The organism is Stenotrophomonas sp. Bg11-02 (genome assembly GCF_002836635.1).
Classification (GTDB): domain Bacteria; phylum Pseudomonadota; class Gammaproteobacteria; order Xanthomonadales; family Xanthomonadaceae; genus Stenotrophomonas; species Stenotrophomonas lacuserhaii.
Genome location: NZ_PJAY01000071.1, coordinates 1 through 114,348 on the forward strand (window position 1 = coordinate 1; position 114,348 = coordinate 114,348).

Sequence of the window (114,348 nt, forward strand, 5' to 3'; positions counted from 1 at the left end):
GGCGCGTGAGGTCGTCGGCAGCGTCGGATGTGTATAGGGGTGTGGGGATGGGGTCAGGCTAGTCCCCTCCATCGAGTCGATCCATAACCTGATGGGTACGGATTGATATGTTTGGCGTATGGTTAGTCTGGAGTGAGAGCGTGACGACCAACGGTCGTCACCGACCAGTGCTTACAGGTGCAGCCACTCCAGGCCTTCGCCGCGGCGGTAGTACACGGCCACGGCTTTGCCATAGACCTTGTCAGCATCGACGAAGCCGAAGAAGCGGCCGTCGAAGCTGTTGCCGCGATGGTCGCCCATCACCAGCAGTTTGCCGTGCGGCACCACCACGCCGTCCACGTCCGGGCCGCCGCCCATGTCCAGGCCGAGCTGCGCGACGCGGCTGCCGAACTGTTCGGCGGCCGGGTTGCCGGCCTGCTGCAGCGGCTGGCCGTTGATGCTGAGGTGGCCGTTGCCCACGTCCACGCGGTCGCCGGCCACGGCCACCACCCGCTTTATCAGCCGGGTGCCATCGGCGGGGGAGTCGAACACCGCCACTTCGCCACGCTGCGGCGCGCCCACGTCCAGCAGCGGGTGCTGGGTGAACGGCAGGCGCAGGCCATAGGCGCGCATGTCCACTACCACGCGGTCACCCGGTTCCAGGGTGGGTTGCATCGACCCGCTGGGTACCACGTAGTGGTTGGCCAGGGTGTCGCGCGCGGCGGCCAGCAGGCCGAGCATCACCAGCAGCGGCAGTGCTTCTTTCTTCAGCCAGTGCAGCGCGCGTTGGGTAACGGGAGGGCGGGCGATGGCATCCATGGCGAAGCTCCGGGAAGTGTGGGCAGTAAGACCATGGGAAGGTCGGTTCGGTTCCTCACGGTCGCTACGGAGATTTTACGTGCGGTCGCGGCGCACGCCATGGAGGCTTTACGGGCGGTGCGCGCATCGTGTGCCTACCGCGCCTCGGGCGCTTGCTTGTGGTTGCTGCGCCATGTCGATCTTCATCATTCGTGGCCCGGAAGCATCCGGTGCCTTGATCCGCACCGCCGAGCCGCTGCCCGCACTAGTGCTTAAAACGCTGGTGCACCGCGCGGTGGATGCCGGTACCAGCGTGGCGATCCGTGCCTGCGGGTCCGAGCAGGAACTGCTGGATGCGCTGCGCGTGGCCGACCATGCACGCGGCGAGGTGACGCTGCTGGATCCGGGTGCGTGCGCGCACAGCATGCGGCTGCAGCGGCTGCTGCCGCACCTGCATAACGCATATGTGGAAGTGCACGACGACGGCGCTGTGGCGGAGCCGTGGTTGCCCGATGGCATAGGCCAGCGGCTGGGAATCGCAGCCGGGTACGGGGCGCAGAGCTACGTGCTTGCGCTGGACATCGCGCTGGATCACCTGGGCCTGGCCGAGCGCGCCGAGCGCGTGCACGTAGGAACGTGAGCCAACACGGAAACCGGTAGCGCCGAGCCATGCTCGGCGAGCGCCAAGCGCGGCCTGTGTCAGGCACCGCGGTGCCGGAACGGAAAGCCGCCGAGCACGGCTCGGCGCTACCAGAGCCGGCACCGAATCACAGTGCCAGCACGCAAACCGGTAGCGCCGAGCCATGCTCGGCGAGCGCCAAGCGCGGCCTGCGTCAGGCACCGCGGTGCCGGAACGGAAAGCCGCCGAGCACGGCTCGGCGCTACCAGAGCCGGCACCGAATCACAGTGCCAGCGCGGAAACCGGTAGCGCCGAGCCATGCGCGGCGAGCGCGAAGCGCGGCCTGCGTCAGGCACCGCGGTGCCGGAACGGAAAGCCGCCGAGCACGGCTCGGCGCTACCAGAGCCGGCGCCGAATCACAGTGCCAGCACGCAAACCGGTAGCGCCGAGCCATGCTCGGCGAGCGCCAAGCGCGGCCTGCGTCAGGCACCGCGGTGCCGGGACGGAAAGCAGAACGGCGGGGTTTCCCCCGCCGTTCGTTCAATTCACTTCAGGCCGCGGAACTCAAGCAGCGGTTCCACCGACGGGTCCTTGCCGCGGAAATCGCGGTAGAGCTGGCTCAGCTCCACGCTGTTGCCGCGCGACAGCACCTTGTCGCGGAACTGCTGGCCGTTGGCGGCGGTCAGGCCACCGTTCTCCTTGAACCACTGGAACGCATCGTGGTCCAGCACTTCAGCCCAGAAGTAGGCGTAGTAACCGGCCGAATAACCGCCACCCCAGATGTGATCGAAGTAACTGGTGCGGTAACGCGGCGGTACCTGGGCCAGGTCCACGTTGAACTTCTTCAGCGCCGCTGCTTCGAACTTGCCCACGTCCTGCAGCGGTGCATCGGCCTTCTGGGTGTGCCAGGCCAGGTCGAGCAGGGCCGCCGACAGGTATTCGGTGGTGGCGTAGCCCTGGTTGAAGCTGCGTGCCTTGAGGATCTTGTCGACCAGTTCCTGCGGCATCGGCTCGCCGGTCTTGTAGTTCTTGGCGTAGTTGGCGAAGACCTTCGGGTCCAGCGCCCAGTGTTCGTTGAACTGCGAGGGGAACTCGACGAAATCGCGCGAGGTGGCGGTGCCGGCGATCGAGGGGTACTTCACGTTGGAGAACATGCCGTGCAGCGCGTGGCCGAACTCATGGAACAGCGTGGTGACGTCGTCGAAGCTCAGCAGCGCCGGCTGGCCCGCGGCCGGCTTGGTGAAGTTGCACACGTTGTAGACCACCGGCTTGGCACCGGTCAGGCCGTCCTGTTCGACGAACACATCCATCCAGGCGCCACCGGACTTGCTGTCACGCTTGAAGTAGTCGGTGTAGAACAGCGCCAGCGAGGTACCGTCCTTGTCGAACACCTCATACACCTTCATGTCCGCGTGGTAGGTCGGGATGTCGGTGCGCGGCTTGAAGGTGATGCCATACAGCTGGGTGGCGGCGTAGAAGACGCCGTTCTGCAGCACGTTGTCCAGTTCGAAATACGGCTTGATCTGCGACTCGTCCAGGTCGTACTTGGCCTTGCGCACCTGCTCGGCGTAGAAGTCCCAGTCCGAAGCGGCCAGCTTGAAGCCGCCCGACTTTGCATCAGGATGCTGCGCATCGATGACCTTCTGGATGTCCGCTGCTTCGGCGCGTGCCTTGGCGGTGGCGGCCGGCACGGTGTCGGTCAGCAGCTTCAGCGCGGCAGCCGGGGTCTTGGCCATCTGGTCGCCGAGGTTGTAATCGGCGTAGGTGGCGAAGCCGAGCAGCTTGGCCTTCTGCGCACGCAGCTGGGCAAGGCGCTGCACGGTCTGCTGGGTGTCGTTGGCATCGCCGCGCTGGGCACGGGTTTCCGATGCCTCCAGCACGGCGGCGCGCTGTTCGCGGTTGCTCAGCGAACCGAGCACCGGCTGCTGGGTGGTGTTCTGCAGGGGCAGCAGGAACTTGCCTTCCAGCTTGCGCGCGGTGGCATCGGCGGCGGCGGTGGCGATGGCGTCTTCGCTCAGGCCGGCCAGCTTGGCCTTGTCATCCACCACTACGGCGGCGGCGGCAGTGGCGGCGACCAGGCGGGTGTGGAACTGCGTGGACAGCGTGGTTTCTTCCACGTTGAGCTTGCGCAGGCTGGCCTTGTCGGCGTCGTTGAGCTGCGCACCTGCGCGCACCAGGCCGTCGTAGTAATGCTCCACCAGGCGGGTCTGCACTGGATCCAGGCCGAGCGAGGCGCGCTGGTCGTACAGCGACTTCACCCGTGCGAACAGCTTCGGGTCCAGGTTGATCTCGTCCTGGTGGGCGGCCAGTTTCGGCGCCACTTCTTCCTGGATCTTCTGCCGCGCATCGTTGGTATCGGCCTGCACCAGGCCGAAGAAGATGCGCGAGACGCGGGTCAGCGTTTCACCGCCACGCTCCATCGGCACGATGGTGTTGTCGAAGGTGGCCGGCTCGCTGGAATCGGCGATGGCGCGCACTTCGGCCAGGTGCTGGCGCATGCCTTCTTCGAAGGCCGGCAGGTAATCGCTGTCCTGGATCCTGTCGAACGGTGGCGCCTGGAACGGCAGCGTGCTGGCACTCAGCAGCGGGTTGGTGGAGGCATCGGCCGGCTGCTGGGCCGGGGCGTTCTGGGCTTCGGACACGGGGGTGGACTCCTTGCCGGAACAGGCAGCCAGCGCCAGGCTGATGGCGGCGGCCAGGATGACGGTACGCGACATGCAAAAGGCTCCTCGGGGGGCGATCAGGACTGACCGCCAGCCTTCCAGCCTACTCCCACGGCGCTGCGGCGGCATGTGCCGGACGTGGCGCCTGCGCTGCCGCGCTGTGGCCGCTCAGACGGTGCCGCGGGTCTTGCCGATCCACGGGCGGTAGTACTCGCGGATGCTGGCCATGTCGGCCGCGTCGTTGCCGGTGGCATGGAACAGCGGCCCGAAGCCAATGGTCTTGTCCGGGTAATGGAAATACGCGGCAAGGATCGGCACGTCGGCCATCCGCGCGATCTTCAGGAAGCCGGCCTTCCAGTGGGTCACCTTCTTGCGGGTGCCTTCCGGGGTGATCGCGTACCACATCTTTTCCGAGCGACGGATCACCGCCACCGCCTGTTCCACCGTGCCCTGCGGCGAGCTGCGGTCCAGCGGGATCACCCCCAGCTTGCGCAGCAGCGGGCCCAACGGCCACCAGAACAGGGAGGCTTTGCCCAGCACGCGCACGTCCAGGCCCAGCGCCAGCTTCACCGCCATGCCCCAGTACCCATCCCAGTTGGACGAATGCGGGGCGATGATCATCACCACCTTGGGCACGTCGGGCAGGGTGCCGACCACCTTCCAGCCGCGCAGGCGCAGCGCACTGCGCGCGATCCAGCGGATGAAGGCATTCGGCTTGACCTGCGGCATGTTCGGCGGCACGGGTGGCAGCAGCGGCGAAGGATGGTTCAAGGCTTACTCCCAGTTGCGGGTTGTGCGGCCGCGCTTGACCTGCGCGCGGCCTTTCTTGGCGTCCAGGCGACGCAGGGTCGACCCGTAGGTTGGTTTGGTGGCCTTGCGTGGCTTGGGCACGCTCAGCCCTGCCCGGATGAACTCGGCCAGCCGCTCGCGCGCATCCTCGCGATTGCGGTCCTGGGTACGGAAACGCTGCGCGTCGATGACCAGCACGCCTTCGCCGGTCACGCGCCGGTCGCGGCGCACCAGCAGGCGCGCACGCAACGGCTCGGGCAGCGACGGCGAGCCGGCCAGATCGAAACGCAGCTCCACCGCCGTCGATACCTTGTTGACGTTCTGGCCGCCGGCGCCACTGGCACGCACGAACCGCTCGACGAGTTCATCGTCGGGGATCACAAGCTGTGCGGAGATGACCACTGGACCAATACCCATGGGCCCATTGTAACGGTAGCCGGTGACGGTTGGCTGTCGGTATCGCGAGGCGTTCCACCACGATCAGGTCCCCAACACGTCGCCTTCGCCAACGCGGGCGGTATGCTGGCGGCATCATCCCCAAAGGACGTCCGCATGATCCGCATTTCCCGCCGCCTGCACCGCACCGCCCTGCTGCTGGCGCTTGCCCTTGCGTCCGTTCCTGCGCTGGCCGCACCGCCCACCGACGGCGACATCAACCGACTGCTTTCGGCCTCGCGCGCGCAGGCCATGCTGGATTCGATGCTCCCGCAGATCGAGACCATGCAGCGCCAGCAGTTCGAACAGGTCACCCAGCAACGCCAGCTGACCCCGCAGCAGCAGGAGCAGCTGCAGCGGATCCAGGCGCGCACCGCGCAGACCCTGCGCCAGGCATTGTCCTGGCAGCAGCTGCGGCCGATGTACGTGGACCTGTACAAGCAGACCTTCAGCAAGGAAGACGTGCTGGCGATGGCCGAGTTCTACGAGAGTTCGGCCGGGCAGAGCCTGCTCGACAAGACCCCGGCGCTGATGCAGAACGTGATGGTGGCCATCCAGGCGCGCATGCAGCCGCTGTTCGCGGACCTGCAGAAGGACCTGGAAGCGATCGTCAACGAGCCGACGAAGAAGTAACGGTGTGTGACCGTAGGTGGGTGACGACCAACGGTCGTCACCCACCAATACCAACGGTCGTCTCCCACCAGGTGCGGGGTCGTCCCGGGTGACGGCCAGCGGCCGTCACTACCGGGGCGAGCGCCCTTACTTGGCTGCCTTCACCGGGTTGCCGTCGGCATCGATGATGCTGACTTCGCCGAGGTTCAGCGCGCGGACCGGTGCTTCGGTCTGCTTCAGGTCACCGACCACCACCCAGGTCAACGATTCCGGCTTGATCGCCGCGGCTGCCTGCTGCACCTGCGCCGGGGTCATCGCTTCGATGGCCGCCTTGCGCTGGAACACGTAGTCGTCCGGACGCTGGAACTGCACCAGGCTGCCAATCGTGCCCAGCACCGAACTGGCCGTCTCATACGCACCGGGCAGGCTCAGGGTCTGGATGTTGCGGATGCGCTGCACTTCAGCGGCGGTAGCCGGTTTCTTACCGCTGGCGAACTCGGCGATTTCCTTGCGCATTTCCGCCAGCGCCGGACCGGTCTTGTCGATCTGCACCGGCGCCATGGCCATCCACGGCCGCTGGCCGACGGTGCTGCTGGCGCTGCTGCGGGCGCCGTAGGACCAGTGCTTTTCCTCGCGCAGGTTCATGTTCAGGCGCGAGGTGAAGTCGCCGCCCAGTACGCCGTTGGCGATGTCGAAGCGGACCGAACCTGGATCCACCGAAGACGGCACCACCTGGCCGGCGAACAGGTTCGCCTGCACCGCACCGGGCTGGTCGATCAGGAACACGCGCGGGCTGGTCGGCACGGCAACATCAACGGCCGCCTTGACCTTCGGTGCCGGGCCTTCGCTCTTCCAGTCGCCCAGCTGGCGGTTCAACAGCGGCACGATTTCCTTCAGCGTGGTGTCACCGACCACGATCAGGGTGCCCTCTTCCGGGCGCAGCCAGTCGCGGTGGAAATCGACCAGCTCATCGCGGGTCAGGCTGGCGATGGCCGCCTCGTCACCGCTGCCGGTGAACGGGATGGCATACGGGTGACCCTTTCCGTACAGCAGCGGCGGCAGCACGCGCATCGCCGACGCAGTGGGATTGGCCTTTTCCTGCGCGATGCCGGCGATCCAGCTGCCCTTGACCCGGTCGATCTCCGATTGGTCAAAGCGCGGCTGGCGTAGCAGCGTGGCATACAGGCCCAGCGACGGCGCCAGGTTCTCCTTCAGCGCGGACAGGTCCACGGTGCTGAAGTCCAGCCCGGCCGACGCACTCAGGTCCGCACCCAGCGCGTCGGCGGCGTCGGCGAAGGCCAGCGAACCGAGCTTGCCGGCGCCTTCGGTCATCAGCCCCATCGCGAAGTTGGCGGTGCCCGGCTTGCGGTCCTGGTCTGCACTGAAGCCGCCCGGGAACTGATAGCTGAACTGCACCACAGGGATTTCATGGCGCTCGGCCAGGATCACCCGCGTGCCGTTCTTCAACGTGGCGCGCTGCAGTTCGGGGAACTTGAGTTCAGGGAACTGCCGGGTCTGCGGCACGCCGGTGCCACGGTCCACCTGGGCCGGCAGGGTGGTGTACTTCGGATCCACGGCCGGCACTTCAAACGGCTTCGGGCTCTGCGAGGCTTCTTCTTCCAGCGCCACGCGCGGGCCCGGTTCCACCACCAGGGTGTGGCTGCCGGTGCCCAGCCACTTGCCGCCCACCGCGCGCAGGTCAGCGACGCTGGCGCCATCGATGTTCTTCAGCGAATCGCGGAAGCAGCCCGGGTCGCCGGTGTAGACGGTGCACTCCGCGAGTGCGTCGGCCTTGCCGCCGAAGCCGCCGATGCGCTCGATGCCGCGGATGAAGCTGGCACGGAAGGCGGTCTTGGCGCGGCTGAGTTCGTCGGCCGACGGGCCTTCAGCAACCAGGCGGTCGATCTCTTCGTCGATGATCGCTTCCACGCGCGCCGGGTCGACGCCCTGCTTCACCGTGGCCATCACCATGAAGTTGGAGCCCAGCTGCGAGGCATAGGCGCCGGCGCTGATGTTGTCCACCAGCTTCTCTTCGTGCTCCAGGCGCTTGCCCAGGCGCGATGACTTCGCCCCGCCCAGCACCTGGCCCAGCAGCTGCAGTTCGTCGATGTCGCGGGTGCCGACTTCGGCCACGTTCCAGGCGCGGTAGATGCGTACCTGCGGCACCTTGTCGGTCATCACTTCGCGGCTGTCGGCGGCGCGCTGCGCCACGTCCACCTTCGGCTGCGCCATGCTCGGCCCGGCCGGGATGCTGCCGAAATACTGCGCTGCCTTTTCCTTGGCCGTGGCCAGGTCGATGTCGCCGGCCAGCACCAGCACCGCGTTGTTGGGGCCGTACCAGGTCCGGAACCAGGTTTTGACGTCATCCAGCGAGGCCGCGTTGAGGTCGTTCATCGAGCCGATCACGCTGTGGTGGTACGGATGGCCCTTCGGATACAGCGCGCGGTTGAGCTGGGTCCACACCTGCCCGTACGGCTGGTTCTCGCCCTGGCGCTTTTCGTTCTGCACCACGCCACGCTGCTCATCCAGCGCGGCCTGGTCGATCGCACCGAGCAGGTGGCCCATGCGGTCGGACTCCATCCACAACGCCATGTCCAGCGCAGTGGTCGGCACGTTTTCGAAGTAGTTGGTGCGGTCGGTATTGGTGGTGCCGTTCTGGCCGGTGGCACCGACCTGCTTGAAGGGCTCGAAGTACTCGCCGTCGTGGTTTTCGCTGCGCTGGAACATCAAGTGTTCGAACAGATGCGCGAATCCGGTGCGGCCGGCGGGTTCATCCTTGCTGCCCACGTGGTACCAGACGTTGACCGCCACGATCGGCGCCTTGCGGTCGGTGTGCACCACCACGCGCAGGCCATTGGGCAGGGTGAACTGCTCGAAAGGAATGTCGACCTTGGCCGCTGCGGCAGGCTTGGCCAGCAGGGGCGCGGGCGCCAGGCCGCCCAGCGCGGTGGCGAGGGCCAGTGCAAGCAGGGCAGTGCGCGGGCGCAGAGGGGAGGTCATTGCTGATCCTTGGTCATCCAGGTGGAGGCCGATCCTACCGTGTGCGCCCGCACAGCAGCATCGGCCAAGCGTCACGCGCTGAAAGCGACCGAACCCGAGATCTTCCGCATGGCCAGCTGTTGTCCGGTCGCATCGGCGCGGACAAGTGTCCGGACACGGACACTGCGGGTCTTTCTAAATCATTGAATCATAAGCTTTAAAACTTGGCACGGCGATTGCTCTATTTACCCCGCAACCCGAAGCGACCGAAATGAAACTGACTGCACGCTGAACCAAACTGGGAAACTGAAGATTGTTCTTGCAAGCCCAGTTTTGGTGTACTACCTTACTACCACACCACCGACCACACACACTAAACAGGCCCTGCCATGAACACCAAGATCCTCGCCATCGCCATCGCCCTGATCGCCGGTACTGCGGTTGTTTCGCCGGTGCAGGCCGCCCCTTCCATCAGCACCCTGCAGACCGTGCAGGTCCGCCCGGACGCCGAACAGCTGGCCCAGCAGGCCTGGGAGCGCAGCAGCCGCATCCCGACGCTGGCTGCGGTGCAGGTACGCCCCAGCGCCGACCAGCTGGCCGGGATCAACGGCCAGGCCATCGCCTCTTCTGCGGCGATGCCGGTCACCACCCTGGCCGCCGTTGAAGTCCGCCCGAGCCTGGAGCAGAAGGTCGCCCTGGCCGCCGAACTGCAGACCGAGCGCTACACCGTTGCCCTGACCAACGCAGCCACCGCGTTTGCCAACAACGTCATCGTCAACCTGCCGGTGGTGCATGTGCGTCCGACCCAGGCCGACCTGCAGGCACTGGCGCTGGAAACCGCTTCGGTCCTGGTGCGTCCGTGAGCGAGCTGCACATGCTGATCGTTGTGATACACCCCTCGACATACCCCTGAACGCCGGGTCCCCTTACCCGCAAGGACCCGGCAGGCCGCCAAGCACCGCGCCGCGCATTACACTGCGTTGATGAGCCAGGTTCCCACGTTCCACGTCGTGCTGTTCCAGCCCGAAATTCCGCCCAACACGGGCAATGTCATACGTCTTTGCGCCAACACCGGCGCGCAGCTGCACCTGGTCGAACCCTTGGGTTTCGCACTGGACGACAAGCAGCTCAAGCGCGCCGGCCTGGACTACCACGAGTATTCCCGCCTGCAGGTTCATCCGGACCTGGAAACGGCATTGGCCCGCATCGCACCGAACCGGTTGTTTGCCCTGAGCACCCGCGCCAGCGTCCGCCATGACAGCGTGCCGTTTGAAGACGGTGATGCGTTCCTGTTCGGCCCGGAGAGCCGCGGCCTGCCGCAGGACGTACTGGATACGCTGCCCGATGGCCGCCGCCTGCGCCTGCCGATGCGACCCGGCAACCGCAGCCTCAACCTGTCCAACACGGTGGCAGTGGTGATGTACGAGGCATGGCGCCAGCACGGGTTCGCCGGCGGGGCGTGAGGTGGGGTCGAACGGGTGAGACCCCCTCGCGGGTGGCTGTTGTTGGGTTGCTGCTGGGGGTGGGCCGTGCGGTGGGGCTGGTCGGGGGACGGCAAAAACTGCGTCCATGCGGGCCTCGTTTCGCGCCATCCATGGCGGGTCCACGCCATCGCATTCCCGCTGCCGCTCCCACGCTTTGCTGCGCAAACCGCGGGCCCCGTCTCACCATCACCCACACCCCGCCGCTTCGCGGCCGCCCCTGACTCAGGCGCTCCCTCCACCCGAAATGGCACGGCGCCCTGGTAGCGCCGAAGGCAGCGGCAGGAGCCGCTGCCAACGTCGCTTGCGACGGCCCGCAGGGTGCCGGTCAGGACGATCGGCATAGCCATGCTCGGCGAGCGCAGCGGGCCGTTGGCGGAAACATTCCGCCGACCATGGGTCGGCGCTACCAAGGCCCCCGCAGACCTGTCGAAGGTGGGGCGGAGTGGCTGTGCAGGACCGTCTTTTCGCACGGATGCGAAAAGCGAGCCTCCATGGACGGATTCACGGCGTGTCCTGCACAGCCACCCCGCCCCGCCGACCCAGCAACCCTGCAGCTTTTGCCGTTGCCGTTGCCTGAATGCCGCGCGCAAGCGAAAAAAACACCCTCAGAACGCGTTGATGCCGGTCAGTTCGCGGCCTATCACCAGCTGGTGCACCGTCTCGGTGCCTTCGTAGGTGATCACCGATTCCAGGTTGAGCGCATGCCGTATCGCGGCATGCTCGGTGGTGATCCCCGCAGCGCCCAGCAGGTCACGGCACTCACGCGCGATGTCGATCGCCATCCGGCAGTTGTTCCACTTGGCCAGGCTTACCTGCTGCGGCTGCAGCCGGCCCGCCTCCTTCAGCCGGCCCAGCTGCAGGGCCAGCAGCTGTGCACCGGTGATCCGCCGGGCCATGTCGGCCAGCTTGACCTGGGCGCTCTGCGTGGCCGCCAGCGGCCGCCCGAACAGTTCGCGTTCGCCGGCGTACGCCAGCGCCTCGCGCAGGCAGGCACTGGCCGCGCCGATCGGCCCCCAGCTGATGCCGAACCGCGCCTGGTTCAGGCAGCCCAGCGGGCCCTTCATGCCCACCACCCCCGCCAGCCGGTTGGCCTCCGGCACGCGGACCTGGTCGAAGAACAAGGCGCCCGTGGATGACGCCCGCAGGCTCATCTTGCGGCCGATGTCCTGCACGCTGAATCCCTCCATCCCGCGCTCCAGTACGAAGCCCTGTACACCGTCTTCGGTCTGCGCCCAGACAATGGCCAGGTCGGCGATGGGCGCATTGGTGATCCACATCTTGCTGCCGTCCAGCCGCCATTGGTCACCGTCGCGCACCGCACGTGTCTTCATGCTGGAAGGGTCCGATCCGCCATGCGCTTCGGTCAGGCCGAAGCAGCCGATGACTTCACCGCGAGCCATCGCCGGCAACCACCGCAGGCGTTGCGCTTGGCTGCCGTAGGCGAAGATCGGATGCATGCACAGCGAGCTCTGCACCGACACGAAACTGCGCAGGCCGGAATCGCCGCGCTCCAGTTCCTGGCAGATCAGCCCATAGGCCACCGCGTCCATGCCCCCGCCGCCGTATTCCACCGGCAGGGTCGCGCCGAGCAGGCCAAGTGCTGCGATCTCCGGCACCAGTTCAGCGGGAAAACGCGCCTGGTCGAAGCAGTCGCCGATGATCGGCAGCACGCGCTGGTCGACGAAGCGCGCCACGCTGTCCTGCACGGCGCGCTCTTCTTCGCTGAGCAGGGAACGGACATCGAACAGGTCGCAGGGATCAAGTCGCATCGGGTGCACCAGGTGGGCCGGAATCGTGGTCATTGTGGTGGTGGCACAGTGCGGCGTCGAGGACGGCGGGCGCTTCCCGTACCAGCTGCCCGTTCATCCGCGTGCTTCCGCGCAGCCACTCCGGCACCCGCGATGCGGCAGCATCCAGCTGCTGTACGCGCGAGCTCTCTCCCCGGCGTGCCAGCGTCCATTGGCGGCCGATGGTGCAGTTGACCTGGCCGTCGCCGAAGTCGCCGATCAGATCGTGCCCGCCCACGACCCGGTCCGGATTATGCAGCGCGTGCAGGCTGCGCATCTGCTGATCAGCCAGCAGCGCGGCGCGCTCGCCCGCTTCGGCCGGGGCGATGCCCTGCCCGGCAAGCGCCTCACCGTGCGCAGCGGCCAGTTTGCTCCGCCACGAGCTGCGCGCACGTCGCGCAACCTGGGGATCGCGGGCACGGGGGTCGAAGCGCGCGCGCGCGCCGAGGTATTCCTCCACCGTCAGCGCGTTGAGACCTGCCTGCTGCCCGGCCAACTGACGATCCAGCTCGCCGAACTTGCCCTGGTCGAGCTTCTGCGGGGAGAACACCAGAAGCAGGCAGGTCATGCCGGCACCGGCCAGGCAATCCGCCACGCGTGCCAGCACCCAGACCAGGGCAAGGTGCGCCGACGTCAGGTGGCCACACCGTACCGGGTCCTGCCGCGCCGCCCTCTGGTCTACGCGGCCAGGCACCGCGTAGAACCCTGATGCGTCGCGGACCTGCCGGCGTGACATCGCGCATTCCTCTCATCCCACGGTCCGCTACAGCGTAGGAATAAGTGGCTGTTTCAGTGGGCGATGGCCTGCTCAGAACGCGCATCGTTCAAGACAAACGATGAAGGCGAACATTGGTGGCGATGCGCGCTATACCGGACGGCGTCAACGGTTCGCACACGACGTGGCGCACCTGCTGCATTGCAGCATCCCGGGCCCGCAGCGCGCGCCCTGCCATCGATGCAGCCCACATCGCGCCGGGCAACTGGCCGATCCGTCGGCCAGCCGTTAACCTGATGGATTCAAACATCCGTTTCGCCGTGGCAGCACGTGCGTTATTCCAAGGCAACCACCGCCCCTGCAGCAGGGCGGTCTACCCAAGAGTCAGGTCATCCATGAGCGCAGAAGCCACCGAACTGCCCCCACGCGAAGTGATGGAATTCGATGTCGTCGTCGTCGGCGCCGGCCCCGCCGGCCTGGCCACGGCCATCCGCCTGCGCCAGCGTGCCATTGAAGCCGGCAGCGAACTGTCGGTGTGCGTGCTGGAAAAGGGCTCCGAGCCGGGCGCGCACCTGCTGTCCGGCGCGGTGATGGATCCGCGTGCACTGGCCGAGCTGTTCCCGGACTGGGCCGAACGCGGCGCGCCGCTGAAGCAGAAAGTCACCCGCGACGAGTTCCTGTTCCTCAGTGAAACCGGCGCGCGCACCACGCCCAAGCCGCTGTTGCCCGAGTGCTTCCACAACGAAGGCAACTACATCGTCAGCCTGGGCGAAGTGGGCCGCTGGCTGGCCCAGCAGGCCGAGGCGCTGGAGGTGGCGATCTTCCCCGGCTTTGCCGCTGCCGAAGTGCTGTACGGGGCGAACGGTGAAGTCATCGGCGTGGCCACCGGCGACATGGGCATCGAGAAGGATGGCCGCCATGGCCCCAATTACGAGCGCGGCATGGAACTGCTCGCCAAGTACACCGTCTTCGCCGAGGGCTCGCGTGGTCACCTCGGCCGCCAGCTGATCAACCGCTTCAAGCTGGATGAAGGCCGCGATCCGCAGGCGTACGGCATCGGCATCAAGGAGCTGTGGCAGATCGACCCGGCCAAGCACGAGCCCGGCCTGGTGGTGCACGCGGCGGGCTGGCCACTGGACGGCAGCACCTACGGTGGCGCGTTCCTGTACCACGCCGAAGGTGGCAAGGTGTCCATCGGCTACGTAGTGGGGCTGGACTACAGGAACCCTTGGTTGAGCCCGTTCGAAGAGTTCCAGCGCTTCAAGACCCACCCGGCGATCCGCACGCACCTGGAAGGCAGCAAGCGCATCGGCTACGGCGCACGGGCGATCACCGCCGGTGGCCTGCTGTCGCTGCCGAAAACCGTGTTCCCGGGCGGAGCGCTGGTCGGCTGCGAAGCCGGCTACCTCAACGCCAGCCGCATCAAGGGCAGCCACGCGGCGCTGAAGACCGGCATGCTGGCCGCCGACGCCGCCTTCGATGCACTCGCCGCGGGCCGCCAGCACGATGAGCTCAGTGCCTATCCGCAGGCGTTCGAATCCAGCTGGCTGCATGCCGAGCTGCAGCAGTCCAAGAACTTCAAGCAGTGGTTCAAGAAGGGCCAGGCGGTGGCCACGCTGATGACCGGGATCGAGCAGTGGCTGCTGCCCAAGCTGGGCATCCGCAACGCGCCGTGGACGCTGCGCCACAGCACCCCGGACCACGCCTGCCTGGAGCCGGCGGCACAGCACACCAGGATCGACTATCCCAAGCCGGATGGCGTGCTGACCTTCGACAAGCTCAGCTCGGTGTTCCTGAGCAGCACCCACCATGCCGAAGACCAGCCCAGCCACCTGACGCTGAAGGACGCCCGTATTCCGGTGCAGGTCAACCTGGCCGAGTACGCCGGACCCGAAGCGCGCTACTGCCCGGCAGGGGTGTACGAATTCGTCGGCAGCGAGGGCGACCAGCGCCTGCAGATCAACGCGCAGAACTGCGTGCACTGCAAGACCTGCGACATCAAGGACCCGACCCAGAACATCGTGTGGGTGGCCCCGCAGGGTGGCGGCGGCCCGAACTACGCCGGCATGTGATGCGACGATGCGGATCCTGCTGTTGTTGGCCAGCATCGTCGGGTTGAGTGCCTGTGGCGCGCCGGCGCCGCAGGATCCCGAGCAGGCCGCCGCGCTGGAGCGCGAGCGCGCCTTCGCCATCTGCGCCGGCTGCCATACCGTGCACGCCGGTGGCATCAACCGCTATGGCCCCAACCTGCATGGTGTGTTCGGACGGCGCGCAGGCAGCCTGGCCGGCTATGCGTACTCCGATGGCATGCGTGCAGCGGACATCGTGTGGAGCGAACAGACGTTGGACGCCTTCCTGCGTTCACCGGGCGCCAGCGTGCCGGGCACGCGCATGTACAACGCGTTCCCGGATCCGGAGCGGCGCCGGCTGGTCATCGAATACCTGCAGCAGAACGCGCGCTAGGCGCCGGCGGCGCCCACCGGCGAGGCCGGCAACCAGCGCAGCAGGCACTGCCGCAGCTGGGCCAGCGACAACGGCTTGGTCAGCACTTCATCCATGCCCGCTTCACGGCAACGCCGCAGGTCCTGCTCCAGCAGGCTGGCCGTCAACGCCACCACCGGCAGGCGCCGAACGCCCTGGCGTTGTTCGCGCTCGCGCAGCAGGCGGGTGAACGCATAGCCATCCATGACCGGCATGCGGCAATCACTGATCACCATGTCGAAGGCGGAGGCGGCCAGCAGTTCCAGCCCTTCCCGGCCATCGCCCGCGACCGCGTGCGATACACCAAGCTGCTGCAGGCGCCAGGCCATCATCGCCTGTGCGGTGGGGTGGTCTTCCACCACCAGGACCCGCGCCGTGCGCAGGTGCACCGGCAGCGGCGGGACGCTGCCCGGCCCCGGCGCGCTGGCCACCAGGTCATCATCGCTGGCCACCGGCAGCGGCAGCAGCACGTCGACCTCGGTTCCCTTACCCGCCACGCTGTGCACCAGCAGGCGCCCACCCATCAGCTGCACCAGGCGCTGGCAGAGCGTCAGTCCCAGGCCGATGCCACCCTGGTGGTGCGGCGTGCTGGGGTCTACTTCGGTGAAGGGCTGGAACAACGCCTGCACCTGTTGCGGCTGCATCCCGATGCCGCTGTCGATGACCTGCAGGCGCAGTTCCTGAAGGCTCGGCGAACTTCCTTCCAGCACCTCCGCGCGCAGCACCACCTCCCCTTCGCTGGTGAAGGCGATGGCATTGTCCAGCAGGTTCTCCAGCACCTGGCGCAGCCGCAGTCCGTCCACCTCGTGGGTGGCCGCCAGCCGCACGTCGAGTTCCAGCCGCAGGCCGAGGCCCTTGGCCGCAGCTTGCCTGGCGTAGCGCTGCTGCAGCGATTCCAGCAGCGGGCGCAACGGCAGTGGCAACGGATCCAGGCGCAGTGCACCGGCATCCATCTTGGCGTAATCGAGGATGTCGTCCAGCATCTGCCGCAGCGACTGGGCGGCCGATTCCGCTTCCTCCAGTTGCGTGCGCTGGGCCGGTTGCAGGGCCGTATGGGCAAGCATCTCCAGCATCCCCAGCACGCCGCTCATCGGCGTGCGGATCTCGTGGCTCATGGTCGCCAGGAAGCGGGCCTTCGCCTCGGCCGCCTGCTCGGCCGCGGCCATCGCCGCTTCCAATGCGTCGGCCTGTGCGCGCGCCTCGCTGATGTCCACCCAGTAGCCACTCCAGGTGACCATACCGGCATCGGCCGCGTACGGCTGGGCCTGGCTGCGTACCCAGCGCGGCGATTGCGGCATGCCGACGGTGCGGAACTCGAGCTCGAAGGGCAGGAAATCGCGCGCCGCCCGTTCGATGGCGGCCTGCACGTCGGCCACGTCACGCGCATCGATCGCGTCCAGCACCGCCTGCGCCGAGGCCATCGCCTTGTCGTGGTCGATGCCGAACAGCGGCTGCATGTCGCCGGCAACGTAGGGGAAATCAAGGCCGCCATCGGCCGCGCGTCGCATCTGGTACACCACTGCGGGCAGGTTGCCGGTGACGTCGGCTAGGCGCTTTTCCAGTCGCCGACGGCTGCTCACTTCCCGCTGCAGCCGCCAGTAGCCCAGCAGGTGCACCAGCAGCGCGGTCAACAACACCAGGGTGATCGGAATGCCCCAGCGCGCCATCGTTCGCCAGTCGATGCCGCCCTGGTAGGCCACCGCCAGCCAGTCGTTGCGCAGCGCCTCGCGCTCGCGTGGGCCCATTTCCTGCAGCAGGCGATCAAACCGTGTTGCCAGCCCGGCGTGCTCGCGTTTTACCGCCAATGACAGGTCATCGTCGAAGCCCGCCGGTGCAGTCACCTGCAACTGGCCGGGGAAGCGCTCGCGCAGCAGCCGGTCGACGATCGCCAGGTTGCCGATGTAGGCCTGTGCTTCGCCATCGAGCAGCCGCTGCAGCGCCTGTTCCGCGCTGCGCGCGGCGAGGATGCGCGCCTCCGGCGCACGTTGCAGCACCGGCAGGCGCAGCCGTTCGGGGTCGGACAACAGCACGCGCTTGCCGGCCAGGTCGTCCATGTCCAGCACGCTGCCGCTGCGGGGCCCGGTCACGATGACATTGGGCACGCTGATGAAGGGTTGGCTGAATACCCAGCCCTCGCCCAGGTAACGGGAATCGTTGGGTACGCCCATCACCGCATCGATGCGGCCGCGACGCATTTTCTCGCGCAGGTCGAACCAGTCGTGGCTGGGTTCGGGGGTGAGCGTGGCACCGGCCTGCCGCAGCCGCTGCAGGTAGTCACTGGCAAGCCCGGAAGGCCGACCATCGGCATCGGTGAAGGAGAGCGGTGCGGCATTGGGCGCAAAGCCGGTACGCAGTGGCGTGGACAACGCCCGACGCTCCACCTGGTCCAATGCCTGCCGCGCCGGCGCAGACCACACCGGCACGCGCAGCCAGCGCGCGGCAATGCCTGCACGCACCGACGCCGGCTGCTGCGACATCGCCTGATCCAGCGCTTCCACCAGCTGCGGCCGGGAGGGCGGCACGCCGAAGTGCAGCGTATCCAGCTCCATGTCGATCGGACGCAACAGGGCGATGCCTTCCAACGCCGAGTCATTGATCAGCTGGCTGGCCACGTAGGCATTGCCGATGAACACATCCGCCTCCTGCCGCGCCACCATCCGCAGCGCGTCCAGCGTGTGCGCTGCAAGCAACTGGCGCGCGGCGGGAAAGCGGGTGCGGATCTGCGCCTGGGTCAGGAAGCCCTGCTCGCTCACCACGCGCAGGCCCGCCAGGTCCGGATCATTGGACGCGCGCAGGTCATCGCTGCGTCCCACCACCGCCAACGGCGCGGTCGCATACGACGTGCTGTAGGCCAGGCAGCGGTTCGGGGACGCGCTCGGCGATACGTTCATCACCACGTCGATATCGCCCCGGCAGGCGGCTTCCAGCACCTGTGCCCAGTCCGGATAGCGACGGTAGTCCAGCCTCACGCCCATCCGTGTCGCAAGATCGTCCAGCGTGTCCGGGCCCAGCCCGCGCACCCTGTCCCCTTCGACGAACTCGAACGGCGGCCAGCCGCTGTCGTAGACCCCCACCGACAGAACCGCGTGGGGCTGTGCAGGTGACGGTGCCTCGGCGCGCGGCGCGGGGGGCGCGGCCCATGCCATCGCAGGCAACAGCGACAGCAGCACGCCCATGCCGCATCCTCGACAGTGAGCCAGGATCGTGCGCACCAGCTTCGCTCTCCTTAGAATAGGGATATCGTCGATGCCTGCTTTCCACCCAACCCATGTCACCCGGGGCCATACTAGAGCATGACGCTTCGCATCATCATCGCTGACGACCACCCCGTGGTTCGCATCGGCGCCCGGTCGGTCATCCACGGCAGCGGCGTCGGTGAAGTCGTGGCCGAGGCCGCCACCGCGCAGGACCTGCTGGCCTACCTGTCCACCCATCCCTGCGATGTGCTGGTCACCGACTACTCGATGCCGGACAGCACCGTGCCGGATGGCTTTGCGATGATCAGCATGATCCGTCGACGCTATCCGTTGTTGCCGGTGCTGATGCTCAGCGTGTCCAGCAACCTGGCGATCCTGCGCATGGTGCGCGACGCCGGCGTGTTGGGGCTGGTGGACAAGGGATCGTCGATGGACGAACTGCCCGTCGCCATCCGCACGGTCCACCGTGGCCTGCCCTACGTCAGCCTGTCATTGAAAGAACGCGTGGAAGCAGCAGGCAGCAGCGCGATGGTGGAAGGCGAAGGCCGCCCGCTGTCACCGCGCGAAGTGGAGGTGCTGCGCCTGCTCGGCAAGGGCATGACGGTAAAGGAGATCGCCACGCTGCTGCATCGCAGTGCCAGCACCATCAGCCGCCAGAAGGGCGATGCGATGCTGAAGCTGGGGTTGAACAGCGATGCGCAGTTGTTCGATTACCTGCGCAACGGCCAACTCTGATTCCGCACCGGTTTCATCCCACCTCCAACCGCAGCGGGGCAGTGCCCATGGCCGGATCACTGCTGCCGGGCTGGCCGTTTTCCGCGCGCCCGGCCAGCCGCTGGCGGGCCCCCGGCTGCTGCACCTGCAGGTCGTACCAGGCGCCCGTTGGAGCTGCCGGCCAGGTGATGCGCGCCGCTTCACCGGCATCCAGCGAAAGCGATCGCTCCGGCATCAGGCCCGGATAGGCCGCCCCGCGCACCGCCACCGACACGGGCGCCAAACCGGGGTTGCGCAGCTGCAGGACCATGCCATCTGCGACACGCTCGATCTCCATTTCGACCGGCATCGGCGCCTGCGCGCTGCCGCGGAAGCGCCGATGGAAGCCATTGGCGCCGAGCACCCACAGGTCGTAGCCCTGTTCCGCATGCAGCGGCCAGCTGCCCTGCAGCTGCTTGCCCGGGCCTACGGTGTAGCGACGCGGCAGCGCATCCAGGCGCAGCAGGTCGTAGACGTGCAGCACGGCGGCAGCCCCCTCGCAGGCCAGGGTGAGGCGGATTTCGGCTGCGTGCGGGTCGGTCTGGATGGCCACGTCGGGGCGGTAGGGCAGCGCGCGGGAGGGTCGCACGCCGGGCTCCTGGCGCGCCGGCTCCAAGGCTTGCGGAGCTACCGGCACGGTACGCGCGGGCAAGGCGGCGGCGCGCGCGGCGGTTGCGGCCGTGGCCGGCAATGCGTGCGCGAACGGGCGGTTGTCGATCTGCGAAAAGTCGAACGCCGCGGTCAGGTCGCCACACACCGCGCGCCGCCACGCTGAGATATCCGGCGCGGCCACGCCGAATCGGCGCTCGATCAGGCGGATCACCGAGGTGTGGTCGTAAACGTGCGAATCCACCCAGCCACCGCGGCTCCAGGGTGAAATGACGTACATCGGCACGCGCGGCCCCAGCCCATAGGGGCGGCCACGCAGCGCGGCTTCGTCCTGCTTCTCATTACCCGGCGAAGGATGCCGGTGGTATTCGCCTTCGGTGCCCACCACCGAAGCGCCGGCCCATCCGCCCGCCACCGCAGCGTCGGCCGAGGGCGGCGCCGGCGGCGGCATGTGGTCGAAGAAGCCATCGTTCTCGTCGAACATCACCAGCAGCGCAGTGCGGCTCCAGACCGCCGCATCGGCGGTCAGGGCGTCCAGCACCTGCGCGGTATAGGCCGCGCCCTGCGCCGGGCTGGAGGGGCCGGGGTGCTCGCTGCCGGCGGCATCGGCAATAAGGAAGCTGACCTGCGGCAGGCGCCCGTCCAGCACGTCCTGGCGCAGCTGGTCCAGTCCGCGCGTGCTGACCGCGCGTTCGCGCAGTTCGGCATCGTGCCCGGGTGCGTTCCGCCAGGCCAGTCGGAATGCTTCGAAGCCCGCCAGCGGGTTGTCGGTGAAGTTGTCGGCCATGTCCTGGTAGATGCGCCAGTCCACGCCTGCCTGCTGCAGCCGCTCGACGTAGGTGGTCCAGGTGTAGGACGCGGGGTGGCCGCCCAGCTCAGGGAAGTTGTCGTGCGAGTTGGCCACCGCGGGCCCGCCGCCAAGGGCGTGCGGGTCGTTGTGGCCGGTCCACAGGAACAGCCGGTTGGGGTTGGTGCCGGCCTGCATCGCGCAGTGGTAGGCATCGCAGACGGTGAAGGCCTCGGCCAGGGCAAACTGGAACGGCAGGTCGGCGCGCTGGTAATAGCCCATCGCGTGGTCCTGCTTGGCCGCAGGCCAGTGCGCCATGCGCCCGTGGTCCCACGCCTTCTGTGCATCGGGCCAGGTGTGCGGGGTGCCCTCCACCCGCATGTGGCCGAAGTGCGCGGCGGTATCCAGCGGGAACGGCGCGATGCCGCGGGTACCGGCGGCATTGGGCTGCAGCCACAGCGTGCGCGCCGGCTGGTCTGGCTCCAGAGGGGGCGCCGGCGGCACGAAACGGTCACCGAAACCACGCACGCCCGGCAGGGTGCCGAAGTAATGGTCGAACGAGCGGTTTTCCTGCATCAGCACCACGATGTGCTGCAGGTCCTGCAGGCTGCGCGTGCGCGCGTCCGGGGCGATCGCCGCCGCGCGCGCGATGCTCGGCATCAGCGCGGCGATGCCGGCCGCAATGCCGCCCTGCAGCAGGCGGCGGCGGCCGGCGTCGTGCGGCGTGTGCGGCTGTTCGCTCACAGATCTACCCGTACCGAGAAGCCCACGGTGCGCGGCGCACCGATGAACGCAGTATCGCTGCCATCCACCCCGGACAGGTAGCGGCGGTCGGTGAGGTTGCTGACCACGAAGCTGGCACCCACGCCCTTCAGCTTGGGCGACAGGTCCTGCAGATCGAAGCCGATGTTGGCGTTGAACACCGTGGCCGACGGCAGCTTGTTGGCATTGGACGCATCCAGGTAACGCTCGCCCAGGTAACGGCCGGACACACCGAAGTTCCAGCTTTCACCCTGCCAGTCGGCCGACATCACCAGGATATGGCGCGGCTGACCGATCACATCGGCGCCGTCGACGATGCCCAGTTCGGCATCGCGCGCGGCGTTGCCGCTGCCCAGGTATTCAGAGCGGTTGTAGGTGTAGGCCCCGTTGATGCGCCAACCGTTGTCCCAGCCGTAACCGAGCGCGGCTTCCACGCCGGTGCTTTCCACGCCACCGAAGTTTTCGTAGACGCCATCGGTTTCGTCCAGGTAATCGATGCCGTCGGCCAGGCGCGCGGGCAGGTAGACGATGCGGTTGTCGAACTTGATGTTGTACAGGGTGATCGAGCCGGTCAGCGGCCAGCGGCTGACGCGCAGGCCCAGTTCGATGTTGTCCGCGGTTTCCGGCTCCACCCGCGCGAAGCGCTGGGCGTCGGTCTCGCCGAGCACGCCGGACGGAATGGCGGCGAAATTCTGCGAGTAACCGGCGAACGCTTCCAGGCCCTGCACCGGCAACGTCCAGGTGGCGCCTGCGGACAGCAGCGGATCGGACTTCGAATCCGAACGCACGTTCTCCGCCGCGCCGATCGTGCGCTGGCGCTTCTGGTCGACGAAGAACTGCTTGACGCCAACGCGTGCACTGAACGGACCGAAGCGGGCGACGTCTTCGACGTAGTACATCTGTTCGTCGACCTTGTAACGGTCTTCGAACTGCACCCAGTACGGCACGTTGTCGAATGAGATATCGGTACCGACATTGAGCAGACGGTGCCAGTCGCGGCGCACGCTGCGGTCCACGTTCTCCACCCACACGCCACCGCGCACGGTGTTGTCGATGCGGCCGAAATCCTGCTTCCATTCCACGTCGGCGGTGAAGCCGGCACGATCGTTGTCGTAGTGCGAGTGACGATAGGATTGAACGCCCTGCACGCCTGCGGCGTAGCAGTTGGGATCGTAGTCGGCGGTGAACCCGGCACGCGGCGTGCATCCTGGGATCATCTGCGCGGCGCTGCCATCGGGATTGACGAAATAGAACTGGCCCAGCGCGGACCCGCCGTACACGGTGTCGCCGCCACGGTACTCGGACTCAGGATTGCCCACGCCGTCTTCGCGCGCCTGCACCAGATAGGGCGGCAGCCAGTCGCCCCGCCCTTCCATCTTGTGTGCGTAGCCGACCACGCTGGCCTTGAAACCATTGCCGCCATCGAACGCTGCGCGCAGGTAGCCGAATGTGTTTTCGCGCAGCGCGCGCGAGCCGGAGCGGAAGTTCTGGTCCAGGTTCGGGATGCCGGTCAGGTTGCCGACCAGGCCATCACGTTCGGGGTTGGTGGCGAAGCTGGCCGGCGAAACGCTGGTGTATTCCGGTTCGTTGGCATCGTTGTAGGAGGCGTAGCCGCTCAGCGTCCAGCGATCCAGTTCGGTGACGAACTTGGCCGCCACGTGGTTGTTGCTGGTGCGTCCGCTGCCGTCGATCCAGTCACGCACCTCGGCCGACGAAGCGCTGATCCAGGCGCGGGTGTGGCCGGCCAGCAGGCCGGTATCGAAGCGTGCGTAATACTTGCGTGCATCGTTGTCACCGCCGCCAACGACGAAGCGCACGCGCTGTTCCTGCAGCGGATCGCTGGTGAGGAAATTCAGCGTTCCGCCCAGCGCTTCGTTGGAACGCGATGAGATATCCGCCGTGCCCTGGCTGACCTCCACCGTTTCCAGGTCCAGGGTGTCGATGTAGCGGTTGGCCAGCGAACCACCGCCATAGCCGGACCCGCCGTTGGGCAGGCCGTCGATGGTGGTGCCGATCTGCTGCGTATCGCGGTTGGTGACGAAACCGCGCATGCTGATCTGCGTGCCCCACACCGACGAACCGGTGGCATCGGCCTCGCTGACCACCACGCCCGGCAGCTCGTTGAGCGCGTTGTTGACGCTGCTCAGGATGGTCTGCCGGTTGATGGTTTCCTTGCTGACCGACGTCTTGGCATAGCTGGTGGCCTGGCCGATCACCTGCACCTGGTCCAGCGTGCGCGCATCGTCGGCAGGGGCGGCTTCTTCTGCCGCATAGGCATGCAGCGCAGGCAGCAACATCAAGGCAAGCAGGGAAATACGCGGATAGCGGCTATGTCCGGGAGCAGGCATCGGGTCGGTTCATGGGGTGGGGTCCGCCGGAGTATTGGCAGGGGGAATGACGTGGACATGACATCGCAGAGCGCAACCACGTCGGCGGAGTACCATGGCGTCCCTGCTGAAGCCTGCCCATGACCACTCCTGCCCACCACGTCCAAGGTCTCGACAACGACGAGGTCCCAGCCGACTGGCCTGCGATCAGCGCCGGCGAGATCGCGTGGCTGCAGCAGCATTTCGTGGAGCTGCAGGGCGACTGCCGGTTGCTGTGGCACAGCCCGCGGCCGTTTTCCGCGGCCGCGCTCGTGCAGAGCCCACACGGACGGTTCTTCATCAAGCGCCACCACCACAGCGTGCGCAGCGCCGCGGTGGTGTCCGAAGAACATCGCTTCATCGCCCATCTGGCCGCGCAGGGCCTGCCGGTGGTGCAGGTGATTGCTGATCAGAATGGCGCGACCGCACTCGAGCACGGCGTCTGGACCTTCGAAGTGCACGCCGAAGGCATCGGCCAGGACCTGTATCGCGACGTGCCCTCATGGACGCCACCGGCCAGCGTCGAACAGGCCTGGCAGGCCGGCCGCATGCTGGCCCTGCTGCACACCGCCGCAGAAGGCTTCCACGCACCGCAGCGGGCCACGAACCTGCTGGTGGCCCGCGATGACCTGATCCGCGCCGAGGACCCGATCGCGGCGCTCACCGCGCAGTTGCCCGACCGTCCCGGGCTGGCCGCTTACCTGGCCGACACGCCGTGGCGGGCCGAGCTGCAGCGCGCGATCCTGCCCTGGCACATGGGACTCGCCACACGGCTGGCCGCCGAGCCTCGCCTGTGGGGGCACAACGACTGGCATGTGTCCAACCTGCTGTGGCAGACCGGCAGCGGCGTCACCACGGTCAGCAGCGTGCTCGATTTCGGGCTGGCCTCGCCCACCAGCGCGCTGTACGACCTGGCCACGGCGATCGAGCGCAATGCCATCGCGTGGCTGCAACTGGACCGTGGCGCGCAGGCGGTGCGCGGTGACATCGCACTGGCGCTGCTGGTCGGCTACCGCGATGCGCGTGCGTTGTCGTCCGACCAGGTCCAGCTGCTGGCCGACCTGCTGCCCGTGGTGCACCTGGATTTCGCGCTGTCTGAAGTTGAGTATTTCCACGCCATCACCCGCTCCCGCGCCAACGCCGACGTGGCCTACCGGGCCTTCCTGCTCGGCCACGCCGACTGGTTCCGCACGCCCGCCGGCCAGGGCCTGCTGGCCACCCTGCGCGGCGCCGCCTGAGCGGCTGATTCGCTTCTTCAGCCGTTTTGGTGTGAAATGAGCGCCTGAAGCGGGGGTGCCTGGGTTGACCAGGCTGAGAGAGTCCCTTGGAACCTGATCCGGTTTGCACCGGCGTAGGGAGCTTTGAGCTGCAAGCACATGGACCGATCGGGTCACTGCGCGCGCGCCGTCGCTTCGTCTTTCTTCCTGTTGATGACGAATCGAATGAACCGCTGCCTGCGCCCCACGCTGATGACCATTGCCCTCTGTGCCGTGCTGCCGCTGCACGCTGCCGATGCCTTTGCCGATGTCCCCGATCGCTCACCGACCGAACTGGCTGCCGTGCGCGTGCAGGCCCAGCAGGCTCCGGCCGCCACCACGCCGTCGAGCAGCTTCGGTGCGGCCAGCTGGAAGGACACCCCGGCCTCGGTGAACGTGCTGGACCGCACCCTGCTGGACAGCCGCCAGGTGCGCACGCTGAGCGAAGTAGCCGCCAACGATGCCTCGCTGGGCGACAGCTACGCGCCGGTCGGCTACTACCAGAACATCGCCATCCGCGGCTTTGCGCTGGATACCGCCACCGGCTACCGCTTCAATGGCCTGGCCACCACCGGTGAGCAGCGCATCGCGCTGGAGAACATCCAGCAGGTGGAAATCCTGAAGGGCGAAGCCGGGCTGGCTGCCGGCGTGATGGCGCCGGGCGGCATCATCAACTACGTCGGCAAGCGCACCGCCGAAGTGCGCACCGTCACCCTGGGCACCGATTCGGAAGGCACCCGCTACACCGCTGTGGACGTGGGCCACTGGCTGACCCCGCGCTTCGGCGTGCGCGTCAACGCCGCATGGGAAGACAGCGCGTCCTACATCGACCACGCCGACGGGCGGCGCAACTTCTATTCGCTCGCTGCGGACTGGTTGATCGGCGAACGCGGCAAGCTGGAAGTGGATGCCAACTACCAGACCAGCGCACAGCGCTCGGCATCGGGTTTCCAGCTGCTGGGCGCAACCGAGCTGCCGCGCGGCGTGGACCGCTCCAAGATGCTCGGTTACCAGCCGTGGCAGCAGCCGGTCGGCATCGCCAGTACCAACCTGACCGCCCTGCATACCTTTGAGCTGGGGCCGCGCTGGCAATCGCGGGTGTCGGCCAGCCACAGCCGTTCGGTGATCGATGACAACGTGGCCTTCGCCTACGGCTGCTACTACGCCGCGCAGTGCGCCGACGGCAGCGTGCCGGGCAACTACTTCGCGCCCAACGGCGACTATGACATCTACGATTACCGCAGCCCGGACGACACCCGGGTCAACCAGGAACTGCGCGCCGAGCTGCGCGGCAGCGTCGACATCGGCCGCGTCACCCATCAGTTGAGCATCGGCGCCGATACCTTCCGGCGCACGGTGGACAAGCGGCAGAACGTCAACGAGTACGTCGGCACCGCCAACATCCATGACCCGCAGGTACCGGTGTTCACGCCTTCCCCGTTGCAGCCCGGCGCCTCCGTGCGTCGGCTGGACAGCCGCCAGGATGGCCTGTTCGTGCTGGACCGCATGCGCTTCGGCGATGACTGGCAGTGGCTGGCCGGTGGGCGCATGGTGCGGCTGGACGAACGTGCCTACGACAAGCGCGGCAATCCGGAACGTCACAGCCGGATCTCACGCTTCCTGCCGCAGACCGCGCTGATCTGGAACGCGACCGATCAAGTGAACGCCTACGTCAGCTACGTGCGCGGCATTTCGCTGGGGCAGGAGGCCCCGTTCTGGACGTCCAACGATGGCGAGTTCCTGGCGCCGGTGCTGTCGCGCCAGCTGGAAGTGGGCATCAAGTACGGCGCCACCGATGCGCTGACCCTGGGGGCCGCGCTCTTCCGCACCAGCCAGCCTTTCCAGTACGCCCGTGCCGATGACAGCGATGCCGGATACACCTTCGTGCAGGAAGGCCAGCAGACCCACACCGGGCTGGAGCTGACCGCCAACGGGCACCTCACCGAGCAGCTGCAGATCACGGCCAGCGCCAGTGTTCTGCAGGCGCGTGCACGCGATACCGCCACCGCCGCCTACGAAGACCACCAGCTGGTCAACGTACCGAAGACGCGGGCCTCCGTGCACCTGGACTACGCGCTGCCGTTCGTCGCCGGCATGGGCGTCACCGGTGGCTGGCGCTATGCCTCGTCCAACACCGCCACGGTGGATGGCAGCGTGCGCGCGCCCAGCTACAGCGTGGTCGACCTGGGCCTGCGCTACCAGCACACGCTGCGCCAGCAGCCGGTCACCTGGCGGCTGTCGGTGGACAACGTGTTCGACAAATTCTACTGGCGTGATACCGGCAGCAGCGCCGGCGATTACTACCTGTTCGCCGGCGCACCACGGCAGGCGCGCCTGTCGGTCACCATCGCGCTATGAACGCCGAACTGCTGGAATGGTCGGCCGCGGCGCTCAGCATCGCCGGTGTGTGGCTGATGACCCGGCGGCGGTTGATCGGCTGGCCGATCGGGCTGGCCTCGGTGGCGCTGTATGCGCTGGTGTTCGCCGAGGCGCGCCTGTATTCGGACACGCTGCTGCAAGTCGTGTTCGGTGGTTTCCTGGTGTACGGCTGGATGAGCTGGCGGCACAGCGCGCAGGCCGACGGCCGGGTGAGCATCGTGCCATTGCCGGCGCGTCATGTAGTGCGCGATCTCGGCATCGGCGTGGCCTTCGGGCTGGCGCTCGGTGCCGGCATGCACACCCTCACCGACGCGGCGATTCCGTGGCTGGATGCGCTGCTGGCGGCGCTGAGCCTGGTCGCGCAGTGGTGGCAGGCGCGCCGGCACGTAGCGGCGTGGTGGCTGTGGATCTTCGTCGATGTGATCTATATCGGCGTGTACCTGTTCAAGTCACTGCACGTGACCGCCGCGCTGTACGTGGTGTTCATCGGCTTGGCGATGCTGGGCGTGCGCTCGTGGTCGGCCAGCGCCCGGCAGCCGGGATACCGGTAGCGCCGAGCCGTGCTCGGCGGCCGTTCGTTGCCGCGTCACGATGCCCCCGCCGAGCATGGCTCGGCGCTACCAAGGGCATGCTGCGAACCCAGCCGGCTAGCGCCGCTCAGACCAGCGGCGCCACATGCGCGGCATGGAAGTCATCGGCCGGCACCGGCCGGCCGAACAGATACCCTTGGAACACCCGGCAACCCATGCTGGCCAGCCATGCGCGCTGCTGTTCGGTTTCCACGCCTTCGGCCACGGTGGACACCAAGAGGATGGCGGCGATCTCGATGATCTTGCGCACCAGTTCGCGATGGCTTGCGTCCCCGCCCATCCCGCTTACGAACGTCTGGTCGATCTTCAGCTCATCCAGCGGCAATACCTGCAGCAGCGACAGCGACGAAAAGCCGGTGCCGAAGTCATCCAGCGACCAGGAGACGCCGTCCTCGCGCAGGGCGTTCATCGTTGAAGCGATCTGCGCGTGGTCGTGGGCGAGAGCGGATTCGGTGATCTCCAGGCGCAGCCGGTTGGCCGGCGCCCCGGTGCCGCGCAAGATCCCGCGCACGTCGTTGACGAAGCTGTCCGAGGCCAGCTGCAGCGGACTCACGTTCACCGACAGTACCCACGTATTGACGCCGGGCAACGTGGCCCATGCAGCCAACTGCACGCACGCACGGCGCAGCGCCATCAGGCCGATTTCGTGGATCAGGCCGGTCTGCTCGGCCAGCGGAATGAAATTGGCGGGCGACTGCAGCCCGTGCCCGGGCCGGTCCCAGCGCAGCAGCAGCTCGGCCCCCACGACCTGGCCGTTGAGCGCCACCTGCGGCTGCAGGTAGCCGCGCAGTTCGCGCTGGGCGATGCCACGCACCAGCGCGGCATACTGGTCCATCTGGGTGCTGAAGTCTTCGCGGAAGATCGCCAGCACCCCGACGGTCAACGCCATGGCCGTCACCGTATTGAGGCCATGGCGGACCCTGCGCACGGTGTCGGAGAGCAGTTCCAGGCCGGCACCCAGGCTGGCCGGGCTGATCGCCAGCCAGGCCAGCGCGACCACGCACAGCGTCGGCAGGATCCAGCGCAGGTAGACGCCTTCGCTGCGGAACAGGAAGAAGGTCGCCGCACCAATCGGCAGCAGGAACAGGTGGGTGGAACGTGCCGCCGCCAGGGTAGGCGTTTCCGCCAGGCTGACGAAGATGGTCATCAGCAGCAGTACGTGCGCGATGAGCACGATCGGCAGCCGGTCGCGCCGGTTGGCGATGACAAAGCAGCCCACACCCACCAGGATCAGCGCACACAGCACGCAGGCCAGCACGAGCATGCCATGACTGCCGTAGTAGGCCGCCCACGCCACGCCATGCAGCACGCAGACCATCCCTCCAAGGTGCAGCAGACGCTTCACGCGCGGCCATTGCGAGTGATCGGGGAACTTGCGGGTCACCCATTCCCGGCTGCTTCGCGCACTTCCTGTCTCGAGCATGCAAGATCCTTTTTTTTTCGCCATGGTACTGGTGCAGCGTTGCAGGTGTTACCCGCCTTCGGGGCTGGCGACGCCCGACGATCGGTCATACGCTGCCCGGTAGATCGTCCTGCCTTCCTTGATGGTTTCGACCACCTTGATGTCCTTGATCGCGCCCGGGTCGACCGTGAGCGGGTTGCCGTCAAGAATCACCAGGTCGGCCAGTTTTCCCGGTTCTATCGAGCCCTTTTCCGCTTCTTCGAAGTACGCGTAGGCGGCATGGAGTGTGATCGCCTTGAGGGCGTCCAAGGGACTGATCCGTTCGTCGGGCCCCAGGGTATCTCCGCTGCGTAGTCGGCGATTCACTGCTGTCCACACCACCATCATCTGATCGATCGGCGCGACGCTGAAATCGGTGTGATTGGTCGGCTTGAGCCCCATCGCGATGGCCGTTTTCATCGGGCTGATGAACGATGCCTGCGCGATCCCCCTGTTCTTGATGTGCGCCTGCCCGAAGAAGAAGGTGTGTTCGGTATAGAACGAGGGGATCAGCTGATGGTCCACGTACTGCTGCAGCTGGTCCCGGCGGACGAACTGGGAATGGATGACCACCGTGCGACGGTCCCTGGGTGCGGTGCCAGCGGTGGCGGCCGCATGCGCGCCGAGGACGGTGTCGATGGCAGCGTCGCCGTTTGCGTGGGCGATGACCTGAAGCCCCCGGTCATAGCAGGTCCTGAACATGCCATCGAGGATGTCCCGCGGAAAAGTGGGCTCACCTTTCCAGTCTGTTTCGCCGCCGGGGCCGCCGGTCAGGTAGGGCGTGGTGAAGTAGGCCGTCCTGCCCTGCGGTGAACCGTCGGCCATGATCTTGCAGCCCCCCAGCTTGAAGCGCTTGTCGTAGTGACCGAACGTCCTGGCGGGGTGTGCCTGCAGGACCTTCTCCAGTTCGCCGATGAAGGGGTAGGAGATGATGTCGATGAAGAGCTCACCGCGGTCCGCAGCGCGCTTCAGCACCTCTACCTGTGCGGCCATCGAGGCCCCGTCCTGGGCGGTGGTGACCCCTGCGGCGGCATACAGGTCCTGCGCATAGCGGAGCTGGCGCGGCTCCTGTTCCTGCGAAGCAGCGGGCATCTGTTCGTGCAGGGAAATCCAGGCCGTTTCCATCAGCAGCCCGGTCGGCTCCCGGGTGCCCGGCCTGCGCGCGATGATGCCGCCGGGCGGCGTGGGCGTGGCGGCCGAGATTCCGAACTTCTTCAGCGCGGCCGAGTTGAGCACCGCGCCATGGGTGGACACGTGCACGACGACCACGGGAGTGTCCGGGAACGCCGGATCCAGGTCATCGCGGGTCAGCGGGTGGTCGCCGGGAAGCAGGTTCTCGTCGTACCCATAGCCCATGACAAGGTCACCAGGCGCCTTGGATTTCGCTTTTGCGAAGTGCTGGAGTTCAGCGACGATCTCGGCGGCCGTGCTGGCCGGACCCACCGGCGGGGCGGTGATGTTGGCCTGGTCCTCCATCGTCATGGCGTTGAGGAAGTGGCTGTGCGGGTCGATGAAACCCGGCAGCATCGTGGTTCCTGCCATGTCGATCAGCTGCGTGCCAGCGCCCTGTGCGCGGGCGACCAGATCCTCCAGGCGGCCAACGGCAAGGATCCTGCCGTCCTTGATCGCCACCGCCTCTGCCGTGGGCTGCGCGTCGTTCACCGTGACGACGTCACCGCCGAAGTAGATGACGTCGGCGGCATCCTGCGCGGCGGCCATCGTGGCGGGCGCGGAAACCGGCTTGGGCGCGTAGCCCGCACAGCCGGACAGAAGCAGGACGGATAGACCCGTGGCAAGACGTTTCATCTTGGTTCTCCGAGCGGGATCCAGCGCGGTATCCGCCAACGCAGCCTTCGCGGAAAGAGCGGGCCGATGGTGTCTTCAGGGAACTGTCTGGCGCTGGCCGGACCGATGCGTCGATCCGGCCAGCCGCCTCGTCGCTCATCCGTGTTGGATCACCGATGCAGGGCGTCGATGATCAAGCCGGTGGCGATTTCCACCAGCAGATACTCGCTGTCGGACTGCCGGACCCAACGCTCGCCGCGTCCGGGATCGCGCAGCCGGTAGTGCGCGTAATCGTCGACCCAATAGCGACGATCCACCTCCGCCCATTGCAGGCGCTCACCCCGCCGCCACGCCTTCTTCTGCCAGCCGGGCGGCGGCGCATCGCGGTTGTGCGGTCCACCGGCATGGGCAGGAGGGCCTTTGCCCTTGGCGTGGTGCGGCGGGTCGGCCCAGGCCGGGGCCACGGCCAGCAGTGCTGCCGTAGTCAATGCAGCGCCCAGCAGTCGTACGCTTCTCATGGAAATCTCCCGCCCCGGCCGCGGCGTGCGGCCTGTTGGGGCCGAATATAGATCAGCTGGCGTGAAAGAAACCAAGCGGGCTCACTGATCAGCAAACACGCCTGCTTGGTGGCAGCAGTATTGGTCCAGGTGGTCCTGAAGCGCGGCGAGCTCATCGTGGGCGAACGTCCCGGCAAGATATCCATCGGGAAGGTGCCGCCAGCGTCATGTGTGGATTCGCAGCGTCATCAATGGCCGCGCAGCCTCCCCCGTGCGGCGCCAGACCGACGCTCGCGCTTCCTCGCCGTCCAACAGTGCCTGCGCATCGCGGTGGTCCAGCCGACGCTGCCCGCAGTAGCTACCAGGCCGCTGCTCCGGGTGTGTTCGCCCCACAAGTAGCCATCTCCCCATAGTTTGGACACCAATTAGTCGCAAAGTTGGGTGTTCTCAGGGGAACCTGTGCACAACCCATGTGGAACATTGTGCCCGAAGACCGTACACGGGCTTCCACAAACCTTTGTTTTAATAACAATTTTCTCGTCGCGTGTACGTTATGAAGGGAATGCACACACTATGAGCACGCTAGGCGATGCAAGCCAGTACCGTGGCCGCAGTAAGTCTTCAGCTCGCGTCAAAGTGCGGCGGTCCGGGTGAGCTCCTATCCCCGGCGCTGAGTCTGGCCCTTTACTGACCGGCTGTGGAGGTGTCACCTTCTGGCCTGTGGACAGGCGCTTGCGGGAGGCCCACCGGCAGCTTCAGGAGCCTTCCTGCTTATCCACAGGCTTGTTCCTGGCCCGGACGATGGCGGCACTGATAACGTCCGCCTAGCCACATCACCTCACACCGGCTATCAGGGTGTCAAAGGATTGCTTCGGCGCAGTAACCGCGCAATGCGCGAGCAACGTCCTTAGTGGCCAGCGTCGACAAGAAGGAAAATTGGCGCGCATGTCTTTGATTTTACTTGGCGGATAACCATTTATTCCACGAAAGAGCCTGTATACCCCGGATCGCTTGCAACGGACCGTGGATTCCGTATGTTTCGGTGGCATGAGCACCCTTTCGCTACCAAGAGCGGCACTTCAATCCCAGTCCGAGGATGAGCTGCTGGGGACGATCGTGGATGAGTTTGGACTCTACGTACGAATTGCCGATGCTTGGCAGGCTCTAGGATTCCGCAGTCTCGAGGCAGCGAGGCGCGCCGCTGTCCAAGGCCGCCTCGGCGTTGACGTAGTGCATATGCCAGGCCGTCGAGGCCGGGTAGTCCCTTCCCAGGCCCTTGCGCGATGGCTCTTCGAGGCCTCAAGAGGCAGACCTCAAGGCGACCGTCCAGGAGAGCACCCATGAGCTGAGCTGAGTTCAAACACTAGGGTAGAAACAACAAACCCCGGCTTGCAGGCCGGGGCTTGTGAGCAGCTAGCGTTTGGATCCGCTGAGCTGAATCTACCCCCGCCACGTACTTCTTTCAAGTACCCGTTGAGGTCGGGAGGGTGAGGTGTTGCCCTCTCCCGGCCAAGGGAGGCCTAGATGACGCCAGACGAACTACAGAACCACCTAAGAACCTTAGATATTTGCATAGAGGACCGCGCGTTCGCATTTGACCTGTTCAGCCAAGGTGCCGGCCGAGCGGTCGGAGCCTATGCTCTAGACAATGTGATTGTCGATTTCAGTTCCAAAAAATGTCGCGCCATACGCCGGCTTGAAAGCCACACCGTTGAGCAGACATATGCTTTGGAACTGGAGCTGGATCCCGATGTCATAGCGTATGTCTGTCAGGTCAAGTGTCGCGGCATACGACGAGGGCGCCACATAACCACCGCCCACGCAGACTTCCTCGTAATTCGGAGGTCGTATGTCGAGGTGGTCGAGTGCAAGTCGGTCCCTCAGCTTGATTCGCTGATCAAGAAGAAGCCAGATGAGTGGATCCTGGATGACGGCCAGTACCGTAACCTGGCATATGAGCGATGGGCAGAGGTGCATGGCATTGCGTACTCGGTGCGGGCCATGTCCCCATACAACAGCCGTTATCTCCGAAACCTCCAATTCATCTACCAAAGCTGGGATGAGGAGCTTTCCTTTGTCCGCCGCGAAGGATTCACAGAAGTCCAGAGGCGGCTCACCGCCGGGCCTAAAACCATCTCAGCATTGATGGAGGAGATAGCCTGGTTCAATGCCGGCATTGCCGCTTCCCTCGTCGCGGATAAGCTCCTGTTCGGCCCGATAGAACAAGTTCCACTTATAGATGTACAGAATTTCTACCTTACCCTCACCCGGGATCAGGCGCTGGCGATCGGTGCGGAGATAAGTAAGGGCATTGAAGTCTTGTACCTGGACGCGAGCGATCCCACGTCGCTCGCGAGCTCAACCGATGTCAGCAAGGCCGTTGCAAGACTCAAGAGGCTCGATCAAATCATCGCAGACGGCAAACCCTTACCTCGCCGAATGAGGCCACTGGATAAGAGGGTCAAGGCGGCGCGCGCGGAGGGGCGCAATCCTCTGCAAGAGACACTTACGAACTACGCAAGGTCCGGTAACAGGTCAAGTCGCCTCACCGCCGCCCAAGCAGCCGTCGTTAGTGCAACCATCAAGACCCACTGGTTAGGCGGGCTGGTGACCAGCAAGTGTGATCTCCATCGAGAGCTCGTCGGCCAGTGTGAAAAACTCGGCATAGTTGCGCCCGGCTATAAGGCGCTTCTGAGCCGAGTAAAGAATACGTCTCGAGCGGTTCGCGATCTTGCGGTCGGCGGAAAGCGCCGATATCAGGCAAACAAGGTGCGCTCTGACGCCCGGGTTAGATCCGGAACCGCACTCGCTGTGCATTCCGTGCTTCACATCGATGCGACAAAGGTCGACCACAGAACATTCATCCAAGGACGAGAAGGTATGGAGGACCAATGCCCGCTGCTCTATTGCGGACGGGACGAGGCTTCTGGGCACGTCATGGCCCATGCATTTGTCTTTGGTCCAGCCAGACGGGATGGCCCACTCATACTCTTGAGGAACTATGTCCGAAAGCACCAACAACTCCCTCATTCGATCGTCATCGACCGGGGCACCGACCTAAAATCCGGAATAGCTGACCTCTGTCAGGTATATGGAATAGCCATCCTTACGGTGCCTACAGGCGGAAGTCGATACAACTCGCAGTGCGAGACCATCCAAGGCCAGATAAACGCAATGGTGAGTCATCGGTTGATCGGCAGCACAAAGCCAGATCAGGCGGGGAGGAGCGTAGATGGAAAGTTCAAGAGCCGCTCGACCGCTCGAATGGAGTTCTCGACTACCGAGTCCGAGATCACCGAGCACCTGTACGGCCTGCTCCCGCGGCTCCCTGGCGCAGATCACTGCGGATCTGGTGAGCGTATGGCAGAACTCATCCGCCTCGCACCGAACTCAGGCCGCCCAACCGTCATGGACGACGAGCTTCTTTTTCGCACCTCTGTGAAACTTCAGTCAACGACCTATGAGAGAACGCGCGGCTTCCGCTTCTGCGGGAGAAGCTACACAAATGCAGAGCTTTCTAGCCATCTATCCTCTGAGAAGATCTTGGAGGCGCGTCGTGACCCGGAAGATACAACGTTCGTGTGGATTCAGACGACTGCGAGGCGATACAAAGCATGGTGCTCAAAGGTTACTGAGATCGGCCACTTCCCCGCTGAAGCTCGTTTCTTCGAGGCAATGTGGGATCAGCTCCTTCGTCCGGAAACGGTGCTTAGGAAGGAAGCCATCCAGAGGCAGAGCTATGAGAGGACCAGTGCGGCCAATGCAACACAGCGCTCTATGGACTCAGAGCAAAGGAAGAGCGATAACACTGCGCCTAACCCTAGAAAACCGAAGCCCATCAAACCAGAGGGCCGCCTGAAGATCGACTTCAGCGCTCTTCCTGACCTAGTGATCGACGGTAGTCATGATGAGCATTGAAAGTCCGTTGGACAAGCTACTCTGCAACGAGTCATTTCCCTTCATTCCACACGAGCGCTTCGTGACGGCGGAGCGCGAAATGCTTGGATCCATTGCACGCGCAAGGCCCGGCGAGTTCGTATGGCTGGTTGCGCCGTCGTGGTCAGGCAAGAGTGAGTTGCGACGCCGTCTTATGCCATCGCTTGCAGGCCTCCCTAGGCACTGGCCTATCGGCAGCATCCCCTTGATCTCCGTAAGAGCCGTGTTGAACCAAGGCGACAAGTTTAACCCCAAGGATTTCGCTCTAAGGCTCCATCAGGAGATCACAGAACCCGAGGTCGGATGGTTAGGACCTGACTCGCATCTTGGCAGTCCTCACAGATTTGACGAGTCCGCTGAAGAACGCGCTTCCTCGCATTTCTGGCAAGAAGTTCGATCGCGTCGAGCGGAGCGGGAGCTCCGGCTGTCCTTTGAAAGAATGGCGAAAGTTCGAGGCCTGAAGTACATAGTGATAGACGAGGTCGCAAATATCTGCCGAGTCGCGAGGACGCAGAGTGCTCGCAACTACATGCTTGGAATCATGGCGCTCATTGAGGAGATCGGCTGCGCAGCGGTCATGTTCGGTACCCATGAGGCCTCTCCGCTTTATGAAGATGCTCAGGAGATCTTCAACCGCTCGGACATCATCTACATGCGACCGTACAACCTGAGGATGCAGCAGGACTTAGTGAGCTACGCCACCTTGGTCAAGGCAATCGGCGCAAGCTTTCCGCTATCTCATCCTACTTTGCTTCAGGACCACCTGGAGCTGGTTGCACTGAATGGAGGAGGGATATTCGGGCCTACCGTAAGATATCTCAGGCGCGCAAACGAGCTCAGATGCAGAGCTGGACGCTCGGAGCTGACTTCGGTCCACCTCAAGTTGGCGTCCGGTACACCAAGGAATCACAGCGCGTTCTGGCGAGATATTGATAGCTTCAATCGTCTGACGAGCTCCAAACCTGCAACGTCACTAGCTGATTACTTGAACATCGGCCCTTCCGCTGACCTGGCGACCGGTCCATGACATCCCACATGCCAAACTGGACGGAGCTGCCACCACTTAAGCTTATTGACGCTGGGACGTCCGGCACTGAGTCCCTCAGTAGCTACTGCCTGCGACTAACGCGCCTGTGCGAAATTCCTTGGTCAGCGTTCATCGCCCTTCTTGATGCTGCGTCAGGATCTGACTCGGGCACTTACAAGGATTGCTCGAGACTATCCGGCACTGGTCCCGTAGTGCTACGGCGAGCGAGAGCGCTGGAACGACTCACGGGTCAGCCGCTTCTCGGGGGAACGCTCCTAGGAATCGGTGAAATTGTCTCCGGCCGGTCAGGGACGCTGTGCAAGGGAGCGTCTTGGTGCCCAAGATGTCTCGCCGATAGCGTGCAGGAAGATGACTTCCCCTACTCGCGGTTAATCTGGCGTTTCGCTGCGTACTCGCACTGTGCAACGCACGGAGCGAGGATTGAGAACACTTGTCCACACTGCGGAAGTTCTGTGTTCAGAGGGGTGAACGTCTTAGCGTGTCCAGTATGCAGGGGCTCACTCACCGCCGGGGCACGTTTCGATGCTCCAAGCCGTGCTGAGAAATGGACAAACCACTGCGTCGAAGAGCTAATCCAGTGGGTCGCTGATGACCCCACTCGGGTTCTGGAGAGATCCAGGCTGCTAGCCTTTATCCAAGCCGTAGAGGATGTTGGCAGAGCCAAGACACTACGTTACCTGCCACTCAAGACGCATGGAGATGACTTCGTTCGCTACATGGCGTGGCACGACGCCAATGTACCGACATTGAGATTGCGACCAAACATCGGCCGAGTGGACTTGGGCGACCTTCTCGGGGCGGCAGCGAGTCAGTGCGTCTCCGTGCTGGATATGTTGCTCAGACCTGTAGAGTCCGCGTCTGCGCTGCTACCAGGGGTTCACTACTCCGTCGACATCCCACTTGGGCGCGAGAATCTCCCCAATGCATGGATAGCGTTCTCCAAGACAATTGAAGCCCTGATTTCCGACAAGTCTTGTCTTCTGCCCTCAATGCAGGAGTTGGCTCGCACTTGCGGGATTCGTGGCTACGACAGGAGGTGTTTTCCCGGGCAGGTTGCCCGCTACTCCGCCCAACTGCGCATGCAACGCACCTTGTACCGGGACGTTCCACCTAATCGCGTGAACGCTGCCTTTCATCAGTCCCTGCGACAGCTCCGAGAGGGCCTCACACCGCAACGGGTCGCTGAAGCACTTCAACGATCGCTCCCGGCACGTAGTACAACTACCGGGCAGATTGTTCGAGCGGCATCTATCGTCTATCAGTCCACGTTGCCGGTATCTACCGCATGAGGGGCGAAGGTAGTGGAATTGCGTATGGCTTCACTACGCAGTCCCAACGTGGAGACAGCGTCGTGAATCGATCTCTCTGCGTCTCCATTCGTCCAGGAATCTCTCATTTCTGACCTGCATCCGCATGTCCGCTATCGGCCAGAAGCGGACCATCGGATAGCAGCAGCTGATTCAAAGTCGCCTGGGCGATTCAGCTGATCGCCGCAGGCTGCAGGCGCGCATCCGGGCCGTTGCCACCCCCTTCTACCGAAGCCGGCGAGAGTAGTCCCCGGCGAAATCCATCTGGACGTTCTCGTCACTATCAAATTCAAAGCGTACATCGATGCTTGATTTAGGTCCTCGCCCGACTTCCTCAAGCGCCTGCAGAGCAGCCCCCTCTATTTCGGAAACAAGTCCAGACTCATGCGCGCTAGCAACTTCTGTGTTTGACTGGAAGAAGACGAATACGCCAAAGCTATTGGTTGCACGTGAGTACAGTGAAAACACCTGGCGGATCCCTCGCGATCCGAACTCGTTCATGATATTTCTCCGAACATCAGCTAGCCCCTGATCGTCCTTCCTCATTGCCGCTTTTGCGCGAGCAAAATCTTCTTGAGAAGGAACATTATTCCGACTCATCGCACGGCCTCCCATGCACATTCATTCAACTGTCTATATTCATAGCACAGATCGTCAAGGTGCTTTACCTCGCGACCAAAGAAGTGTCTGCGATTGTCCTTGAGCGAGTTTCCCAGGTTGTGGTCGCTCCCTGCCAGCCGACTTCGGTGTCCACTTCCGGCCACAAGCAGACATCCGCCCTACCCTTGATAAACATCCCTAATCCTCCACGCTGCCAGCGATTGATCAGATGGCCATCGCGCACACGCACTTGCTCCTGAGAGCTAGGAGGATGTCAGGCCGACGGGGCCACCTCAACGAAAGTCTTCCCAAAAGCTAATGACTGCTTAACTAACGGCTAATTGGTCCTTAATCCAAGCCGGCCAGCATGCTCGCCATGTCCTGGATCCCCACCTCTCTCGCTGTCACGTTCCCATCGATCCTGCCGCAGTCGCAGGTGGTGGGCCCGCAAGACTCAAGCCGCAGCGAGGTGGAGCAGTTCATCGCCCACGTATATCGCGAACGCTACGGTGCCAACCTGCACGCATTCCTGCCCCATCTGCTCGCTTTCCGGGATGGCCAAGGGCACCTGGTGGCGGCGGTCGGCATGCGCGTGGGCAGCGAAGGCCCATTGTTCGTCGAGCAATATCTCGATGAACCGGTGCAGGCCATCCTCTCGCATCGGGAGATCGCCAATGTGGGCCGCGACCGTATCGCCGAGATCGGCAACTTCGCCGCCACCACGCCCGGCATCGCCCGTGAACTGATTGTCCGGTTGACCGAGATGCTGCATGCCGCACGCGTGCGCTGGGTGCTGTTCGCGGCCACCCAACAGCTGCGGAACACCCTCGACAGACTGCATCTGGTGACGGTGGAACTTGGCGAGGCAAGCCCAGAGCGGCTCACCGGCGATGCCTCCCAGTGGGGCAGCTACTACCAGGCCCGGCCGAAGGTGGTCTGCGGGAATGTCGCCGCCGGACGTGCGTTCTTGCATCAAGCACGAAGACACGATGCGCGCGCCAAGACGGATCCTGATCCATCTCTGCAAGCCATGGTGGGGGCGCAGTGAACGCGCTGACCTCTCCCCTGATCGCCGGTCTCGGCGGGCACAAGGCACGCGTGCTCACTTCCAGCGCGGAAATTGGCGATGATCAGATCCGGCAGCGCGCACTGCGATTGGCTAGTCGGCTGGACCTGCAAGGCATCGACCGCGTCTCAAGCCAGCTGGACAACGGCATTCACTGGCTGGTCCTGGATCTTGCCGTGCGCGAGCTCGGCGGCGTGCATGTGCCGTTGCCCACATTCTTCTCTCCCGAACAGATCGCTCATGCCCTGGAGTCCAGCGGTGCCCAATGCGTGGTCACCGCCCGGGGCGCGCCTGCGCCAGCGGGCAGCATGGGCACACTGGGGACTTTGGATGGCGGGACGCTCGCCCAGTGGCGGACCTGTCCGGCGACGTCGGTCGACCTTCCCACTGGCACCGCATGCGTGACCTACACCTCCGGCACAACCGGCCGCCCCAAGGGCGTGTGCCTGTCGGCCGACACGCTGCTTACGGTCGCCAGTTCACTGGTGCAAGGATCGTCTGCGATTGCGCCGCGCCGCCATCTCTGCCTGATGCCGTTGTCCACCTTGCTGGAGAACGTCGCCGGGCTGTACGCAACGCTGCTCTCGCACGCTCAGATCGCGCTGCCGTCGCTGGCGGAGATCGGCTACACCGGCGCCTCGGGCCTGGACGTGCCGACGCTGTTGCGGTGCCTGCACCGCTATCAGCCGGAGAGCTTCATCCTGGTGCCTCAGCTGTTACTGGCGGTGGTGATGGCCGCCGAAAGCGGTGCTGCCCTGCCCGCCTCGCTGCGCTATATCGCCGTCGGCGGTGGGCGCGTAGGGCCGGGGCTGCTTGCACGGGCGCGCGCCCTGGGGCTGCCGGTCTTCGAAGGCTATGGGCTGACCGAATGTGCCTCGGTGGTCTGCCTCAATCAACCCGGCGCGAGCCGGGATGGCAGCGTCGGCAAGGCGCTTCCACACGCTCGTATCGCCATTGTCGACAATGAAATCCAGGTCGATGGGGCACGCGCACTGGGCTACCTCGGTGCCGAACCGCTTCCCGACGGTCCCATCCGCACGGGCGACCTGGGCCACGTCGACGCTGACGGATTCGTCTACGTCACCGGCCGCCGCAAGAATGTCTTCATCACCGCGTTCGGTCGGAATGTCTCACCCGAATGGGTGGAGAGCGAGCTGCTTTCCCACCCGGACCTGGCCCAGGCGGTGGTATGGGGCGAAGCACAGGCCGACAACGTCGCCGTGCTGGTTCCGCGTCGCGCCGACCTGGACGATGCCGCCCTCGCCCGCGCCGTAGCCGAGGTCAACGCCGGCCTGCCCGACTACGCCCGCGTCTCGCGCATCGTGCGCGCACCGGCGCCATTCTCTGCAAGTGCCGGGCTGCTCACCGCCAATGGGCGCCCGCGCCGCGACGCCATCCTGTGCCATTTCCAGTCCGAGGTCGATGCGAGCTATCGCCGTCCCGCCTCCGTTCCTTCCACGGGAGTATCCGCATGAGTTTCCATTCCGAACTGCTCGCCCAGACCCAGCAGGAGCGAGCCACCCTGATCTCCGTGCCGATCATCCAGTCCGCGCTGGGGGGCCAGATCGCCCGCGAAGACTACGTCGCCTTTCTGGGGCAGGCCTACCACCATGTCAGGCACACCGTACCGCTGTTGATGGCCTGCGGTGCGCGTCTGCCGGCCCGGCTTGAATGGTTGCGCACCGCCATCGGCGAATACATCGAGGAAGAAATGGGCCACCAGGAGTGGGTGCTGGACGACTTGGCGGCCTGCGGTGCCGACCGCGCCGAAGCCGCCTCCAGCCTGCCCTCACTGGCCACCGAGCTGATGGTGAGCTACGCCTACGACACCATCCACCGCGGCAACCCGGTCGGCTTCTTCGGCATGGTACTGGTCTTGGAGGGAACCAGCGTGGCGCTGGCCACCCGTGCGGCCAACACCATCCAGACTTCGCTCGACCTGCCGCGCAATGCCTTCAGCTACCTGTTGTCCCACGGCGACTTGGACATCGAGCATGTCGGCTTCTTTGAAGGGCTGATGGACCGCCTGGACGACCCCGCCGACCAGCAGGCCGTCATCCATGCCGCCCGGCGCTTCTACGTGCTGTACGGGGACATCTTCCGCACGCTTCGCCAGGACGGCGTGCGCTGGGCGGAGGCCGCGTGATGAACCTCGCCGGCAGGACCGTCATCGTCACCGGCGCGAGTGGCGGCATCGGCGTGGCGCTGTGCCACGCATTGGTCCAGGCGGGCGCCTCTATCATGGCCGTCGGGCGCAACCGCAACCGGCTCACCTCACTTGCCGCAGAGCTACCGGCTGGGCGCTTGCAGACCGTGGTCGCTGACCTGTCCACGCCACTGGGCCGCTCGCACCTGATCGCCGCAATCCGACAGGCCAATGTTTCCCCTTCGGTGCTGGTGCTGGGCCACGCCCAGAGCGCGTTCGGTCTGTTCGAAGACCAGCATCCCGACGAGCTGGAACACCTGCTGCAGACCAATCTGGTCGGCTCTGCCCTGCTCATCCATGCCCTGTTGCCAATGCTGCGCCGCCACGAACAGGCCAGCGTGGTCGCCATCGGCTCCACCTTCGGCAGCATCGGCTTTGCCGGCTTTGCCACCTACAGCGCCAGCAAGTTCGGCCTGCGGGGGCTCATGGAAGCGCTGTCCCGAGAACACGACGGCACCGGCCTGAGCTTCCAGTATCTCTCTCCGCGCGCCACGCGCACCGCCTTCAATACGCCTGCCGTCGATGCGCTCAATGCCGAGCTCAAGGTCGGCAGCGATGCGCCGGAGGCTGTCGCCGCTGCGCTTGTCCAGGCCATCGTCCAAGGCGATCGGCGCCGCCAGCTCGGCTGGCCGGAAAAGCTGTTCGCCCGCATCAACGGCATGTTCCCCGCGCTGGTCGACCGCAGCCTGCGTGCCCAGCTTCCCATCATCAGGCGCCACGCCTCTCAAGCGCAGCCCATCCACGAGGACTCCTCCCATGAAGCAACGTCACGGTAAAACCATGTTCATCTTGCTCATCAGCGCGTTGGTCATGTTGGTCGGCATTGCCTGTGCTGCCGAACCGGGAACGCCCATGACAGTCGCCCAGTTGCGCGACCGCTGGGCCCAGATCAACTACCAGACCAGTAAGGCGCAGCGACAGACCGCGTTCGAGGCCTTGGCCAGCCAGGCAGCGAGGACCCGTCAGACCGAGCCAGGTGATGCCGGCGCACTGATCTGGGAGGGTATCGTCCTCTCCAGCCTCGCCGGCGAGAAAGGTGGCATGGGGGCGCTCAGCCTGGTGAAACAGGCACGGGCGGACTTCGAGGCCGCCCTGAAGATAGATCCCAACGCACTGCAGGGTGCGGCCTACACCAGCCTGGGTGCCCTTTACTATCAGGTTCCGGGCTGGCCGTTGGGCTTCGGCAATGACGAAACCGCGGCGACTATGCTGAAGAAGGGTTTGGCCGTGGATCCGAACGGGATCGATGCCAACTACTTCTACGGCGATTTCCTGCGCGACCAGAAGAACTGGCAAGGCGCCCGGGCAGCGCTCGAAAAGGCGATTGCTGCACCTGCCCGCCCCGGCCGGGAAGTCGCCGATGCCGGCCGGCGTGCCGAAGCGACCGCCAAACTCAACGAAGTCCGGGGCCACCTTGCCAAGTGAGCCCGGGACAACGAGACTGCCTGCATGCGCATCCTGCTCGCCGAAGACGACGCATCACTCGGGGAAGGCATCCGGACCGCCCTGCGCCGCGCGGCATACGCCGTGGACTGGGTGCAGGACGGTGCCTCCGCACTGACCGCCATCGGCGACGGCGACATCGACCTGGTTGTGCTGGACCTCGGTCTGCCACGACTGGACGGGATCGACGTCATTCGCAAGGCGCGCGCAGCGGGCGGAAACGTGCCCATTTTGGTCCTAAGCGCCCGCGAGCGGGCGTCTGACCGCACCCTTGGGCTGGACGTGGGCGCCGACGACTATCTGGGCAAGCCGTTCGACACCCCCGAGCTGCTTGCCCGGGTGCGCGCCCTGCTCCGCCGCAGCGTAGGCCGTGCAAAACCGACGTTGGAAGCGGGTGCGCTGAGCCTGGACCCGGCCCGCCTGACCGCTATCTGGAGAGGGCACACGCTCGACCTGACCCGCAGGGAGTTCGCCCTGCTCAGACTGCTCATGGAACAACAAGGCAGGCCGCTTGGGCGCGAGACCATCCAACAGCACCTGTATGGCTGGGATGAGGACGTGGCAAGCAATGCCGTGGATGTGCATGTCCACCAGCTGCGCAGGAAGCTGGATCCCGGCATCATCCGCACCGTGCGGGGGATCGGCTATGCCTTGGGCGACCCCTCGGATGCAACTGCATGACGTCCATCCGTCGCCGCCTGCTGGTCGTGTTGCTGGGGGTGCTCTCCCTGCTCATGCTGCTCGCGGCCGGTCTGAGCTACCGGGCTGGGTTGCAGGAGGCCGGGGAGATGTTCGACGCCCGGCTGGTGCAGTCCTCACGGGTACTGTTGAGCTTGGTGGACGAGCCGCTCAGCGATCTGAGCGCATTTCCCGGCGATCCGATCGTCCTGCGCGGTTGGCACGGTCGCGCTGAGGGCGTGGGCGAGGCATTGGCCTTCAAAGACGGACATGCCTACGAGAACAAGCTGGCCTTTCAGATATGGACGCCTGAGGGTCGTCTGCTCCTTCGATCGGACAGTGCGCCCACTGCGCCAATGGCGAGCTTGTCGCCGGGGTACGCGGATGTCGACATAGACGGGGCGCAGTGGCGTACCTTTACACTGCGCTCCCCACAGGGTCGATGGTTTCAGTCCGCCGAGCGCTCGGACATCCGCCAGGAACTGGCCGAGGACATTGCCATCGGCACGCTGCTGCCGCTGCTGTTCGCTCTTCCGGTGATGGCCTTGGTCATCTGGCTGACGGTCGCCTGGGCGACGCGCTCGTTGCGGAAAGTCTCCACCGACATCGGTGAGCGTGACCTCGACCGAATGACACCCTTGGATGACACGAAGCTCCCAGAGGAGGTCCACGGCCTGGTTCGCGCGGTAAACGAGCTGCTGCAGCGGCTTGATCTAGCCTTGGCTCGCGAGCGCCGCTTTATCGCAGATGCAGCACACGAGCTACGCACGCCGATCAGCGCAGTGAAGGTTCATGCAGACAACGCGCGGCTCGCCACGTTTGATGAAGAACGCCAAGAGTCACAGCGGTTACTTGCCCGAGGTGTCGAACGGGTTGAGCGCTTGGTATCACAGCTGCTGTCGCTGAGCCGAACCGAGCGCAGCATCGGCAAGGATGCGTTTCGCAAGCTGAGCTTGGACGCCCTGGTGAGCAACGAGGTTGAGGAGCTCAGGGCCTTGGCAGCTTCCAAGCGTCAGGTCATGAACCTCGTTCTCGACAAAGCGGACGTCTTCGGCGACGAGTTCTCGCTGGGCTTGCTGGTTCGCAACCTCGTCGAGAATGCCATCCGGTATACCCCCGAACATGGGGTCGTGGTGGTGTCTACCGAACAGACGGGCGAGCAATGCGTTCTCACGGTGGAAGACTCTGGACCCGGCATTCCCAAGGACCTGCAGGACCGCGTCTTCGACCGCTTCTACCGTGTGATCGGAAGTGGCGCGGAGGGGAGCGGATTAGGCCTGTCTATCGTCCAGGAGACATTGGACGTGCACGGCGGGAAGATCAGCCTTGGAACGTCGCAATGCCTCAACGGGTTGAAGGTGACTGTGAAACTGCATGCCAACGCGTAGCCTCCTAGGTCGCGTCCTTGGTGGCGCGGATTCAAAGGGCATAGTGAATTCTCCCCCCGGCAATAGCACAGGCGGTCGTCCATCCAAGAACACGAAAATTCTTGAGATGTTCTGCTGAACAAGGTCTATGAGATCTAACCTGACAACTTGCAAGCTGACCATTATTGATCCGCGCAACCCAATGTTGGGGGACCGCCCGAATAGACGCCTAGTGCCTTCAGCGGGCTGGGAGTACCTTCAAAAGCTCGACACACTCCAAGGACATGTCATGAGCCACGGAGAATTTCATCGCAGTCAACGCGGCGGCTGGTTGCGTGCCGGAGTATTGGGTGCAAATGATGGACTTATATCGACCAGCAGCCTGGTCGTCGCCATGGTCGGTGCTGGCGCGGCAACTCAAACGATTCTTGTCGCTGGCCTCTCAGGACTGATCGCCGGTGCACTCTCGATGGCGGCGGGCGAGTACGTTTCAGTCAGCTCGCAGGCAGACGCCGAGAACGCAGACGAAGAGAAGGAGCGCGGGGAGCTGCTGAGCCAGCCGGACGCAGAGTTGCTTGAGCTGACAACGATCTACGAAAAGAGAGGGTTGACGCGACGGCTTGCCGAGGAGGTTGCCCGCGAGCTGACCGCGCATGATGCGCTGTCAGCACATCTGAGGGACGAATTGGGCATTCACGATGTACTGAAGGCAAGGCCATTCCAGGCAGCAGGTGCCTCTGCAATATCATTCGTCGTCGGCGCCCTGCCCCCGGTTCTTTTGGCTGCAACCCTGGCGCATAGCAACCTGGCGGGAGTTGTCGTCGTAACCACGCTATGCGTCCTGGCCGCGCTCGGGGCTGTTGCGGCGCGGCTCGGTGGAGCGTCCCAACTGCGTGGCGCGCTGCGGGTTGTGGTCTGGGGCGCCATCGCAATGGGGGCCACATACGCGATAGGTGCGTGGTTTGGGGTGCTGACCGCGCCCTGATCATGACACTCCGGAAGCCACCGTGGAGCCTTCGCAAAGATGAATCAAGGGCTTGCCGCGTGCATGCCGCAGCTAAGGGTATGATCATCCAACCTATGCCGTAAGGGCGCGTCGATGGCAGTGCTCGAACGACCCCTGATCGCCCGGCCGCGCATCCTCCTGGTCGAAGACGACGAGGCCATCGCCGGGCTCACGGCCCGCTTCCTGCAGAATCACGGCCTTGAGTGCCACATTGCCGCAGGCGTTGCGGCGGCGGAACAATGCCTGTCCCGAGGCATGGTCGACCTGATCCTGCTGGACCTCGGCCTGCCAGACGGGGATGGGCTGACGATGTTGCGGGGTCAGTCCTGTCAGATTCCGGTCATCATCGTGACCGGCCGAGGTGACTCGGTGGATAGAGTCGTGGGCCTTGAGCTCGGTGCCGATGACTATGTCGCCAAGCCGTTTGATTACCGCGAACTGCTGGCCCGCATACATTCGGTGTTACGGCGTGCACAGCGCCCGTCGACCTCAGCCAGAGATGTTTTCCGCTTCGACGGGATACTCCTCAACGCGTCGGAGCGCGTGGTGCTTGACCGTAACGGAAACGCGGTCCGCTTGACCTCGGCCGAGTTCGATCTGCTTCACGCGCTGGTTCAAGGCGCCGGTACGGTGCTGAGCAGGGATCAGCTGATGAATTCGCTACACGGACGCGACGCGGGCCCGTTCGATCGTGCCATCGACGTCCACATCGGCCGACTGAGGCGCAAGCTTGAACGTGATCCGTCGCAGCCTCAGCTGATCCAGGCGACTCGAGGGGTCGGCTATCGCTTGGCTGCCAGCGTGTCGCCGTGAACGCACTGATGCTCCCGCAGCTGTTTGATATCGTTCCTGATGCGCTGCTGCTGGTGGATGCAGAGGGGCGCATCATCCGCGCCAATGGCAACGCAGAGCGTCTTTTCGGTCATGGCAATGACGGGCTCGTTGGCCTTTCCGTGGAGGCCCTGATGCCGGCCGACGCGAGAGAGCGACATCTGCAGCATCGCCTCGGTTACATGTCTTCCCCGCGCATCCGACCGATGGGCCAATCCGATCAGGTGCTGGTCGGCCAGAAGGCGGACGGTCAGCAGTTTCCGGTGGAAATCGCGTTGAGTCCGATCGAGACCGCACACGGACGACACTACCTCGCCTCGGTGCGCGATATTTCCGAGAGTCAACGCGTTCGGCAAGCCTTGGTGCGCGCCAGCTATGATGCCTTCATTGCACGGTTGGGACAGATGGCCCTGGACGCGGGCAGCGAGCAACAGCTTGTTCGCTCATTGCCTGGCATGCTTATCGATGAACTCCAGGCCGACGCAGTCGCGTTGGCCTTTCCTGAGTCGGATGGTCATGCGATAGATGTGCGCGTTGCCGGACAGATCAACGGCGAGGCCCTTCGCCACATACTGTCCTCGCGCTGGGCCCTGCTTGAAGCATCGCTTCCAGTGGACCGCGCCACCATCCTGGATGATCGGCAATTGGAACTGCTGGCCGAAGCTGGTGAGGGGTTTGCGTGTGGTGCAGCAACGCTGCTCCGTGACCGCGACCACCCGACAGGGATTCTGATGGTGCTTTCCACGGATACGCGACCGATCCAGCACGACATCCTTCATCTGATACAGGGCGTCGCAGTCCTGGTTGCGGCGATAATGCAGCGCCGCAGAACGGCGGAGCAACTCGCCCATGCGCAACGCCTGGATGCGCTCGGCCAGTTGACTGGCGGTATCGCGCACGATTTCAACAACTTGTTGACCATCATCTCCGGCAGCCTGCAGCTTCTTGATGACGAGTATGCTCCTCACCAGGGCGCGCGCGATCTTATCGCAGGCGCCCTCCACTCGGTGGCGCGCGGAGCATCCCTCACCTCCAAGTTGCTTGCCTTTGCAAGACGCCAACCCTTGGCTCCGCAATCGGTCAAGCTTCACCAGCTGGTCCACGATCTGGGCACCATGCTGCAACGAATCCTGGGCGAGTCATTCTCATTGACGATCGAATGCCACCGTGGCCTCCCACCTGCGCATGTGGACCCCTGCCAGCTTGAGACTGCGTTGGTCAACGTGGTGTTGAATGCGCGCGACGCCCTTCCGGGAAACGGCGAGATCCTGCTCTCGGTGGGCGAGCAATGGGTCAGACCGCAGGAGATGGAGGAGCTGCAGGCCGGGCACTACATTGTCATCCGGATCACGGACCGCGGCATGGGCATGTCCGCCAGTACCGCTCGGCGTGCAGTCGAACCCTTCTTCACAACCAAATCGATGGGCCAAGGAAGCGGGCTTGGCCTGAGCATGGTGTATGGCTTCACAAGACAGAGCCGAGGCATGTTGCACATTGACACCGTGCACGGCCGAGGCACAACGGTAAGCATGTACCTCCCGGTCGCCACGTCCCTGCCAGAGCGCGTGCTGCCCCCGCGACATCGCGTGGAGGGCGCGCGGCAGACCATTCTGGTGGTGGAAGACGATCCGGGCGTGCGACGGATTGCCGTATCGTTTCTCAAGGCGGCGGGCTATGTCACTTTGGAAGCATGTGACGCGGCCGAGGCACTTGCGATCGCAAAGATTCACCCGGAAACGGCCTTGGTCTTCAGCGACGTCATGCTGGGAGGCGCGATGAACGGCCATGCGCTGGCCTCCGCCTTGCGCGAGCAGCTGCCCGGCTTGGCGGTGCTCCTGACGACTGGCCACGATGACGCGCCCGACGCCACTCCCGACCTCGGGCACTGCGGCACCTTGCTACGCAAACCGTATCGGCGCGAGGATCTGTTGGTCGCGGTCCAGCAACTGATCGCTTGACAGCGGTTTTCGCACCCGACATGGGCGCCTCAAGAGGTCAGTTCAGCGTTGTTGACTGCGCACGCAGGCGCGACAGATCGACGATGCGTATATGGGAACGACTGACCTCGATCAGGCCTTGATCCTGCAATCTGTGCAACGCGCGGACGACTGTCTCGATCTGCATGGCAAGAAAACTGCCAATGTCGGCACGCGTCATACAGAGCAGCATCTGTGTCGCGCTGAAGCCGCGCTCGGCCAAGCGCGTGGAAAAATCAAGCAGGAACGATGTCAACCGCTGCTCGGCATTCAGGCTGCCGAGCGCCAGCATCCATTGCCAATCCCGTCTTATCTCCGAGGCGAGTATCCCGGTCAAGCGCGCCTCGAATCCAGGAAGGCACTGACGCAGAAGGAAGGGCTGCAGCTCCCATATCTCGCCGTCATTCAGCGCGATCACGTCGCATGGATACGCAGCCAAGTCCAGTGCTTCCTGCCCGAGCAGTTCGCCGCGCATCGGGAACGCCGTCACACGTTCTCGGCCGTCTTCACTGATGAGCGCACTTTTGAAGATGCCCGACCGCACCAGGAACAATCCACGAAATGGCTGGCCTGCGCGGATGACGTGCTGCTTCCTGCGAACACGGCGTCGGACCAGGGGCATGCCCTGCAGCAGGTGCTCCCAGTTCCCGCCAACACCGGCGGCGACGCCGCCTTGAAGGCCGAGCAAGGGTTCCACACCCGCCGTTTCGAACGTGACGTGACTGGGAGTTTCCCACATATCCGATCCTCCACCTGACCCATACCCAATCTAGGCACGGGCGGCTGCCTGGCGAATGGCGGTGGAGAACCGTTTTGTAAAGATCTGTAAAGAACCGCATCTCTTGATGCAGGTCAACACGCCCTCTTCCGGTACGCCGCCAAATGAAGACAGGTAAGGGGGGTGCTATGCGCACCTCCGGCCTGAAGAGGACGCTTTAGATGAATCGATTGAAAGGAAAGGTCTGCATCATCACGGGTGCGTCAGTGGGCATTGGCCGCGCCTGCGCAGTTCGCATGGCCGAAGAAGGCGCCGCGGTAGCCCTGTTCGACATACATGACGGAGAGGGCAACGCATTGGTCAATCAGCTGGCTGGCGCTGGCTCTGCCGCGATCTACTGGCACGTCGACGTTCGGGAGGAAGCCAGTGTGCAGAATGCCATCGACGCCGTCGTGGATCGGTTTGGGCGTCTGGATGTCATGGTCAACAATGCCGGAATCGCTGGCGTCAACCGTCCGACCCACGAGCTCAGCGAGGCCGATTGGGACCAGGTGCAGGCAGTAAATGTGAAAGGCGTCTTCTTCTGCACCAAGCATGCCCTGCCCCACATGCGCAGGAACCGTGTCGGCAGCATCATCAATCTTTCTTCCATCTATGGCCTGGTGGGCGCAGCGGACCTTCCCGCTTACCACGCATCCAAGGGTGCGGTCACGCTGATGAGCAAGACCGACGCGTTGACCTATGCGAGCGATGGCATTCGGGTCAATTCGGTGCACCCTGGCTTCATCTGGACGCCGCTTGTCGAGCAGCACCTGCGAGACAGCGGTACCGCTGATCTGGTCGCCGGTAGACACGCGCTGGATCAACTGCACCCGTTGGGTCATGTCGGTACGCCGGACGATATTGCCTGGGGAGTGGTCTACCTTGCATCGGAGGAATCCCGATTCGTCACGGGCTCGTCCCTGGTGATCGACGGCGGCTACACGGCGCGCTGAGCTTGCACGTAACACCACGTACGTTGACCTGCGTCAATTTGCTGGCTGCGGCAGGGTTCTAGCATGCATGCGTCCCCGTTAGCCGTGGCTGCCATGAACACTCCAGACCTCCCCTCTCCCCTGTCCCCCGAGCTCTTTCCACGCTGGATAGAGGTGCTGCGCGACCGTACGAGGGTGTTGATTCGACCCATCACGGCGGCGGACAGGGATATCGAGCGCGCGTTCATTGAGGGCTTGTCGCCACAGGCCCGCCGTTTCCGGTTCCTGGGCCAGATTCGTTCGCCCAGCGAGCAATTGCTGACGCAGTTGACGGTGCTGGACCATACTCACCAGGTCGCCTTTGCCGCGGTCGTTTCCGACGAGTCGGGTGAGCAGTTGATCGGCGTAAGCCGTTACAGCACCACTGCCTCCGGGGATGCTTGCGAGTGTGCGGTGACGGTCGCCGACGAATGGCAGGGACGTGGACTGGGGGTGATCCTCATGAACCACCTGATCGCGATCGCCAGGTCGCAAGGCATCAAACAGATGTACTCGATTGACGACGCTCAGAACACACAGATGCGGGAGCTAGCCAAGCATCTGGGATTCAGTAGCCGTATCGATGCCGAAGACCATTGCCAGGTCATTCATGAGTTGATCCTCGATCCCAGTACCTGACATCGCGGAGGGCAGCATCGTGTCCAGCTTCTGTGGTGCTCAGGCGATCACGGCTTTCCTGTTCCGAGCGAAAGACAGCCCGCGCACGTCCCGTCACCATCGGCCCATCGCATCGGATTGGGGAACAACGCACGTACCGCCTGTCGGTCAGTGACCACGGGGTACTCCAGAAAGTGCGCGGCTACCGCATTGACCGAGTCTGTCGCGGCCAGATAGATGCACGCATCGGCCAGCCCCGACGATCGTGCCAGGGTTTCCGTCGTGGTGACCGGTGCCGCATACACCAACAGCGCCGGACCATACACGCGTACCATTCGCAAGGCAGCCTCAATGGTGGAGGGTGTCGCCGAGCCGTCATCGAGCACGATGATCGTTCGCTGCGCCAGTCCAGCCGATGAGCAGATTCCACAGCGCCTGCGATGCGCCTGAGCCTGGGCCACGAGCGCTTGCTGCACATCCTCGAGACCGGCTTTGCCGAGCGTTGTGTCTGGACTGCCCAACGGCGGTGACGATTCCGCCCGCTCCCTGCGGCTGGCGATCGCCACATCGAATGAAGCAGTGGCCCGCACGGCGGGCATACCCGCGAGCCTCAGCTGCGCCCCAAGCGCATCGGCGATGAGCCGTGCCATCGGCAACACGGCACATGAAACGGCCAGTATGGATGCCCGGCTTTGCTTGTACGCGCTCAACGCGTCCACGAGCCCGAGAGCTGCTTCAAGACAATCCCGGAAGACAAAGTGCGTCACGACGCTATCCTGTTTGGCAGAAGGTGCTTCTCGCCGCCCATGCCGCAGGGTGGCGACGCTCTATGGCCTCTGCGGGCCATGCCGGACCGTGCTCATCCCGCGTCCAGGTCAGTGTGCTGTAGATGCTCGGGGATGCATGTAGAGCACTACAGCTGCCGTTCAACAGCCAATGGCTACCGCCCTTCCTCTTATCTCAGTGGGCGAACAGTACTGGTATCGGACTGTGCCGGATCAGTGTGCGGGTGACGCCGCCAAACAGGAATTCCGAGGCACGGGATCTGCCGTAGCCACCGGCGACAATGCAATCGGCGCCGCTCTCCTTCACGAAGTTCAGTATGGCCGGTCCTGCCCCGCCCTCCTCATAACCGCGGTGCACAGGCGAGGCTGTTACGCCATGGCGCCGTAGATGAGCGACCAGGCGCAGACTCGCGTCGTCCTCCCTGCTCGGATCGTCCGGATCGGAATCGATATACAACAGGTGCACGCGCTGTGCAGCGATCAACAACGGCAAGGCATCATGCACCGCGCGAATGGCTTCCCGGGTGCTTTTCCACGCAATCACAACATGACGCGGCACCGCGTCGCGGGCGCCCGGCGGGACAAGCAGCAACGGCACCCCCGATTCCACCAGCAACGAGGAGACAAGCGTGTCCTCAGTGCCGGGGTCATCGCGATGCAACCCCAGGATGGTCAGGTCAACGCATCCTGCCTGAGGCATCACCTGATCCACCGGCCCCTCCCACACTCTCTCGTTCGCACACACGAGCCAATCCACACCTGCGCCTGCCAGCCGCTCCTTCAGCGTGGTGGCAAGCACCCTGACCGTTTCCTTGGCCGGCTCGTGAAGAGCGGTGTAGACGGCTGGGTAGTACATCCAACCCGTCGCGACCGGCACAACCACACTGGCCCCAGCCAGTGCTACCAGCCGGCTCCCCTGCTCACGCGAAAGCGCCGTGGCGAGACCCAGCGCCTGCTCATGCAGGCGGCCCAAGACGAAGGGCAACAGAATGTCGCAGTACATGCTCGCTCTCCCCGGGGTGAAAGAGCCGGTAGCTTGACCCCTGCGCGACGAATGAACTTGATCGAAGTCAATCAAAATTCCCCTGGATCGTTGACCTGGGTCAAGTCATCCCGGGATTCGTTCTGGACAAATGCCGGAGCAGAATCGCCTTTGACCGATTCCAGTGGGCAACCAGACATGCTGAGCATCGTCCAGGATCCGGCAGGCACCGCCGCGGGGCTGATTACCGCCGCTGTCGTCGGCGCCGTTGTTGGACTGGTCTGGCAGCGGGCAGGCGGGAGGATGGCGGCGGCCCACACGCGCATTGGCGGCAGTGTTGTGCTTGCGCTGGTCGCGATCTCAGGCGGGTTGGGAGCGCTGCTGGGAGGCGCGGCTCTGGTAGCTGGCGCGGTACTGCTGGGCCTGGTTGTCTGCCCTCGCCGGCGATACTCCCAGGCAGCTGCCGCCCATCTGATTGTGCTGCCTGCCCTGTATCTGGTCGGCGCCCTTGCAGTAAGTACACCGGCAACGGCGATCCTCGCCGGCAGTGCCATCCTGGTGATACTGGTTGGGGGGCCTGCCCTGATACGGAAGGTGAATGCGAATGTTTCCAACCGGGACCTTCGGGACATCGCAACGGTGCTGGCTGCGGGCTTTCTGATCCTTCCCTTGCTTCCAGACCGCACCGTCGACCCTTGGGAAGTCATCAACCCGAGTCGGCTCGGCACCCTCATCGTGGCGCTGATGGCAGTCAGCGTCGGAGCGCACCTGGCGCTGCGCCATCTGGGGCCCAGGTCGGCGTTGGCCTTGACCGGCTTCGCCGGTGGGTTCGTCTCCAGTACCGCCACCATCGCCGCAATGGCGGACGGGGCGCGGTCGTCGCCCCGACTGGCGCCTGCCTTCGCAGGAGTGGCCTTGCTTTCCAACGTGGCCATGATCCTGCAGTTGGGCCTGGTAATGGGCACGCTCGCGCCTGCATTGCTCGCCTACAGCATGGTCCCGCTGGTCTGCTCGGCAATCGTGGCCATGGGGACAGCATTGGCATTCGGATGGCGGTCCTTGCTCAGTACCTCAACAGTGTCCGGGCTGGCCATCGTGCGGCCATTCAAACCGTTGGCGATACTGGTTTTTGTTGGGCTGATCGTCATTCTGCTTCTGGCAGCAAGTCTGCTGCGAGACTGGCTGGGTGACGAGAGCCTGCCCTGGACTCTGGGTATCTCCGGCATTGCCGACGTTCACGCCGCCACCGCCTCTGCCGCCCAGATGGTGGGTGCGGAGCGGATCAGCAACGGTATCGCGATACAGGCGATCACCATCGCACTTGCGACCAACTCATTGCTGAAATGCTTGATTGCCGCGGCAAGAGGCGGATGGCGCTTCTCTGCTCCGTTGTTGATCGGGACCAGCCTGATCGTCGGAACATTCGCTGTGGCCGCCGGGCGTAGCGGGTGATCGTCAACACCTTGACCCACGTCAATATCTCCTCGCAGGACTGGCGGAGAATGCGGGGCAACGCCGGCCTCTGTGTGCAACAGCCAAGATGGATATTCTTGTCCCTTTGACGGATACGCCCGCTGATGCTTCTGCCATGCAGCTGGCAGCAGCGCTTGTCGGCGCCCGTGGCGGGCACGTCACGCTGGTGCAGCCAGTGGAATCTCCGTTGCCCGACGTTGCACGCACCGAAGTCCCGCCCAGAGTCGCCACGCTCTTGCGCCGGGTTGCGCAGTGGAGCGTTCCGCATGACATCCAGATCGAGGACGGGCGCGCGGAACGTCCTGTGGACGCGATTGCCCTGCGCGCACAGGGTTTCGACCAGCTGATAATGGCGTGCGCCGGACATGACGACGCCGAGCGCAGGCTGCAACATGCTCAGTTCTCTTCACTGGTGAGCCGATCCGGACGCCCCATCCTGGCATTGCCAGGGAGAACCCGTTTCGACGGAATCTTCAAGCGGGCCGTCATCGGCTGGAGTGCAACCCCCGAATCCGCTCGCGCGGCACATGATTTCCTGAGATTGGATTTCGCGTGTGCCCTTGTGGTTACCACCGTGGACGGAAGTGACCGGGTCAATGAACATGCTCAGGCGTTCGTCAACAGTCTGGTGCGGCAGGGGCGAGAGGCGACATTTACTCCCGTGTCGTCAGATGGGAGGAGCGTGGCTGAAGCGCTGCTGGGCCACGCATTCGATAGTCAGGCGGATCTACTCGTCTGCGGCGCCTATGGCCATTCGCGCGCGCGCGAATGGCTGCTGGGGGGAACGACGAGGGAGCTCTTCGAGCGCACCCTCACTCCCCTGTTCCTGTCACGTTGACGCACCCGGATGCCAGAGCCATGTTGAAGGATATTCTTGTGCCTTTGTCAGACTCATCAGCAGATGACGCGGCCATCCGCTTCGCCGTCGAGATCGGCAGGTCGCAGGACGCGCGGGTGCGCATCATCGAAACGGTCGACCTGCCTCCGCCGGCGATCGGGACTGCTGATCCGACACCCCGCGCATCGTTCCTGGCTGCCCAGGACGCATGTCGGCGGGAGGCCTCGGAAAGAGCCTCAAGGATCAGGGCCAGAATCGCGGAGCACCCTGGTGTTTCCGTGGAAGTTCACGAAGCGGGCATTGAATCTCCTGCAGAGCTCGCCGCTCGACTGGCCTTCTCTGCGGATCTGGCCATTGTCGGGGGCTGGTCAGGATTCGCCAGCGCCGACCCAGCGGGCGCGGCCCTGTTCAATGCGCTGCTTTTTGACGCGGGAAGGCCCGTCGTGGTGGTGCCGCCGCATTGGCGGGCAAGCGACCACTCGTGTGCGATTGTGGGTTGGAAAGACACCCCAAACGCATGCCGCGCCCTGCACAGCGCGATCCCATTGCTACAGCAGTTGCAGACTGTCCTTCTGGTGGAGATATGCAGCCATTCGGACGAGATGGAGGGTGCTGCTGGCACTGTCACAGCTTCCCTCATTGAACACCTCCGGAGCTGGGGCATCGCCGCATCGACCACCCGGCTGCTTGCCAGACACCGCCGTTCCAGCGAGGTCCTGCTCGATCACGCCCGCGCGACCAAGGCGACGTTGATCGTGGTTGGCGGATACGGACACTCCCGCCTGCGCGAGCGGACCATCGGAGGGATGACGATGGAGCTATTGCAGGGGGCGACCATTCCGGTCCTTTATGCCCATTGAGTACCCCCAACGCCAGGATCGTGCCTCGGCAACGGCGAAAGGCAGATTGGGGAGCACGCAGTCGGGCTCCTGGCGCTTCGCGCTGTTCTCCCTTGGAATCTACATAGGGTGCTGGCTGCTTGCCGCAGTCGAACCCTACCACCGGCGCGACTGGTTGCTGGAGAATCTGCTGGTATTCATCGCCATTCCCTACGTTGTCTTCCAGCAGTGGAAGCGCCCGTTCCGGCCCGCAACCAATGTCTCGCTTCTGCTTTTTCTGTGCCTTCATGCCGTTGGCGCTCATTTTACGTACTCGGAAGTCCCTTACGACGCTTGGGCGCAGAAACTGGCGGGCTACAGGATCACCGACCTGTTCGGCTGGGATCGCAACCATTTCGACAGACTCGTTCACCTCGCCTACGGCGTATTGGTCTTTCCCGCGGCGAGAGAGCTCTACGCAAGGCGTGCTGTGGCCAGCGAGCTGACGCTGACCCTGATTGCCACTCAGTTCATCGTCGCCACGTCCGCTGCCTATGAACTGATCGAATGGGGCGCGGTTCTGGTGGTCGACCAGGACCTTGGAATGGCTTATCTCGGCATCCAGGGCGACGTGTGGGATGCGCACAAGGATGTGCTGTTGGCTTCGGCTGGAGCGATCGTCAGCGCGGTGGGTGCGAGCGTACGGCATGCCACGTCTTCTCACTCCCGGTCGTCGGACTGATCCACGCAGAAGATCCTGTGCATGGCAACCAGCATCGCCTCAACGCGGCTGTCGTTGATGCGATAGAAGACTGAACGGGATTCTCGCCGGGTCGTCACCAAATGCCGCTGACGCAGTTCGGCGAGCTGCTGGGAAAGGGCCGGCTGTCGGATGCCGGTGGCCTCTTCGAGGCCACCCACGGTCGACTCGCCTTGGGACAATTGGCAGAGCAACAGCAGACGCGACGGCGTGGCCATGAAGCGCAGCAACTCGGCCACTTCAGGCGCCCGTTCCTTCATGTCGGCCAGGTTGTTGGCGGTGAGGCGGTTGGTCAAGAGCGGGGCACCAGAGAGGAGAGCTGGAGCGTACCTGTTAATCCGCACGCCAGCTGAATCGGACAAAGGACACGAGAAAGCACTTACATAGTTTATATAAGTATGTATTAATATCCATCATCCAACCACCGGGAGCGAGTCGTGAACAGGCCTGTCGTCGTCGATTCTTCATTGGAGAGAGCTCAAGACATCGTGCGTGAAGCGCGAGGTGGCCGCACGCCTTCGCCTTGCGTGAAGACGTTCTTCGACCCCGCCACCTTTACGGCCAGCCACGTGGTACGCGACCCCCGGTCTTCGGCGTGCGCCATCATCGACAGCGTTCTTGATTTCGATATGCCCTCTGGACGCACCTCGACCGACTCCGCCGCGGCGCTGGTCCAGTACATTCATGACGAAGGGCTGCAGGTTCAGTGGCTGCTGGAAACGCATGCCCACGCCGATCACCTTTCCGCTGCACCGTGGTTGCAGCGGCAGGTCGGCGGAACGCTTGCCATTGGCGAGCACATCACCGGCGTGCAGGACACCTTCGGCAAGGTGTTCAACGCTGGCAAGGAGTTCAAGCGCGACGGGAGCCAATTCGACCATCTGTTTGCCGATGGCGCGGACTTCACCGTTGGGAATCTCCAGGCAACTGCCTTGCACGTGCCCGGCCACACCCCTGCGTGCATGGCCTACGTCATCGGGGATGCGGTGTTTCCCGGCGACACTCTGTTCATGCCGGACTACGGCACGGCCCGCTGCGACTTCCCCGGTGGCTCGGCCCGCCAGCTCTATCGTTCCATCCAACGTCTACTGGCCCTGCCGGATGACGCCCGGGTGTTCCTCTGCCACGACTACAAGGCCACGGGCCGGGATCGGTTCGCATGGGAAACCACCATAGGGGCGGAACGAACCGCGAATATCCATGTGCATCAAGGCGTGACGGAGGACATGTTCGTGGAGATGCGTGAGAGCCGCGACGCGACGCTCCCCATGCCGCGCCTGATCCTGCCCTCAGTGCAGGTCAACATGCGCGCGGGCCATCTGCCCGACCCGGATGACAATGGGGTGCGCTACCTCAAACTGCCGGTGGACCTGCTATGACCCTACCCTCTTTGGCTTGGTACTGGCCCGTCATCGGCGGCCTGATGATCGGTACGGCAGCGGGTGGGTTTCTGGTGCTGACCGGTCGCATTGCCGGCGTCTCCGGCTTGCTTGCCAACACTCTTGGCCTGTCGCCCGCTGGCGACCGTTCTTTGTCGGCCCTGTTCCTCGCAGGGCTGCTGGTGGCGTCCGGGCTGGCGCTCGCGGTCAAGCCCATTTCGCTGCCGTCGCTTTCAATCTCCGCTACGCCGTTGTTGGTGTTGGCCGGGCTGCTGGTCGGCTTTGGAACGCGCCTCGGATCTGGCTGCACGAGCGGTCACGGCGTTTGCGGCCTGGCCAGGCTGTCACCACGCTCCATGGTTGCCACGGGCGTTTTCATGCTCATGGGCATGGCTACCGTGGCGGTTGTCCGCATGATGATCGGAGGCGGAACATGATCCGGCTGGCGGCAGTTCTGTGTGGCGCCTTGTTTGGCCTGGGCCTGGTCGTCTCGGACATGGCCAATCCCGCGCGCGTACTCGCCTTTCTTGACGTCGCAGGCAGGTGGGATCCATCACTGGCACTTGTCATGGCCGGGGCGCTGATTCCGTCAGCGATCGCCTATCGATGGGTCCGCGCACGCAATGCTCCTGTGCTCGCTGCGGCGCTGCACATTCCCAATCAGCATCAGATCGACCGCAACCTGGTCATTGGCGCGGTAGTGTTTGGCGTTGGGTGGGGGCTGGCAGGCGTATGCCCGGGCCCGGCCATTGCACTGTTGCCAACGGGTCAACCCTTTGCACTCGTTTTCGCGGCCGCCATGGTCGTCGGCATGCTCCTCCACTGGCTCCTTCACCGTCCCCGCTCAACAGAGAATTCGCCATGAATCTGCACTCACTTGCGCCGAGCTTGCATGTGACCGACCAACTGGTTCCCACCGACATACCTGCCTTGAAAGAGGCGGGCATCTCGAGTGTTATCTGTAATAGACCCAACGGCGAGCAGCCGGACCAGCCCGATCACCTTGCACTGCAGGCGGCCTGCTCCAGGGCGGGCCTGGGCTTTGCTTATCTGCCCGTCGTGCCTGGCGGCATCACCGATGGACATGTGCAGCAGTTTGGCGTGCTGCTGGAACAACTGCCTGCACCCATCGTCGCTTACTGCAGGACCGGCACCCGCTCGACGTCGCTATGGGCCCTATCCCAGGTTCGTAGCGGCGGCGCTACGCCCGAACAGGTGCTGTCCATTGCCGGTGAGGCTGGTTACGACCTGTCCTCTCTTGCCTCGCGCCTGCGAGGCGGCACCTCCTCCCCTGCCTGACGGCCGACTGACATGCAAACCCATTTCCCGTTGCAGCTCGCACTGGGTGGACTCTCTGGCATTCTCGTCGGTTTCATACTCGGACTGGTCTTGGAGGCGGCTCCATCTTAGCTGTCCCGCTGATGCTCTACTTGGTGGGTATCAACAACCCTCACGTCGCCATAGGCACGAGCGCATTTGCGGTTGCTGCCAATGCACTCTCAAATCACTCATTTTCCTTACTGCAGCCTACATGAGCCTGCATGTGCTCTAACGCGATCCGAGCGATCGTAAAGCGGCTCCGGCCCAATCTATACAGAGGCGGCGCCATCTCCTAACCCCCGATAACAATCCCTAATCCTAATACTGGATGGCAGCTCCCCTGCCCTATCCGCTGGGCCAAGGTCCGCTTCCGGCCACGAGCAGCCCTTCATTGAAAGCGGGGGGGGCGCCGCCAAAATGAAGCTTCGCGTGTTTTCAGGCAGGCGGGCATTCCTTCATCAAAGTATCGCTGCTGAGCGGAGCGTGAGAGAGAACCAACCGCGGCGGCACTCCTATCACCCGCCCAGCACGCTCTTTAGGACGACATTTGCGCGCGCCAAAAAAAAGGTTGGGTTGATCTACCATCGATCCTTCCTATGCCAGTACTCAACTTGTCCTTGGGCACAAGTCAGGGCTTGCTTTAGCGCCTGAACTTGGGACTCCGTAACGCCATCCTCAACGATGTCTTCGCAGGCGCTTTCAAGTGCCCAATACACTGGAGCCGCTCGGTTAATGTAGTGCAGCCACTCGTTCAACTCACGGTGCGTTGGGACGGTCGCGGCGTGCACGTGTCCTGCCAGACCGGCGGATAGATCTCGGAGCGCCATCGCCACATCCCACGGCTCATTGATCGTAGACATCAGCAAGGCTCCTGTTTCTCGGGCTTACGCACAATTGGGCGAATGGATTGATGGGGGCTTGTCCCATTAGCACTGGTGGGGACTCAAGGTGATCGCATCAAGATGCCTCTGGAGGACACAGCATACCCCTGGACTTCATCTCTTGTGGCTCCTGCGGATCAGCCGATTAAGGAGATCTGTAGTCCTTCGTGGTCTCCCGATCGGCGCCTCCGGTCCGATAGCGCCCTTGTAACAACGTTGGATTCGATGTGGAAGGATGTCAGCTTTCGGCCAAAAGCAGGCCCTAGGCCCTCCATCTCTGGGCGCACATCATGCTTCTCGCTCATGCAAACCTCAGGATTTGCAGTGAGAGTGCATAGGAGAATTTAGCCTTCAGCCGTATTCCGGCACTCTGACTGAGCCGACTTAGTAGAAGTCGGCCATTCCCCGCGTATACGCTTGGTAAGCACCTTCGATCTCTTCCTCGCTTGGCGGGAGATAGTTAGGATCCTTCCCGTTCCTTAAGGCATTGCAGACGCGATACCACCCTCTGAAATCACGTGCATCGATTGAAAGGCCTGACTGAGCAGCGATGGATTCGGGTGGCTTCGGCGGTGCATGCTTGATCTGGTCCACGAGGGCGGCAGCTGTGTTAGCAGCACGAAGTGCCGACTCTGCACCCCCTTCCGCATTCGCAGCGAAGGCTGCAGCCCAGACGTGGGGCGTTGCCTCCGACAGAAGCCAGCGTCGGATCGCAGGATCGAGCAAATCGTCTTCAGCGTTCACAGGCGCTCCGAACAGTGACTCCGAGAACTGCGTGTCAGAGGCCCACCCTCCAGGCGGGGATCAACCTGTTCCGGGTACGTTTAGTGTACGCGTCGCGAGCTTGCATTGGCCCACGCCTCTGCTTAGACCACGGCTGCGCATGCCATCGCTCGGTGCGGTCTAGGGATTGATCCAATAGTTTGTACAAGCCTTTGGTCCAATAGTTTGTGCAACCTGCACGAACTATTGGACCTTGGCTACAAGCGAAGTGCCTTAGTTCCCTGAACGGGGACCAAGTTCATGTACCAGTCAGTTCAATATTCAGGAGCGATTGCGGTGGCAAACGGATAATTCACACCTATCGAACGGGTTTTTCAGGCTCGTCCGATCTACCAAAACAAGAAAGGTGTGAGTGTCCCGATGAACAAGATTTCCCTGCTGGCCCTGGGTCTCGTGGTTGCCATGCCGTTCGCGGCCTCCGCCGCTGATGGCCTGTCCTACAACTACGTGGAAGGCGGTTACGTGAACACCGACGCCCGTGGCGGCGATGCCGACGGTTGGGGTGTCAAGGGTTCGGTCGCGGTGCATCCGAACTTCCACATCTTTGGTGATTACACCGCGCAGGAAACCGAGCGCAGCAACGCTGACGTTGATCAGTGGCGCCTGGGTGTCGGCTACAACTACGGCATCGCGCCGACCACCGACCTGGTGGCCCGCGTCGCGTACCAGAAGTTCGATCCGAAGCGTGGCCTGGACTTCAATGGCTATTCGACCGAAGTCGGCGTGCGCACTGCGTTCACCCCGATGATCGAAGGCTATGCGCTGGCCGGCTACGAAGATTTCAGCGAGAAGCACGGCATCAATCCGGACGGCGAGTTCTACGGCCGCGTCGGCGCCACCGCCAAGTTCAACCAGAACTGGGGCCTGAGTGGCGAAGTGAAGCTGGCCAAGGCCGGTGACCGCGAGTGGTTCGTCGGTCCGCGCTTCACCTGGTAAGAACGCCTGTCGTTAGTGCGTAATACGTAGTTGAAAGAATGGTGTGGTGGTAAGTGCGAAACGGCGTGTGACCTCTCTCCCACACGCCCACGGAGCCCGGCCTTTGGTCGGGCTCTTTTTTTTTGGCTCCTCCATGCAGGCTCAACGAGGCGTGGCGGGCGCTTTGTTCAGGCGATCAATGATTTCGGACGCATGGAATGACCTGCCCCAGGTCCGTTGGTCCTTCGCTTTCAAGATGCCTATTGTCATCAGCTCGTTGATGCCCTTGGTCGCCGCTACCAGCGACACGTCCAGCAGGGCTGCGACATTGTTTGCGGTAACTACCGGTTGCTCTATCAGCAAGTCGGGAAGCCGCCTCACCACCGAGTGGCTGCGATAACCCGAGGTCGCCTCTGACCATGCGCGCCCGATCGCGCGCAGATCGTCGGCCAACGATACGCACTCGCCCGCCGCCTCAAGCACGGCACGGTATGTCATATCCAGCCAGGGACCCCATTTCCCCTGCAACTGGACCTGTTTGAGCGCGGCGTAATAGCCGCTGCGGTTACGCATCAGCATTCCGGACAGGTAGAGCGGGGGCAAGCCTTCGGCAGCAAGAATGAGCGGCATCAGGATACGTCCGGTCCGCCCGTTTCCATCGTTGAAGGGATGGATGGTCTCGAACTGCGCATGCGCGATCGCCATCTGGGCAAGCACGGTCAGCTCACCCTGCTCATCTTCACGACGGGCGTAACGCAGCATGTTCTGTTCGAGATCGCGCATGCACGCGTCGATATGGGCGGGCGGCGCAGGCACGAAGCTTGCGTCCTCGATCCTGCCCGTGCCTATCCATGCCTGGATGTCACGGTAAGTGCCCCTTGGAACGTTCTCGTGCTCCATCAGCATTGCATGGATCTGCCTGACGAGCGTGCAATCCAGCGCCGCCCGTCCCCCGCTTCGCACGGCGTCCAGTCCGTACTGCAACGCTTCCACGTAATGCTGGGTGGTGCGCACGTCCGGCGGAAGGCCATCGGCGCTCCATGTCGCTTCATAGGTCAGCAATTCATCGAGATCGGTTTTTGTGCCCTCGATCTGTGAACTCTGAACCGCCTCGCGCCTCACCAGTGTGCGGGTCAGGATATCCGGGTTGTTCCATCCCTCCATCGCACCGATAAGGCGGCCGAGTGCCTGGCTCGCGGCGTGGGCAAGTTCAGGCGAACCGGATCCTGCAGGCAACGCCCTCGGCGTGGGCGGCGCCACCATGGCGCGCACGTTGGGTTTCCCGTCCACCGGCACGAGATGTTGGCGCAGGTGCGGAGCTACATCACTCTGTCGCATGGCCGATCACCTCGAAAGTTTAAAAAACAGGCTATCTTTTTAACTTTATCCACGAAAAGTTAAAAAGTCACGCGCACTCTTTAACTTTCCGCGAGCAACCGCCGAGCATGGCGCGGCGCTATCGGCAAAGAAAAACCCCGGCGTTGGCCGGGGTTCGTCAGGTCAGATCAGGCGAGCCCTGCCCGGGTCACTTGAACAGCGTGTCCGGATACTCCGGCTTCTGCTCACGCGCCAACAGGGTGCGCAGGCCTTCGGAGGGGGTCTGTTCGCCGTGCAGCACGGCACGAACGCCATCGGAAATCGGCAGGTCGATGCCGTAACGACGCGCCTGGCGCATCACTTCGTCAGCGGTCTGCACCGATTCCACCACCTGTCCGATTTCGCGGATGGCATCCTGCAGCGTCTGGCCACGGCCCAGGGCGAGGCCCAGGCGACGGTTGCGCGACAGGTCGCCGGTGCAGGTCAGCACCAGGTCGCCCAGCCCGGCCAGGCCCATCAGGGTTTCCGGCTTGGCACCGATGGCCGCGGCCAGGCGCAGCATCTCGTTGAGGCCACGGGTGATCAGGCCGGCACGTGCGTTCAGGCCCAGCTGCATGCCATCGGCAACGCCGGTGGCCACGGCCAGCACGTTCTTCATCGCACCGCCCAGCTCGGCTCCCAGCATGTCATCGCCGGTGTAGGCGCGGAAGGCGGGACCGTGCATGGCTTCAGCCACGGCCTGCGCGAATTCGGGCACGTCGCCGTGCACGGTGATCGCAGTGGGCAGGCCCTGGGTGACTTCCTTGGCGAACGACGGCCCGGTGACCACCGCCAGCGGCACGTCATCGCCGAGGATCTCGCGCGCTACTTCATGCAGGAAGCGACCCGAGCCCGGTTCAAAGCCCTTGGTCGCCCATGCCACGCCGGCACCGGCCGGACGCAGCGGCGCCAGCGCGGTCACCGTTTCGTTGAACGCATGCGACGGCGTCACGACCAGGATCCACGCGGCGCCTTCCACGGCCTGCGCCATGTCGGTGGTCGCACGCAGCGACTCCGGCAGCGGGATGCCCGGCAGGTAACGGGTGTTCTCGTGGCGCTGGTCGATGGCTTCCACCATCGCCGCGTCGCGTCCCCACAGCACGGTCCGAAGACCGTGCCGGGCGAGCAGGCTGGCCAGCGCGGTTCCCCAGGAACCGGCGCCGAGTACGGCTACTTTGTCAGCGTTATCGCTCATGCGCGGGGTCGGAACGCCGATCAGGCGTTGCCGGCCGGCTCGGAGTTGGCGAGCGAAGACGCTTCACCCTGCTCCTGGCGCTGGCGCAGGGTTTCCGCGTACAGGCCTTCGAAGTTGATCGGCTGCAGGAAGAACGGCGGGAAGCCGCCGGCCTGGATCAGGTCGCTGACCAGCGAACGCACGTACGGGAATAGGATGTTGGGGCACTGGGTGCCGAGCAGCACGTCGATCGACTGCGGGTCCAGGCCGACCAGGCCGAACACGCCGGCCTGCTTCACTTCGGCCACGTACGCGGTGCGGTCTTCGGCCTTGCAGGTCAGGGTGACGGCCAGCACGACTTCGAAGGCGTTCTCGCCCAGGCGCTGCACCTGCTGGTTCAGGTTGAGCTGCAGTTCCGGCTGCACCTGGTCGTTGAAGATGCTCGGAGCATTCGGCGATTCGAAGGAAACGTCCTTGACGTAGATCTTTTCGACGGTGAACGCGGGGCCGTTGGCGGCGTCGACCGGCGCGACGGCGCCGTTGGTGTTTTCTTCGGACATTTCCTGTTGCTCCAGATTATTCGTTGAACGTTATGTTTGATCGGTATGTTGCATCAACAGCGATGGGGGCGGGTCATGCAGTGCACAACCCCTGCCTGCGCCATCAGGTCAATGACGACCCTTGACCAGCGGAAGTTCTGCCTGCTGCCACGCCGGCAAGCCACCGTCGAGCACGGAAACCTGCTCGAAACCGGCTTTCTTCAGCGCCTTGGCAGCGGCTTCGGATGCGGTGCCGGCACGGCATACCAGCACCACCGGGCGCTGCTTGGCCGCGGCCACCAGCTTGTGCTCCGGACCGAACTGGCTGGCCTGCACGTTCTTGCTGCCTGCGATGTGGCCCTTCTCGAAGTCGCTGCTGGCGGACAGGTCCACCACCACGGCGTCGCCGGCGTTCATCAGCTGCACCAGCTCGGCAGGCTTGAGCGACTTGTAGCCACGGAACAGACGGCGGATTTCAGTGACGATGATCGCGGCGGTCAGGCCCACCAGGGCGGCTGACAGCATGGGGTTTCGGCCTGCAAAGGCCACCAACTCTTCGTAATTCACGCAGGTCACGGGTCGATAAGCGGGCGCCGATTGTCGCACAAGGCGATGGGCGCGGGATTCCAGCGGCGATTTCCGGCGTCAGCCCGATCGCTGGCGATCGGCCAGAGCGGGCCTCAATGCCCCTGCCACAGGTCCGGCAGGCCATTGAACTGCCACCAGCGCTTGCCTTCGGGATCCCAGCGCCAGCGCTCCACCACAGTCACCAGGCGCTCGGCCTGGGTGTTGATGTTGATCACGCCGATTTCCACGCGGCGCTCCACCGTGCCATCGGGCAAGGACGCGGTGCTGCGTTCGCGGTAGGCCGAAACGCGCAGCTGCGAATAGCGGTTGAGCTCGAATTCGGTGGGCGGGTTGGTCTTGCGCCGTTCGGGGTCGAGATAGCCGACGGCGTCTTCCATGCTGCCCCAGCGGATGGTGGATCCGTAGGCGTTCTGGGTCTCTTCCAGCATCGTGCGCTGTTTGCGGCTGAAATCGGCGGCCATCGTCATGGACGAGGCGACCAGCAGGCTGGACAGCATCAACAACTGGATCAGGCGGCGCATGTGCAGGTGCTTCAACGGTCTGCTCCCCAAGGCATCAGCCTGCCATCCTACCCTTTGGCGAAGGCAACGAAACGACCGCTCAGTTCAGCGGCCGGCTTGCCATCGGTTCCGGGCTGCACCGCCACCACGCCGATCCGCGCCTTGCCGCGCTGCTTGAACGTGGACAGGAAGGTGTCCCAGTCACTGTCCGGATCGATCTGCGCCTGTGCATGCAGGTCGCCGTACACCGGGGCGCGGTAGCGCAGCTGGCTGTCGGCCACGTACACCTCCGCTTCAAAGCCGGCCAGCCGCAGGCGCAGGGTCACCAGGGCCCAGCCAGAGAGCGTCATGGCCGAGGCCAGGCTGCCACCGAAGGCGTTGCCCTTGTCATTGACGTTGACCGCCAGGGGCGCGGTCAGCTGCAGCTGGCCATCGGCGTAGCTTTCCAGGCGCAGTTGCATCGCCCGCACCGGCGGCATGCTGTCGAGCACCTGTTGCAGGACCAGCAGCGAGGAGGAAACGGGTTCGACGGACATCGGTGGTTACACCTGCAACAACGCGGGCCCGCATAATGCAGGCAATGGATGAACATGCGAAACCGTGTGGTTGGACATTGGTGTCGCTGCGCCCGCAGGGGCAGCACGCGGCGCTGCGTGCCGCCGTGGCCCATTCAGGGGCGCAGATCGTCGCCTTGTCGCCGTGGCGGCTGCAGCGCCGCCCTGATGCCGCAGGGGCTCGCGCCTTGTGCACGGCATTGCAGGCCTCGGCGGTGATCTTCACCAGCCCCGGCGCGGTGGCTGCGGCGGCCTCCTGCGGCGATGGTTTCCTGAATGCTCCCGAACGACCTTGGCTGGCGGTGGGTGAAGGCACGCTGCGCGCCCTGCGTGCGCACGGTATCGAACATGCCATCGCGCCCTCGCGGATGGACAGCGAGGGCCTGCTGGCGTTGCCCGTACTGTCCGATGTGCAGGGAATGACCATAGGCCTGGTCACCGCACCCGGTGGACGCGGATTGATTGCCGCCGATCTGCAGGCGCGCGGTGCCCGGCTGCTGCGCGCCGACGTCTACCGCCGTGTGCCCGTGCAGCTGCCGGCGCGGACGCTGGCGCGGTTGTCGCGATCACCACGGCCGTGGGTGCTGGCGGTCAGCAGTGGCGAAGCCCTGGAGCGTGTCTGGGCGCAGCTGTCGCCGACGTGGCAGGCACGCTGGCAGGCCGACATGGCGGTGGTGGTCGCCAGCGAGCGGCTGGCGGTGCAGGCACGGGCGTTGGGCCTGGCCCCGGTGCGGGTGGCCGCCGGACCGACTCCCAGCCAGATGGCCACCGCCGCGCTGGCACTGCACGCTGATGTGAGCCAGACCCGGTAGCGCCGAGCCACGCTCGGCGAGCGCAGCGGCGGTCATGCCGAGGTCCAAGGTGACGTCCGCCAGGCATGTCGCGGCCCTGCCCCCCCCTCTGCGCTGCTTGCCGCTGGCGCATGCAACAGGGATGCTGTCCTGATGACTGAAACTCCCCCACCCACCCCGCCGCAGCGGTCGCTGCGCTGGATCGTCCCGCTGGTCCTTGTCCTGCTGCTGGTCGCCGCCAGCGGCTGGGGATGGCATGCCGTGCAGCAATGGCAGGAACGTGCCCGCCTGCAGTCGCAGGCCGACGCGGTCCGGCTGCAGGGCCTGCTGGACAGCGTGGAAGCGCTGCGTCGCGACCAGCGCGCGGCCAGCGCCCGGCTGCAGGACGCGGCCAGCACCAACCGGGTGCTGCGTGATGAAGTGCTGGGCCTGGGCCAGCGCAGTGCCTTGATTGAAGAGAACCTGGCGCGGCTCGCCGAAAGCGCCCGCCAGGACAGCCATGCGCTGCATGCGGACGAGGCCGAACTGCTGCTGACCCAGGCCGCACAGCGGCTGGATGGCGCCGATGACCTGGCCGGCGCGCGCAGGCTGTATGCACTTGCCGCCACCCAACTGGAAGACCTGCCGGCCGCCAGCGGGCTGAACCTGCGCCAGGCGCTGCTGCAGGAACGCAACGTGCTTGATGCTGCCGGCAACGGGCCGCGGGCCGATGCCCGGCTGCGCCTGGCGACCTTCGCCCAGGCGTTGCAGACCCTGCCGCTGCAGGCCCCGGCGTCGCCGACCAGCACCGCACGGGAACGACCGTGGTGGGAGGTCGCATTGGCCCCGTTCGTGCAGATCACGCCCAGCCGCCTCAGTGGCCCGCTGACCGATGCCCAGCGCGTGGCCGGTGCCGACGCGCTGCAGGTGGAGCTGACCCTGGCCCGCGCTGCGGTGGAACGCGGCGACAGCACGGCCCTGCAGCAGGCGCTGGACCGGATTGAACACGGGATGACCCGGCTGTGGCCGGATTCACCGGACCTGCGCAGGCAGCGTGCTGAACTGCGTGCATTGCGCTCGGCGCCGCTGCGCCTGAGCGCACCGGAACTGGGCAGCACCCTGCAACAACTGCGTACTTTGCGCGATGGAGAGACCCCGTTATGAAGCCCTTGCAATCCCTGATCGTGCTGCTGTTGGCCGTGGCGCTGGGCGTCGTCGGCGCGCAGTGGCTGGGCGCCGACACGCTCAACCAGTATGGCGAAGTGATCTTCCGCTACGGCGGTACCGATTACCGAAGCACCCTGCCGCAGGTCGCGCTGCTGGTGCTGGTGACGCTGCTGGTGCTGTGGCTGCTGTGGAGCCTGATCGCTTCACCGTTCCGTGCATGGGGCCGCTATCGCCGCAAGCAGGGCCGCGTGCGCCTGGTGGATGGCCTGCAGGCCTATGAACACGGCCATTGGCAGCGCGCGGAGAAGCTGTTCGACGGCGCGGCACAGGACCAGGAAGTGACCGGCGTGGCGCTGGCCAACGCGGCGCGCAGTGCGCGTGCGCGCGGTGACGACACCGCCAGCCAGACCTACCTGCAGCGCCTGGGCGCGGCCGATGCCACCAGCCTGGCGCTGCTGCGCGCCGAACAGCTGCTCGCCGACGACCTGCCGGTGGATGCGATCAACACTCTGGATGCGGCCAACCTGCAGCCACTGCCGCCGCGCGGACTGTGGCTGCGCAGTGAAGCGCTGGCCCGCGCCGGCCGTGCCCACGAGGCGTACGGTCAGCTGGGTGCACTGCGCCAGAGCAAGGTGCTGCCCGCCGATGCCCTGACCACGCTGGAAGCCCGGCTGGCGGCACAGGCGCTGCTGGAAGCGGCCGACGTCAATGCACTCGCCGCGCAGTGGGAGACCACGCCGAAGGCGCTGCGTGCCGACCCTGCGGTGGTGTCCGCCTATGCCGCACGTGCGGTGGCGCTGGACTGGGACGAGCCGGCCCTGCTGGCGCTGGAACAGGCGCTGGACCAGCGCTGGAGCGATGAGCTGGTGGAGCTCTATGGGGCGCTGCCGGCATCGCGGCTGGCGACCCGCGAATCCAACCTGGCGCGCTGGCGCCGGGTGCACGACGGTTCGCCCGCGTTGCTGCTGGCACAGGGTCGCGTGGCGCTGGCACAGGGCCGCAATGAAGAGGCCGAAGGGCTGCTGCACGAGGCGATCGCCGCCGGCGCCGGTGCATCGGCGTGGGAAGCGCTGGGCGCATCGCTGCTCGCCCGCGGTGAGACCACGCTGGCCGCACAATGCTTGGCCAACGCACTGCGCGAGCAGCGCGGCGAAGACAGCATCGCGCTGGTACGCCCGGAGCCGGCCGTGGTGGTGGCCCCGCGCGCAACGGTGGAAGAGCAGGTGATGGCGCCGGTGCCGCCGGTGTACGACGCCGGTGAGCCGCGCGACGACAACGGTTTCCCGCGCGTTCCCTAGCATTGAGGTAGCGCCGAGCCCTGCTCGGCGTATGCGGCTCCCGGCTCGCCGAGCAGGGCTCGGCGCTACCGGATCACGCCCATCAGCGTTCGACGATCGCCACCACGCCCATGCCGCCGGCGGTGCAGATCGACACCAGCGCACGGCCACCGCCGCGCTCGGCCAGCTGCTTGGCCGCCGTGGCGATCACCCGCGCACCGGTTGCCGCGAATGGATGACCGGTGGCCAGCGAGGAACCCAGCGGGTTGATCTTTTCCGGGTCGATGCGGCCCAGCGGAGCGTCCAGGCCCAAGCGGTTGCGGCAGTAGTCTTCGCTTTCCCAGGCGCGCAGCGTGCACAGCACCTGCGCGGCGAACGCTTCATGGATTTCGTAGATGTCGAAATCCTGCAGGGTCAGGCCGTTGCGCTTGAGCATTTCCGGTACGGCCACGGTCGGAGCCATCAACAGGCCTTCGCCATGCACGAAATCGACCGCTGCGACCTGCGAGTCACGCAGGTAGGCCAGCGGTTCGTGGCCGTGCGCACGCGCCCATTCTTCGCTGGCCAGCAGCACCGCCGAGGCGCCATCGGTCAGCGGGGTGGAGTTGGCGGCGGTCAACGTGCCGCGGCCGGAGACCTTGTCGAAGGCCGGCTTCAGCGTGGCCAGTTTTTCCAGCGAGGTGTCGGCGCGCAGGATGTTGTCGCGCTCCACGCCGCGGAACGGGGCGATCAGGTCGTTGAAAAAGCCACGCTCGTACGCTGCGGCCAGCTTGCGGTGCGAAGACACCGCCCACTCATCCTGCGAATCGCGCGAGATGTTCCATTCCTTGGCCATGTCTTCGCAGTGGTCGCCCATGCTCTTGCCGGTGCGCGGCTCGGCCACTCCGGGGAACTCGGGCTTGAACTCGGAGAACTTGAAACCGCGGGTCAGCGCGCGGATCTTGTCGCCGGGGCTCTTGGCCCGGTTGGCCGCCAGCAGGCGGGCACGCAGCTTCTTGCCATAGACGATCGGCACGTCGGAGGTGGTATCCGAACCGCCGCCGATGCCGGATTCGATCTGGCCCAGGGCGATCTTGTTGGCTACCGCGATGATGGTGTCCAGCGAGGTGCCGCAGGCACGCTGCATGGTGATGCCGGGCGTCAGCGCGGACAGCCCCGAGGACAGGGCGGCTTCACGGCCGAGGTTCCAATCGCTGGAGTGCTTGATCACCGCCCCCATCGCGACTTCGCCGAGCTGCTGGCCATGCAGGCCGAACCGTTCGACAAGGGCACCGAGCGTACGCACCGACATGCCAAGGTTGCCGACATCCGAATATGCGGTGTTCTGGCGGCAGAACGGAATACGGACGCCACCGAGGATGGCGACGGGTCGGGCGTTGGGCATGGACATACCTGGCATGGGATAGGGTGTCTGCAACATGGCCTGCACGACATGGCAGGCATAATGGTCCCAAGTGTAGCTGCCGCCCTGTGATGGGCCAACCGTGAAACCATGAGCAAAACCGACCCCGCCATGAACGCCATCGGCGTGCTGGCCCTTGAGCTCGCCGATGGGCAATCGCCCACGCAGGCCGCACTGACCGCCGATCAATCCGGCGAACTGGCCGAGCGCATCGGCCGCGACCTGGTCAAGCTGGTGCCACAGGCCAGCGAGCTGGACCTGGTGTTCGCCGCGGCGCATTTCGACCCGGCCGAAGTGCTGCGCCCGGGCTGGCCGATCCACCGCCGCCTGGAAGAGCTGCAGATGCGCGCACCGGGTCGCAGCCAGGGCCCGCGCCTGCTGGCCTTCGGCGCCGACGCCAATGGCGATGTGCCGTTGCCGTTCCAGGCCGATGCCACGCTGAAAGGCGGCGGCCTGCGCGTGCTGCCGTTCCTGCTGACCGGCACGGATGCGGCCACCACGGCGGCGGTATCCGATGCGCTGGAAACGGTGCTGCTGGCCGAGGGCATGGCGCATGCCGATACCGCGCTGCTGGCGCAGAAGGCGTTTGGTGCACGCGTGGAACATGCACGCTATTTCACCGTGAACGATCTCGCCGCGATGATGTCGATGCAGTACGACAACCAGGGCCTGGCGATTCTATGGCCGCTGATCGAGACGGCGATCATGGCGCCGGGGCAGGATGAGTGGCTGGATGCCGCGCCGGAGCCGTTGCTGCGTTATACGCAGGGCGAGGCGCGGATGGCGCTGTTCGATCCGGCAGGCTGGTGCACGTACTACGCGCACGGGCGCAATGACTGCGAGCAGTTGAAGGGCGTGTATGAGCAGTACCTGATGCGACAGCGGCAGATGGCGGCGGTGTTGGAGGCGCATGGGGTGCCGGTGTTGTTCGTGCATTGCGAGGCGGGGCAGGATGCGCGGGCGTTGTTGGAACGGTGAATTTTTGCTGCTCGGCGCTTTGATTTTCAGTGGGTGAGGCGATGGTCCGGGTCAGGCAGGACACGCCGTGAACCCTTCCATGGAGGCTCGCTGTTGCCATCCTTGGCAACAGACGGTCCTGCCTGACCCGGACCATCGACTCTGCTGACGGATTTCTGGTGCCGGCGGCGGTGGGGGATTTGAAAGCAGAACGCCGGCTTTCGCCGGCGTTCCTGTTTGCGTGCAGCTGATCTGTTACGGGGCTTTGATTACTGCGCAGGCCAGGCGGGCGCCGGCGTTGCCGGTGGGCTGGGTCTTGTAGTCGTCGGCGTCAGCGTGGACGATCAGGCCGCGGCCGATGATGTCAAAGTCGTCGCCCTTGCCGATGTTGACGTTGGTCGAGACCGGGGCGTCGATGGTGGCCACGCCTTCGGCGTTGGCGGTGATGTTGGGCATGTCGCCGCCGTGGTGCGGGTCGCTGGCCACGCTGCCGTGGTCCTGGGTGCCCGGGTTGAAGTGGCCGCCCGCGCTGGCGCCGTCCGGTGCGCTGCAGTCGCCCTTTTCGTGGATGTGGAAGCCGTGCTCGCTGCCCGGCTTCAGGCCGCTGACCTGGCCGGTGACGTGGACGCGGCCGTCGACCAGCTTGAAGCTGACCGAGCCCTTGGTTTCATTGCCTTGGGTCGGTGCCAGTTCGGCGACGGCGGTGGCGCCGGTTTCTGCGGTCGGGCCGGTCATCGGCGGCGGGGCTTCGGCCGGGGTGGTGGCTGCGGTGGCTTCGGCCGGGGTGGCCGGGGCAACGGTGTCGGCGGCGTTTTCCGGCTGCTTGTTGCAGGCGCTCAGGCCAAGGGCGGCAACGGCAACGAACAGCGAAGTGTGGATCAGGCGCATCAGGTGGTTCTCCATTGGATGGGTGCAGGGCCCGCAGCCCAAGGGCTACTTCGTGATGCGGATGAGGCCGCAGGCGATGCGTGCGCCGGCATTGCCGGCAGGCTGGCTGCGATGATCGTCGGACTGGGCGTGCACGATCAGTGCACGTCCGGCGATGTCGTTGGCGGCGCCACCGCCAAGGGTGACGCCTCGCAGGTGGATATCGACGTTGGCGCGGCCCTGCGCATCGGCGCGCAGGTTGGGCATGTCGCCAAGGTGGTGCGGCCCGCTGCCCGGCGCGCCATGCGGCTGCTGGGTCGGGTTGAAATGGTTGCCCGCGCTGCTGGCATCCACGGCGCTGCAGTCACCGCGCTCGTGCACGTGGAACGCCGGCTGCTGCAGCGGCTGCAGTCCGCCGATCACGCCGGTCACGTGCACGCCACCGGTTTCGGGCACCAGGGCGAGGCGACCGCTGACGATGCTGGCCGAAGCCGGCGACAGATTGCTCTCGGCCATCTGCGCGGTACTCACCACGCTCACCGCCACCGGCGGCGCAGCGGGCGGCGGCGGCGTGGTACCGCAGGCAACCAACAACAGGCCGGCGGCAGCCGGCAGGATCAGGCGGATCGAGGACATCGTGGACTCCTTGCAATGCACGTTACGGGCCTGCCTGTCCACGACACATCAACGCCAGGTGTCGAGCGTGCACAGGCAGCTTTGGATTTCGGTTCAATGGCTGCCACGCCGGCGGCCGGCGCCCAGCTTGCGGGTCAACGTATTGCGGCCCAGCCCCAGCCGCGCGGCCGCTTCGGCGCGGCGACCATGGGTGATCTGCAGGGCGGCTTCCAGCAATGCATGGTCCACGCGCTCGCGGACCTGTGCATGCAGGCCCTCGGCCCCTTCGGCCAGCCGCTGCCGCGCCCACTGCGAAAGCAGCGCTTCCCACTGACCGGGGTCGGCATGGCCGGCGCGCGGGCCGCTGCGCGCGGCTCCCCGGTTCAGCGCCATCTCCACGTCGGCCGCGCCGATGGTATCGCTGGCTGCCAGCGCCGCCATCCGCCAGCACACGTTTTCCAGTTCGCGCACGTTGCCCGGCCAGTCGTGCTCGCGCAGGGCCTGCAGCGCGGCCGCGGTCAGCCGCTTGGCCGGGCCATCAAGCTTGTGCGACGCCGCGGACAGGAACGTGGTGGCGAGCTGGGCGATGTCGTCGCGGCGTTCGCGCAGCGGCGGCAGCTGCAGGCGCACCACGTCCAGCCGGTGCAGCAGGTCGGCGCGGAAACGTCCCTCCGCCACCAGACCTTCCAGGTCCTGGTGGGTGGCGGCGACCACGCGCACGTCGACGTGGATCAACTCGCGGCCGCCCACGCGGAAGAATTCGCCCTGTGCCAGCACGCGCAGCAGGCGCGTCTGCAAGGCCAGCGGCATGTCGCCGATCTCATCCAGGAACAGGGTGCCGCCGTCCGCCTGCTCGAAGCGGCCGACATGGCGCCGCTGTGCGCCGGTGAAGGCACCGGCTTCATGGCCGAACAGTTCACTTTCCAGCAGTTCGGCCGGGATGGCCGCAGTATTCAGCGCAACGAATGGTGCACGCGACCGCGGCGATTCGCGGTGCAGCGCACTGGCCACCAGCTCCTTGCCGGTGCCGGTTTCGCCGGTGATCAGTACCGCCAGCGGCGCCTGCGCCAGCTTGCCGATGGCGCGGAACAGGGCCCGCATCGGCGGCGTATCCCCCACCAGCTGTGGCGTCTGGTCCACTTGGCCGGGATCGCCCGGGTCGGGATCGTCGGGCAGCAGGGCTTCGGCGCCCGGCAGCGCGCGCCGCGCCAGCGCCACCGCATCGTCCAGGTCGAACGGCTTGGACAGGAACTCGTGCGCGCCGCCGCGGAAGGCACCGGCGGTGCTGGCGACGTCGGTATAGGCGGACATCACGATCACCGGCAGCTGCGGGTGGGCTGCCTTCAGTTTGTCCAGCAGCACCAGGCCATCGTCGCCGGGCATCCGCACATCGGTGAACAGCAGCGCCGGCACCGGCTGGCGGGTGAGCGCGTCGAGCGCGGCGGCGGCACTGTCGAAACCTTCCACCTGGTAACCGGCATCGCGCAGCGCGGTGGAGAGCACGAAGCGCACGGCGCGGTCATCGTCGACCACCCAGACCCGCTGGCCGGGGTGGGCGGGATGCGGGGCATCAGTCATGGGCCACGACCTCATGGGGGTCGCCGCCGCGGATCGGCAGCAGCAGGGTGAATACGGTATGGCCCGGCCGCGAGCGATAGGTCAGCGTACCGCGGTGTTCGCGCGCCACCTGCTGGGCCAGCGCCAGGCCCAATCCGGTGCCCTCGGCGCGGCCACTCACCAGCGGCAGGAACAGGTGTTCGGCAAGCTCTTCGGGCACGCCACGGCCGTCGTCGGCGATTTCCAGCCGCAGGGCAAGCGGGTGAAGCTGCTCGGCGATGCGCACGCCGTGCTCCACCCGCGTGCGCAGGGTGATGCCGCCGGCACCGGCCTGGATGGCGTTGCGCACCAGGTTCCATACCGCCTGGCTGAGACGGTCGGCATCGCCATTGAATTCCGGAATGCTGGGATCGTAATCGCGCTGCAACCTGACCGCCCAGCCGGCTTCGCTTTCTGCCAGGCGCAGCACCTGCTCCAGCGCAGCGTGGATGTTCAGCGCGGCGTGCGGGGCGGCCGGGGCGGGCGACAGCAGCTGGTCGAGCAGGCTGTTGAGGCGTTCGATTTCGGTGCCGATCAGGTCCACCAGTTCGCGCTCGTCGGCATCGCGCTGGGCTATGCGGCGCGCCAGCAGCTGGGCCGCACCCTTCAACCCGGCCAGCGGGTTGCGCAACTCGTGGGCGAGCCCTTTCAGGGCCGCGCTGAGCGCGCTGGGCAGGGCCTGGGTCGGGTCCAACCCGGGAAACTCATCTACCGGATGCGCTTCGAGCAACCAGCCGCCGTCGTCCAGCCGGCTCATCCAGCCTTCGGCGAAGCGGGCGTCTTCGCCCGGCAGCGCAAGCGCCAACCGGTGCAGGCGCAGGCTGTCGCGCTCGTCGCGGGCGAGGAAATGCGCCAACGCATCGCCCTGCGCTTCCAGCGCCACCAGCGGCTGGCCGACCAGTCGACGCCCGCTGACCCCCAGCCAGCGCGCAAACGCCGGGTTGCAGCCGGTGATGCGCCCCTCGGCATCGGCCCAGGCAACCGGCGTGCCGAGCTGTTCAACGAGGGGCGGCGGCGAGGAAACAGTCATTGCACCAATGTAGTGCAAAACCGGCGTAATCAGCTAGCTGACGGATTTGCAGGGCGCACGTTGGTACGTGCGCGCTACAAGACGTGCTTGGTATCTGCGTGCAACACGGCATTAACCATCGCCACAAAACACCTTCAGATCATGACGATCTCGCAGATCACCGTATCGCCAGCGCTCGTGCATGCGATACGTGTAGTACTGCCCGATCCACCGCCCTGCCGGATCTGCACGCCCATGTTATTCAGATGATGAACGAAGCTGGTCATCCCTTCCCCAGCACCATCCGGAAAAAGATATTCCGTGTAGCCGCCATTAGCTACAGCCTGCCGCGTTTCCGGGATGGGATTGCCCCACGCGTCACGCGCACTGCCCTTTATGCGAACCCATTGCGCCGTGGCAGGGTCCCACGTGTAGTAGGCATAAGTTCCGTCATCGAATACTCCCCTGACGGGGGGTGGCACGTCACCTGGGTTGAAGAACGGAATCGGATTGAATTGCGACACTGCATTGTAAAAAGCTTGCCGATAACTCGCACTTACTGAAGCATTCAACTTGTTGTGGATGGAGATGTCGTAGGCAGGCGCACTAATCGCATCGATGACGGAGCCGGGCATGGTGGGGTCATTTGCACGCGCGGCGACCGAACCGCTGCCATTCGCTCCACTTCGGCTCAATGCAACCGGTGGCGGCATTATCGCGTGCATCTCCTGTATGTACTGACGGACAGAAGGTTCGACCTCTACACTAATGCCCCACGCGTCGAACTCGTCGCGCTCCCAGTCAAAGTCCTCGTCGACGTTGTTCTGATAAGCAACCTTCACTACGTTACCATCGGTGAAATTGACTACATACACCGGATACTGAGGCTGGTTCCAGGAAACCTGGGTGACGGCTAATTCACCTGCGGCGAACATTTCCTCTGGCGTGCAGCTTTCGCAGCGCTCAACAGCTGCGTTCGCCGCACTGCAGGTCCCGAGAAGAGTCAGTGCCAATATGAATCGGATCATTCAACTTTCTCCATGTCGTTTGGTCTTCCGAGCTCGAGACTCACACGAATGAATACCCTAGGCAACCGATTCGACAATGGATGTTTATATTTGCGGAGCTGCATCACAGTTATTTGTTCCGCCCTTGGATGAATGCGCGCTAGTCTGGCTATGCGCGCGAGTGTTCCGCGGTGGCGTCCAAGTTGCAATCAGAACGTCAGCGGTTGACGTCAACTGCGACCCGGGTAAATCTGCTCGAGCGCATCATCGAATTCGATTAGCGAGAACGGACTGCCAATCATACGCATGACTCATCTGAGGAACTCAGATCGGCCCAGAGTCATTTCGGCATTGCCTGTCATACACAGCGCCAGCAACATTCGTTGCATTAGCCGGCGACTTAGGCCAACTGCGGGCGATTGATCAGCGGAGGCCTACGCCGATGACCAGCGCGTCCACCAGCGTTCAGGGCGTGCCCGAGGCGTCCCGCGCCTTCTTCCAGGCACTTTCGAATTCGCGGGCGCTGATCTCGTCATCTTCATCGAAATCGAAGAAGGACAGCGGCTGGTCGGCCAGCAGGAAGCGATCATCGCTCTGCCCGGTGGCATCGGACCACACCGCGCGCAATCCGTACACTTCGACCTGGCGCAGGATCTTTTCGCCGCGGGCTTCCATCAGCACGTTGCCCTTGCCCAGGTCCGATTCGGCCGGGTGCTTGTAATACTTCTTGTCGGTGTTCATCAACTGTCCTACCCGGGCCAGCAGCCCGAAATCTGAAAAAAGGGCGCTGAGTGTGCCTCACAGCGCTGGTTATTGCTGCAGCAGCAGCGAATGCAGGATGCGCGCATCTTCGGCGTCCAGCAGCGGGGACAGGTCGTCGCTGCCGCGGAAGCGCCGGTGGAATGCCCTTACGGCCGCCTCCCGGTCGTCCAGCGGATAGCCGAACGCAGCCAGCGCCTGCCAGGCATCGAAGCCGGCCGGCGGCAGTCCGTCGGCAGCGCGCGGCCAGACCCCGAAACCGGCCTGCGCAAGCTGCTGCCACGGGAAGAAGCGGCTGGGATCCTGTTTGCGCGAAGGCGCCAGATCGGCATGGCCGATCACCTGCGAGGGCGGAATCCGCAGGCGCGTGCTGAGGTCCTGCAGCAGCACGATCAAGGACTGGACCTGCGCCTGGCTGAAAGGCGTGTCGCCGTCGTTGTCCAGTTCGATGCCGATCGATGCGGAGTTCAGGTCGGTGATGGTGCCCCAGCGGCCCGGGCCAGCATGCCAGGCGCGGCGATCGTCGGCGACCAGCTGGTAGCGCTTGCCGTCGGCGCCGATCAGGTAATGCGCACTGACCTTGCCGCCGCTGTTGGCGCTGCGCAGCGTATCCAGGCTCTGCTGCACGGAGTGCTGGTCGGTGTGGTGCAACACGATGATCACCGGCATGCGCGCGTTGTGATTGGCCGATGGCACCCAGGTCGCCAGCGGATTGCCCTCTTCCACCGGCGCACCGGCGCAGGCGGCCAGCAGCGCGCAGGAAAGCAGCAGGGCCAGGTGGCGGATCATCTTCATGCTCCGATTGTACCCATTAAAAAACCGGCGGCCCCCGGACCGCCGGTCACGGCGCACGCAGGCGCCATCAACAAGTTGTTCTGCAGCAGGCAGGTCGATCAGACCTCGTAAGCGGACTCTCCGTGCGAGGTCACGTCCAGGCCGGTACGCTCGGCCTCTTCGGTGACGCGCAGGCCGACCAGCGCCTTGACCAGCAGCAGGATCAGCGCGGTCACCACGGCGCACCAGGCGATGGTGAAGGCGACGCTGACGAACTGCACCCATACCTGGTGGCCGATATCCAGGTCGGCCTTGGTGCCGCCCAGCGACTGCGCGCTGAACACACCGGTGAGCAGTGCACCGACGATGCCGCCGATGCCATGCACGCCGAACACATCGGCCGTGTCATCGACCTTCAGCAGGCGCTTCAGGCCGGTGACGCCCCACACGCAGAGCGCACCGGAGACCACGCCGATGACCAGCGCGCCCATCGGGCCCACGGTGCCGCAGGCCGGCGTGATGCCGACCAGGCCGGCGACCGCGCCGGATGCAGCGCCGAGTGCGGACGGCTTGCCCTTGGTGATCGCTTCCACCAGTGTCCAGCCCACCACTGCCGCGGCCGTGGCCAGGATCGTGTTGAGGAAGGCCAGCGATGCCACGGTGTCGGCGGCGGCGGCCGAGCCGGCATTGAAGCCGAACCAGCCCACCCACAGCAGCATCGCGCCGATGTAGGTGAACACCACGTTGTGCGGCTTCAGCGCGGTCTGGCCGTAGCCGATGCGCTTGCCGACGAAGTACGCGCCGACCAGGCCGGCCACGCCGGCGTTGATGTGCACGACGGTGCCGCCGGCGAAATCGATCGCGCCCAGTTCGGCCAGGTAGCCGCCGCCCCACACGATGTGCGCCATCGGGATGTAGCTGAGGGTGAACCACAGGATCGAGAACAGGATCACCGCCTTGAACTTGATGCGTTCGGCGAAGGCGCCGACGATCAGTGCGGTGGTGATGCCGGCGAAGGTGGACTGGAAGGCGACGAACAGATAATCCGGCAGGCCGGCGATCGGCGTATTGCCCACCGAATCGGGCGAGAAGCCCTTCAGGAAGGCGAACTGGGTGAAGGAGCCGAAGAACGGGTTGCCTTCGCTGAACACCGCGCTGTAGCCGTAGGCCACCCACAGGATGATCACCAGCGAGAACACCACCAGGATCTGGCTGAGCACCGAAAGCACGTTCTTCGAACGCACCAGGCCGCCGTAGAACAGCGCCAGGCCCGGCACCACCATCAGCAGCACCAGCAGCGTGGAGGTCAGCATCCAGGCCACGTCACCGTGGTCGAAGGTGGGCGCGGCGGCGGCTTCGGCCACCGGTGCGGCGACCGGCTCGGCGGCCAGCGGCTCGACGGTCACTTCTTCGGTTGGCACCGGGGTGACCTGCGCCTGGGCATGCGCAGCGCCGGGGAACGCACCCACGGCCAACGCACTGAGCAGCATCAGCAGGCACACCAGATGGAACCGGGCTTGCCACCCGGCGAACAGTCGAATCTTCATGCGAGGGATCTCCGAGTGGGTTACAGCGCGTCCGCGCCGATTTCGCCGGTGCGGATGCGGATGACCTGTTCGACAGGCGTGACGAAGATCTTGCCGTCGCCGATCTTGCCGGTGCCCGCTGCGTTCTGGATCGCTTCGATCACCGCGTCGGTCCGCTCGTCGGTCACCACGGTTTCAATCTTGATCTTGGGCAGGAAATCGACGACGTACTCGGCGCCGCGGTACAGCTCGGTGTGGCCCTTCTGTCGACCGAAACCTTTCACTTCGGTCACGGTGATGCCGGACACGCCCGCATCGGAGAGGGCCTCGCGGACCTCGTCGAGCTTGAACGGCCGGATGATGGCGGAGATCAGTTTCATGCGCATATCCCGATGGTGGATGGGTCCACGGCGGATGCAGGCCGTGGCGTCTGCAACCACGGGCCACCCCGCAGGGTGGCCGTGGCTGTCGCGCCGAACGTGGTCTGGGCCCTGGCGGCTGTGTCTCTCTCCAAACACAGCCAGCGACGCGGGAGGGAGGTAGGCCCATGACGCGCGTCCGGTCTTGCTTGCCCCTGAACGGTGGAACGATTTCTACCGCGTTGCAGGCTCATCCGTCCCGGCTCCCCAGCCGGAAAAGATGCGGCGATGACGAAGGTGGGAGGGGTATCCTCCACCACCGCCGCGCGTGCTCAGCTGGCGTAGTACAACTGGTATTCCAGCGGGTGGGTGGCCGCACGGAACTTGGTGACTTCCTGCATCTTCAGCGCGATGTAACCGTCGATGAAATCATCGTCCATCACGCCGCCGGCCTTGAGGAACTCGCGGTCCTTGTCGAGTGCTTCCAACGCCTGGTCCAGCGAGGAACAGACCTGCGGGATCAGCTTCTCTTCTTCCGGCGGCAGGTCGTACAGGTCCTTGTCGCTCGGTGCGCCCGGGTCGATCTGGTTCCTGATGCCGTCCAGGCCGGCCATCATCAGCACGGTGAAGGTCAGGTAGCCGGACTGGATCGGATCGGGGAAGCGCATTTCAATGCGACGCGCCTTCGGGTTGGTCACGAACGGGATGCGGCACGAGGCCGAACGGTTGCGGGCCGAGTAGGCCAGCATCACCGGTGCTTCGAAGCCCGGGACCAGCCGCTTGTAGCTGTTGGTGCCGGCGTTGGCGAAGGCGTTGATCGCCTTGGCGTGCTTGAAGATGCCGCCGATGTACCACAGTGCCAGCTGGCTCAGGCCACCGTAGCCATCACCGGAGAACAGGTTGGTGCCGCCCTTGGACAGCGACTGGTGCACGTGCATGCCGCTGCCGTTGTCACCGACGATCGGCTTGGGCATGAAGGTCGCGGTCTTGCCGTTGCGGTGGGCCACGTTCTTGATCACGTACTTCATGCGCAGCAGTTCGTCGGCCTTCTGCACCAGCGTGCTGAACTTGGTGCCGATCTCGCACTGGCCGGCGGTGGCCACTTCGTGGTGCTGCACTTCCACTTCGATGCCGACCTGTTCCAGCGTCTTGCACATTTCCGCGCGCAGGTCGTGCAGCGAATCGGTCGGCGGCACGGGGAAGTAACCGCCCTTCACGCCCGGACGGTAGCCGCTGTTGGCGCCGTCATACTTGGCACCGGTGTTCCAGGCGGCTTCTTCGGAATCGACCTTGAAGAAGGTGTTGCCCATGTCGTTGGCGAAGCGTACCGAATCGAAGATGAAGAACTCCGGCTCCGGGCCGAAGAAGGCCTGTTCGGCGATGCCGCTGGACTTCAGGAAAGCTTCGGCGCGCTTGGCGATGCCGCGCGGGCAACGGCCGTACGGCTGCATGGTGGCCGGGTCGAGGATGTCGCAGCTGATGACGATGGTCGGGTCGGCGTAGAACGGGTCCACGTACGCGCTGGACGGATCCGGCAGCAGCACCATGTCCGATTCGTTGATGCCTTTCCAGCCGGCGATGGAGCTGCCGTCGAACATCTTGCCCTCTTCGAACAGCGACGCTTCGATGATGCTGACCGGGAAGGTGACGTGCTGCTCGATGCCACGCATGTCCACGAAACGCAGATCGACGAACTCGATCTGGTTGTCCTTGACCAGCTTCTCAACGTTTTCAACGGACATCGGGTGGAACCTCGGTTGGAATTGAATGCCTGGGATTACCAGAGCAATCTCCGTGCCAACTTCTGGACCCTCACAAGCCGTTGATTTGCATGAGCGTGCGCCTGAATGGTGCACAACAAAACGCACCATGGTGGTGCGTTACCAGCGCCGCGCACTGCCTTGGTGCGTAGGCAGATGGTCTATCCTCGTCGGCACCTCTGCTGCCATCCGACGATTCCTCCTCCATGTCTGACCTGCTCTCCGCCCTGCTGCTGGGCATCCTAGAAGGTGTCACCGAGTTCCTGCCCATCTCCAGCACCGGGCACCTGCTGATTGCCCAGCATTGGCTGGGCGCGCGCTCGGACTTCTTCAACATCATCATCCAGGCCGGTGCGATCCTCGCCATCACCCTGGTCTTCCGCCAGCGTCTGTGGACGCTCGCCACCGGCCTGCACCAGCGTGAGAACCGCGACTACGTGATGAAGCTGGGCACGGCCTTCCTGGTGACTGCGGTGGTCGGCCTGCCAGTGCGCCTGGCCGGCTGGGAACTGCCGGAGACAGTGAGTCCGGTTGCATGGGCGCTGATCATCGGTGGCATCTGGATGCTGCTGGTGGAGGCCTATACGGCACGCCTGCCCGATCGTGACCAGGTGACCTGGACAGTGGCCATCGGCGTGGGCATCGCGCAGGTGGTGGCCGGTGTGTTCCCGGGTACGTCGCGCTCGGCATCGGCGATCTTCCTGGCCATGCTGCTGGGCCTGAGCCGCCGTGCCGCGGCCACCGAGTTCGTGTTCCTGGTCGGCATCCCGACCATGTTCGCCGCCAGCGCGTATGCCTTCCTGGAACTGGCCAAGGAAGGCAAGCTGGCCAGCGAGAACTGGACCGAGGTGAGCGTGGCGTTCCTTGCCGCGGTCGTCACCGGCTTCGTCGTAGTGAAGTGGCTGCTGGGCTACATCAAGTCTCACAAATTCACCGCCTTCGCGGTGTACCGCATCCTGCTCGGCGCGGGACTGCTGCTGTGGTTGCCTGCCGGCAACTGAAGGTGGTGGGATGCGCATGACCCCACCGGGCGCGCGCATCCGTTCTGAATCCGGCAATCCAAGGAGAATCCAACATGAAGCGCACCCTGATCCTGTCCGTGCCGCTGGCATTGCTGGCGGCCTGCAGCCAGAACCCGGCCCCGGCCGGCAATGCCGACGACCTCGCTCCGGCACCGGCCGCGGCCGCCGCGCAGAAGACCGTCGCGCATCTGGACGTGCAGCGCCTGCAGGGACAGCACTGGCGCCTGAAGGACGCCACCGATGCCGGAGGCAAGCGCATCGATGCGCTGTTCGCACGTGCCGACAAGCCGGTGACGCTGGACTTCAGCGATGGCCGCGTATCGGTGTCCAACACCTGCAATGGCATGAACGGCGGTTACACCCTGGCCGATGGCAACCTGGTGCTGTCTCAGCTGGCATCCACGCGGATGGCCTGCGGTCCGGACCTGATGGCACTGGACGAGGCCGTGGGCAGCCGCCTGCAGGGCCCCCTGAAGACCGAACTGGGCGACAACGGCGAGCTGACCCTGCGCACCGCCCAGGGCGAGGTGCTGGTGTTCGCGCCGGAGCCCACGGCCGAGACCCGCTTCGGTGGCCCGGGTGAGCGCGTGTTCCTGGAAGTGGCCGCACAGACCAAGCCGTGCCCGCATCCGCTGATCAAGGACAAGCAGTGCCTGCAGGTGCGCGAAGTGCAGTTCGACGATCAGGGACTGAAGCAGGGTCAGCCGGGCGCCTTCGAGAATTTCTACGACAGCATCGAGGGCTACACCCACGAGGCCGGCACCCGCAACGTACTGCGTGTGAACCGCTTCAAGGTGGCCAACCCGCCGGCGGATGCATCCTCGCAGGCGTACGTGCTGGACATGGTGGTGGAGTCGGCTGTCGAGAAGTGACGGCGAACGGGTGAGACCCCCTCGCGGCGTGCTGCTGCGAGGAGCAGGCTGCGTGATTTGCGACGGGAGGGTGGGCTGTCCGGGACACGCCGCAAGTACGTCCCTGTAGGCTACTGTTCGGCTCCTGCCTCACAGTGTCCCGGACAGCCCACCCTCCCGTCGCTCTGACAGGTTCCGAGTGCCGCCCGCCGCGTAATAAGAAAATGGAAAAGCGGTAGCGCCGACCCATGGTCGGCGAGCGCAGCGGGCTGTTGGCGGGAAGATTCCGCCGACCATGGGTCGGCGCTACCGCAGGTTCCATGGCCGCCATGGACCTGTCGAAGGTGGGGCGGGGTGGATTGGCGGGGGCGTTGAGCGCCATGGATGGCGCGAAACGAGGCCCGCAGGATGCGGTTGTTGCCGTCGCCAAGCCACCCTGCCCCGCCAACAAGCAGCCCTGCAGCTTTTGACGTTGACGTTGCTTGTTACAGCGAAGGATTCAACGTGTAAGTGCCGTGCAGTGAAGCTTCGGCCAGCACGTGGCCGTGCATCGCACGATGCACGTCGCCGGCGGTGAACGGCGTCGGCAGCTCCAGCGTCGCCACGTCCAGCGCGAACACGCGGAAGAAGTAGCGGTGCATGCGCTCGTCGTTGAACGGCGGATACGGGCCGTCATAGCCAAGATAGTCACCGGCCATGTCCGGATTGCCGGCAAACCATCCGGTGAAGTCGTTCAGTCCCTGGCGGCTGCCCGCCGGGCCGGCCGGCGCGGTCTTGCCCTTGGCCACGAAACCATCGCTGCAGCTGCCGGCAGCAAGCTCGCGCACGTCCGCGGCAATGTCGGCCATCACCCAGTGCACGAAATCACAGCGCGGCTGGTCGCGCGGAATGGTCATGTCCTGGCGGCCGACGGTGTCGGCAACCGTCGGCACATCCGGATCCACGCAGATCAGCGCGAAGGAACGGGTGCCCTCCGGCACCCCGCTCCACGCCAGCTGCGGATTGCGATCCAGGGCGAACCCATCGCCATCGCCGGCGGCGAACTCGCGCGTGATCGGTGCGCCGTTGATCAGGCTGGTGCTGGTCAGTTGCATGTGGCTCATTCCTCCGGGTAACCCAGGCGAACCGCGACCGGGGTCAGCAGCTCGATGGCAGCGCCCATGACCTCGCGGTAGTTGCGCCAGTGGCCGCTCGGCAGGCGCGGCGGACCGATGTTCGGTGCCGGTGGCAGCTGCACGCCCATCACCTCACTGAGCAGCAGCGCCATCGCCTGTGGATCGTTGCCCGCCGCGTCCACGCGCACCAGCACGTTTGGATACAGATCCTGCTCGCTCAGGACGGCAACCTGGGTCAGCGCACGGGACAGCCATTCGGCGGCTTCCTGCAGGCTGGTGATCGCCAGCTGTGCGCCGGAGCCATAGGCGATCCAGTCCAGCAGCATGTCGCGCGGATCGCGCAGCACAACCAGCAGACGCCCCTGCGGCAACGCAGGTCGCAGCGCCCACAGCAGGGCGTTGTCCCAGAACAGCAACCAGTCGATCACCGTGTCGTTGGCCAAGCCGCGCGAAGGCAGGCACGCACGCCAGCCGTCCACCAGCGCCTGCGGCGTCAGCTTGCCCGAAGCCAGGTCCTGCAGCGTGTTGTAGTTCTGGAAGGCATCGTCCGGGGGCGTGGCGCTGAAGCGGTCAACGCGCACCAGCGGACTGGCCGCGCTGAGCGCGCTCATCACTTTTTCCACGTTCGAACCGGGTGCGCCCCACAGGAACATCGGGCGCGATGCCAGCTCCGGATCGACCTCGCCCAGGGCCGGCCAGCTGGCCGGTGGCTTGGCCTGCGGCGGCAGCGGCAGGCGGTTGGCCACGTTGTCGGCATGCAGGTCCAGCCAGGTACGCAGGGCCTCGCGCGGCTGGCCGCCACGGTCATGCACTTCGCCCAGCCAGGTGCGCAGGTCTTCCTTGGCGCGCCCTTCGGCCGCGTCCACCATCTGCTGCACACGGGCTGCAGCGGCGGCAGGATCGCGCCGCACCAGCCCGTCCACCAGTCGCGTGGCGCCGCTGACACGGCCTGGTTCCAGCGCCAGGATGCGCTCTGCCATGGCTTCGGCTGCGTCCTGTTCGCCGTTCATGTCATGCAGGCGCATGCGGGTTTCCAGCGCCGGCAGGTGCGCCGGCATCGCCGCCAGCCAACGTTCGCCCACGGCCACGGCGCCTTCGCTGCCCACGCCTTCCACCGACAGGCGGGCCAGCCACAGATTGTGCAGCTGGTCGTGGTCGGCCAACACCGCATCCAGTTCGGTACGCGCTTCTTCGTCGCGGCCCAGGCGCTGCCAGGCCATCAACAGCAGCTGCAGCAACTGCGGATCGCCCGCGTTGCTGGCCAGCAGCGGGCGAAGGTGGTCGCGTGCCTGCAGGGGCTGGCCGGACTGCAGGGCCATCTGCGCGGCGAAGCGGCGCATCGCCACGCTGTCCTGCCCGGGCTGCTGCAGGGCCTGCTCGATGATCTCGGCCGCTGCGGCAGGATTGTCCTGGCGCAGTGCCAGTTGCACCAGCAACCCATGCAGCGCGGTCATCTTCGGGTTCAGGACCAGCACGCGGCGGAATGCCTGTTCGGCGAAGGCCAACATGTCCTTGCGCAGGTAGGCCGTACCCAGTGCATAGACGATGCGCGGATCATCCGGCAGCGCCCGCACGGCGCTGGACAGCTGGGCCAACGCCTCATCCAGCGCACCACGACGCAGCGCCAGCATGCCCGACAGCGCCACCACTTCGGGATTCCCGGCATCCACGCGCGAGGCCAGCTTGAGTTGCTTTTCCGCCTCGTCCACGTCGTTGCGCGCCAATGCCAGGTGCGCCTGCATCAGGTAGGCCGACAGTTCGTTGGGATTGAAACCGGTGGTGCGTCCAAGCGCCGCTTCGGCGTCTTCGAACTGGTGCAGTGCCAGCAGCAGGCCAGCGTGCTGCAGGTGCAGGTCGGCATCGTCCGGGGCGAGTTCCAGCGCGCGCTGCAGGCTGTCAACCGCAGCCGCCAACTGGCCCTGCTGCTGCAGCGCCAGCGCGTGCCAGCGGTAGGCCTGGGGCTGCTGCGGCTCGGCGGCGATCCAGCGGGTGGCCAGCTGCACGGCCTGGTCGGCGTCGCGAAGACGCAGGGCTTGGAGTATCTGATCTTGCATGACGGGTCCGGCTGGAGTGCAAACCCGCATTGTAACGACCCTGATCGATCGTGCAGGCGCGGCCGCGCTCAACCGTCCCGCGCGGCCTGTCGCAGATGCTGGGCCACCCAGCGTTCGGAGAATCCATCGCCGCGCCAGTTCTCCAGGAAGCCACAATGACCGCCCCATTCGGCGGTCTGCAGGCGCGCCGACCGCGGCAGCTGCCAGTCGTTGAAAGTGGTGTACGGGATCACCGGGTCATCCTTGGCCATCAGGATGTCCGCTGGCACCTGCAGCTCCGCCAGCCGCTCGCCGGCGATGGAATAGCCATCGAAATAAGCCTGCAGCGAGCCGTAATCGGTATGGTGCTCGACCAGCCAGGCAGTCAGCGCCCGGATGTCCAGCCGCAGTACGCGTTCATCCCAGTCGCTCAGCTCCGGGTAGACCGCCTGCTTGCGCCGCAACGATCCGGCCCACTTGCGGCGGAAATACCAGTCATACATGGCCGGGCCGTTTTCGATGCTGTCCATGGTCAGGCCCGGGTCCAGCACCGGGCACACCGAGGCCACCCGCTGCAGCGGCACGCCGGCCGCCGGCGCACGCAGGGCCAGCCGCAGCACGAAGTTGCCGCCCAGCGAGTAACCGGCCGCCACCAGCGGCAGCTGCGGCCAGCGGCGGGCGATGTCAGCGGCCGCATGCACCACTTCATCGATGCGGTTGGAGTGGAAGATGCCGGGATTGAGGTGGTGGGTATTGCCATGGTCACGGAAGTTCAGCCGGACCACGTCGAAGCCTTCAGCCAGCATGCGGGCCGCGGTCATGCGCATGTAGCTGGATTCGGCGCTGCCCTCCCACCCGTGCAGCAGCAGGGCGATGCCGCGCGGCGCGCGTGCCTGGATGGCACTGTGCCAGGCCTGCAGGCGCACGCCCTGCCCGCCATCGACGATCAGCTCCCGATGTGCCGCACCGGTAGCGGCCAGCAGCTCCTGCCCGCGCCGCAGGCGCAGCCGGCTTGAACTGAGCATCGACTGCAGGTGTGCGTTGCGCAGCCAGCGCGGCGGCTGGTAATCGGCCGCCGTCAGCAGTCCGGGCGGACCGGAATCGAAGGACATCGCGGGCGCGGGGACGGACACCGTCGGCTCAGCTGCCGGCCATTGCCGCAATGATGCGGGTACGCGAGGTTTCGGCGATGCGCCGGCGACCTTCCAGGTCCTGCCCGCCGATCGGCTCCAGGAAATGCACTTCGGCACGGCGGGCCGGCTCGCCCAGCAGGCGCAGGAAGTTGGCGAAGAAACTTTCGCGCGGGCCGAACGCCACCACGGTCTGTGCCTCGCCGCCTGCACCGTAGCGCAGCGCCACCGGCTGCACCGGTACGCCGGTTTCCACCGCCGCCTGGAAGATGCGCGCGTGGAACGGCCCCACTTCATGACCACCACGGGTGCGGCCCTCCGGGAACACACCCACGCCCTTGCCTTCGCGCAGGCGCACGACCATCTGCTGCATCACCCCATCCAGCGATTCGGTGCTGCCCCGCTGGTGGAAGATGGTCTGTCCGCGACCGGCCAGCCAGCCGACCACCGGCCAGCCGGCAATTTCGCGCTTGGCGACGAAACCCATCATGCGCTGGCTGTGCAGCACGCAGATGTCGACCCAGCTGACATGGTTGGCCACGAACAGCACCGCGCCGTGCAGCGGCTTGCCGATGCGCACCAGGCGGAAGCCGAAGATCCACATCAGGCCGGCCGACCACCAGTTGACCACTTTGTAGCCAAGCGGTTCATCGCCCACGCGCAGTTCGCCCCACGGCGGCAGCATGCCGATGAGGATCAGCGGCAGGAACACGAGCAGGTGGATGAGCAGCAGCGGTACGCGGTACAGGTAACGGCACACACGCGCCACGCCGCCACGGGTGGCCGGAGTGGGGGAATTCATGCGGGAACGATACCCGAGCACCGCAGCGCCTGCCAGCGCGGGGTGGCCAAGGCGGCTGCGCGGATGGGCCATCCGGCGGCAACGCTGTGTTCTGCAGCATCCTGGCGGTGCCGCGGTTGCAGTTCGCCGCTCAACCGTGGCCGGCCGCCACCACCGCCAGGGTCAACCGCGAAGTGCAGACCAGCCGCGCCTGTTCGTCTTCGATGCGGATGTCCCAGATCTGCGTGCTGCGGCCGACATGCACCGCGCGCGCGGTACCGGTGACCACGCCCTCGCGCTTGGCGCGCACGTGGTTGGCATTGATCTCCAGCCCGACGCAGACCTGCTGGCTGTTGTCCACGCAGAGGTTGCCGGCACTGCTGCCCAGGGTCTCGGCCAACACCACCGATGCCCCGCCATGCAGGATGCCGTAGGGCTGGTGGGTGCGTGCATCCACCGGCATGGTCGCCTGCAGCCAGTCATCGCCGACCGCGCTGAAGACGATCCCCAGCTGGGATATCACCGTGTTGGCGCTCAGCGCGTTGAGGGCATCAAGGGAAACCGCGTGGCGGAATACGGAAGGCACGGCACGACTCCAGTCAGAGGATCGGTACCAGGCCGGCGCCGAAGGCGGTCAGCATGCGCACCAGCAACAATTTCGGGCCGACGTTGACTTCGGGGAAGTCACCCACGGCGGTGTAACAGGCATGGAAGTCCGGATGCTGCCGCGGCAGCGGCTCCGGGCAGGCCGGGCCCGGCTGGAACTCGTAGTCGGTGGCGTAGCGCCACGGCCAGAAATCCAGGATCGGCAGCGCCTCGGAGGCCTTGCCCATGCTGTAGTTCAGCCCGGACAGCACCGGTGGCTTGCTGCGCGGTGCCACCGTCCAGGAATTCTGCGGATCGATGTCGCGCAGGATGCTGTCGGCCAGGCGCTGGGCGAACACCGGGTCGTCGATGATCACCGCGCCTTCGGTGTTGTAGTTTTCGCTGCGCGGATCGAAGTTGTGCGTACCGATCACGCCGATGCGGCGATCCACCACCAGCGACTTGGCGTGCAGCCCCATGCGTGCGCCCTGGCGGGTCACCGGCAGCGGGCGATTGACCGCCTTGCTGCCCAGGAACGAGGGACGGGTCTCGGTGCGCAGCAGGTCGCGCTCCACTTCACTGCCGGCCGCGCGGCGACGTTCGCGTGCGTTCTGGTAGGCACTGCCGGTGCGTGGATTGCTGCGCGGCGCGGCCGTGTCGCGTGCGCTGCCGTCGTTGCGGCCGCCGCTGCCGGGAGGCCGGGCATTGCTGCCGGCCGCACTGCCGCCCAGCAGCCCGCCGCGACCGCCTTCCGGGGAGTCGCCGGCGATCGGGTCCGGCAGCAGGTTGCGGTAATCCACCGGTGCATCCAGCGGGAACGGCTTGAACTCGAAGATGTTGAAGCCCAGCTCGCGCATGTTGCGCCGCTTGTACTTGTAGGACAGCGCGTAGACGATCGGGTTGTCGGTGGCCGCCAGGCTGTTGGTGGACACCAGCACGCGCGGCGGATCGGCCTGCCTGCGCAGATCGGCGAACAGCTTGCGCGCCGGCTTGGACAACACCAGGTACGGCGTCTGCAGCAGCACTTCGGATTGCGCCTCGGCGATCAGCCGGTCCAGCTGCGGTTCGGTGACATGCTGCCCGTTGCGTGGCTGCTCGACGGTTTCGCGGCGATGCTTGCGCGGCAGGTCGGCGACGTAACGCACCGATGCCACCGGCAGCGCGGTGTCGACGAAGCTACGGGTGATCCACGCATCATCGATGGCTTCGGCCAGCACCCGCTCGACCCGCTCGGGCCGTCGATACACGGCCGGCGGCAGCGAAGGCGGGCCACTGTCGAGCAGGATCCGCCCGACATCGTTCAGGCGTTCGGCCGGCACGCTGCGCGGGGCCCTCCAGAACGCTTCGAAGTTGGCCGCCATCACCCGCGCTTCGGGACCAGCCACCAGCACGTCGCGGTCGCGGAAGTTGTATTCCGAATCCCAGTCGTAGTAATCGTCCTGGTAGTTGCGCCCGCCCACCACGCCGATCGCATCATCGACCACCAGCAGCTTGTTGTGCATGCGCTGGTTGAAGCGGCGGAAGCAGCACAGCACGCTGCCTGCGTAGTCGAAGTAGTTCAGCTGCGCCTTGCCGAAGGTCGGGTTGTAGACGCGCAGTTCGAAATTCTGGTGGGCCGATGACAGCGCGCCGAGGATCTGCAGGTCGGAGATCGCCGACAACTGGTCGATCAGCAGGCGCACCTTCACGCCACGCCGGCTGGCCGCCAGCAGTTCGTCGATCACCAGCCTGGCGCTGTCATCCTTGTCGAAGATGTAGGTCTGCAGGTCGATGCTGCGGGTGGCGCTGCGCAGCAGGTTCAGCCGCGCCACCAGCGCTTCTTCGCCCTCGTCCAGGATGGTGGCGTAATGCCGGGGCTGGTCGGGGGTCGATGCGGTGAAGGCACGCCCGGCCAGCGCGCGCAGCGGTGAATCCTGTGCGCAGCGATCAGCGCGGTCGCAGTCCACGACGGTGGAGCGGGCCTGCACGGCGATCCCCGCGGCACGCTCACGCTCACTGTTGGACAGCGACGCGCAGCCGCCGAGCAGCAGCAGGCCTGCCAGCATCACCCAGCGGAACATCAGGTTCACGGTTTCGGCGCCTCGCTCAGGCGCGCTCGCAGTACGAAGGTCACTCGATCACTCAGGGCAAGCTGCCAGTTGTCCATGCCGTAGCGGCCCCGCAGGACGGTCCCACGGCTGACGACATCGCAATCATAGCCGGGTCTGGCGCATTCCGCCCTTTCCACCCGCAGCGTTTCTGGATGGCTGACCCCGCGCAGCATCAGGCGACCTTCGATGTCCCCCCCGTGGTCCACCCGGGCGGGGTCGTAGGGAAGCGAATCGAATTCCACCACCGGGTGGCGGGCGGCATCGAAGAACTCTTCCCCGCGCATCCAGCCGGTGTAGCGCGGCTTGCCAGGGATCTCCACCGAGCGGGTGTACATCTTCAGGTGGACCTGGTGGCGCCCATCGGACAGCACCTCGATGCGGCCTTCGAAATGCGGAAAGCTGCCTTCGATGCGCTGCCCCAGCCGGCTGCGCACTTCGAACCCCAGCCGCGAGCGCTGTGTATCCAGCACCAGCGGCGCACGGTGCACGACCTGCACTGGCGGCAACACCGGCAATGCCGCGGGCGGCGCCGGCTGTGCGGCCAGCGCTCCCGGCACCACGGCCAATCCGAGCAGCAGCCCCCTCTGCCACGCGTTCATCGGGTCACGGCCACCAGAATGCGTTGAGGCTGGCGACGCCCGGCTCGATGCTGGCTTCCTTGGGGAACTGCAGCACCGCGATGCCTGCCGGCGGCATGCCACGGTAGTCGCTGGTCTCGCCCGTGTTCAACAGGGCGACCAGGCGCTCCAGGCCGGGATTATGACCGACGATCATCAGCCGTTCGACGTCGTTGCGATCGTCGACCAGCCCGATCAGGGTGCCGGGCGTGGCGTCGTACACCTTGTCTTCCAGCTTGTGTTCGAAGAAGCCGGTGACGCCGACCACCGCCTCCAGGGTTTCGCGGGTACGGCGTGCCGGTGAACAGAGCACGCAATCAGGCTGCAGGTTGTTGTCCTTGAGCCACTTGCCGGCCGCTTCGGCCTCGGCAAGTCCGACCGCCGAAAGGGGTCGGTCAAGATCGGCCTGGCCGGTGCTGGCCGGTTCGGCGTGGGCATGGCGAAGCAGGATCAGTTCACGCATCGGAGTCTTCCATTGGATGAGGGGTACAATCGGCTCATGTCTTGTCCAGCCATTTCAGCAGAGGTTCCCAGTCGGCCTGGTGTTCGCGGACCTGGGCGGATCGGTAATCGAACAGGCTGCGTCCCAGCCCGGTCATCACCACGTAACTCTGGCTGTCGCGCAGCTGCGCCACCACCGGATAGGGCCAGTCGGACAGCATCTGGATGGCCTGCTGGGAGGTCTGTGTCCACGGCTTGGTACGGTTGAGCACCAGCCCGACCGGCAGCTTGCGGTTGTGCACCCGGGCCACCTTGGACAGGCTGTTGAGGAAGCCCACGATGGCTTCGATGTCCAGCGCCGAAGGCAGCACCGGCACCACCACGGCATCGGCGGCGTCGAGGAAATGCAGGATATCGTCGGCCAGCGCACCGGCCGGGGCGTCGATGATCACCGTGTCGGTGCCATCGGGGAGCTTCTGCGCCCATTGCTTCTTCTTGTGCACGTCGATCGGCAGCACCGCGCTTTCCAGCTCGGACCTGCGCTGTGCCCAGCGGGTACTGGAGCCCTGCGGGTCGGCGTCGGCAATCACCGTACGCCGGCCCTGCAGTGCCGCATGTGCGGCCAGGTGGGTGGCGAGGGTGGTCTTGCCCACCCCACCCTTGGAACCGGCCACCAGGATGGTCTTCATGCAGGCCTCGCTTCCGGGAGAACGTTGCCCGAGCGTACACCGGTGCAGGTGAGGGTGATAGTCGCGCGGCTGAACCACCCGGGCGATGGCTTTGTTATCGTGGCGCCCCCGAAGGATCGAACCGTCATGAGCGAACTGCAGGACCTCAGCGCGCTGATACGCGCCAATACGCCCCTGATCGTGATCGAGACCCAGGATGAGGGTCGGATCATCGAACTGTTCCGGCAGACCCTGCTGCAGGTATGGCGGGCACTGCATCGCTGGTCGATCACCGAAGGCCTGCGCCGCATCGACCTGGAACGTGAAGACGATGCGGTCGGCCCGCCCGATGCCAGCGCGGCACTGCAGATGATCCAGCAGGCCGACCAGCGCGGCATCTACCTGCTGCTCGATTTCCATCCCTACCTGGGTTACGCCAGCCACCAGCGCGCGCTGCGCGACCTCATCCAGCGCCGCCACAGCCAGCCGCACGTGCTGGTGCTGATCGGCGCGAAAGTGACCCTGCCGCCCGAACTGGAAGCGCTGGCGACGCGGTTCAACCCGCGCCTGCCCGACGCCAACGCATTGCTGAAGATGCTGCGCGAGGAAGCGGCCGGTTACGCGCGCGAGCACGGCGGCCGCCGCGTCGAGGTCGACAGCGAGGCGGTGAAGAAGATCCTGCGCAACCTGCAGGGCCTGAGCCTGGTCGATGCGCGGCGGATCGCCCGCCAGCTGATCTATGCCGATGGCGCGCTCGGTGACGACGACCTGCCGCAGCTGGCGCGGCTGAAGTTCGAACTGCTCAACCGCAGCGGCCACCTGATGTACGAGTACGACACCGCGCGCTTTGCCGACGTGGCCGGCGCCAACCGGCTCAAGCGCTGGGTCAACCAGCGCCGGATCGCGTTCCTGGCCGGCGCCGCACCGGCCGGCCTGGATCCGCCGCGCGGCATGCTGCTGCTGGGCGTGCAGGGCTGCGGCAAATCGATGCTGGCCAAGGCGACCGCCGCTGGGTTCGGCGTTCCCTTGCTGCGCATGGATGTCGGCGCGCTGTACAACAAGTACCACGGCGAAACCGAGTCCAACCTGCGCCAGGCATTGGCATCGGCCGAACAGCTGGCGCCGTGCGTGCTGTGGATCGATGAGATCGAAAAGGGCCTGGCGACCGGCGGCGAAGACGGCGGCGTATCACGCCGCGTGCTGGGCACGCTGCTGACCTGGATGGCCGAGCGCAAGGCAGCGGTATTCATCGTGGCCACCGCCAACCAGGTGCACGAACTGCCCGCCGAACTGCTGCGCAAGGGCCGCTTCGACGAGATCTTCTTCGTCGACCTGCCCGGCCCGGATGTACGCGTGGAACTGCTGCGCCTGCACCTGGCACGTCGTCAGTTGAATGCCGATGATTTCGCACTGCCGGCGCTGGCGGCCGCGGCGGATGGTTTTTCCGGCGCGGAGATCGAACAGGCCATCGTTGCCGGCCTGTACGCCGCCCATGCCGACCAGCGGGCGCTGGATACCGACGTGCTGATGGCGGAAATCCGCGGCAGCCGCCCGCTGTCGGTGCTGATGGCCGAACAGGTCCAGGCGCTGCGCGAGTGGGCCGCAGCGCGCACGGTCAACGCCGACGATTGATGTCCGGCGCCGGGCGCGCCATCCGGCGGCCTGGCGCGGCATGCTCGTTCACGGCCACTTCGGCGGCTGCGCGGCCCAGGCCTGCTGCACCTGTGCCAGTGTGGCGCGCTCGCTGTCGCGCCACGTCGGCAACAGGCTCGGGTAGTTCGTCGAGGTGCTCCACTGGCCCGGTTCGGTGCGGACGGCGGCGGCATACCACTTGACCGCTTCCTCCTTCTGCCCGAGCTGCCACAGGGCCAGTGCGTAGGTCGGCGGAATCCACGACGGATTGCCTCGCAATGCGTTGGCGGCGGCATGCCACTGCTCCAGCGCCGCCTCAGGCTGGCCTTGGCGGAACAGGTCCCAGCCATGGTTCCAGCGCACCATCCGGCCCGACGGCGAATTGGCCGCGGTGGCCTGCAGCGCTTCGGTGTAGAGCTGCTGGCCAAGTTCGGTGCGGCCCTGCGCGATGGCCACACCGGCCAGCTGCACGGTCGCCTCGAGCGACTTGCGCCCGCGTTCGCGCTGGCGCAGCAGCTGGCTGACCAGCTCATCGCCCTCGGCCTGTACCACCACCACCGGAACGGCAGCGGGATCAGGATCGAAATAGAACTCCTGCGGCGCAGGCAGGAGGGGGGCAGCCCATGCAGCGGCTGTCCCCGATACCAGCACCAGGCTGGCAAGGAACTGTCTAACAAGTGACATCGATTTTTCCCCAGGTTGCAACAACAACCTCCCACTTCCTGATCCTAACCGCAGTGCGGTACCAGAAGCGAGTACCGGCCGACGACCGGGCCACTGTTACAATCCGCGCCCTCCGGTCCTGCGCCAGCGCAGCCGGCGCCAGCCGATCCGAACCAGGCCAGCCATGACCAGTACCGCCCAGCTCACGTCTCCCGATTCTGCCGACCAGCTCGACCGCGACTACACGCTTGACCACAAGTACGCGCGCGAAACCGGGCGGATCTACCTGAGCGGTGTGCAGGCGCTGGTCCGGCTGCCGCTGATGCAGCGGCTGCGCGACGCCGCCGCCGGCATCGACAGTGCAGGCTTCATCAGCGGCTACCGTGGCAGCCCGCTGGGCGGCTTCGACCTGGAACTGTGGCGCGCGCGCCAGCATCTGGACGCGGCCAGGGTGAAGTTCACCCCCGGCCTGAACGAGGATCTCGGCGCGACCATGGTCTGGGGAACGCAGCAGACCAACCTGTTCCCGGGTGCCAACGTGCAGGGCGTGTTCGGCATGTGGTACGGCAAGGGGCCGGGCGTGGACCGCTGTGGCGACGTCTTCAAGCACGCCAACGCGGCCGGCACCTCACGCCTGGGCGGCGTGCTGGCGCTGGCGGCCGATGACCATGCCTGCCGCAGCTCCACCCTGCCGCACGGCAGCGAGGACGAGTTCGTCAGCGCGATGATGCCGGTGCTGAACCCGGCCGGTGTGCAGGACATCCTGGACATGGGCGTGCTGGGCTGGGCGATGAGCCGCTACACCGGGCGCTGGATCGGCTTCAAGACCATCGCCGAGACGGTGGAATCATCGGCATCGGTGGACGTGGACCCGCTGGCACGACGCATCGTGCTGCCCGAGGACTTCGAGATGCCGGCCGGCGGTCTCAACATCCGCTGGCCGGACCCGCCGCTGGACCAGGAAATGCGCCTGCACCGCTATGCGGTCAAGGCCGCGCAGGCGTTCGCGCGTGCCAACGGCATCGACCGCACCGTGCTGGATTCACCGCGCGCGCGGCTCGGCATCGTCACCACCGGCAAGAGCTACCTGGACGTGCTGCAGGCGCTGGAATACCTGGGCCTGGACGAGGCGGCCTGCGCCGACATCGGCATCCGCGTGTACAAGGTCGGCATGACCTGGCCGCTGGAACCGCAGGGCATCGCCCGCTTCGCGCAGGGGCTGGAAGACATCATCGTGGTGGAAGAGAAGCGAGCCTTCATCGAGCGCCAGATGAAGGAGCAGTTCTTCAACTGGCCGGCCAGCTGGGGCCCGCGGCCGTCCATCGTCGGCAAGTACGACGAAGAAGGCGAGTGGATCCTGCCGTCCACCGGCGAGCTGACCCCGGCCACCATCGCCGGGGTGATCGGCCGGCGCATCCAGAAGTTCTTCAACAACGACTCCATCGAACAACGCCTGCAGTGGATGCAGGAGAAGGAAGCCGAGCTGGCCCTGCCGCGCGCGAACTTCCCGCGCGTGCCGCATTACTGCTCCGGCTGCCCGCACAACACCTCCACCACCGTGCCGGAAGGCTCGCGCGCGCTGGGCGGCATCGGTTGCCATTACATGGTGACCTGGATGGACCGCAGCACCGACACCTTCACCCACATGGGTGGCGAAGGGGTGACCTGGGCCGGCCAGGCCGCCTTCACCGATACCCCGCACGTGTTCCAGAACCTGGGCGATGGCACCTATTTCCACAGTGGGTCGCTGGCGATCCGCCAATCGGTCGCCGCCGGGGTCAACATCACCTACAAGATCCTCTACAACGACGCGGTGGCGATGACCGGCGGCCAGCCGGTGGACGGCCCGCTGAGCGTGCCGGACATCGCCCGGCAGATGCGCGCCGAAGGCATCCAGACCATCGTGGTGCTGTCGGACACCATCGAGAAATGGACCCGGCAGCGCGCCCAGTTCCCGGACGGCGTGGCCTTCCATGACCGCAGCGCGCTGGATGCGGTGCAGAAGCAGCTGCGCGAGGTGAAGGGCGTTTCGATCCTGATCTACGAGCAGACCTGCGCGACCGAAAAGCGACGCCGGCGCAAGCGCGGCAAGCTGGAAGACCCGGCCAAGCGGGTGGTGATCAACTCGCTGGTGTGCGAGGGCTGCGGCGACTGTGGCAAGAAGAGTTTCTGCGTATCGGTGCTGCCGAAAGAAACCGAGTTCGGGCGCAAGCGCGATATCGACCAGTCCAACTGCAACAAGGATTATTCCTGCACCACCGGCTTCTGCCCGAGCTTCGTCACCGTGCACGGCGGCAAGCCGCGCAAGGGCAGCAAGCGCGATGCCTCCACCCTGCTGGACAACCTGCCGGCGCCGCCGGTGCGGACCGCGCTGGAGCAGCCCTGGAACATCCTGATCACCGGCGTGGGTGGCACCGGCGTGGTGACCATCGGCGCGCTGCTGGGCATGGCCGGGCACCTGGAGGGCAAGGGCTCTTCGGTGCTGGACCAGACCGGCCTGGCGCAGAAGGGCGGTGCGGTCACCACCCACATCCGCATCGCACGCACGCCGGCCGACATCCATGCCGTGCGCATCGCCGCCGGTGAAGCCGACCTGGTGCTGGGCTGCGACATGGTGGTGGTCAACGATTACTGGGCGCTGTCCAAGGTGCGCGCCGGTCGCACCCAGGTGGTGCTCAATACCTATGAAGCCATGCCGGGCAGCTTCACCACCCGGCCGGACATGCAGTTCCCCGCCGCCGACATCGTGGCCGGCATCCGCGTGGCGCTGGGCGGCGAATCGCCGCTGCTGCTGGACGCCACCCAGCTGGCCACCGCGCTGCTGGGCGATGCGATCGCAGCCAATCTGTTCATCCTGGGCTACGCGTGGCAGCAGGGCCTGGTGCCGCTGTCCTTCGATGCGCTGATGCGCGCCATCGAGCTCAACGGCGCGGCCGTGGCGATGAACCAGCAGGCCTTTGCCTGGGGCCGCCTGGCCGCGGTGGACCCGCACGCCGTGCAGCAGGCCGCCGGCCTGGTCCGCAATGGCCACACCTCGGCCGAAACCACGCCGGGTCCGTTGCACGCGTTGCCGCCGGGCGAATGGGAAAGCACCGAATGGGGCGCCACCACCGCACCACGCAACAGCAGCGACGAACGCGAGCTGCGGGGCCTGCCCGGGCACGCCGGCGATGACGTGGCGTTCCTGCCGCTCGACGATGAGCGGCTGTCGCGCTCGCTGGATGAAATGATCACGCGCCGCGCCGCATTCCTGGTCGACTACCAGGACCAGGCCTATGCAGACCGCTACCGCAGCCTGGTCGATCGGGTGCGGAAGGGGGAACAGGACACGCTGGGCGGCTCCACCGCGCTGACCGAAACCGTGGCCCGTTACCTGTTCAAGCTGATGGCCTACAAGGACGAGTACGAAGTGGCGCGGCTGTATACCAGTGGCGATTTCCAGCGCCGCCTGCAGCAGCAGTTCGAGGGCGATTACCAGCTGCGCTTCCATCTGGCTCCCCCGCTGTTCGCCAAGAAGGATGCGCAGGGCCGCCTGATCAAGAAGGAGTATGGCCCTTGGATGCTGAAGGCGTTCGGCGTGCTGGCCAAGCTGAAGTTCCTGCGTGGCGGCCGGCTGGACCCGTTCGGTCGCACCGCCGAGCGCGTCGGCGAACGCCGGTTGATCACCGATTACGAGGCCACCGTGCAGCTGCTGCTGGACGGCCTGGATGACCACCGGCTTGCGCTGGCGGTGGAGATCGCCAGCATTCCCGAGCACATCCGCGGCTACGGCCACGTCAAGGAAGCGCACCTGGAGAAGGCCAAGGCACGCGAGGCGACCTTGCTGGCGCAGTGGAACAACCCGCGCGCGCTGCACATCGTCCAGGTGGCTTGAGGGCTGCCACGGCTGCTGCCCCGTCGGCAAGGTAATCGAACAGTTACTTCGTTGAAATGTAATCGTTCGATTACTATTGGACTTATGTGAACTATCGGTTACATTTGCCCGATGGCCCAGCTCAAGACGCCCAATGATCTTGGAGTTCTCATCCGACAGCGGCGCAAGGCGCTGGCGTGGGATCAGGCCACGCTGGCGCATGCCGTCGGCGTCAGCCGTCGATGGGTCATCGAGATGGAAAAAGGAAAGCCCGGAGCCGAACTGGGCCTGATACTCCGCACCTTGAACGTGCTCGGCCTGCGCTTGGACGCAACGCCTTCTTCGTCTTCTCCCACTGCCGAAGGCAGTGGCCCGCGCGTGGACATCAACCGGATCATTGATAAGAGCAAAGTCGAACAGGCTGCGCCCGACGTCGACAAGAGCGCGCTCGCGGATCTCGTAGGCAATTGGCTTGCACGCGCGGATTCGGGACACCTGCAAGAGAAAGACAGCGTTGAACAACGTAATGTCCTGGGTGCTCCGGAACCTGCGGATGGAAATCACCCACGCCGATCCCGTTGACGCACTCCGCAGGTCCTCGTCTTCGCAATCAATCAACCAGCTCACGAACCTGGGAACACCGATGGCCCTGACTGTACTTCTATCTGGTGAGATTGCAGGGACACTCGGCAGTGATGCCCACGGCCACCCTCAGTTCGACTACGCCAGTGGATGGCTGGAATCACCTGCCGCCTATCCCCTCTCGTTGAGCCTGCCGCTGCTGCGGAAGCGGTTCGGACACGAGGACGTCGCGTCGGTGCTGTGGGGGCTGCTGCCCGACAACGAGAACCTGCTCCAGCGCTGGGGCTCACATTTCCACGTGTCGCCCCGTAATCCCGCGGCACTGCTGGCGCACGTGGGCGAAGATTGCGCCGGTGCCGTCCAGTTCATCACCGACCAGAGACTCGCGGCCGTCCTGGGTGGTGCAGACGATGGCGTGGTCACGCTGACCGGCGAAGAGGTCGCTGCACGTCTTGCTGGCTTGCGGCAGACCGGTGGTGTCGGGCGCCCTGACGACACGGTAGGTCACTTCAGCCTCGCCGGAGCCCAGTCGAAGATCGCATTGATGAAGCAACCGGACGGCTGCTGGGCGATTCCCAGTGGGCGACTGCCGACGACCCATATCATCAAACCACCGAGCGGCGACTATGACGGTTTCGTGGAGAACGAGATCTTCTGCCTGCGACTGGCACGCCAGCTTGGCCTTCCTGCCGCGCACGTGGAAAAGATGGTCGTCAATGGCGAATCCGCGATTTCGGTCGAACGCTATGATCGCCAGCAGATCGACGGGGTCTGGCATCGGATCCATCAGGAGGATTTCTGCCAGGCGCTTTCGATCACACCTCACCTGAAGTACCAGAACCAGGGTGGACCTGGTCCCGCTGATCTGGCCGCTCTGCTGTGGGCGCACTCTTCCCAGCCTCGCGTCGACGTAGATGTCCTGATGCGCGCACTGATGTTCAATTATCTCATCGGTGGAACCGACGCCCACGCGAAGAACTGTTCACTGCTTTTCGGATCCGGCGGCACGGTGAGGCTTGCGCCGCTGTACGACATTTCCAGCGCATTTCCTTATCCGAGCCTGCAGCGGCGGAAGATAAAGATGGCCATGAAGGTCGGCAGCCATTACAGATGGTGGGATATCCGGCTGCAGGACTGGCAGACCACCGCCGAATCAATGAAGCTCGACCCCACGGCCACGTTGTACACCTTGGCCGAGATGGCCGGCAGCCTGCCGTCTGCTGCCAGCGCAGTGAACATCCGCATGCGCGCGGAGGGAATGGCCCATCCCGTTCTGGACGATCTCGTCGAGGAGCTGCATGCGTCGTGTGCGCGTCTGCTCGGCAAGTTCGAGGCGCCCGACGCCTGATCACCCCAACCGCCACACCAGCAACCGGTTGTTGGCCGGCATCGGCAGATCGTCCACTGCGACGAACCCCTGCGCTGCCGCCAGCGCCTGCACCGCCTCACCATCGCGGATGCCGCTGCGCGGATCGCGGGCCTTCAGCCAGCCATCGAACTGGGCATTGCTGTCACTGGTGAAGCGACCGGCGTAGTTGAAGGGGCCATACACCGCAAGCAGCGCACCGCCCTCCAGCAGCGCAGGCAGGCCGGCAAACAGCGCCTGTACGTGCTCCCAGCCCATGATGTGCAGGGTGTTGGCACTGAACACCGCATCGAAGCGCGGCGTACCGGCCGGCACGGCCAGCGGCGGCGCCGGCGGCAGCGCGGCCTGCAGCGCGAACGGTGGCTGCAGATTGGCCAGCCCGGCATCGTCGCGCCACGCGCGGATCCCCGCCAGGTGGTCCGGGTGGTCGCTGGGCTGCCACTGCAGCCATGGCCAGCGCTGGGCGAAGCAGGCGGCATGCTGGCCGGTGCCACTGCCGATCTCCAGCACGCGGCGGCGATCGGCCATGAACGGGTCCAGCGCGGCGGCGATGGGATCGCGGTTGCGCTCGCAGGCAAGGGAGTACGGCTTTTCGGTCATGGTTCGTGACGAAAGTGGCAGAACGCCATTGTGCCTGTGACACGACCATGACTGCAGTCACTTGTGCCATTGGATGGCGCTGGCGAAAGTCGGGTGTCAACTGAGTGCACGTGGGGTGGTGGCAGTGCGACGTCGAGATTTCCTGGCCTTCACCGGCGCCGGCCTGGCCGGCCTGATGCTGCCGCACGGGCGATTGATCGCCGCCGAGCAGCTGCTCGAACCCGGTGACCCGGCGCTCGGCAAGCGCCTGGCCGATGCCGCGCTGCAGGCCGCGCGCGGCGCCGGTGCCAGCTACTGCGACGTGCGCATCGGCCGTTACCTGAGCCAGGGCATCATCACCCGCGAACGCAACGTGGAAAACGTCACCAACAGCGAATCGGCCGGCGTCGGCGTGCGCGTGATCGTCGACGGCGCCTGGGGTTTCGCTGCCACCCACCAGCGCACGCCGGAGCAGGTCGTGCAGGCGGTGGCGCAGGCGGTGGCCATCGCCCGCGCCAACGCGAAGGTGCAGACCCGCCGCGTGCAGCTGGCTGCCACGCCCGGGGTGGGCGAAGTCAGCTGGCGCACCCCGCTGAAGAAGAACGCCATGGCGGTTCCGGTGCAGGACAAGGTCGGCCTGCTGCTGGACATCAATGCCGCCGCGCTCGGCGCCGGCGCGGACTACTTCAACTCCACCCTGTTCCTGGTCAACGAACAGAAGTACTTCGCCTCCAGCGATGGCTCCTGGATCGACCAGGACGTGCACCGCATCTGGCTGCCCTTCACCGCCACCGCGGTGGACAAGGCCAGCGGCCGGTTCCGCACCCGCAACGGCCTGTCCGCGCCGATGGGCATGGGTTACGAGTTCCTCGACGGTGACCGCAGCGGGCGCTTCGAACTGCCCGGCGGGGTGGTCGGCTACGGCCATTCCTACGACCCGCGCGAAGACGCACTGGCCGCCGCGCGCCAGGCACGCGAAAAGCTCACTGCGCCTTCGGTGAAGGCCGGCAAGTACGATGTGGTGCTGGACCCGTCCAACCTGTTCCTGACCATCCACGAGAATGTCGGCCATCCGCTGGAACTGGACCGCGTGCTGGGCTACGAGGCGAACTACGCCGGCACCAGCTTCGCCACGCTGGACAAGCGCGATGCCGGCTTCCGCTGGGGCAGCGACATCGTCAACTTCACCGCCGACAAGACCCAGCCGGGCAGCCTCGGCGCGGTGGGCTACGACGATGAAGGGGTCAAGACCCAGCGCTGGGACCTGGTCCGCGATGGCATCCTGGTCGACTACCAGGCCACCCGCGATGAAGCGCATATCCTCGGGCGCGACGCCTCGCATGGCTGCAGTTACGCTGATTCGTGGTCCAGCGTGCAGTTCCAGCGCATGGCCAACGTCTCGCTGGCGCCGGGCAAGGCGCCGCTGAGCGTGGCGGAGATGGTCAAGGACGTGGAGAACGGCCTGTATTTCCACGGCCGCGGCTCGTATTCCATCGACCAGCAGCGTTACAACGCGCAGTTCGGCGCCCAGCTCTGCTACCAGATCAAGGACGGCCGCATCACCGGCATGGTCGAGGACGCGGCCTACCAGATCCGCACGCCGGAGTTCTGGAACGCCTGTTCGGCGATCTGCGATGAGCGCGATTTCCGCCTCGGCGGCTCGTTCTTCGACGGCAAGGGCCAGCCCTCGCAGGTATCGGCGGTATCGCACGGTTCGTCCACCACCCGTTTCAACGGCATCAACATCATCAACACCGCGCGCAGTCTCGGCGCATGAGTCCTGTCCAACATCCACACGTGGAGAGCAGCCTTGCAACGACGTGACTTCCTCGCCCTCACCGGGCTTACCGCGGGCGGGCTGCTGGTGCCCTCCTTCTTCGGCAGGGCGATCGCCGCCGAACAACTGCAGACCGTGCTCGACCCGGCCCTGAAAAAGCGCCTGGCCGATGTCGCCCTGCAGGCGGCGCGCAGTGCCGGCGCCACCTACTGCGACGTGCGCATCGGCCGCTACCTGCGGCAGTTCGTGATCACCCGCGAAGACAAAGTGCAGAACGTGGTCAACACCGAGTCCACCGGCGTGGGCATCCGCGTGCTGGTCAACGGGGCCTGGGGCTTTGCGGCCACCAACCAGCTGGCCAGTGCGGACATCGCCAAGGCGGCGCAGCAGGCGGCGGGCATCGCACGCGCCAACGCCGGCATCCAGACCGCACCGGTGCAGCTGGCTGCAGCCCCCGGCGTGGGCGAGGTCAGCTGGCGCACGCCGGTACGCCGCAATTCCATGGAAGTGCCGATCAAAGACAAGGTCGACCTGCTGCTGGACGTCAACGCGGCGGCGATCAATGCCGGCGCCAGCTTCGTCAATTCGATGATGTTCCTGGTCAACGAACAGAAGTATTTCGCCTCCACCGATGGCTCCTACATCGACCAGGACGTACACCGCATCTGGGTGCCGATGACGATCACCGCCATCGACAAGGAAAGCGGCAAGTTCCGCACCCGCGAGGGCCTGTCCGCGCCGATGGGCATGGGCTACGAGTACCTGGACGGTTCGGCCGCCGGCAAGGTGGTCACCCCCAACGGGGTGGTGAACTACTCCACGTCCTACGACATGAAGGAAGATGCCATCGCGTCGGCCAAACAGGCGCGCGAGAAGCTGAAGGCGCCCTCGGTGAAGCCCGGCAAGTACGACCTGGTGCTGGATCCTTCGCACACCTGGCTGACCATCCACGAGTCGGTCGGCCACCCGCTGGAACTGGATCGCGTACTCGGCTACGAGGCCAACTACGCCGGCACCAGCTTCGCCACGCTGGACAAGCGCGAGCAGCGTTTCCAGTACGGCAGCGAGCTGGTCAACATCTTCGCCGACAAGACCCAGCAAGGCAGCCTGGGCGCGGTGGCGTATGACGACGAAGGCGTGAAGTGCAAGCGCTGGGACCTGATCAGCGACGGCAAGCTGGTGGATTACCAGACCATCCGCGACCAGGCCCATATCCTCGGCAAGACCGAGTCAGATGGCTGCTGTTATGCCGATTCGTGGTCCAGCGTGCAGTTCCAGCGCATGGCCAACGTGTCCATGGCACCGGGCAAGCAGAAGCTCAGCGTGGATGAGCTGATCAAGGACGTGGAGAACGGCATCTACATCATCGGTGACGGCTCGTTCTCGATCGACCAGCAACGCTACAACGCGCAGTTCGGTGGCCAGCTGTTCTACGAGATCAAGAACGGCAGGATCACCGGCATGCTGGAGGACGTGGCCTACCAGATCCGCACGCCGGAGTTCTGGAACGCCTGCAGCGCCGTCGCCGACGAGCGCGACTACCGCCTGGGTGGCTCGTTCTTCGACGGCAAGGGCCAGCCGGGCCAGGTCTCGGCGGTCTCGCACGGTTCGTCCACTGCCCGTTTCAATGGCATCAACGTCATCAACACCGCACGCAGCCTCGGCTGACCGGTCTGGAGCCCGAAACCCATGAGCATCTTCACCGAACAGCAGGCCAAGGCCATCCTCGACAAGGTCATCGCCCTGTCCAAGGCCGATGAGTGCACCGCGACCCTGGCCGGGTCCATCAACGGCAACATCCGTTTCGCGCTGAACAACATCTCCACCAGCGGCATCGTCAGTGATGCCTCGCTGGCCGTGGAAGTGGCCTTCGGCAAGCGCGTCGGCACCGCATCGATCAACGAATTCGACGATGCCGCGCTGGAACGCGTGGTGCGCCGTGCCGAAGACCTGGCCCGACTGGCGCCGGAGAACCCGGAGTTCATCCCGGCGATCGGCAAGCAGACCTATCGCCCTACGCCGACCTTCAGCGAATCCACCGGCGCCATCGATCCGGCGTTCCGCGCCAAGGTCGCCGCCGATTCGATCCTGCCGTGCCGCCAGGCCGGGGTGATCGCGGCCGGGTTCCTGGAAGACGGCCACGGCTTCGTCGCCACCGCCAACAGCAACGGCAACTTCGGCTACCAGCGCACCAGCAGCTTCGATTACACCTGCACGGTGCGCACCGAAGACGGCCGCGGTTCGGGCTGGGTCGGGCGCAACCTGAAGGATGCGGCCGACTTCAAGGCCGACCAGGACGTGCGCATCGCCATGCGCAAGGCCACCGAATCGGCCGAAGCCAAGGCGCTGGAACCGGGCAAGTACACGGTTATCCTGGAACCGGCTGCGGCTGCCGGTCTGATCAGCTTCATGATGCGCTTCTTCGATGCGCGCTCGGCCGATGAAGGCCGCAGCTTCCTGTCAAAGAAGGGCGGCGGCAACAAGCTCGGCGAACAGGTGTACGACCCACGGGTGAACCTGCACGCTGATCCGTGGCACCCCGAAGCGCCGGTACTGCCGTGGGATGACAACGGCATGCCGCGCGACAAGGTCGCCATCATCGAGAACGGCAAGATCGCCAACCTCGACTACTCGCGTTTCTGGGCACAGAAGCAGGGCAAGACCGCCAACGCGCGGCCGGGCAACCTGCTGATGAGCGGCGGCGACAAGAGCACGGCAGACCTGGTGCGGGGTACCCAGAAGGGCATCCTGGTCACCCGTACCTGGTACATCCGCATGGTCGATCCACAGACCGTGCTGCTGACCGGCCTGACCCGCGACGGCACGTTCTACATCGAGAACGGGCAGATCAAGCACCCGGTGAAGAACTTCCGCTTCAACGAATCGCCGGTGATCATGCTCAACAACATCGACGAGCTGGGCAAGCCGGTGCGCGTAGCCGGTGACGAGTCCAGCTTCGTGATGATGATCCCGCCGATGCGCCTGCGCGATTTCACCTTCACCTCGTTGTCCGACGCGGTCTGATGCCGCGTTGGACGGATAGCGACGGCCACTGGCCGTCTGCAGGGACGGCGTGAACCGCGCGCAGTTCCTGCGTGCGATGCTCGGTGGCGCCGCCCTGGCGGCGCTGCCGCGCTTCGCCCGTGCCCAGGCGGGGCGCTACGATTTCTGGTTCACGCGGCTGAAATACGATTCCGGTGACTGGGACGTGGATGCGCGGATGCCGTCCAACCTGATCACCTCGCTGATCGATTACACCAGCCTGCGCGTGGACCCGAAGGAACACGTGCTGGACCTGTCCGATCCCCGCATGCTGCAGGCACCGTTCTGCTACCTCGCCGGCCACAAGCTGGTGGAGTTCAATGCCGCCGAACGCGAGAACTTCGTACGGTACGTGCGCAACGGGGGCTTCGTGTTCGTGGACGACTGCAACCACGATATCGATGGCCTGTTCGCCAAGTCCTTCGAAGCGCAGATGGCGAAGCTGTTCGGCGCTTCGGCATTGAAGAAACTGCCCGACAACCACGCGCTGTACCGCAGCTTCTTCAACTTCCCGGACGGCCCGCCGGCCACCGGGTTCGAGTTGAACGGCTGGGGCGACGACCTGGTCCACGATTACCTCAAGGGCATCGAAGTGGACGGCCGGCTCGGGGTGCTCTACAGCAACAAGGATTACGGTTGCGAGTGGGACTACCACTGGCGCAACAAGCGTTTCCTGGCCGAAGACAACACCCGCTTCGGCGTCAACATCGTGATGTACGCGTTGAACAACTGAGCATGGCCGGCGTTTCCCGGCCTCCCCCCCACCTGACAGGCTTGACCATGACCGCCCCTGACCTTGATTCCCTGCTGCCGCGCCTGCAACAGCTGCGCGATGCGCTCGCCCAGGCCGTGGTCGGCCAGCATGAGGTGGTGGAGCAGCTGCTGATCGGCCTGCTGGCCGGCGGTCACTGCCTGCTGGAAGGCGCGCCCGGGCTGGGCAAGACCCTGCTGGTGCGTTCGCTGGGACAAGCGCTGGAGCTGCAGTTCCGCCGCGTGCAGTTCACCCCGGACCTGATGCCCAGCGACATCCTGGGCACCGAGCTGCTGGAAGAAGACCATGGCACCGGCCATCGCCATTTCCGCTTCCAGAAAGGCCCCATCTTCACCAACCTGCTGCTGGCCGACGAACTGAACCGCACGCCGCCCAAGACCCAGGCGGCGTTGCTGGAGGCCATGCAGGAACGCACCGTCAGCTACGCCGGGACAACCTACACGCTGCCACAGCCGTTCTTCGTACTGGCCACCCAGAACCCGATCGAACAGGCCGGTACGTACCCGCTGCCGGAAGCACAGCTGGATCGCTTCCTGCTGCATGTGCGGGTGGATTACCCCAGCGAGCAGGAAGAGCAGGACATCCTGCGCCAGACCACCGGCAGCACCAGCGGTAGCGTCCCGAAGGTGATGGATGCCGAGGCGGTGATCGCGCTGCAGGACGCGGTGCGCCAGGTGCACGTCAGCGACGATGTGCTGGCCTGGATCACCCGGCTTGTCCGCGCCAGCCGCCCGGGCGTGGCGGCACCGGCAGCGGTGAACCAGTGGATCAAATGGGGTGCCGGCCCGCGTGCCGGCCAGTCGCTGGTGCTGGCCGCCAAGGCCCGTGCGCTGCTGCAGGGGCGCTTTGCCGCCACGCGAGACGACGTGGAGGCGCTGGCCGCGCCGGTGATGCGCCACCGCCTGCTGTTGTCCTTCGCCGCCGAGGCCGAAGGCAAGGGCGCCGACGACGTGGTCGCTGCGCTGCTGCAGGCCGTGCCGTTCCCCGGCTGACCGCGACGACGCACGCGTGGACCACAACGCCCCCATTGCCCTGCCCGCCGACGTCCGCGGCCGCCTGAAGGCCCTGCGCCTGCAGCCACGCCGTGCGCACGGCGCGCACGGCATCGGCCAGCACGCCAGCCGCAGCCGGGGCGCGGGGCTGGAGTTCGCGCAGTACCGCGCCTACGAACCCGGCGACGAACTCCGCCAGGTGGACTGGAAACTCTACGCACGCTCGGACCGCTTCTTCGTTCGGGAATCCGAGCGCGAGAGTCCGGTAACGGCCTGGATCCTGATCGACGCCAGTGCCTCGGCCAGCCAGCGTGATCGCGCGCGGCCGGCGTGGTCGCGGCTGGACCACGCCAGTGCGGTGGCCGCCTGCCTGGTGGAACTGGCACTGCAGCAGGGGGATCGATTCGGGCTGCTGGCCATCGGTGGCAGCGGCGTGCAGCTGGTGCCGGCCGGGAGCGGCCCGCGCCACCGTGACCGGATGCATCTGCAGCTGCGCCAGCTCAGCGCCACGGGCATGTGGCCGCCGGCGGACATGCTGCGCCCGGTGTGGGAGCGCGTGCATGCGGGAGACATGCTGGTCGCGCTCGGCGATGGCTTCGACGAGGCCGGCACCCAGCTGCTGGAACGCCTGGCCGCCGCGCGCCGGGATGTTTTCAACGTGCAGCTGCTGACCGCCGAAGAGCGCGATTTTCCGTTTACCGAAGGCCATCGGTTCCGCGATCCGGAAACCGGGGCGGAGCTGCTGGGTGACGGCCGCGCGCTGCGCGCGGGCTACCTGGAACAGTTCGCGCAGGCCCGCCGTGCGTTGCAGGCGCGCCTGCAGTCTGCCGGCATCGCCCACGCCACCGGCTGGCTCGACGAGCCACTGGATGCCCCCCTGCAGCAGCTGTTCGGCACGCGGGGCGCCCCATGAGCCTGTCCTTGTTGTTCCCACTGGGCCTGCTGGCGCTGGCAACGCTGCTGGTTCCGCTGCTGATCCATCTCGCCCGGCGGCAGCACGAGGTGCCGCTGGACTTCGCCGCGTTGCGCTGGTTGCAGGCACGCGTCCGACCGCGCAGCCGCGTGCGGATCGACGAATGGCTGCTGCTGGCATTGCGCCTGATGCTGCTGGCCACGCTGGCGCTGCTGCTGGCGCAACCGGTGCTGCAGGGCGGAACCGCGCAGGTGCGGCCGGTCACCGTGGTGGCCCCGGGGCTGGACGCCACCGTGCTGCGCGGTGCGGACAACGAAGGGGACTGGCGTTGGCTGGCCCCCGGTTTCCCGCCGTTGCAGCAGCCGCCGGCAGCGTCCACGGTGGCCTTCGCCAGCCTGCTGCGCGAGCTCGACCAGAACCTGCCCGCCGGCACGCCGCTGGTGGTTCATCTTCCCGATCCGCTGCCCGGGTTGGACGGCGAGCGCATCCGGTTGTCGCGCACCGTGCAATGGCGACCGCAGCCACTGCCGGTGGCCGCCGCAGGCACCGTGCCGGAAGCGCCGCGCCTGCATGTCGGCGGCAATGGAGATCCTGCGGCGCTGCGGGTGCTCGATGCGTTGCAACGCGCGTGGACCGGTTCGCCGCTGTCCGCTGCCACCGATGCCGTGCCGGCCGACGGCCGGATAGGCGTCTGGCTGGCCGCCGCGCCCGTGCCGCCGGCTTGGCAGGCGTGGCTTGCCGAAGGCGGCAGCGTGCTGCGCGTCGCCGCCCCTCAGCCCGGTAGTGCCGGCGCCGGAACCGCGACCTCGCCGTGGTTGCCGGTGCTGCGCGATGCCCAGGGCGCGGCGCTGCTCGAGCAACGCCGCGTGGGCCGCGGGCGCCTGCTCCGCTTCCCGGCCGCACTCTCCACCGCCGCGCTGCCCGCTGTCGCGGACGACGACTTTCCCCGACGCCTGCGCGATGTGCTGACCCCGCCACCGGTCCCCACCCTGGGCGTGGCGGCGGATCACTCACCGCTGACCGGCGCGGCAGCCCCACTGCCACGACCGCGTGACCTTGCCCCGTGGATGCTGCTGGCGATCGTGCTGCTGTTTGCGCTGGAGCGTTGGCTGGCAACGTCGGCCAGGCGCAGGAGCACGCCATGAACACCGCCGTGAGCCGCGCCTGGCAGGCAGCACGCCGACGCCAGGCAGCGCAGGTGATGGCCATCGCGGTGCCGCTGGTGGTCGCGCTGGCCGCACTCGCATGGCGGCTTGCCACGTATGACGTGGCGAGCGGGGTGCTGGCGATCGGCCTGCTCGCTGCCGCCGCGCTGGCGACCTGGCGCGCGCGTGCGCTGGATCGCCGCTGGCTGGTTCGCCAGCTGGACCAGCGGCCCACGGCGCGCGACAGTGCCGACCTGCTGTTCACCGACGCCGCAACGCTCAATCCATTGCAGTTGCGCCAGCGCGAACGCATCGATGCGGCCCTGCGCCAGGATCCACCGGAGCTGCGTGCACGTTGGCCGCGGCGCGCGCTGGCAGCAGCAGGGTGCGTCAGCGTGCTGGTGGTCGCCCTCGCCTTCGGTTGGCCCCGCGCTGGCAGCGTGCCGGCCGCTCCTGCGCCGGTTGGCACGGCAAGCGGCACCGCGGCTTCCACGCCGCCTGCGCTGCAGTCCGCGCGCCTGCGGATCACCGCGCCGTCCTATACCGGCCAGCCGGTACGTACGCAGAGTGAGCTCGACGGCAAGGTCGCGCAGGACAGCCAACTGCGCTGGTCGCTGCGTTTTTCCGGCACGCCCACACGTGCCGCGCTGCAGTTCCACGACGGGCAGCGCGTCGAACTGACGCAGCAGGATGGGCAGTGGAGCGGCAGCTGGAAGGCTGCAAGGCCGGTCCTGTACCGCGTGGTGACCGAGCCCGCACTGCGCGACACGCGCCTGTACCGCCTGGACGTGGTGCCCGACCAGCCGCCCAGCGTGCGGGTGGTCGAGCCGGAGGCCACGCTGGTGCTCGGCACGCCCGGCCAGCGCCGCTGGCAGCTGCGCTTCGAAGCCCGCGATGATCACGGCGTGGCCGCCACGGCACAGCTGAAGGTAACCCTGGCCCAGGGCAGCGGCGAGAACATCACCTTCCGCGAGCAGGTCATCACCCTCCGTGGCAGCGGCCCGGCAATGCAGCGCCGCTTCGCCCACGCGCTGGACCTGGCCGCGTTGGGTGCCAGCGCCGGCAACGATGTGATCGCGCAGCTGCAGGTGCGCGACAACCACGCGCCCACGCCACAGTCCGCGCAGAGCAGCAGCCTGATCCTGCGCCTGCCGACCGAAGCCGACGTGCAGGAGGCCGAGCTGGAAGGCATGGTCAAGCGCACCCTGCCGGCGTATTTCCGCAGCCAACGGCAAATCATCATCGATGCCGAAGCCCTGCTCGCCCAGCGCAGCAAGCTGTCAGGGGACGAGTTCACCCGTCGCTCCGATGCGATCGGCGTGGACCAGCGCATCCTGCGCCTGCGCTACGGCCAGTTCCTCGGTGAGGAAAGCGAGGGCGCACCCAGGCCCCCGCCCACCAGCGACCTGCCGACCAGCGACGTGCCCAGCAACGACGTTCCTGCTCCTGCTGCCGAAGATCACGAGCACGACGGCCATGCCGCGGACCACGATGATGACCATGGCCACGATCACGCTGGCAGCGACGCACCGCAGGTGTTCGGCAGCGCCACCGATGTACTTTCCGAGTACGGTCATACCCATGACCACGCCGAGGCCGCCACCCTGCTCGATCCGCAGACGCGCGCCACGTTGAAGGCTGCACTGGACCAGATGTGGTCCTCCGAAGGCGAGCTGCGCCAGGGCCGGCCGAAAGAAGCCTTGCCGCATGCCTACAAGGCGCTGGCCTTCATCAAGGAAGTGCAGCAGGCCGAGCGGATCTACCTGGCCCGGGTGGGTCCGGAACTGCCTCCCATCGACGAAAGCCGGCGGCTGGGCGGCAAGCGCGAGGGCATCGACAGTCGACGCCTGCCGCTGGCGGCGCTGACGGCGCCGGACCAGGCCATCGTCGCGGTCTGGCAGCAGCTGGACGGCGCTGGCCAGCCCCCGGACCTGGACGCGTTGAACGGCTGGCTGCGTGCCAATGAAACCCGCCTCGCCGACCCGCTCAGCCTTGCCGCATCGATTGAAGAACTGCGCATGGCACCGGACTGCATGCGCTGCCGCGACGCGCTGCGCGCGCAGTTGTGGCGTGCCCTGCTGCGCCCGGTTCCGGCACCGGCACGGCGCAGCGCACCCGACGCGATGGGACAGCGTTACCGCGATGCACTGGGAGCCGGACCATGACCGACAGTCGCTGGATCGGCGCGGCGATCATCGCCATCGTGCTGCTGGCCACGCTGCGCGTGCTGCTGCAGCAACGGCGCGGCGCGCGCCTGCCGCCCCTGCGGCTGGCCGCGCTGCTGGTGCTGCAGGCGCTGGCGGGTGGGCTGTTGCTGCTGGCGCTGGTGCCGCCGCAGCACACCGCGCCCCGCCATGCGCTCACGCTGCTGACCGCCGGCGCAGCGCAGGCGCCTGCTGCAGCCGATGACGCCTCGACGGTACTCGCCCTGCCGGAGTCCAACGCGCGCGCCGGCATCGCGCGCGTGCCGGACCTGGCCACCGCCCTGCGCCAGCACCCGGGAACCGAACGGCTCACGCTGGTCGGTGATGGGTTGTCCGCGCGCGATCGTGATACAGCGTTGCCCGCCGAGGTGCAGTTGAGGTTGTCGCCCGCACCGCGCGGCTGGATGGACCTGCAAGCGCCGGCCGTCA

At 65.6% G+C, this 114,348-nt stretch carries 99 protein-coding genes, 1 pseudogene and 1 riboswitch (1 of these 101 only partly in view); of the genes and pseudogenes, 53 read left to right on the top strand and 47 right to left on the bottom strand.

The features are described 5' to 3' along the window. Window positions 1–171: 171 nt before the first annotated feature. Window positions 172–798 carry a signal peptidase I gene (gene lepB / locus CXG43_RS18110; RefSeq protein ID WP_101101499.1) on the bottom strand — a complete coding sequence of 209 codons (627 nt, stop codon included), beginning with the start codon at window positions 796–798 and terminating at the stop codon, window positions 172–174. Between the two features lie 172 nt (window positions 799–970). Here lepB and CXG43_RS18115 point away from each other — a divergent pair, with 172 nt between their 5' ends. Then, window positions 971–1,417: a 3-dehydroquinate dehydratase gene (locus CXG43_RS18115; RefSeq protein ID WP_101101501.1), complete on the top strand. Its 447-nt coding sequence runs from the start codon at window positions 971–973 to the stop codon at window positions 1,415–1,417. 524 nt (window positions 1,418–1,941) lie between these two features. Here CXG43_RS18115 and dcp read toward each other — a convergent pair. From dcp to arfB, 3 genes are all read right to left on the bottom strand, one after another. Next, window positions 1,942–4,113: a peptidyl-dipeptidase Dcp gene (gene dcp / locus CXG43_RS18120; RefSeq protein ID WP_042614235.1), complete on the bottom strand. Its 2,172-nt coding sequence runs from the start codon at window positions 4,111–4,113 to the stop codon at window positions 1,942–1,944. Window positions 4,114–4,227: 114 nt separating this feature from the next. Next, window positions 4,228–4,788 carry a lysophospholipid acyltransferase family protein gene (locus CXG43_RS18125; RefSeq protein WP_182656626.1) on the bottom strand — a complete coding sequence of 187 codons (561 nt, stop codon included), beginning with the start codon at window positions 4,786–4,788 and terminating at the stop codon, window positions 4,228–4,230. Between the two features lie 45 nt (window positions 4,789–4,833). Next, a complete protein-coding gene (gene arfB, locus CXG43_RS18130) occupies window positions 4,834–5,265 on the bottom strand; it encodes an alternative ribosome rescue aminoacyl-tRNA hydrolase ArfB (RefSeq protein ID WP_042614237.1) in 432 nt (143 codons plus the stop codon). A 135-nt stretch (window positions 5,266–5,400) separates the two neighbouring features. Between arfB and CXG43_RS18135 the strand changes: the two genes are divergently transcribed. Further along, complete coding sequence (locus CXG43_RS18135; protein WP_101101505.1) at window positions 5,401–5,916, top strand: DUF2059 domain-containing protein; 516 nt, start codon at window positions 5,401–5,403, stop codon at window positions 5,914–5,916. Window positions 5,917–6,042: 126 nt separating this feature from the next. Here CXG43_RS18135 and CXG43_RS18140 read toward each other — a convergent pair whose 3' ends face one another. Further along, window positions 6,043–8,895 carry a pitrilysin family protein gene (locus CXG43_RS18140; RefSeq protein ID WP_101101507.1) on the bottom strand — a complete coding sequence of 951 codons (2,853 nt, stop codon included), beginning with the start codon at window positions 8,893–8,895 and terminating at the stop codon, window positions 6,043–6,045. A 368-nt stretch (window positions 8,896–9,263) separates the two neighbouring features. Here CXG43_RS18140 and CXG43_RS18145 point away from each other — a divergent pair, with 368 nt between their 5' ends. Continuing rightward, on the top strand, window positions 9,264–9,737 hold the full coding sequence (locus tag CXG43_RS18145; RefSeq protein ID WP_101101509.1) for a hypothetical protein: 474 nt from the start codon (window positions 9,264–9,266) through the stop codon (window positions 9,735–9,737). A gap of 120 nt (window positions 9,738–9,857) precedes the next feature. Then, the gene (locus CXG43_RS18150; RefSeq protein ID WP_101101511.1) at window positions 9,858–10,337 is read left to right on the top strand and encodes a tRNA (cytidine(34)-2'-O)-methyltransferase; all 480 of its coding nucleotides are present in this window, start codon (window positions 9,858–9,860) and stop codon (window positions 10,335–10,337) included. A 626-nt stretch (window positions 10,338–10,963) separates the two neighbouring features. Here CXG43_RS18150 and CXG43_RS18155 read toward each other — a convergent pair. The 3 genes from CXG43_RS18155 to CXG43_RS19250 all read right to left on the bottom strand — a co-directional run bounded on the left by CXG43_RS18155 (window position 10,964) and on the right by CXG43_RS19250 (window position 13,170). Further along, on the bottom strand, window positions 10,964–12,127 hold the full coding sequence (locus CXG43_RS18155) for an acyl-CoA dehydrogenase family protein (RefSeq protein ID WP_101101771.1): 1,164 nt from the start codon (window positions 12,125–12,127) through the stop codon (window positions 10,964–10,966). Beyond that, window positions 12,117–12,713 (bottom strand): polymorphic toxin type 15 domain-containing protein, encoded by a 597-nt coding sequence (locus CXG43_RS18160; protein WP_157825129.1) that lies wholly within the window; start codon window positions 12,711–12,713, stop codon window positions 12,117–12,119. Before CXG43_RS18160 ends, CXG43_RS18155 begins: the two co-directional genes overlap by 11 nt. 256 nt (window positions 12,714–12,969) lie before the next feature. Next, window positions 12,970–13,170, bottom strand: a complete 201-nt coding sequence (locus CXG43_RS19250) for a hypothetical protein (RefSeq protein ID WP_157825302.1) — start codon at window positions 13,168–13,170, stop codon at window positions 12,970–12,972. Between the two features lie 85 nt (window positions 13,171–13,255). On the opposite strand from CXG43_RS19250, the gene CXG43_RS18165 reads away from it, so the two are divergent. Together CXG43_RS18165 and CXG43_RS18170 are read left to right on the top strand one after the other, a co-directional pair. Beyond that, window positions 13,256–14,932, top strand: coding sequence for an electron transfer flavoprotein-ubiquinone oxidoreductase (locus CXG43_RS18165; RefSeq protein WP_101101515.1), 1,677 nt, complete (start codon window positions 13,256–13,258; stop codon window positions 14,930–14,932). Between the two features lie 7 nt (window positions 14,933–14,939). Beyond that, entirely contained in the window at window positions 14,940–15,323 is a 384-nt protein-coding gene (locus CXG43_RS18170; RefSeq protein ID WP_101101517.1) for a c-type cytochrome, read from the top strand. On the opposite strand, the gene CXG43_RS18175 is transcribed toward CXG43_RS18170, so the two are convergent. Continuing rightward, window positions 15,320–18,517 carry a transporter substrate-binding domain-containing protein gene (locus CXG43_RS18175; RefSeq protein ID WP_101101519.1) on the bottom strand — a complete coding sequence of 1,066 codons (3,198 nt, stop codon included), beginning with the start codon at window positions 18,515–18,517 and terminating at the stop codon, window positions 15,320–15,322. The two genes, CXG43_RS18170 and CXG43_RS18175, sit on opposite strands and share 4 nt — an antisense overlap. 117 nt (window positions 18,518–18,634) lie before the next feature. On the opposite strand from CXG43_RS18175, the gene CXG43_RS18180 reads away from it, so the two are divergent. Continuing rightward, window positions 18,635–19,273: a response regulator transcription factor gene (locus CXG43_RS18180; RefSeq protein WP_042614729.1), complete on the top strand. Its 639-nt coding sequence runs from the start codon at window positions 18,635–18,637 to the stop codon at window positions 19,271–19,273. A gap of 13 nt (window positions 19,274–19,286) precedes the next feature. On the opposite strand, the gene CXG43_RS18185 is transcribed toward CXG43_RS18180, so the two are convergent. Continuing rightward, window positions 19,287–21,431, bottom strand: coding sequence for a phospholipase C, phosphocholine-specific (locus CXG43_RS18185; protein ID WP_232767876.1), 2,145 nt, complete (start codon window positions 21,429–21,431; stop codon window positions 19,287–19,289). Then, window positions 21,428–23,797: a TonB-dependent receptor gene (locus CXG43_RS18190; protein WP_101101521.1), complete on the bottom strand. Its 2,370-nt coding sequence runs from the start codon at window positions 23,795–23,797 to the stop codon at window positions 21,428–21,430. The genes CXG43_RS18185 and CXG43_RS18190 overlap by 4 nt, the downstream gene beginning before the upstream one ends. A 119-nt stretch (window positions 23,798–23,916) precedes the next feature. Here CXG43_RS18190 and CXG43_RS18195 point away from each other — a divergent pair, with 119 nt between their 5' ends. From CXG43_RS18195 to pnuC, 3 genes are all read left to right on the top strand, one after another. Further along, window positions 23,917–25,053, top strand: coding sequence for a phosphotransferase (locus tag CXG43_RS18195; RefSeq protein ID WP_101101523.1), 1,137 nt, complete (start codon window positions 23,917–23,919; stop codon window positions 25,051–25,053). Between the two features lie 41 nt (window positions 25,054–25,094). After that, a riboswitch (TPP riboswitch) is annotated at window positions 25,095–25,190 on the top strand. A gap of 67 nt (window positions 25,191–25,257) precedes the next feature. Then, window positions 25,258–27,429, top strand: coding sequence for a TonB-dependent siderophore receptor (locus tag CXG43_RS18200; RefSeq protein WP_101101525.1), 2,172 nt, complete (start codon window positions 25,258–25,260; stop codon window positions 27,427–27,429). After that, a complete protein-coding gene (gene pnuC, locus CXG43_RS18205) occupies window positions 27,426–28,001 on the top strand; it encodes a nicotinamide riboside transporter PnuC (RefSeq protein ID WP_191769033.1) in 576 nt (191 codons plus the stop codon). Before CXG43_RS18200 ends, pnuC begins: the two co-directional genes overlap by 4 nt. Before the next feature lie 106 nt (window positions 28,002–28,107). On the opposite strand, the gene CXG43_RS18210 is transcribed toward pnuC, so the two are convergent. The 3 genes from CXG43_RS18210 to CXG43_RS18220 form a co-directional block, all read right to left on the bottom strand. Beyond that, a complete protein-coding gene (locus CXG43_RS18210; protein WP_101101527.1) occupies window positions 28,108–29,463 on the bottom strand; it encodes an EAL domain-containing protein in 1,356 nt (451 codons plus the stop codon). A gap of 48 nt (window positions 29,464–29,511) precedes the next feature. Further along, window positions 29,512–31,287, bottom strand: a complete 1,776-nt coding sequence (locus tag CXG43_RS18215) for an amidohydrolase (protein WP_198552989.1) — start codon at window positions 31,285–31,287, stop codon at window positions 29,512–29,514. Window positions 31,288–31,436: 149 nt separating this feature from the next. Beyond that, complete coding sequence (locus CXG43_RS18220; protein ID WP_101101531.1) at window positions 31,437–31,784, bottom strand: RcnB family protein; 348 nt, start codon at window positions 31,782–31,784, stop codon at window positions 31,437–31,439. A 1,503-nt stretch (window positions 31,785–33,287) separates the two neighbouring features. Here CXG43_RS18220 and CXG43_RS18225 point away from each other — a divergent pair. Together CXG43_RS18225 and CXG43_RS18230 are read left to right on the top strand one after the other, a co-directional pair. Next, window positions 33,288–35,681 (top strand): hypothetical protein, encoded by a 2,394-nt coding sequence (locus tag CXG43_RS18225; protein WP_101101533.1) that lies wholly within the window; start codon window positions 33,288–33,290, stop codon window positions 35,679–35,681. Further along, window positions 35,671–36,726, top strand: coding sequence for a TniB family NTP-binding protein (locus CXG43_RS18230; protein WP_157825131.1), 1,056 nt, complete (start codon window positions 35,671–35,673; stop codon window positions 36,724–36,726). The genes CXG43_RS18225 and CXG43_RS18230 overlap by 11 nt, the downstream gene beginning before the upstream one ends. Window positions 36,727–38,279: 1,553 nt before the next feature. Here the strand turns inward: CXG43_RS18230 and CXG43_RS18240 are convergent. After that, a complete protein-coding gene (locus tag CXG43_RS18240; protein ID WP_157825133.1) occupies window positions 38,280–38,555 on the bottom strand; it encodes a hypothetical protein in 276 nt (91 codons plus the stop codon). A 466-nt stretch (window positions 38,556–39,021) separates the two neighbouring features. Here CXG43_RS18240 and CXG43_RS18245 point away from each other — a divergent pair, with 466 nt between their 5' ends. The 10 genes from CXG43_RS18245 to CXG43_RS18290 all read left to right on the top strand — a co-directional run bounded on the left by CXG43_RS18245 (window position 39,022) and on the right by CXG43_RS18290 (window position 49,209). Beyond that, a complete protein-coding gene (locus tag CXG43_RS18245; RefSeq protein WP_101101541.1) occupies window positions 39,022–39,702 on the top strand; it encodes a thermostable hemolysin in 681 nt (226 codons plus the stop codon). A 50-nt stretch (window positions 39,703–39,752) separates the two neighbouring features. Further along, window positions 39,753–41,195: an AMP-binding protein gene (locus CXG43_RS18250; protein ID WP_232767891.1), complete on the top strand. Its 1,443-nt coding sequence runs from the start codon at window positions 39,753–39,755 to the stop codon at window positions 41,193–41,195. Next, window positions 41,192–41,866: an iron-containing redox enzyme family protein gene (locus CXG43_RS18255; RefSeq protein WP_101101546.1), complete on the top strand. Its 675-nt coding sequence runs from the start codon at window positions 41,192–41,194 to the stop codon at window positions 41,864–41,866. The genes CXG43_RS18250 and CXG43_RS18255 overlap by 4 nt, the downstream gene beginning before the upstream one ends. After that, window positions 41,866–42,702: an SDR family oxidoreductase gene (locus CXG43_RS18260; protein ID WP_101101548.1), complete on the top strand. Its 837-nt coding sequence runs from the start codon at window positions 41,866–41,868 to the stop codon at window positions 42,700–42,702. The genes CXG43_RS18255 and CXG43_RS18260 overlap by 1 nt, the downstream gene beginning before the upstream one ends. Window positions 42,703–42,736: 34 nt before the next feature. Further along, complete coding sequence (locus CXG43_RS18265) at window positions 42,737–43,351, top strand: hypothetical protein (RefSeq protein WP_232767893.1); 615 nt, start codon at window positions 42,737–42,739, stop codon at window positions 43,349–43,351. A 24-nt stretch (window positions 43,352–43,375) separates the two neighbouring features. After that, complete coding sequence (locus tag CXG43_RS18270) at window positions 43,376–44,050, top strand: response regulator transcription factor (protein WP_101101552.1); 675 nt, start codon at window positions 43,376–43,378, stop codon at window positions 44,048–44,050. A 17-nt stretch (window positions 44,051–44,067) separates the two neighbouring features. Next, window positions 44,068–45,435 (top strand): ATP-binding protein, encoded by a 1,368-nt coding sequence (locus tag CXG43_RS18275; RefSeq protein ID WP_101101777.1) that lies wholly within the window; start codon window positions 44,068–44,070, stop codon window positions 45,433–45,435. Window positions 45,436–45,703: 268 nt separating this feature from the next. Then, window positions 45,704–46,399: a VIT family protein gene (locus tag CXG43_RS18280; RefSeq protein WP_101101553.1), complete on the top strand. Its 696-nt coding sequence runs from the start codon at window positions 45,704–45,706 to the stop codon at window positions 46,397–46,399. Window positions 46,400–46,513: 114 nt separating this feature from the next. Continuing rightward, the gene (locus CXG43_RS18285; protein ID WP_101101555.1) at window positions 46,514–47,233 is read left to right on the top strand and encodes a response regulator transcription factor; all 720 of its coding nucleotides are present in this window, start codon (window positions 46,514–46,516) and stop codon (window positions 47,231–47,233) included. Then, a complete protein-coding gene (locus tag CXG43_RS18290) occupies window positions 47,230–49,209 on the top strand; it encodes a PAS domain S-box protein (RefSeq protein WP_157825134.1) in 1,980 nt (659 codons plus the stop codon). Before CXG43_RS18285 ends, CXG43_RS18290 begins: the two co-directional genes overlap by 4 nt. Before the next feature lie 37 nt (window positions 49,210–49,246). Here the strand turns inward: CXG43_RS18290 and CXG43_RS18295 are convergent, their stop codons facing one another. After that, window positions 49,247–49,966: a helix-turn-helix domain-containing protein gene (locus tag CXG43_RS18295; protein ID WP_101101558.1), complete on the bottom strand. Its 720-nt coding sequence runs from the start codon at window positions 49,964–49,966 to the stop codon at window positions 49,247–49,249. A gap of 200 nt (window positions 49,967–50,166) precedes the next feature. On the opposite strand from CXG43_RS18295, the gene CXG43_RS18300 reads away from it, so the two are divergent. Continuing rightward, entirely contained in the window at window positions 50,167–50,940 is a 774-nt protein-coding gene (locus CXG43_RS18300) for a glucose 1-dehydrogenase (protein ID WP_101101560.1), read from the top strand. Window positions 50,941–51,033: 93 nt separating this feature from the next. Further along, window positions 51,034–51,597 (top strand): GNAT family N-acetyltransferase, encoded by a 564-nt coding sequence (locus CXG43_RS18305; protein WP_101101562.1) that lies wholly within the window; start codon window positions 51,034–51,036, stop codon window positions 51,595–51,597. A 47-nt stretch (window positions 51,598–51,644) separates the two neighbouring features. On the opposite strand, the gene CXG43_RS18310 is transcribed toward CXG43_RS18305, so the two are convergent. Both CXG43_RS18310 and CXG43_RS18315 read right to left on the bottom strand, forming a co-directional pair. Further along, complete coding sequence (locus tag CXG43_RS18310; RefSeq protein ID WP_101115981.1) at window positions 51,645–52,343, bottom strand: phosphoribosyltransferase family protein; 699 nt, start codon at window positions 52,341–52,343, stop codon at window positions 51,645–51,647. A gap of 193 nt (window positions 52,344–52,536) precedes the next feature. Beyond that, window positions 52,537–53,364, bottom strand: coding sequence for a universal stress protein (locus CXG43_RS18315; RefSeq protein WP_101101779.1), 828 nt, complete (start codon window positions 53,362–53,364; stop codon window positions 52,537–52,539). Between the two features lie 51 nt (window positions 53,365–53,415). On the opposite strand from CXG43_RS18315, the gene CXG43_RS18320 reads away from it, so the two are divergent. The 4 genes from CXG43_RS18320 to CXG43_RS18335 all read left to right on the top strand — a co-directional run bounded on the left by CXG43_RS18320 (window position 53,416) and on the right by CXG43_RS18335 (window position 57,214). Continuing rightward, window positions 53,416–54,795, top strand: a complete 1,380-nt coding sequence (locus CXG43_RS18320) for a DUF4010 domain-containing protein (RefSeq protein ID WP_157825135.1) — start codon at window positions 53,416–53,418, stop codon at window positions 54,793–54,795. 88 nt (window positions 54,796–54,883) lie between these two features. Further along, window positions 54,884–55,654, top strand: a complete 771-nt coding sequence (locus CXG43_RS18325; RefSeq protein WP_101101568.1) for a universal stress protein — start codon at window positions 54,884–54,886, stop codon at window positions 55,652–55,654. A 20-nt stretch (window positions 55,655–55,674) separates the two neighbouring features. After that, the gene (locus CXG43_RS18330) at window positions 55,675–56,514 is read left to right on the top strand and encodes a universal stress protein (RefSeq protein ID WP_198551349.1); all 840 of its coding nucleotides are present in this window, start codon (window positions 55,675–55,677) and stop codon (window positions 56,512–56,514) included. Continuing rightward, the gene (locus CXG43_RS18335; RefSeq protein WP_101101572.1) at window positions 56,504–57,214 is read left to right on the top strand and encodes a DUF2238 domain-containing protein; all 711 of its coding nucleotides are present in this window, start codon (window positions 56,504–56,506) and stop codon (window positions 57,212–57,214) included. Before CXG43_RS18330 ends, CXG43_RS18335 begins: the two co-directional genes overlap by 11 nt. Here the strand turns inward: CXG43_RS18335 and CXG43_RS18340 are convergent. After that, window positions 57,193–57,492: a metalloregulator ArsR/SmtB family transcription factor gene (locus CXG43_RS18340; RefSeq protein WP_101101781.1), complete on the bottom strand. Its 300-nt coding sequence runs from the start codon at window positions 57,490–57,492 to the stop codon at window positions 57,193–57,195. The genes CXG43_RS18335 and CXG43_RS18340 overlap by 22 nt on opposite strands. 228 nt (window positions 57,493–57,720) lie before the next feature. Here CXG43_RS18340 and CXG43_RS18345 point away from each other — a divergent pair, with 228 nt between their 5' ends. The 6 genes and pseudogenes from CXG43_RS18345 (at window position 57,721) to CXG43_RS18370 (ending at window position 62,531) form a co-directional block, all read left to right on the top strand. Then, complete coding sequence (locus CXG43_RS18345) at window positions 57,721–58,611, top strand: MBL fold metallo-hydrolase (protein WP_101101783.1); 891 nt, start codon at window positions 57,721–57,723, stop codon at window positions 58,609–58,611. Continuing rightward, window positions 58,608–59,048 (top strand): YeeE/YedE family protein, encoded by a 441-nt coding sequence (locus CXG43_RS18350; RefSeq protein ID WP_101101574.1) that lies wholly within the window; start codon window positions 58,608–58,610, stop codon window positions 59,046–59,048. The genes CXG43_RS18345 and CXG43_RS18350 overlap by 4 nt, the downstream gene beginning before the upstream one ends. Then, complete coding sequence (locus CXG43_RS18355) at window positions 59,045–59,476, top strand: YeeE/YedE family protein (RefSeq protein ID WP_101101576.1); 432 nt, start codon at window positions 59,045–59,047, stop codon at window positions 59,474–59,476. Before CXG43_RS18350 ends, CXG43_RS18355 begins: the two co-directional genes overlap by 4 nt. After that, the gene (locus CXG43_RS18360) at window positions 59,473–59,910 is read left to right on the top strand and encodes a TIGR01244 family sulfur transferase (protein WP_101101578.1); all 438 of its coding nucleotides are present in this window, start codon (window positions 59,473–59,475) and stop codon (window positions 59,908–59,910) included. Before CXG43_RS18355 ends, CXG43_RS18360 begins: the two co-directional genes overlap by 4 nt. Before the next feature lie 12 nt (window positions 59,911–59,922). Further along, a pseudogene (locus tag CXG43_RS18365) lies at window positions 59,923–60,116 on the top strand (TSUP family transporter); the annotation flags it as partial. A gap of 1,839 nt (window positions 60,117–61,955) precedes the next feature. Continuing rightward, on the top strand, window positions 61,956–62,531 hold the full coding sequence (locus CXG43_RS18370) for an Ax21 family protein (protein WP_042614718.1): 576 nt from the start codon (window positions 61,956–61,958) through the stop codon (window positions 62,529–62,531). Between the two features lie 141 nt (window positions 62,532–62,672). Here the strand turns inward: CXG43_RS18370 and CXG43_RS18375 are convergent, their stop codons facing one another. The 6 genes from CXG43_RS18375 to CXG43_RS18400 form a co-directional block, all read right to left on the bottom strand. Then, entirely contained in the window at window positions 62,673–63,848 is a 1,176-nt protein-coding gene (locus tag CXG43_RS18375; protein ID WP_101101580.1) for a Fic/DOC family N-terminal domain-containing protein, read from the bottom strand. A 187-nt stretch (window positions 63,849–64,035) separates the two neighbouring features. Next, window positions 64,036–65,061, bottom strand: a complete 1,026-nt coding sequence (locus CXG43_RS18380; protein ID WP_101101582.1) for an NAD(P)H-dependent glycerol-3-phosphate dehydrogenase — start codon at window positions 65,059–65,061, stop codon at window positions 64,036–64,038. A 20-nt stretch (window positions 65,062–65,081) separates the two neighbouring features. Beyond that, a complete protein-coding gene (secB, locus tag CXG43_RS18385) occupies window positions 65,082–65,600 on the bottom strand; it encodes a protein-export chaperone SecB (protein ID WP_042614716.1) in 519 nt (172 codons plus the stop codon). A gap of 108 nt (window positions 65,601–65,708) precedes the next feature. Next, window positions 65,709–66,146, bottom strand: a complete 438-nt coding sequence (locus CXG43_RS18390; RefSeq protein ID WP_101101785.1) for a rhodanese-like domain-containing protein — start codon at window positions 66,144–66,146, stop codon at window positions 65,709–65,711. Window positions 66,147–66,259: 113 nt separating this feature from the next. Further along, the gene (locus CXG43_RS18395; RefSeq protein ID WP_101101584.1) at window positions 66,260–66,688 is read right to left on the bottom strand and encodes a hypothetical protein; all 429 of its coding nucleotides are present in this window, start codon (window positions 66,686–66,688) and stop codon (window positions 66,260–66,262) included. A gap of 47 nt (window positions 66,689–66,735) precedes the next feature. Continuing rightward, window positions 66,736–67,203 carry a YiiD C-terminal domain-containing protein gene (locus CXG43_RS18400; protein ID WP_101101586.1) on the bottom strand — a complete coding sequence of 156 codons (468 nt, stop codon included), beginning with the start codon at window positions 67,201–67,203 and terminating at the stop codon, window positions 66,736–66,738. A 35-nt stretch (window positions 67,204–67,238) separates the two neighbouring features. On the opposite strand from CXG43_RS18400, the gene CXG43_RS18405 reads away from it, so the two are divergent. The 3 genes from CXG43_RS18405 to CXG43_RS18415 all read left to right on the top strand — a co-directional run bounded on the left by CXG43_RS18405 (window position 67,239) and on the right by CXG43_RS18415 (window position 70,456). Continuing rightward, window positions 67,239–68,033 (top strand): uroporphyrinogen-III synthase, encoded by a 795-nt coding sequence (locus CXG43_RS18405; protein ID WP_101101588.1) that lies wholly within the window; start codon window positions 67,239–67,241, stop codon window positions 68,031–68,033. A 132-nt stretch (window positions 68,034–68,165) separates the two neighbouring features. Continuing rightward, entirely contained in the window at window positions 68,166–69,155 is a 990-nt protein-coding gene (locus CXG43_RS18410; RefSeq protein ID WP_101101590.1) for a uroporphyrinogen-III C-methyltransferase, read from the top strand. Continuing rightward, window positions 69,152–70,456, top strand: coding sequence for a heme biosynthesis HemY N-terminal domain-containing protein (locus CXG43_RS18415; RefSeq protein ID WP_101101592.1), 1,305 nt, complete (start codon window positions 69,152–69,154; stop codon window positions 70,454–70,456). The genes CXG43_RS18410 and CXG43_RS18415 overlap by 4 nt, the downstream gene beginning before the upstream one ends. A gap of 82 nt (window positions 70,457–70,538) precedes the next feature. Here CXG43_RS18415 and CXG43_RS18420 read toward each other — a convergent pair whose 3' ends face one another. Continuing rightward, a complete protein-coding gene (locus CXG43_RS18420) occupies window positions 70,539–71,834 on the bottom strand; it encodes an acetyl-CoA C-acetyltransferase (protein WP_101101594.1) in 1,296 nt (431 codons plus the stop codon). A gap of 93 nt (window positions 71,835–71,927) precedes the next feature. Between CXG43_RS18420 and CXG43_RS18425 the strand changes: the two genes are divergently transcribed. Continuing rightward, complete coding sequence (locus CXG43_RS18425) at window positions 71,928–72,815, top strand: hypothetical protein (RefSeq protein WP_101101596.1); 888 nt, start codon at window positions 71,928–71,930, stop codon at window positions 72,813–72,815. Between the two features lie 234 nt (window positions 72,816–73,049). Here CXG43_RS18425 and CXG43_RS18430 read toward each other — a convergent pair whose 3' ends face one another. The 10 genes from CXG43_RS18430 to glnA form a co-directional block, all read right to left on the bottom strand. Continuing rightward, window positions 73,050–73,682, bottom strand: coding sequence for a superoxide dismutase family protein (locus CXG43_RS18430; protein WP_101101787.1), 633 nt, complete (start codon window positions 73,680–73,682; stop codon window positions 73,050–73,052). A 45-nt stretch (window positions 73,683–73,727) separates the two neighbouring features. Beyond that, a complete protein-coding gene (locus CXG43_RS18435) occupies window positions 73,728–74,297 on the bottom strand; it encodes a superoxide dismutase family protein (RefSeq protein WP_182656525.1) in 570 nt (189 codons plus the stop codon). A gap of 93 nt (window positions 74,298–74,390) precedes the next feature. Then, the gene (gene ntrC / locus CXG43_RS18440; RefSeq protein WP_101101598.1) at window positions 74,391–75,854 is read right to left on the bottom strand and encodes a nitrogen regulation protein NR(I); all 1,464 of its coding nucleotides are present in this window, start codon (window positions 75,852–75,854) and stop codon (window positions 74,391–74,393) included. Next, window positions 75,847–76,902, bottom strand: coding sequence for an ATP-binding protein (locus CXG43_RS18445; protein WP_101101600.1), 1,056 nt, complete (start codon window positions 76,900–76,902; stop codon window positions 75,847–75,849). Before CXG43_RS18445 ends, ntrC begins: the two co-directional genes overlap by 8 nt. 134 nt (window positions 76,903–77,036) lie before the next feature. Continuing rightward, on the bottom strand, window positions 77,037–77,909 hold the full coding sequence (locus CXG43_RS18450; RefSeq protein ID WP_101101602.1) for a hypothetical protein: 873 nt from the start codon (window positions 77,907–77,909) through the stop codon (window positions 77,037–77,039). 444 nt (window positions 77,910–78,353) lie between these two features. Next, window positions 78,354–78,629 (bottom strand): hypothetical protein, encoded by a 276-nt coding sequence (locus tag CXG43_RS18455; RefSeq protein WP_101101604.1) that lies wholly within the window; start codon window positions 78,627–78,629, stop codon window positions 78,354–78,356. Between the two features lie 69 nt (window positions 78,630–78,698). Next, on the bottom strand, window positions 78,699–79,442 hold the full coding sequence (locus CXG43_RS18460) for an N-acetylmuramoyl-L-alanine amidase (protein ID WP_101101606.1): 744 nt from the start codon (window positions 79,440–79,442) through the stop codon (window positions 78,699–78,701). A 98-nt stretch (window positions 79,443–79,540) separates the two neighbouring features. Next, window positions 79,541–80,968 (bottom strand): ammonium transporter, encoded by a 1,428-nt coding sequence (gene amt / locus CXG43_RS18465; protein WP_101101608.1) that lies wholly within the window; start codon window positions 80,966–80,968, stop codon window positions 79,541–79,543. Between the two features lie 20 nt (window positions 80,969–80,988). After that, on the bottom strand, window positions 80,989–81,327 hold the full coding sequence (locus tag CXG43_RS18470; RefSeq protein ID WP_042614733.1) for a P-II family nitrogen regulator: 339 nt from the start codon (window positions 81,325–81,327) through the stop codon (window positions 80,989–80,991). Window positions 81,328–81,638: 311 nt separating this feature from the next. Continuing rightward, complete coding sequence (gene glnA / locus CXG43_RS18475) at window positions 81,639–83,048, bottom strand: type I glutamate--ammonia ligase (protein ID WP_042614703.1); 1,410 nt, start codon at window positions 83,046–83,048, stop codon at window positions 81,639–81,641. 224 nt (window positions 83,049–83,272) lie between these two features. On the opposite strand from glnA, the gene CXG43_RS18480 reads away from it, so the two are divergent. Both CXG43_RS18480 and CXG43_RS18485 read left to right on the top strand, forming a co-directional pair. Then, a complete protein-coding gene (locus CXG43_RS18480; RefSeq protein WP_101101612.1) occupies window positions 83,273–84,067 on the top strand; it encodes an undecaprenyl-diphosphate phosphatase in 795 nt (264 codons plus the stop codon). Between the two features lie 74 nt (window positions 84,068–84,141). Beyond that, on the top strand, window positions 84,142–84,960 hold the full coding sequence (locus CXG43_RS18485) for an META and DUF4377 domain-containing protein (RefSeq protein WP_101101613.1): 819 nt from the start codon (window positions 84,142–84,144) through the stop codon (window positions 84,958–84,960). 464 nt (window positions 84,961–85,424) lie between these two features. On the opposite strand, the gene CXG43_RS18490 is transcribed toward CXG43_RS18485, so the two are convergent. From CXG43_RS18490 to CXG43_RS18530, 9 genes are all read right to left on the bottom strand, one after another. Further along, window positions 85,425–86,033 carry a YbhB/YbcL family Raf kinase inhibitor-like protein gene (locus CXG43_RS18490; RefSeq protein ID WP_101101615.1) on the bottom strand — a complete coding sequence of 203 codons (609 nt, stop codon included), beginning with the start codon at window positions 86,031–86,033 and terminating at the stop codon, window positions 85,425–85,427. A 5-nt stretch (window positions 86,034–86,038) separates the two neighbouring features. Next, complete coding sequence (locus tag CXG43_RS18495; protein WP_101101617.1) at window positions 86,039–88,108, bottom strand: tetratricopeptide repeat protein; 2,070 nt, start codon at window positions 88,106–88,108, stop codon at window positions 86,039–86,041. A gap of 68 nt (window positions 88,109–88,176) precedes the next feature. After that, window positions 88,177–89,199: an alpha/beta fold hydrolase gene (locus CXG43_RS18500; RefSeq protein ID WP_101101791.1), complete on the bottom strand. Its 1,023-nt coding sequence runs from the start codon at window positions 89,197–89,199 to the stop codon at window positions 88,177–88,179. Between the two features lie 28 nt (window positions 89,200–89,227). Further along, window positions 89,228–90,019, bottom strand: coding sequence for a lysophospholipid acyltransferase family protein (locus tag CXG43_RS18505; RefSeq protein ID WP_101101793.1), 792 nt, complete (start codon window positions 90,017–90,019; stop codon window positions 89,228–89,230). A 130-nt stretch (window positions 90,020–90,149) separates the two neighbouring features. Continuing rightward, a complete protein-coding gene (locus tag CXG43_RS18510; RefSeq protein ID WP_101101619.1) occupies window positions 90,150–90,584 on the bottom strand; it encodes a hotdog fold thioesterase in 435 nt (144 codons plus the stop codon). 13 nt (window positions 90,585–90,597) lie between these two features. Next, complete coding sequence (locus tag CXG43_RS18515) at window positions 90,598–92,652, bottom strand: phospholipase D family protein (RefSeq protein WP_101101621.1); 2,055 nt, start codon at window positions 92,650–92,652, stop codon at window positions 90,598–90,600. Beyond that, complete coding sequence (locus CXG43_RS18520; protein ID WP_101101623.1) at window positions 92,649–93,272, bottom strand: YceI family protein; 624 nt, start codon at window positions 93,270–93,272, stop codon at window positions 92,649–92,651. Before CXG43_RS18520 ends, CXG43_RS18515 begins: the two co-directional genes overlap by 4 nt. Before the next feature lie 4 nt (window positions 93,273–93,276). Beyond that, window positions 93,277–93,753 carry a histidine phosphatase family protein gene (locus CXG43_RS18525; protein ID WP_042612209.1) on the bottom strand — a complete coding sequence of 159 codons (477 nt, stop codon included), beginning with the start codon at window positions 93,751–93,753 and terminating at the stop codon, window positions 93,277–93,279. 34 nt (window positions 93,754–93,787) lie between these two features. Beyond that, window positions 93,788–94,420 carry a ParA family protein gene (locus CXG43_RS18530; RefSeq protein WP_101101625.1) on the bottom strand — a complete coding sequence of 211 codons (633 nt, stop codon included), beginning with the start codon at window positions 94,418–94,420 and terminating at the stop codon, window positions 93,788–93,790. Between the two features lie 126 nt (window positions 94,421–94,546). On the opposite strand from CXG43_RS18530, the gene CXG43_RS18535 reads away from it, so the two are divergent. After that, window positions 94,547–96,031: an AAA family ATPase gene (locus tag CXG43_RS18535; protein WP_101101627.1), complete on the top strand. Its 1,485-nt coding sequence runs from the start codon at window positions 94,547–94,549 to the stop codon at window positions 96,029–96,031. A gap of 48 nt (window positions 96,032–96,079) precedes the next feature. Here the strand turns inward: CXG43_RS18535 and CXG43_RS18540 are convergent, their stop codons facing one another. After that, window positions 96,080–96,715: a tetratricopeptide repeat protein gene (locus tag CXG43_RS18540; protein ID WP_101101629.1), complete on the bottom strand. Its 636-nt coding sequence runs from the start codon at window positions 96,713–96,715 to the stop codon at window positions 96,080–96,082. 163 nt (window positions 96,716–96,878) lie between these two features. Here CXG43_RS18540 and CXG43_RS18545 point away from each other — a divergent pair, with 163 nt between their 5' ends. From CXG43_RS18545 to CXG43_RS18555, 3 genes are all read left to right on the top strand, one after another. Further along, window positions 96,879–100,568, top strand: a complete 3,690-nt coding sequence (locus CXG43_RS18545) for an indolepyruvate ferredoxin oxidoreductase family protein (protein ID WP_101101631.1) — start codon at window positions 96,879–96,881, stop codon at window positions 100,566–100,568. Between the two features lie 111 nt (window positions 100,569–100,679). Next, window positions 100,680–101,129 (top strand): helix-turn-helix transcriptional regulator, encoded by a 450-nt coding sequence (locus CXG43_RS18550; RefSeq protein WP_101101634.1) that lies wholly within the window; start codon window positions 100,680–100,682, stop codon window positions 101,127–101,129. Continuing rightward, window positions 101,101–102,477 (top strand): type II toxin-antitoxin system HipA family toxin, encoded by a 1,377-nt coding sequence (locus CXG43_RS18555; protein ID WP_232767881.1) that lies wholly within the window; start codon window positions 101,101–101,103, stop codon window positions 102,475–102,477. The genes CXG43_RS18550 and CXG43_RS18555 overlap by 29 nt, the downstream gene beginning before the upstream one ends. Here the strand turns inward: CXG43_RS18555 and CXG43_RS18560 are convergent, their stop codons facing one another. Next, window positions 102,478–103,095: a DUF938 domain-containing protein gene (locus CXG43_RS18560; RefSeq protein ID WP_101101638.1), complete on the bottom strand. Its 618-nt coding sequence runs from the start codon at window positions 103,093–103,095 to the stop codon at window positions 102,478–102,480. It abuts the gene before it with no gap. 124 nt (window positions 103,096–103,219) lie between these two features. Here CXG43_RS18560 and CXG43_RS18565 point away from each other — a divergent pair, with 124 nt between their 5' ends. The 9 genes from CXG43_RS18565 to CXG43_RS18610 form a co-directional block, all read left to right on the top strand. After that, a complete protein-coding gene (locus tag CXG43_RS18565) occupies window positions 103,220–104,851 on the top strand; it encodes a TldD/PmbA family protein (RefSeq protein WP_182656541.1) in 1,632 nt (543 codons plus the stop codon). A 33-nt stretch (window positions 104,852–104,884) separates the two neighbouring features. Then, window positions 104,885–106,519 (top strand): TldD/PmbA family protein, encoded by a 1,635-nt coding sequence (locus CXG43_RS18570; protein WP_101101640.1) that lies wholly within the window; start codon window positions 104,885–104,887, stop codon window positions 106,517–106,519. 21 nt (window positions 106,520–106,540) lie between these two features. Beyond that, window positions 106,541–107,875, top strand: coding sequence for a TldD/PmbA family protein (locus CXG43_RS18575; RefSeq protein WP_101101642.1), 1,335 nt, complete (start codon window positions 106,541–106,543; stop codon window positions 107,873–107,875). Between the two features lie 76 nt (window positions 107,876–107,951). Further along, entirely contained in the window at window positions 107,952–108,626 is a 675-nt protein-coding gene (locus CXG43_RS18580) for a DUF4159 domain-containing protein (protein ID WP_198551421.1), read from the top strand. Between the two features lie 47 nt (window positions 108,627–108,673). Beyond that, window positions 108,674–109,657: a MoxR family ATPase gene (locus tag CXG43_RS18585; RefSeq protein ID WP_101101646.1), complete on the top strand. Its 984-nt coding sequence runs from the start codon at window positions 108,674–108,676 to the stop codon at window positions 109,655–109,657. A gap of 16 nt (window positions 109,658–109,673) precedes the next feature. Next, complete coding sequence (locus CXG43_RS18590) at window positions 109,674–110,570, top strand: DUF58 domain-containing protein (RefSeq protein ID WP_101101648.1); 897 nt, start codon at window positions 109,674–109,676, stop codon at window positions 110,568–110,570. A 2-nt stretch (window positions 110,571–110,572) separates the two neighbouring features. Beyond that, on the top strand, window positions 110,573–111,715 hold the full coding sequence (locus CXG43_RS18595) for a BatA domain-containing protein (protein ID WP_101101797.1): 1,143 nt from the start codon (window positions 110,573–110,575) through the stop codon (window positions 111,713–111,715). Next, window positions 111,712–113,880: a hypothetical protein gene (locus CXG43_RS18600; protein WP_101101799.1), complete on the top strand. Its 2,169-nt coding sequence runs from the start codon at window positions 111,712–111,714 to the stop codon at window positions 113,878–113,880. Before CXG43_RS18595 ends, CXG43_RS18600 begins: the two co-directional genes overlap by 4 nt. After that, on the top strand, window positions 113,877–114,348 hold the start of the coding sequence (locus tag CXG43_RS18610) for a hypothetical protein (protein ID WP_157825179.1). The gene runs 1,361 nt beyond the window's last position; 472 of the gene's 1,833 nt are visible here — the first part of the coding sequence; its start codon is at window positions 113,877–113,879; its stop codon lies beyond the right edge, outside the window. The genes CXG43_RS18600 and CXG43_RS18610 overlap by 4 nt, the downstream gene beginning before the upstream one ends.

Bases quoted from the DNA above. Each gene is read 5' to 3' on its own strand.
- CXG43_RS18405 (WP_101101588.1), top strand. From the start codon at position 67,239: ATGCAGGCAATGGATGAACATGCGAAACCGTGTGGTTGGACATTGGTG.
- CXG43_RS18450 (WP_101101602.1), bottom strand. From the start codon at position 77,909: ATGATCCGATTCATATTGGCACTGACTCTTCTCGGGACCTGCAGTGCG.
- CXG43_RS18210 (WP_101101527.1), bottom strand. From the start codon at position 29,463: ATGCTCGAGACAGGAAGTGCGCGAAGCAGCCGGGAATGGGTGACCCGC.
- CXG43_RS18500 (WP_101101791.1), bottom strand. From the start codon at position 89,199: ATGTCCTTCGATTCCGGTCCGCCCGGACTGCTGACGGCGGCCGATTAC.
- CXG43_RS18415 (WP_101101592.1), top strand. From the start codon at position 69,152: ATGAAGCCCTTGCAATCCCTGATCGTGCTGCTGTTGGCCGTGGCGCTG.
- CXG43_RS18480 (WP_101101612.1), top strand. From the start codon at position 83,273: ATGTCTGACCTGCTCTCCGCCCTGCTGCTGGGCATCCTAGAAGGTGTC.
- CXG43_RS18445 (WP_101101600.1), bottom strand. From the start codon at position 76,902: ATGACTGTTTCCTCGCCGCCGCCCCTCGTTGAACAGCTCGGCACGCCG.
- CXG43_RS18280 (WP_101101553.1), top strand. From the start codon at position 45,704: ATGAGCCACGGAGAATTTCATCGCAGTCAACGCGGCGGCTGGTTGCGT.
- CXG43_RS18340 (WP_101101781.1), bottom strand. From the start codon at position 57,492: ATGAAGGAACGGGCGCCTGAAGTGGCCGAGTTGCTGCGCTTCATGGCC.
- CXG43_RS18400 (WP_101101586.1), bottom strand. From the start codon at position 67,203: ATGTCCGTCGAACCCGTTTCCTCCTCGCTGCTGGTCCTGCAACAGGTG.
- arfB (WP_042614237.1), bottom strand. From the start codon at position 5,265: ATGGGTATTGGTCCAGTGGTCATCTCCGCACAGCTTGTGATCCCCGAC.
- CXG43_RS18145 (WP_101101509.1), top strand. From the start codon at position 9,264: ATGAACACCAAGATCCTCGCCATCGCCATCGCCCTGATCGCCGGTACT.
- CXG43_RS18115 (WP_101101501.1), top strand. From the start codon at position 971: ATGTCGATCTTCATCATTCGTGGCCCGGAAGCATCCGGTGCCTTGATC.
- CXG43_RS18370 (WP_042614718.1), top strand. From the start codon at position 61,956: ATGAACAAGATTTCCCTGCTGGCCCTGGGTCTCGTGGTTGCCATGCCG.
- CXG43_RS18395 (WP_101101584.1), bottom strand. From the start codon at position 66,688: ATGCGCCGCCTGATCCAGTTGTTGATGCTGTCCAGCCTGCTGGTCGCC.
- secB (WP_042614716.1), bottom strand. From the start codon at position 65,600: ATGTCCGAAGAAAACACCAACGGCGCCGTCGCGCCGGTCGACGCCGCC.
- CXG43_RS18375 (WP_101101580.1), bottom strand. From the start codon at position 63,848: ATGCGACAGAGTGATGTAGCTCCGCACCTGCGCCAACATCTCGTGCCG.
- CXG43_RS18380 (WP_101101582.1), bottom strand. From the start codon at position 65,061: ATGAGCGATAACGCTGACAAAGTAGCCGTACTCGGCGCCGGTTCCTGG.
- CXG43_RS18270 (WP_101101552.1), top strand. From the start codon at position 43,376: ATGCGCATCCTGCTCGCCGAAGACGACGCATCACTCGGGGAAGGCATC.
- CXG43_RS18315 (WP_101101779.1), bottom strand. From the start codon at position 53,364: ATGTACTGCGACATTCTGTTGCCCTTCGTCTTGGGCCGCCTGCATGAG.
- CXG43_RS18175 (WP_101101519.1), bottom strand. From the start codon at position 18,517: ATGGGCGTGCTGCTGTCGCTGTTGCCTGCGATGGCATGGGCCGCGCCC.
- CXG43_RS18305 (WP_101101562.1), top strand. From the start codon at position 51,034: ATGAACACTCCAGACCTCCCCTCTCCCCTGTCCCCCGAGCTCTTTCCA.
- CXG43_RS18240 (WP_157825133.1), bottom strand. From the start codon at position 38,555: ATGAACGAGTTCGGATCGCGAGGGATCCGCCAGGTGTTTTCACTGTAC.
- CXG43_RS18580 (WP_198551421.1), top strand. From the start codon at position 107,952: ATGCTCGGTGGCGCCGCCCTGGCGGCGCTGCCGCGCTTCGCCCGTGCC.
- CXG43_RS18545 (WP_101101631.1), top strand. From the start codon at position 96,879: ATGACCAGTACCGCCCAGCTCACGTCTCCCGATTCTGCCGACCAGCTC.
- CXG43_RS18360 (WP_101101578.1), top strand. From the start codon at position 59,473: ATGAATCTGCACTCACTTGCGCCGAGCTTGCATGTGACCGACCAACTG.
- CXG43_RS18320 (WP_157825135.1), top strand. From the start codon at position 53,416: ATGAACTTGATCGAAGTCAATCAAAATTCCCCTGGATCGTTGACCTGG.
- CXG43_RS18150 (WP_101101511.1), top strand. From the start codon at position 9,858: ATGAGCCAGGTTCCCACGTTCCACGTCGTGCTGTTCCAGCCCGAAATT.
- CXG43_RS18350 (WP_101101574.1), top strand. From the start codon at position 58,608: ATGACCCTACCCTCTTTGGCTTGGTACTGGCCCGTCATCGGCGGCCTG.
- CXG43_RS18550 (WP_101101634.1), top strand. From the start codon at position 100,680: ATGGCCCAGCTCAAGACGCCCAATGATCTTGGAGTTCTCATCCGACAG.
- CXG43_RS18330 (WP_198551349.1), top strand. From the start codon at position 55,675: ATGTTGAAGGATATTCTTGTGCCTTTGTCAGACTCATCAGCAGATGAC.
- CXG43_RS18455 (WP_101101604.1), bottom strand. From the start codon at position 78,629: ATGAACACCGACAAGAAGTATTACAAGCACCCGGCCGAATCGGACCTG.
- CXG43_RS18325 (WP_101101568.1), top strand. From the start codon at position 54,884: ATGGATATTCTTGTCCCTTTGACGGATACGCCCGCTGATGCTTCTGCC.
- CXG43_RS19250 (WP_157825302.1), bottom strand. From the start codon at position 13,170: ATGTTTGAATCCATCAGGTTAACGGCTGGCCGACGGATCGGCCAGTTG.
- CXG43_RS18460 (WP_101101606.1), bottom strand. From the start codon at position 79,442: ATGAAGATGATCCGCCACCTGGCCCTGCTGCTTTCCTGCGCGCTGCTG.
- CXG43_RS18535 (WP_101101627.1), top strand. From the start codon at position 94,547: ATGAGCGAACTGCAGGACCTCAGCGCGCTGATACGCGCCAATACGCCC.
- CXG43_RS18430 (WP_101101787.1), bottom strand. From the start codon at position 73,682: ATGCGCCTGATCCACACTTCGCTGTTCGTTGCCGTTGCCGCCCTTGGC.
- CXG43_RS18230 (WP_157825131.1), top strand. From the start codon at position 35,671: ATGAGCATTGAAAGTCCGTTGGACAAGCTACTCTGCAACGAGTCATTT.
- CXG43_RS18485 (WP_101101613.1), top strand. From the start codon at position 84,142: ATGAAGCGCACCCTGATCCTGTCCGTGCCGCTGGCATTGCTGGCGGCC.
- CXG43_RS18540 (WP_101101629.1), bottom strand. From the start codon at position 96,715: ATGTCACTTGTTAGACAGTTCCTTGCCAGCCTGGTGCTGGTATCGGGG.
- CXG43_RS18135 (WP_101101505.1), top strand. From the start codon at position 5,401: ATGATCCGCATTTCCCGCCGCCTGCACCGCACCGCCCTGCTGCTGGCG.
- CXG43_RS18295 (WP_101101558.1), bottom strand. From the start codon at position 49,966: ATGTGGGAAACTCCCAGTCACGTCACGTTCGAAACGGCGGGTGTGGAA.
- CXG43_RS18170 (WP_101101517.1), top strand. From the start codon at position 14,940: ATGCGGATCCTGCTGTTGTTGGCCAGCATCGTCGGGTTGAGTGCCTGT.
- CXG43_RS18505 (WP_101101793.1), bottom strand. From the start codon at position 90,019: ATGAATTCCCCCACTCCGGCCACCCGTGGCGGCGTGGCGCGTGTGTGC.
- CXG43_RS18585 (WP_101101646.1), top strand. From the start codon at position 108,674: ATGACCGCCCCTGACCTTGATTCCCTGCTGCCGCGCCTGCAACAGCTG.
- CXG43_RS18520 (WP_101101623.1), bottom strand. From the start codon at position 93,272: ATGAACGCGTGGCAGAGGGGGCTGCTGCTCGGATTGGCCGTGGTGCCG.
- CXG43_RS18495 (WP_101101617.1), bottom strand. From the start codon at position 88,108: ATGCAAGATCAGATACTCCAAGCCCTGCGTCTTCGCGACGCCGACCAG.
- CXG43_RS18600 (WP_101101799.1), top strand. From the start codon at position 111,712: ATGAACACCGCCGTGAGCCGCGCCTGGCAGGCAGCACGCCGACGCCAG.
- CXG43_RS18220 (WP_101101531.1), bottom strand. From the start codon at position 31,784: ATGAGAAGCGTACGACTGCTGGGCGCTGCATTGACTACGGCAGCACTG.
- CXG43_RS18300 (WP_101101560.1), top strand. From the start codon at position 50,167: ATGAATCGATTGAAAGGAAAGGTCTGCATCATCACGGGTGCGTCAGTG.
- dcp (WP_042614235.1), bottom strand. From the start codon at position 4,113: ATGTCGCGTACCGTCATCCTGGCCGCCGCCATCAGCCTGGCGCTGGCT.
- CXG43_RS18560 (WP_101101638.1), bottom strand. From the start codon at position 103,095: ATGACCGAAAAGCCGTACTCCCTTGCCTGCGAGCGCAACCGCGATCCC.
- CXG43_RS18200 (WP_101101525.1), top strand. From the start codon at position 25,258: ATGAACCGCTGCCTGCGCCCCACGCTGATGACCATTGCCCTCTGTGCC.
- CXG43_RS18265 (WP_232767893.1), top strand. From the start codon at position 42,737: ATGTTGGTCGGCATTGCCTGTGCTGCCGAACCGGGAACGCCCATGACA.
- glnA (WP_042614703.1), bottom strand. From the start codon at position 83,048: ATGTCCGTTGAAAACGTTGAGAAGCTGGTCAAGGACAACCAGATCGAG.
- CXG43_RS18530 (WP_101101625.1), bottom strand. From the start codon at position 94,420: ATGAAGACCATCCTGGTGGCCGGTTCCAAGGGTGGGGTGGGCAAGACC.
- CXG43_RS18425 (WP_101101596.1), top strand. From the start codon at position 71,928: ATGAGCAAAACCGACCCCGCCATGAACGCCATCGGCGTGCTGGCCCTT.
- CXG43_RS18435 (WP_182656525.1), bottom strand. From the start codon at position 74,297: ATGTCCTCGATCCGCCTGATCCTGCCGGCTGCCGCCGGCCTGTTGTTG.
- CXG43_RS18260 (WP_101101548.1), top strand. From the start codon at position 41,866: ATGAACCTCGCCGGCAGGACCGTCATCGTCACCGGCGCGAGTGGCGGC.
- CXG43_RS18140 (WP_101101507.1), bottom strand. From the start codon at position 8,895: ATGACCTCCCCTCTGCGCCCGCGCACTGCCCTGCTTGCACTGGCCCTC.
- CXG43_RS18165 (WP_101101515.1), top strand. From the start codon at position 13,256: ATGAGCGCAGAAGCCACCGAACTGCCCCCACGCGAAGTGATGGAATTC.
- CXG43_RS18155 (WP_101101771.1), bottom strand. From the start codon at position 12,127: ATGCGACTTGATCCCTGCGACCTGTTCGATGTCCGTTCCCTGCTCAGC.
- CXG43_RS18555 (WP_232767881.1), top strand. From the start codon at position 101,101: ATGGAAATCACCCACGCCGATCCCGTTGACGCACTCCGCAGGTCCTCG.
- CXG43_RS18525 (WP_042612209.1), bottom strand. From the start codon at position 93,753: ATGCGTGAACTGATCCTGCTTCGCCATGCCCACGCCGAACCGGCCAGC.
- CXG43_RS18470 (WP_042614733.1), bottom strand. From the start codon at position 81,327: ATGAAACTGATCTCCGCCATCATCCGGCCGTTCAAGCTCGACGAGGTC.
- CXG43_RS18335 (WP_101101572.1), top strand. From the start codon at position 56,504: ATGCCCATTGAGTACCCCCAACGCCAGGATCGTGCCTCGGCAACGGCG.
- CXG43_RS18255 (WP_101101546.1), top strand. From the start codon at position 41,192: ATGAGTTTCCATTCCGAACTGCTCGCCCAGACCCAGCAGGAGCGAGCC.
- amt (WP_101101608.1), bottom strand. From the start codon at position 80,968: ATGAAGATTCGACTGTTCGCCGGGTGGCAAGCCCGGTTCCATCTGGTG.
- CXG43_RS18245 (WP_101101541.1), top strand. From the start codon at position 39,022: ATGCTCGCCATGTCCTGGATCCCCACCTCTCTCGCTGTCACGTTCCCA.
- pnuC (WP_191769033.1), top strand. From the start codon at position 27,426: ATGAACGCCGAACTGCTGGAATGGTCGGCCGCGGCGCTCAGCATCGCC.
- CXG43_RS18160 (WP_157825129.1), bottom strand. From the start codon at position 12,713: ATGACCTGCCTGCTTCTGGTGTTCTCCCCGCAGAAGCTCGACCAGGGC.
- CXG43_RS18420 (WP_101101594.1), bottom strand. From the start codon at position 71,834: ATGCCAGGTATGTCCATGCCCAACGCCCGACCCGTCGCCATCCTCGGT.
- CXG43_RS18355 (WP_101101576.1), top strand. From the start codon at position 59,045: ATGATCCGGCTGGCGGCAGTTCTGTGTGGCGCCTTGTTTGGCCTGGGC.
- CXG43_RS18410 (WP_101101590.1), top strand. From the start codon at position 68,166: ATGACTGAAACTCCCCCACCCACCCCGCCGCAGCGGTCGCTGCGCTGG.
- CXG43_RS18190 (WP_101101521.1), bottom strand. From the start codon at position 23,797: ATGCCTGCTCCCGGACATAGCCGCTATCCGCGTATTTCCCTGCTTGCC.
- CXG43_RS18575 (WP_101101642.1), top strand. From the start codon at position 106,541: ATGAGCATCTTCACCGAACAGCAGGCCAAGGCCATCCTCGACAAGGTC.
- CXG43_RS18215 (WP_198552989.1), bottom strand. From the start codon at position 31,287: ATGAAACGTCTTGCCACGGGTCTATCCGTCCTGCTTCTGTCCGGCTGT.
- CXG43_RS18285 (WP_101101555.1), top strand. From the start codon at position 46,514: ATGGCAGTGCTCGAACGACCCCTGATCGCCCGGCCGCGCATCCTCCTG.
- CXG43_RS18125 (WP_182656626.1), bottom strand. From the start codon at position 4,788: ATGCCGCAGGTCAAGCCGAATGCCTTCATCCGCTGGATCGCGCGCAGT.
- lepB (WP_101101499.1), bottom strand. From the start codon at position 798: ATGGATGCCATCGCCCGCCCTCCCGTTACCCAACGCGCGCTGCACTGG.
- CXG43_RS18180 (WP_042614729.1), top strand. From the start codon at position 18,635: ATGACGCTTCGCATCATCATCGCTGACGACCACCCCGTGGTTCGCATC.
- CXG43_RS18225 (WP_101101533.1), top strand. From the start codon at position 33,288: ATGACGCCAGACGAACTACAGAACCACCTAAGAACCTTAGATATTTGC.
- CXG43_RS18195 (WP_101101523.1), top strand. From the start codon at position 23,917: ATGACCACTCCTGCCCACCACGTCCAAGGTCTCGACAACGACGAGGTC.
- CXG43_RS18490 (WP_101101615.1), bottom strand. From the start codon at position 86,033: ATGCAACTGACCAGCACCAGCCTGATCAACGGCGCACCGATCACGCGC.
- ntrC (WP_101101598.1), bottom strand. From the start codon at position 75,854: ATGACTGATGCCCCGCATCCCGCCCACCCCGGCCAGCGGGTCTGGGTG.